Origin of the sequence: Veillonella rodentium, assembly GCF_900187285.1 — a bacterium.
Lineage (GTDB): Bacteria > Bacillota > Negativicutes > Veillonellales > Veillonellaceae > Veillonella > Veillonella rodentium.
Genome location: NZ_LT906470.1, coordinates 1,848,357 through 1,963,699, shown reverse-complemented (window position 1 = coordinate 1,963,699; position 115,343 = coordinate 1,848,357). Strand labels below are relative to the sequence as shown.

The 115,343-nt window shown below is 44.7% G+C and carries 102 protein-coding genes, 2 tRNA genes, 1 pseudogene and 1 riboswitch (2 of these 106 cut by a window edge); of the genes and pseudogenes, 85 read left to right on the top strand and 20 right to left on the bottom strand.

Going from position 1 to position 115,343, the window contains the following annotated elements; genetic code table 11:
* The 4 genes from CKV62_RS09040 to CKV62_RS09025 form a co-directional block, all read left to right on the top strand.
* Positions 1-1,009: the 3' portion of an adenylosuccinate synthase gene (locus tag CKV62_RS09040; RefSeq protein ID WP_095066612.1), read on the top strand. 275 nt of this gene lie to the left of the window's left edge; only the last 1,009 of its 1,284 coding nucleotides appear in the window; the start codon falls outside the window, past its left edge; the stop codon is at positions 1,007-1,009.
* A gap of 428 nt (positions 1,010-1,437) precedes the next feature.
* Positions 1,438-1,782 (top strand): ArsR/SmtB family transcription factor, encoded by a 345-nt coding sequence (locus CKV62_RS09035; RefSeq protein ID WP_038117462.1) that lies wholly within the window; start codon positions 1,438-1,440, stop codon positions 1,780-1,782.
* Between the two features lie 3 nt (positions 1,783-1,785).
* On the top strand, positions 1,786-3,192 hold the full coding sequence (gene dinB / locus CKV62_RS09030; protein WP_197696275.1) for a DNA polymerase IV: 1,407 nt from the start codon (positions 1,786-1,788) through the stop codon (positions 3,190-3,192).
* Between the two features lie 125 nt (positions 3,193-3,317).
* Positions 3,318-3,602, top strand: coding sequence for a hypothetical protein (locus CKV62_RS09025; protein ID WP_038117461.1), 285 nt, complete (start codon positions 3,318-3,320; stop codon positions 3,600-3,602).
* 87 nt (positions 3,603-3,689) lie between these two features.
* Here CKV62_RS09025 and CKV62_RS09020 read toward each other — a convergent pair whose 3' ends face one another.
* The gene (locus tag CKV62_RS09020; RefSeq protein WP_095066611.1) at positions 3,690-4,442 is read right to left on the bottom strand and encodes a hypothetical protein; all 753 of its coding nucleotides are present in this window, start codon (positions 4,440-4,442) and stop codon (positions 3,690-3,692) included.
* Positions 4,443-4,552: 110 nt separating this feature from the next.
* Here CKV62_RS09020 and CKV62_RS09015 point away from each other — a divergent pair.
* The 3 genes from CKV62_RS09015 (at position 4,553) to CKV62_RS09005 (ending at position 6,922) form a co-directional block, all read left to right on the top strand.
* Positions 4,553-4,629: transfer RNA gene (locus CKV62_RS09015), tRNA-Arg, on the top strand.
* Between the two features lie 248 nt (positions 4,630-4,877).
* Positions 4,878-6,095, top strand: a complete 1,218-nt coding sequence (locus tag CKV62_RS09010) for an ATP-binding protein (protein WP_095066610.1) — start codon at positions 4,878-4,880, stop codon at positions 6,093-6,095.
* On the top strand, positions 6,092-6,922 hold the full coding sequence (locus CKV62_RS09005) for a DUF6630 family protein (protein ID WP_095066609.1): 831 nt from the start codon (positions 6,092-6,094) through the stop codon (positions 6,920-6,922). Before CKV62_RS09010 ends, CKV62_RS09005 begins: the two co-directional genes overlap by 4 nt.
* A gap of 167 nt (positions 6,923-7,089) precedes the next feature.
* Here the strand turns inward: CKV62_RS09005 and CKV62_RS09000 are convergent, their stop codons facing one another.
* The gene (locus CKV62_RS09000; RefSeq protein ID WP_095066608.1) at positions 7,090-7,656 is read right to left on the bottom strand and encodes an NAD(P)H-dependent oxidoreductase; all 567 of its coding nucleotides are present in this window, start codon (positions 7,654-7,656) and stop codon (positions 7,090-7,092) included.
* 250 nt (positions 7,657-7,906) lie between these two features.
* On the opposite strand from CKV62_RS09000, the gene CKV62_RS08995 reads away from it, so the two are divergent.
* The gene (locus CKV62_RS08995; RefSeq protein WP_095066607.1) at positions 7,907-8,404 is read left to right on the top strand and encodes an ECF transporter S component; all 498 of its coding nucleotides are present in this window, start codon (positions 7,907-7,909) and stop codon (positions 8,402-8,404) included.
* A gap of 488 nt (positions 8,405-8,892) precedes the next feature.
* Here the strand turns inward: CKV62_RS08995 and CKV62_RS08990 are convergent, their stop codons facing one another.
* Positions 8,893-9,270 carry a carboxymuconolactone decarboxylase family protein gene (locus CKV62_RS08990; RefSeq protein WP_095066606.1) on the bottom strand — a complete coding sequence of 126 codons (378 nt, stop codon included), beginning with the start codon at positions 9,268-9,270 and terminating at the stop codon, positions 8,893-8,895.
* Between the two features lie 66 nt (positions 9,271-9,336).
* Here CKV62_RS08990 and CKV62_RS08985 point away from each other — a divergent pair, with 66 nt between their 5' ends.
* The 8 genes and pseudogenes from CKV62_RS08985 to CKV62_RS08950 all read left to right on the top strand — a co-directional run bounded on the left by CKV62_RS08985 (position 9,337) and on the right by CKV62_RS08950 (position 16,431).
* Positions 9,337-9,699: a MerR family transcriptional regulator gene (locus CKV62_RS08985; RefSeq protein ID WP_095066605.1), complete on the top strand. Its 363-nt coding sequence runs from the start codon at positions 9,337-9,339 to the stop codon at positions 9,697-9,699.
* A gap of 81 nt (positions 9,700-9,780) precedes the next feature.
* The gene (locus CKV62_RS08980) at positions 9,781-10,152 is read left to right on the top strand and encodes a pyridoxamine 5'-phosphate oxidase family protein (RefSeq protein WP_095066604.1); all 372 of its coding nucleotides are present in this window, start codon (positions 9,781-9,783) and stop codon (positions 10,150-10,152) included.
* 190 nt (positions 10,153-10,342) lie between these two features.
* The gene (locus CKV62_RS08975; RefSeq protein ID WP_095066603.1) at positions 10,343-10,855 is read left to right on the top strand and encodes a phosphatidylglycerophosphatase A family protein; all 513 of its coding nucleotides are present in this window, start codon (positions 10,343-10,345) and stop codon (positions 10,853-10,855) included.
* Positions 10,856-10,964: 109 nt separating this feature from the next.
* A pseudogene (locus tag CKV62_RS08970) lies at positions 10,965-11,352 on the top strand (cysteine hydrolase family protein).
* A 98-nt stretch (positions 11,353-11,450) separates the two neighbouring features.
* On the top strand, positions 11,451-11,921 hold the full coding sequence (locus CKV62_RS08965; protein WP_095066602.1) for a hypothetical protein: 471 nt from the start codon (positions 11,451-11,453) through the stop codon (positions 11,919-11,921).
* A 51-nt stretch (positions 11,922-11,972) separates the two neighbouring features.
* A riboswitch (TPP riboswitch) is annotated at positions 11,973-12,079 on the top strand.
* Between the two features lie 76 nt (positions 12,080-12,155).
* Positions 12,156-13,460, top strand: a complete 1,305-nt coding sequence (gene thiC / locus CKV62_RS08960; protein WP_095066601.1) for a phosphomethylpyrimidine synthase ThiC — start codon at positions 12,156-12,158, stop codon at positions 13,458-13,460.
* Positions 13,461-13,793: 333 nt separating this feature from the next.
* A complete protein-coding gene (locus tag CKV62_RS08955) occupies positions 13,794-14,423 on the top strand; it encodes a superoxide dismutase (RefSeq protein WP_095066600.1) in 630 nt (209 codons plus the stop codon).
* Between the two features lie 364 nt (positions 14,424-14,787).
* Positions 14,788-16,431 carry a DUF438 domain-containing protein gene (locus CKV62_RS08950; RefSeq protein ID WP_095066599.1) on the top strand — a complete coding sequence of 548 codons (1,644 nt, stop codon included), beginning with the start codon at positions 14,788-14,790 and terminating at the stop codon, positions 16,429-16,431.
* A gap of 82 nt (positions 16,432-16,513) precedes the next feature.
* Here CKV62_RS08950 and CKV62_RS08945 read toward each other — a convergent pair whose 3' ends face one another.
* The gene (locus tag CKV62_RS08945; RefSeq protein ID WP_095066598.1) at positions 16,514-17,065 is read right to left on the bottom strand and encodes a PadR family transcriptional regulator; all 552 of its coding nucleotides are present in this window, start codon (positions 17,063-17,065) and stop codon (positions 16,514-16,516) included.
* A 414-nt stretch (positions 17,066-17,479) separates the two neighbouring features.
* On the opposite strand from CKV62_RS08945, the gene CKV62_RS08940 reads away from it, so the two are divergent.
* The 11 genes from CKV62_RS08940 (at position 17,480) to CKV62_RS08890 (ending at position 27,855) form a co-directional block, all read left to right on the top strand.
* Positions 17,480-18,010 (top strand): phenolic acid decarboxylase, encoded by a 531-nt coding sequence (locus CKV62_RS08940; protein ID WP_157728928.1) that lies wholly within the window; start codon positions 17,480-17,482, stop codon positions 18,008-18,010.
* Positions 18,011-18,194: 184 nt separating this feature from the next.
* The gene (locus tag CKV62_RS08935) at positions 18,195-19,187 is read left to right on the top strand and encodes an alpha/beta hydrolase (protein WP_231968327.1); all 993 of its coding nucleotides are present in this window, start codon (positions 18,195-18,197) and stop codon (positions 19,185-19,187) included.
* Positions 19,188-19,633: 446 nt separating this feature from the next.
* Positions 19,634-20,983 (top strand): NAD(P)-dependent oxidoreductase, encoded by a 1,350-nt coding sequence (locus tag CKV62_RS08930; RefSeq protein ID WP_095066596.1) that lies wholly within the window; start codon positions 19,634-19,636, stop codon positions 20,981-20,983.
* A 350-nt stretch (positions 20,984-21,333) separates the two neighbouring features.
* Positions 21,334-21,636 carry a helix-turn-helix domain-containing protein gene (locus CKV62_RS08925; protein WP_095066595.1) on the top strand — a complete coding sequence of 101 codons (303 nt, stop codon included), beginning with the start codon at positions 21,334-21,336 and terminating at the stop codon, positions 21,634-21,636.
* Between the two features lie 212 nt (positions 21,637-21,848).
* The gene (pta, locus tag CKV62_RS08920; protein ID WP_095066594.1) at positions 21,849-22,847 is read left to right on the top strand and encodes a phosphate acetyltransferase; all 999 of its coding nucleotides are present in this window, start codon (positions 21,849-21,851) and stop codon (positions 22,845-22,847) included.
* A gap of 265 nt (positions 22,848-23,112) precedes the next feature.
* Entirely contained in the window at positions 23,113-23,772 is a 660-nt protein-coding gene (locus CKV62_RS08915; RefSeq protein WP_095066593.1) for a DUF542 domain-containing protein, read from the top strand.
* 276 nt (positions 23,773-24,048) lie between these two features.
* Complete coding sequence (locus tag CKV62_RS08910) at positions 24,049-24,843, top strand: hypothetical protein (protein WP_095066592.1); 795 nt, start codon at positions 24,049-24,051, stop codon at positions 24,841-24,843.
* A gap of 259 nt (positions 24,844-25,102) precedes the next feature.
* A complete protein-coding gene (locus CKV62_RS08905) occupies positions 25,103-25,558 on the top strand; it encodes a ferritin-like domain-containing protein (RefSeq protein ID WP_095066591.1) in 456 nt (151 codons plus the stop codon).
* A gap of 161 nt (positions 25,559-25,719) precedes the next feature.
* Positions 25,720-26,262 (top strand): glutathione peroxidase, encoded by a 543-nt coding sequence (locus tag CKV62_RS08900; RefSeq protein ID WP_095066590.1) that lies wholly within the window; start codon positions 25,720-25,722, stop codon positions 26,260-26,262.
* Between the two features lie 224 nt (positions 26,263-26,486).
* On the top strand, positions 26,487-27,044 hold the full coding sequence (locus CKV62_RS08895) for a nitroreductase family protein (protein ID WP_095066589.1): 558 nt from the start codon (positions 26,487-26,489) through the stop codon (positions 27,042-27,044).
* Between the two features lie 19 nt (positions 27,045-27,063).
* Positions 27,064-27,855 carry an HpcH/HpaI aldolase family protein gene (locus tag CKV62_RS08890; RefSeq protein WP_095066588.1) on the top strand — a complete coding sequence of 264 codons (792 nt, stop codon included), beginning with the start codon at positions 27,064-27,066 and terminating at the stop codon, positions 27,853-27,855.
* 42 nt (positions 27,856-27,897) lie between these two features.
* Here CKV62_RS08890 and CKV62_RS08885 read toward each other — a convergent pair whose 3' ends face one another.
* The 3 genes from CKV62_RS08885 to CKV62_RS08875 all read right to left on the bottom strand — a co-directional run bounded on the left by CKV62_RS08885 (position 27,898) and on the right by CKV62_RS08875 (position 30,224).
* Positions 27,898-28,575, bottom strand: coding sequence for a lactate utilization protein (locus CKV62_RS08885; protein ID WP_095066587.1), 678 nt, complete (start codon positions 28,573-28,575; stop codon positions 27,898-27,900).
* 76 nt (positions 28,576-28,651) lie between these two features.
* Entirely contained in the window at positions 28,652-29,434 is a 783-nt protein-coding gene (gene ygiD, locus CKV62_RS08880; protein ID WP_095066586.1) for a 4,5-DOPA-extradiol-dioxygenase, read from the bottom strand.
* 160 nt (positions 29,435-29,594) lie between these two features.
* Positions 29,595-30,224, bottom strand: coding sequence for an NAD(P)-dependent oxidoreductase (locus CKV62_RS08875; RefSeq protein ID WP_095066585.1), 630 nt, complete (start codon positions 30,222-30,224; stop codon positions 29,595-29,597).
* A gap of 395 nt (positions 30,225-30,619) precedes the next feature.
* Between CKV62_RS08875 and CKV62_RS08870 the strand changes: the two genes are divergently transcribed.
* From CKV62_RS08870 to CKV62_RS08855, 4 genes are all read left to right on the top strand, one after another.
* Positions 30,620-30,976 carry a winged helix-turn-helix transcriptional regulator gene (locus CKV62_RS08870; RefSeq protein WP_095066584.1) on the top strand — a complete coding sequence of 119 codons (357 nt, stop codon included), beginning with the start codon at positions 30,620-30,622 and terminating at the stop codon, positions 30,974-30,976.
* Positions 30,977-31,125: 149 nt separating this feature from the next.
* A complete protein-coding gene (locus tag CKV62_RS08865; RefSeq protein WP_095066583.1) occupies positions 31,126-31,830 on the top strand; it encodes an MBL fold metallo-hydrolase in 705 nt (234 codons plus the stop codon).
* Positions 31,831-31,941: 111 nt separating this feature from the next.
* Positions 31,942-33,177 carry a DUF445 family protein gene (locus CKV62_RS08860; RefSeq protein WP_095066582.1) on the top strand — a complete coding sequence of 412 codons (1,236 nt, stop codon included), beginning with the start codon at positions 31,942-31,944 and terminating at the stop codon, positions 33,175-33,177.
* Positions 33,174-34,490, top strand: a complete 1,317-nt coding sequence (locus tag CKV62_RS08855) for a DUF445 domain-containing protein (RefSeq protein ID WP_095066581.1) — start codon at positions 33,174-33,176, stop codon at positions 34,488-34,490. Before CKV62_RS08860 ends, CKV62_RS08855 begins: the two co-directional genes overlap by 4 nt.
* 202 nt (positions 34,491-34,692) lie before the next feature.
* Here the strand turns inward: CKV62_RS08855 and CKV62_RS08850 are convergent, their stop codons facing one another.
* Together CKV62_RS08850 and CKV62_RS08845 are read right to left on the bottom strand one after the other, a co-directional pair.
* Positions 34,693-36,102 carry a sensor histidine kinase gene (locus CKV62_RS08850; protein ID WP_095066580.1) on the bottom strand — a complete coding sequence of 470 codons (1,410 nt, stop codon included), beginning with the start codon at positions 36,100-36,102 and terminating at the stop codon, positions 34,693-34,695.
* A complete protein-coding gene (locus CKV62_RS08845; RefSeq protein WP_095066579.1) occupies positions 36,080-36,754 on the bottom strand; it encodes a response regulator transcription factor in 675 nt (224 codons plus the stop codon). Before CKV62_RS08845 ends, CKV62_RS08850 begins: the two co-directional genes overlap by 23 nt.
* Before the next feature lie 886 nt (positions 36,755-37,640).
* Between CKV62_RS08845 and CKV62_RS08840 the strand changes: the two genes are divergently transcribed.
* From CKV62_RS08840 to CKV62_RS08700, 31 genes are all read left to right on the top strand, one after another.
* Positions 37,641-39,359, top strand: a complete 1,719-nt coding sequence (locus CKV62_RS08840) for an FAD-binding protein (RefSeq protein WP_038117389.1) — start codon at positions 37,641-37,643, stop codon at positions 39,357-39,359.
* A gap of 1 nt (position 39,360) precedes the next feature.
* The gene (locus CKV62_RS08835; protein WP_095066578.1) at positions 39,361-40,323 is read left to right on the top strand and encodes a succinate dehydrogenase/fumarate reductase iron-sulfur subunit; all 963 of its coding nucleotides are present in this window, start codon (positions 39,361-39,363) and stop codon (positions 40,321-40,323) included.
* Positions 40,323-41,198 carry a CoB--CoM heterodisulfide reductase iron-sulfur subunit B family protein gene (locus CKV62_RS08830; protein ID WP_038117385.1) on the top strand — a complete coding sequence of 292 codons (876 nt, stop codon included), beginning with the start codon at positions 40,323-40,325 and terminating at the stop codon, positions 41,196-41,198. The genes CKV62_RS08835 and CKV62_RS08830 overlap by 1 nt, the downstream gene beginning before the upstream one ends.
* Positions 41,199-41,599: 401 nt before the next feature.
* Complete coding sequence (locus CKV62_RS08825; protein ID WP_095066577.1) at positions 41,600-42,346, top strand: BUD32 family EKC/KEOPS complex subunit; 747 nt, start codon at positions 41,600-41,602, stop codon at positions 42,344-42,346.
* Between the two features lie 397 nt (positions 42,347-42,743).
* Positions 42,744-42,950 (top strand): DUF1659 domain-containing protein, encoded by a 207-nt coding sequence (locus CKV62_RS08820; RefSeq protein ID WP_038117382.1) that lies wholly within the window; start codon positions 42,744-42,746, stop codon positions 42,948-42,950.
* A gap of 119 nt (positions 42,951-43,069) precedes the next feature.
* Entirely contained in the window at positions 43,070-43,291 is a 222-nt protein-coding gene (locus CKV62_RS08815) for a DUF2922 domain-containing protein (RefSeq protein ID WP_038117381.1), read from the top strand.
* 212 nt (positions 43,292-43,503) lie between these two features.
* Entirely contained in the window at positions 43,504-44,091 is a 588-nt protein-coding gene (locus CKV62_RS08810; protein ID WP_095066576.1) for a DedA family protein, read from the top strand.
* A gap of 12 nt (positions 44,092-44,103) precedes the next feature.
* On the top strand, positions 44,104-45,735 hold the full coding sequence (locus CKV62_RS08805) for an ArnT family glycosyltransferase (RefSeq protein ID WP_095066575.1): 1,632 nt from the start codon (positions 44,104-44,106) through the stop codon (positions 45,733-45,735).
* 370 nt (positions 45,736-46,105) lie between these two features.
* The gene (locus CKV62_RS08800) at positions 46,106-47,059 is read left to right on the top strand and encodes an ABC transporter substrate-binding protein (RefSeq protein ID WP_095066574.1); all 954 of its coding nucleotides are present in this window, start codon (positions 46,106-46,108) and stop codon (positions 47,057-47,059) included.
* Positions 47,060-47,070: 11 nt separating this feature from the next.
* Positions 47,071-47,823, top strand: a complete 753-nt coding sequence (locus CKV62_RS08795) for an ABC transporter permease (protein WP_095066573.1) — start codon at positions 47,071-47,073, stop codon at positions 47,821-47,823.
* 11 nt (positions 47,824-47,834) lie between these two features.
* Complete coding sequence (locus tag CKV62_RS08790; RefSeq protein ID WP_095066572.1) at positions 47,835-48,608, top strand: ABC transporter ATP-binding protein; 774 nt, start codon at positions 47,835-47,837, stop codon at positions 48,606-48,608.
* A gap of 416 nt (positions 48,609-49,024) precedes the next feature.
* Positions 49,025-49,822 (top strand): uracil-DNA glycosylase, encoded by a 798-nt coding sequence (locus tag CKV62_RS08785; RefSeq protein ID WP_095066571.1) that lies wholly within the window; start codon positions 49,025-49,027, stop codon positions 49,820-49,822.
* A gap of 12 nt (positions 49,823-49,834) precedes the next feature.
* Positions 49,835-50,914, top strand: coding sequence for a DUF805 domain-containing protein (locus tag CKV62_RS08780; protein WP_095066570.1), 1,080 nt, complete (start codon positions 49,835-49,837; stop codon positions 50,912-50,914).
* Positions 50,915-51,306: 392 nt separating this feature from the next.
* Positions 51,307-53,454, top strand: a complete 2,148-nt coding sequence (locus CKV62_RS08775) for a ribonuclease J (protein WP_095066569.1) — start codon at positions 51,307-51,309, stop codon at positions 53,452-53,454.
* Positions 53,455-53,614: 160 nt separating this feature from the next.
* The gene (locus tag CKV62_RS09605; protein ID WP_231968324.1) at positions 53,615-54,193 is read left to right on the top strand and encodes a hypothetical protein; all 579 of its coding nucleotides are present in this window, start codon (positions 53,615-53,617) and stop codon (positions 54,191-54,193) included.
* Complete coding sequence (locus CKV62_RS09670; RefSeq protein WP_422821975.1) at positions 54,133-54,420, top strand: ImmA/IrrE family metallo-endopeptidase; 288 nt, start codon at positions 54,133-54,135, stop codon at positions 54,418-54,420. Before CKV62_RS09605 ends, CKV62_RS09670 begins: the two co-directional genes overlap by 61 nt.
* Positions 54,421-54,508: 88 nt before the next feature.
* Positions 54,509-54,970, top strand: coding sequence for a DUF4411 family protein (locus CKV62_RS08765; protein ID WP_095066567.1), 462 nt, complete (start codon positions 54,509-54,511; stop codon positions 54,968-54,970).
* A gap of 195 nt (positions 54,971-55,165) precedes the next feature.
* On the top strand, positions 55,166-56,125 hold the full coding sequence (locus CKV62_RS08760; protein WP_095066566.1) for a DUF2232 domain-containing protein: 960 nt from the start codon (positions 55,166-55,168) through the stop codon (positions 56,123-56,125).
* 16 nt (positions 56,126-56,141) lie between these two features.
* A complete protein-coding gene (locus tag CKV62_RS08755; protein WP_095066565.1) occupies positions 56,142-58,169 on the top strand; it encodes a DHH family phosphoesterase in 2,028 nt (675 codons plus the stop codon).
* A complete protein-coding gene (rplI, locus tag CKV62_RS08750; RefSeq protein ID WP_038117366.1) occupies positions 58,166-58,612 on the top strand; it encodes a 50S ribosomal protein L9 in 447 nt (148 codons plus the stop codon). Before CKV62_RS08755 ends, rplI begins: the two co-directional genes overlap by 4 nt.
* A 69-nt stretch (positions 58,613-58,681) precedes the next feature.
* The gene (gene dnaB, locus CKV62_RS08745; protein WP_095066564.1) at positions 58,682-60,040 is read left to right on the top strand and encodes a replicative DNA helicase; all 1,359 of its coding nucleotides are present in this window, start codon (positions 58,682-58,684) and stop codon (positions 60,038-60,040) included.
* A 138-nt stretch (positions 60,041-60,178) separates the two neighbouring features.
* Positions 60,179-60,286 (top strand): hypothetical protein, encoded by a 108-nt coding sequence (locus tag CKV62_RS09600; RefSeq protein ID WP_231968323.1) that lies wholly within the window; start codon positions 60,179-60,181, stop codon positions 60,284-60,286.
* Positions 60,287-60,405: 119 nt separating this feature from the next.
* Entirely contained in the window at positions 60,406-60,789 is a 384-nt protein-coding gene (locus CKV62_RS08740) for a hypothetical protein (RefSeq protein WP_095066563.1), read from the top strand.
* 263 nt (positions 60,790-61,052) lie between these two features.
* On the top strand, positions 61,053-62,336 hold the full coding sequence (locus tag CKV62_RS08735; RefSeq protein WP_095066562.1) for a Y-family DNA polymerase: 1,284 nt from the start codon (positions 61,053-61,055) through the stop codon (positions 62,334-62,336).
* A gap of 23 nt (positions 62,337-62,359) precedes the next feature.
* Positions 62,360-62,683, top strand: a complete 324-nt coding sequence (locus tag CKV62_RS08730) for a YolD-like family protein (RefSeq protein WP_197696274.1) — start codon at positions 62,360-62,362, stop codon at positions 62,681-62,683.
* A 175-nt stretch (positions 62,684-62,858) separates the two neighbouring features.
* Positions 62,859-64,994 (top strand): heavy metal translocating P-type ATPase, encoded by a 2,136-nt coding sequence (locus CKV62_RS08725; RefSeq protein WP_095066561.1) that lies wholly within the window; start codon positions 62,859-62,861, stop codon positions 64,992-64,994.
* A 262-nt stretch (positions 64,995-65,256) separates the two neighbouring features.
* A complete protein-coding gene (locus CKV62_RS08720) occupies positions 65,257-66,210 on the top strand; it encodes a magnesium transporter CorA family protein (protein WP_095066560.1) in 954 nt (317 codons plus the stop codon).
* Between the two features lie 109 nt (positions 66,211-66,319).
* Positions 66,320-66,408 (top strand) — tRNA-Ser (locus tag CKV62_RS08715).
* Positions 66,409-66,872: 464 nt separating this feature from the next.
* Entirely contained in the window at positions 66,873-68,102 is a 1,230-nt protein-coding gene (locus CKV62_RS08710; RefSeq protein ID WP_095066559.1) for an MFS transporter, read from the top strand.
* 158 nt (positions 68,103-68,260) lie between these two features.
* Entirely contained in the window at positions 68,261-68,824 is a 564-nt protein-coding gene (locus CKV62_RS08705) for an SGNH/GDSL hydrolase family protein (RefSeq protein ID WP_095066558.1), read from the top strand.
* Between the two features lie 31 nt (positions 68,825-68,855).
* Complete coding sequence (locus tag CKV62_RS08700) at positions 68,856-69,737, top strand: DMT family transporter (protein WP_095066557.1); 882 nt, start codon at positions 68,856-68,858, stop codon at positions 69,735-69,737.
* 195 nt (positions 69,738-69,932) lie between these two features.
* Here the strand turns inward: CKV62_RS08700 and CKV62_RS08695 are convergent, their stop codons facing one another.
* Positions 69,933-70,931 carry a hypothetical protein gene (locus CKV62_RS08695; protein WP_095066556.1) on the bottom strand — a complete coding sequence of 333 codons (999 nt, stop codon included), beginning with the start codon at positions 70,929-70,931 and terminating at the stop codon, positions 69,933-69,935.
* A gap of 299 nt (positions 70,932-71,230) precedes the next feature.
* On the opposite strand from CKV62_RS08695, the gene CKV62_RS08690 reads away from it, so the two are divergent.
* Together CKV62_RS08690 and addA are read left to right on the top strand one after the other, a co-directional pair.
* Complete coding sequence (locus CKV62_RS08690; RefSeq protein WP_095066555.1) at positions 71,231-74,710, top strand: PD-(D/E)XK nuclease family protein; 3,480 nt, start codon at positions 71,231-71,233, stop codon at positions 74,708-74,710.
* Complete coding sequence (gene addA / locus CKV62_RS08685) at positions 74,700-78,590, top strand: helicase-exonuclease AddAB subunit AddA (RefSeq protein WP_095066554.1); 3,891 nt, start codon at positions 74,700-74,702, stop codon at positions 78,588-78,590. The genes CKV62_RS08690 and addA overlap by 11 nt, the downstream gene beginning before the upstream one ends.
* Before the next feature lie 20 nt (positions 78,591-78,610).
* On the opposite strand, the gene CKV62_RS08680 is transcribed toward addA, so the two are convergent.
* The gene (locus CKV62_RS08680) at positions 78,611-79,549 is read right to left on the bottom strand and encodes a diacylglycerol/lipid kinase family protein (RefSeq protein ID WP_095066553.1); all 939 of its coding nucleotides are present in this window, start codon (positions 79,547-79,549) and stop codon (positions 78,611-78,613) included.
* A gap of 205 nt (positions 79,550-79,754) precedes the next feature.
* Here CKV62_RS08680 and CKV62_RS08675 point away from each other — a divergent pair, with 205 nt between their 5' ends.
* The gene (locus CKV62_RS08675; RefSeq protein WP_038117338.1) at positions 79,755-80,462 is read left to right on the top strand and encodes a GntR family transcriptional regulator; all 708 of its coding nucleotides are present in this window, start codon (positions 79,755-79,757) and stop codon (positions 80,460-80,462) included.
* 84 nt (positions 80,463-80,546) lie between these two features.
* Here CKV62_RS08675 and CKV62_RS08670 read toward each other — a convergent pair whose 3' ends face one another.
* The gene (locus tag CKV62_RS08670; protein WP_095066552.1) at positions 80,547-80,903 is read right to left on the bottom strand and encodes a helix-turn-helix domain-containing protein; all 357 of its coding nucleotides are present in this window, start codon (positions 80,901-80,903) and stop codon (positions 80,547-80,549) included.
* A 138-nt stretch (positions 80,904-81,041) separates the two neighbouring features.
* Here CKV62_RS08670 and crcB point away from each other — a divergent pair, with 138 nt between their 5' ends.
* From crcB to CKV62_RS08655, 3 genes are all read left to right on the top strand, one after another.
* Entirely contained in the window at positions 81,042-81,413 is a 372-nt protein-coding gene (gene crcB / locus CKV62_RS08665; protein WP_095066551.1) for a fluoride efflux transporter CrcB, read from the top strand.
* A gap of 69 nt (positions 81,414-81,482) precedes the next feature.
* Complete coding sequence (locus CKV62_RS08660) at positions 81,483-82,463, top strand: molybdopterin-binding protein (protein WP_095066550.1); 981 nt, start codon at positions 81,483-81,485, stop codon at positions 82,461-82,463.
* 291 nt (positions 82,464-82,754) lie between these two features.
* Positions 82,755-85,373, top strand: coding sequence for an S-layer homology domain-containing protein (locus CKV62_RS08655; protein WP_231968322.1), 2,619 nt, complete (start codon positions 82,755-82,757; stop codon positions 85,371-85,373).
* Between the two features lie 237 nt (positions 85,374-85,610).
* Here the strand turns inward: CKV62_RS08655 and CKV62_RS08650 are convergent, their stop codons facing one another.
* The 3 genes from CKV62_RS08650 to CKV62_RS08640 form a co-directional block, all read right to left on the bottom strand.
* Entirely contained in the window at positions 85,611-85,841 is a 231-nt protein-coding gene (locus CKV62_RS08650) for a hypothetical protein (protein ID WP_095066549.1), read from the bottom strand.
* A 103-nt stretch (positions 85,842-85,944) separates the two neighbouring features.
* Positions 85,945-86,682, bottom strand: a complete 738-nt coding sequence (locus tag CKV62_RS08645; protein ID WP_095066548.1) for a metallophosphoesterase — start codon at positions 86,680-86,682, stop codon at positions 85,945-85,947.
* 165 nt (positions 86,683-86,847) lie between these two features.
* Positions 86,848-87,624 (bottom strand): DUF4931 domain-containing protein, encoded by a 777-nt coding sequence (locus CKV62_RS08640; RefSeq protein WP_095066547.1) that lies wholly within the window; start codon positions 87,622-87,624, stop codon positions 86,848-86,850.
* A gap of 207 nt (positions 87,625-87,831) precedes the next feature.
* On the opposite strand from CKV62_RS08640, the gene CKV62_RS08635 reads away from it, so the two are divergent.
* The 3 genes from CKV62_RS08635 (at position 87,832) to CKV62_RS08625 (ending at position 90,782) form a co-directional block, all read left to right on the top strand.
* A complete protein-coding gene (locus tag CKV62_RS08635) occupies positions 87,832-88,353 on the top strand; it encodes an 8-oxo-dGTP diphosphatase (protein ID WP_095066546.1) in 522 nt (173 codons plus the stop codon).
* A 7-nt stretch (positions 88,354-88,360) separates the two neighbouring features.
* Positions 88,361-89,428, top strand: a complete 1,068-nt coding sequence (gene mutY, locus CKV62_RS08630) for an A/G-specific adenine glycosylase (RefSeq protein ID WP_095066545.1) — start codon at positions 88,361-88,363, stop codon at positions 89,426-89,428.
* A gap of 172 nt (positions 89,429-89,600) precedes the next feature.
* The gene (locus CKV62_RS08625) at positions 89,601-90,782 is read left to right on the top strand and encodes a metallophosphoesterase (protein ID WP_095066544.1); all 1,182 of its coding nucleotides are present in this window, start codon (positions 89,601-89,603) and stop codon (positions 90,780-90,782) included.
* A 99-nt stretch (positions 90,783-90,881) separates the two neighbouring features.
* On the opposite strand, the gene CKV62_RS08620 is transcribed toward CKV62_RS08625, so the two are convergent.
* Entirely contained in the window at positions 90,882-92,237 is a 1,356-nt protein-coding gene (locus CKV62_RS08620; RefSeq protein ID WP_095066543.1) for a class II fumarate hydratase, read from the bottom strand.
* 508 nt (positions 92,238-92,745) lie between these two features.
* Here CKV62_RS08620 and CKV62_RS08615 point away from each other — a divergent pair.
* Positions 92,746-94,830: an OPT family oligopeptide transporter gene (locus tag CKV62_RS08615; RefSeq protein WP_095066542.1), complete on the top strand. Its 2,085-nt coding sequence runs from the start codon at positions 92,746-92,748 to the stop codon at positions 94,828-94,830.
* 12 nt (positions 94,831-94,842) lie between these two features.
* Positions 94,843-95,697, top strand: a complete 855-nt coding sequence (locus CKV62_RS08610; protein ID WP_095066541.1) for a polysaccharide deacetylase family protein — start codon at positions 94,843-94,845, stop codon at positions 95,695-95,697.
* Positions 95,698-95,915: 218 nt separating this feature from the next.
* Here CKV62_RS08610 and CKV62_RS08605 read toward each other — a convergent pair whose 3' ends face one another.
* Both CKV62_RS08605 and CKV62_RS08600 read right to left on the bottom strand, forming a co-directional pair.
* Positions 95,916-97,355, bottom strand: a complete 1,440-nt coding sequence (locus tag CKV62_RS08605) for an S-layer homology domain-containing protein (protein WP_095066540.1) — start codon at positions 97,353-97,355, stop codon at positions 95,916-95,918.
* A 95-nt stretch (positions 97,356-97,450) separates the two neighbouring features.
* Positions 97,451-99,112 (bottom strand): S-layer homology domain-containing protein, encoded by a 1,662-nt coding sequence (locus CKV62_RS08600; RefSeq protein WP_095066539.1) that lies wholly within the window; start codon positions 99,110-99,112, stop codon positions 97,451-97,453.
* A 727-nt stretch (positions 99,113-99,839) separates the two neighbouring features.
* Between CKV62_RS08600 and CKV62_RS08595 the strand changes: the two genes are divergently transcribed.
* The 6 genes from CKV62_RS08595 (at position 99,840) to CKV62_RS08570 (ending at position 107,206) form a co-directional block, all read left to right on the top strand.
* Positions 99,840-100,577, top strand: a complete 738-nt coding sequence (locus CKV62_RS08595; protein ID WP_038117313.1) for a (Fe-S)-binding protein — start codon at positions 99,840-99,842, stop codon at positions 100,575-100,577.
* Between the two features lie 12 nt (positions 100,578-100,589).
* Positions 100,590-102,035, top strand: coding sequence for a LutB/LldF family L-lactate oxidation iron-sulfur protein (locus tag CKV62_RS08590; RefSeq protein ID WP_095066538.1), 1,446 nt, complete (start codon positions 100,590-100,592; stop codon positions 102,033-102,035).
* Positions 102,035-102,760: a LutC/YkgG family protein gene (locus CKV62_RS08585; RefSeq protein WP_038117310.1), complete on the top strand. Its 726-nt coding sequence runs from the start codon at positions 102,035-102,037 to the stop codon at positions 102,758-102,760. The genes CKV62_RS08590 and CKV62_RS08585 overlap by 1 nt, the downstream gene beginning before the upstream one ends.
* 156 nt (positions 102,761-102,916) lie before the next feature.
* A complete protein-coding gene (locus CKV62_RS08580; RefSeq protein WP_095066537.1) occupies positions 102,917-104,308 on the top strand; it encodes a cation:dicarboxylate symporter family transporter in 1,392 nt (463 codons plus the stop codon).
* Between the two features lie 202 nt (positions 104,309-104,510).
* A complete protein-coding gene (locus CKV62_RS08575) occupies positions 104,511-106,067 on the top strand; it encodes a nitrite/sulfite reductase (protein ID WP_095066536.1) in 1,557 nt (518 codons plus the stop codon).
* A gap of 323 nt (positions 106,068-106,390) precedes the next feature.
* Positions 106,391-107,206 carry a nitroreductase family protein gene (locus CKV62_RS08570; RefSeq protein ID WP_095066535.1) on the top strand — a complete coding sequence of 272 codons (816 nt, stop codon included), beginning with the start codon at positions 106,391-106,393 and terminating at the stop codon, positions 107,204-107,206.
* Positions 107,207-107,354: 148 nt separating this feature from the next.
* Here CKV62_RS08570 and CKV62_RS08565 read toward each other — a convergent pair whose 3' ends face one another.
* Positions 107,355-108,167: a MetQ/NlpA family ABC transporter substrate-binding protein gene (locus CKV62_RS08565; protein WP_095066534.1), complete on the bottom strand. Its 813-nt coding sequence runs from the start codon at positions 108,165-108,167 to the stop codon at positions 107,355-107,357.
* Positions 108,168-108,432: 265 nt separating this feature from the next.
* Here CKV62_RS08565 and CKV62_RS08560 point away from each other — a divergent pair, with 265 nt between their 5' ends.
* The 3 genes from CKV62_RS08560 to CKV62_RS08550 all read left to right on the top strand — a co-directional run bounded on the left by CKV62_RS08560 (position 108,433) and on the right by CKV62_RS08550 (position 110,707).
* Positions 108,433-109,599, top strand: coding sequence for an iron-containing alcohol dehydrogenase (locus tag CKV62_RS08560; RefSeq protein WP_095066533.1), 1,167 nt, complete (start codon positions 108,433-108,435; stop codon positions 109,597-109,599).
* Positions 109,600-109,710: 111 nt separating this feature from the next.
* Complete coding sequence (locus tag CKV62_RS08555) at positions 109,711-110,376, top strand: AzlC family ABC transporter permease (protein WP_095066728.1); 666 nt, start codon at positions 109,711-109,713, stop codon at positions 110,374-110,376.
* A complete protein-coding gene (locus CKV62_RS08550) occupies positions 110,369-110,707 on the top strand; it encodes a branched-chain amino acid transporter permease (protein WP_095066532.1) in 339 nt (112 codons plus the stop codon). The genes CKV62_RS08555 and CKV62_RS08550 overlap by 8 nt, the downstream gene beginning before the upstream one ends.
* Before the next feature lie 351 nt (positions 110,708-111,058).
* On the opposite strand, the gene CKV62_RS08545 is transcribed toward CKV62_RS08550, so the two are convergent.
* Positions 111,059-111,910 carry an aldo/keto reductase gene (locus CKV62_RS08545; protein WP_095066531.1) on the bottom strand — a complete coding sequence of 284 codons (852 nt, stop codon included), beginning with the start codon at positions 111,908-111,910 and terminating at the stop codon, positions 111,059-111,061.
* Between the two features lie 187 nt (positions 111,911-112,097).
* Between CKV62_RS08545 and CKV62_RS08540 the strand changes: the two genes are divergently transcribed.
* The 3 genes from CKV62_RS08540 to CKV62_RS08530 all read left to right on the top strand — a co-directional run.
* Positions 112,098-113,210, top strand: coding sequence for an efflux RND transporter periplasmic adaptor subunit (locus CKV62_RS08540; RefSeq protein ID WP_095066530.1), 1,113 nt, complete (start codon positions 112,098-112,100; stop codon positions 113,208-113,210).
* Positions 113,211-113,299: 89 nt separating this feature from the next.
* Positions 113,300-114,235 carry a DUF2156 domain-containing protein gene (locus tag CKV62_RS08535; protein WP_331711898.1) on the top strand — a complete coding sequence of 312 codons (936 nt, stop codon included), beginning with the start codon at positions 113,300-113,302 and terminating at the stop codon, positions 114,233-114,235.
* Positions 114,236-114,237: 2 nt separating this feature from the next.
* A protein-coding gene (locus CKV62_RS08530; protein ID WP_095066529.1) for a GNAT family N-acetyltransferase crosses the window boundary here: on the top strand, positions 114,238-115,343 show its 5' portion. The gene runs 88 nt beyond the window's last position; the window shows 1,106 of its 1,194 coding nt (coding positions 1-1,106); the start codon lies at positions 114,238-114,240; its stop codon lies beyond the right edge, outside the window.

Genomic DNA, 115,343 nt, shown 5'->3' with positions numbered 1-115,343 from the left:
CGCGAAAACGCTTACAATTTCCGACCGTGCTCATCTGATCATGCCATATCATATCGCTCTCGATACGGCTGAGGAAGCGTCCAAAGGGGATGCGAAAATCGGCACGACCAAAAACGGTATCGGTCCCTGCTATGCGGATAAAATCAACCGTATCGGCATTCGCGTCTGCGATCTGTACGATATGGACGTGTTCAAGGAAAAATTGGCGTATAATGTGGAATTTAAAAATAAAATCCTTCGCAACGTATATGGTGCGGACGGCGTAAATTATGACGAAATTCTGGCGGATTACATCAACTATGCCGAGGCGTTGAAACCGTATGTGACGGATACGAATATTGCCTTGCTGAAAGCGGTGAAAGCCGACAAAAAGGTATTGTTTGAAGGTGCGCAGGCGACGATGCTCGACCTTGATCACGGTACATATCCGTTCGTAACATCATCTCATCCGATCGCCGGCGGTGCGTCCACCGGCGCCGGTATCGGACCTAACTATCTGAAAAATATTTTCGGTGTCGTGAAAGCATACGCTACGCGCGTTGGGGCCGGTCCGTTCCCTACGGAACAGCTTAATGAAATCGGTGAAAACCTTCGCAATCTCGGCCATGAATTCGGCACCGTAACAGGTCGCCCGCGCCGTACGGGGTGGCTCGATCTCATGGTTGTTAAATATGCGGCCGGTCTTAACAGTCTGGATTATCTCGCCATTACGCGCCTCGATATTCTCGATTCGTTCAAGGAATTGAAAATCTGTGTGGGCTATAAACTGAACGGTAAAGACGTGGAAGGCCTCCCGGCTAATTTGAAGGATTTGGAAGCTTGCGAACCAGTGTATGAAACATTACCGGGCTGGGAAACGGATATTTCCGGCATTCGTGAATACGATAAATTGCCTGAAAATGCCCGCAAATACGTTGAACGTATTGCAGAGGTAACAGGTGTGCCTTTGGGAATCGTATCCGTCGGTCCTAACCGCAACCAGACAATCGATTTGGTGAAGATATTCTAAACGATATGCAGTTAATTGGAGCGTGTCCTTCGGGGTACGCTCTTTAGTTCTGTTAAAACTGGCAGGGTGAACGGTGCAAGATTCGTGTAGGCTTTAATCCATAAATAGAATACACTTTTATATTCCTGACCGGATATTCTATAGAAATATATTGCATAAAATCAGTATATATGCATACATGAGCATAACAAAATGTGTCTATATGTTGTAAATTTATTCGGTATATTCCACGAGGATGCCAACATATGTGGACATTTTCTATAATTTTGTGGTTAAATTTTACTACATAAATAAAAGTTGTATATTCAAAAGAAATTATTAACATACGGATAAACAGAAAAAAATAGATTTACTTTTAAAAATAGTATATAATAAAGTAAATAAGTAGATAGATATTATTTGATATGGATTTTGAGGAGTTTATAGATATGGTTGAAGTTTCCTACGAACGCTTAGCGACAATTTTTAAAGCCCTTAGTGATGAAACGAGATTGCATATCATCGATATGTTGTCCTGTAACGAATTATGTGCCGCAGATATCTTGGCCAGCTTTAACTTGTCTCAATCGACATTGAGTTATCATATGAAGATCTTAATCGATGCGGGTGTGGTAAATTCTCAGCGCAACGGTTTGTGGACCCGTTATTCCATCAATGAAGCGACATTCGAAGATATTCTGGAGATCATTCCTCAACTGTACAAAACGAAGGATGAATGTATTTGTGCACAAATTAAATACTGCCGTATTTCGGATCACGAAAAAGAAGTGTAATTTATGAGACGTTGGATTATGCATGTTGACATGGATGCATTCTTCGCGTCCATAGAACAACTGGATCATCCGGACTATCAAGGTCATCCCGTCATCGTGGGTGGCCTTTCTTCACGTGGTGTCGTGGCGACCTGCTCCTATGAGGCGCGTAAATTCGGGGTTCATTCGGCAATGCCCATATCGCGGGCCAGGAAACTGTGCCCCGACGGCATTTATGTGTATCCTCGGATGGATCGCTATAAAGAGGTGTCGCATCAGATTTTTTCCATTATGAAAGAATTCACGCCCTACATAGAGCCCCTATCTATCGACGAAGCCTTTCTTGAGGTGAGCGGCATGTCCACCATGTACAAAGGGCCAAAGGAATTAGGCCGGGCCATTAAAAATCGCGTGTATAAGGAAACGGGGCTCATCATTTCCGCCGGACTGGCACCGAATAAATTTCTCGCCAAGCTCGCATCCGATCTGGATAAGCCGGACGGTCTCGTTGTCATTCCTTACGGCCGTGAGAAACAGGTGTTGGCACCGTTGCCGATCAAGCGCATCTGGGGCGTAGGCCCTCATACGGAAAAATGCCTTAAAAAGGGCGGCTTTCACATTATGCAGGATATTCAGTCCCTGTCTGATGAAAGCGCTCTCATACCCCTCGTGGGAAACCAGGCGCGGCGTATTTGGGAACTGGCGAACGGCATCGATAATCGGCCTGTTGAAACGGACCGTAAAATACAGTCCGTCGGGGCCGAAGAAACATACGAAGAGGATTTATCGGACGGCAACAACATCGCTCTTGAGTTTCGGTACTTTGCGAACCGCCTGTCAAAGCGCTTGCGCAAGCGGAATCTGCAGGGGCATACCGTGTCGATCAAGGTTCGTTACGGCGATTTCAGCACCGTGTCCAGGCAGAAACGGCTCGAAACACCGACGGATCATGAGCATATATTCTACGAAACGGCACAGCTGCTGTGGAATAAATTGATGGCGGACCATACTTCGGGATGCGGGGCCCTCGCCGGTAAGGCAGGTAATATCAGGGATGCGTCTAGGACTACCGCCGGCGGACCGGTTGCAACGGTTGCTCGAGGTGGAGGCTCACATACGGCAGGTGCCGCAGAATTTATTAAACCTCAGAAACCGGTTCGTCTGTTGGGTTTATCCGTCAGCGGTCTCGATGAGGAGGTTCCTGTACAGGACAGTCTCTTTGTGTCGGAGCAGGATACAACGGAGGATAAACTGGCGGACGTTCTGGATGCGCTGGAATCGAAGTTCGGCGAGACCGCCGTCATGAGCGGAGCCCTGTGGCGACGCTTTCATGGAGAGGCGGGGGCCCGTCGAAAACGGTCCGAATTGAAATCCGCAACAGATGCAGGCACAGCGGATGACAAATTACCGCTCGACGAAGATTCTGATTAAATAGTCTTGATATCGCCGGTCTCTATCCTTTATAGATTGTTTATATTGAATACTTTCACGAATATAATCATTCATGATACAATATGAACATAGAATTAATAAATTACCGCAAGAGAGGTAAAGATATGAGTATATTTCGCGTAGCCATCCATTATGGCAATAACAGCAATGGGGTTCTATCTTACGATACGGATACGAAGACGGTGGCCGTTGATCTGCCTGAACAGGAATGGGTTAATAAGGTGTTAGCCTATCTGAACGAAGAACATGCCATTGAAAATGCAACGGGGCTTGATACGTATGAACGATTGAACGTAAGACCCCTCGATTCTTTGGAGAATTTGAAATTGGCGCTGACCCGTATGTGGGAAGCCATCGATGTGCAGGTCGACTGGAGTCGCCCGGCATAATTAAAATGAAAACACCTTGTCTCTACAGGTTTTGTAGTGGACAAGGTGTTTTGTTGTATCTGAATAGTTCGCCTGTTGCTTTATTGCCTATTCATTAAATTCTTTACCGGTCAGATCATGATACATCAATAATTTAGCCAGTTCATAATGTGGATTACCCGGCCGGAGTTGATGTTTCGGGAATTTGAATACATAATCCGTTTCGTTTTTGTTTGCGTGTATGCCCTTCATATCCTCGGAATGACTCATGGAAATGGTGTGGGTTCCCGGATTAATATAATATACGTTCACATCCAGGCTGAAAGCTTTCGTTTCGCCCTTGCGCATGATGGTTTGCAGAATCATGGCTGAAATAGCTGTGGTATCATCTTTCTCACCTAATAACTGTTTAGATGTGTAGTCTGCGTAATCCGCATACACATAGATATCACCCGACTTTGCCTTGTCGTAATCCCGTGTATAGGCCTCTACCATACGCAAATCGAGTTGTCTACCCAATGGTCCGGAGAACATTTCACTTTGTAATTTGCGCGTCTCACTGACAGGAGGATAGTATGGTATCGGTGTTAAGCCTTTTAACATTTCTGCACGAGTTTGATTCTTCCGTTTGGCACGGTGTTTTTCAGTGATTCTATTTAAGCGTTCACGTTCTTTCAGCGCCGCCTTTTCCTGTTCCTCTCTCGTCTTGAAGGTTTGGACAGATACAACGCGGTTGTCTTCGATCGTCAGGGTTGAATAAATCGGGTCATCTGCCTGTACAGGGGCATCTGCATATACTGAAAGTATGCTTAATGCGGCTAATAGTGAACCTGTGATAACAGAATATTTAAATGCTTTCATTATGTAACCTCTTTCAAAATGGGGGACATTTAATATCACTATACTAATAGTCGTATTATATCACAATCCTTGCATATATAGATTTAAAAACGATATAATAAAGTGTACATGCGTCTATAGCTCAGTAGGATAGAGCAGCAGTTTCCTAAACTGCGTGTCACTGGTTCGATTCCGGTTAGGCGCACCAGTAGAGATTTAATAGGCATAAGGTTTTGTATAACCTTATGCCTATTTTGCCGTCATTACTTTTGTATTATTCTTTAATTCAATTTTAGATAAAATTGAAGAGATCTAAAATTTTTGCGGAGTGTCTTATTTTAGGTTTTAAAACTTAAAGTTAATAATATAATACATAAATTAGGTTTTGAAACCTAATTTATGATATACTATATATGATATCAGGTTTTAAAACCTATTTTTGTAAGGAGGTGTAAGATGTCTTTAATATCACGTCCACACTATTTAGATTTTTTACGGCGTCACCGGGATAGACCGATTATTAAGGTTGTTTCAGGTATACGACGTTGTGGTAAATCTACATTATTTAAACTATTTCAAGATGAGTTACTATCTGACGGGGTAACGGCAGAACAGATTATTGATATTAATTTTGAGTTGATTGAATATGATAATTTACGAGATTATCGGGCTTTATACGAGTACATTAATGAACGTATTATTCCGAATACAAGAATGTATATTTTTCTTGATGAGATTCAGCATGTGTCGCAGTTTGAACGTGTAGTGGATAATTTCTTCATACAAGATAATATAGATATATATATTACTGGTTCCAATGCGTATTTTATGTCTTCTGATATGGCTACATTACTTACGGGGCGTTATGTACAAATTGAAATGATGCCTCTATCTTATGAGGAATATGTTGATGCTTATAGTGAAAGTGGACTTTCACGAATGGCGTTATATAAAAAATATGTAAGCGAAGGTTCATTTCCGGGGCTTTTGCATATGTCCGATGATTGGCAGGGACGGCAGGATTATTTACAAGGTTTATTTAATACTGTTATTTTGAAAGATATCGTTGATCGATTAAAAATTGCGGATATTAAATTGCTTGAAAGTATCGTGAGATATATTCTGGCCAATATAGGGAGCCTGATTAATCCTACAAAGATTGCGAACTCTTTAACGAGTGCCGGACGTAAGGTGGATAATAAAACTGTGGAACGTTATCTTAGAGGGTTAGAGGACAGTTTGTTATTATATGAAGTGGAGCGTTTTGACGTACGTGGTAAGGAATTATTGCGGCTGCGTCCTAAGTATTATGTAGTGGATACAGCTTTTAAGCAATTTCTTTTACCTGAAGTCGATCGTGATACGGGGCATATTTTAGAAAATATCGTTTATCTTGAATTGCGTCGCCGAGGTTATAATGTTTATGTCGGACAATTAGCAAAGGGTGAAGTTGATTTTGTTGCACAAAAACCTGGCGGCATATTAGAGTACTATCAGGTGTCGGAAACCGTATTAGATCCGAATACGCGAGAGCGAGAATTAGCACCACTGGAAGCCATTAGAGATCAATATCTTAAATACTTACTTACGATGGATGAAATTTATAAGACTAATAATTATAACGGCATTCAGCAATATAATGTGCTGGACTGGTTGTTGGGTGAATCCTTATGAGCATTTACAATTGGATCCAAGAAAAACTCTTCCATAACTACGAAGAGTGGCATATGAAGAGCCCTGATTATAATCGGAACGGTTTTAATATAGTTGGCATAGATAATACATTAAAGGCCATGCAAGATGGATTTTTCATGTACATGGAATTGTATCCGCCGCATGCCATCGATGGTTGTACAGCGATGAAAGCGCGCGTAGGGAAAACGCAGGATGCAGTAGATATACTTTTAGACATCGATAATAAAACCTATTGTATGGCTGATGTGAGTTATCCAGATGCGGTACGGATGATGCGGACTTTTGTGAAAAAACGCAGAGTACCTGACCGTAGTTTGTGTGTAGAAGTAGCAAATCTAGATTTGGAGCAGATGCGAGCGACATTTACAGAGCTGGCAACGTTATTGCTGGGCGATGCTAAACTAGCTAAATCATTCATGGCCAAGGCAAAGTTAGATTCTATGGAAGATTTAGAAGATAGTTGGTGGAACTTCTATGAGAAATTGCTATCTAGAAGACGTGCCGTAGAGCTCAATTGGAAATGTGAACTAGAGGATTTTCTTCATAATGTACAGAAATTAATACGTAACAAGGTTTTAGATACTGGTGAAGATTTAACTGTTGATACAGCAGCTTTAGATGAGGAGCAATGTATTACGAACTGGAGTGCATATCTTAACTCTACATGGGAAGCCCATAAGTTAGTAGGTATGGACATCGGAAGCGATAGCTTTGTACTTATGGTGCTTTCAAATGAGGAATACAATAAAGCACAAGAGCTTGCAAGAGATCTGTTACATAGAATTGATGTAGCTGAGAGATTATGATGTTAGCCGCGAATCGGGTGTTAAGGCACTGGAATTCCTACTGATTAAAAGTTGGACGCTGTACTACAAAGAGGGCCCCAGTAATTTACTAGGGCGCTTTGTGTAAAGAAAACAGTATATTTGATATAATGAAAGCAAATAATAAAAGCGTGTGTTAAGCGGTATTGTTAAATACTGCCGGCGATATCAGCGATTTTGTCTAAGAAGCGCCGGCGTTTTTCGTCTGAGCTGTTTTCCGTGTCCGCCAACTGGGTATGTGTAACCGGTTTGATGCCGCAGGATTTCAGAACCTGATTTTTCAATACCTTGCCATAGTCCTGGATAAACGGCGTCAGAAAGGCGGGGGTGTTATGGGTGGTGATAATCCAGGCGGATTTTCCCTGTAAATGTCCTATAAGACCTCTTTTACCGTATGAATAGGCAAAGCCTGCTGTAAACACGCGATCGATAAAGCCTTTGAGCATAGCCGGCATACCGCTCCACCAAATCGGGTAGATAAAGATAATATGGTCCGCCCGGGTAATCAGATTGCGATAGGTTTCTATGTCCGGCACGGTGCTTAAATCGCGCCGCTTATGCGTGTCATCAAATTGCAATACGGGGTCGAACTGTTCCTCATATAAATCCAATGTGTTCACATTGTGGTTCTTTGAAAGATTCTCCTGAACTGCTTTCAGAATGGCATAGTTAAAACTCTGATGGTTGGGATAGGTGTAAATGATTAAGATATTCATGACGAGTTTCTTTCTGTCGGGGTAACATCAGCTGCCTGGAATCGGGTGATTGAACGTATTAAATCGATCGGCCGGGATTAACCGAATAGCAAAAATGATAGTATACCCTATGTATAATATGATGATATCTGTACTCAGTTAAGGCTTGGTGAAGAGCATTTCATTTGCGGCTGTTGACATAAAGTTATATGATATAGGCATGTGATATGTTTTATTCACATGTCTATTTTAATTGTATAAGGAGGACGCTATGCAACACGTTCCAACCCGCAGTGCTACGTTCACGTTAGTACTCACAGCCGTATTGATTGCCCTCGCCACATTGCTCACAATGTACACCAAAATTCCGGTGCCCGGCATTCGCGGCTATTTCAATGTAGGTGATGTCGTTATCATGATATCCGCTCTGTTACTGGGGCCTAAACAGGGTGCCTATATCGGTGCCATCGGGCCGGCTTTAGCCGATTTATTTCTCGGCTATACCGTATTCGTGCCGATTACCTTTGTTGTGAAAGGCATCGAAGGTTATCTTGTAGGCACACTATATAATAAAACGTCCGTAACATCCGCATTGGTGGCGACCGTCGTAGGTGGTATCGTTATCGTCGCAGGCTACTTTATCGCCGAATACTTTGTGTTTGATCCGGGCGTAGCCGTTGCAAGTATTTTGACTAATACTATTCAAGCGGTTATGAGCGTTATTATTAGCATGATACTCTATGCGATTTTGCGCAAAAGACTTGGATAGTAAATAGGGAGACTCTATCAAGAGTCTCCCTTTGTTAGTTATAAATAGACTAATATTTATTAATAGATTTTTATTGCATAGAACATAAGTTCGGTTTATAATGAACTTAAGATAGTCGAATGAGGTTGGGCAGCCCTTTTTCTTTGAAGGGGGTGAAAGCCTATGAATGCTTATGAAGTCATTATGATTGTCCTCGGGATCTTAACTGTCGTTATTTCCTTTGGAGCATTGATAGTGCTGATTTGTCGCAATAACGACAAATAGCCCTTCGTTACCAACTGGTAGCTGAAAACGAAAGGCCATTTCTGCATGTTTTATAATGTTTTGGGATGAGCCTGACGGAACCACTCGTCGACTATCTCTTTATTACATTATAATGAGATTGGCGTATATCGTCAATCTGGATGCGTCGTGTAATGTACATAATATAATAATGCTGCTGAGAGGGTCCGTAGGGATCCTCTATTTTTGTTGCCGTCGTTCCCTAATTACAGTACGTTTCGTTCTTCAAAGACTGTTTTCACCGTAAACAGTGCATTCAGCACGCGTGGAAATCCCGCATAGGGGATGCAGTGGGTGCAGATTTCTACGATTTGCTCGGGCGCGATACCGACATTGAGTGCCGCATTGGTATGTACTTTCAGCTGAGCCTCGCAACCGCCCAGCGTTAACAGGGATGCGAGCGTAATCAGTTCCCGTTCCTTGAAATCCAGGTTGGGGCGCGTGTAGATGTCGCCGAACAGTTCGACCAATAAATCGGCTATGGCCGGTGAAATCTCTTGAATTGTGTTATACACCTCCTCGCCGTGCAGCCCGTCAATCTGTTTTAATGTGTTCATGCCGATGTTAAAACGTGTTTCTTTCATAATTATTACCTCCGTCTAGACGTATGATATATGCTCGAGTATACTTGAGGTCAAGGTGGTGAAAGTATGAAAATCGGTGAATTTTCAAAATTGGTAGGGCTGTCTATTTCTACATTGCGATATTACGAGGATCAAGGGTTCCTCCACATCGAGCGACAGAACGGCATTCGCAATTACCATGCGGAGGATATAGGTTTTGTGCAGTTTATTAAACGCTTGAAAGACATGGGAATGCCGCTTGCGAATATCAAGCGATATGCGGATCTGCGGTATGCCGGAGGCCATACGGTCCGTGAAAGAATGAGACTGTTACAAGACCATTATCAGTTTATTGAGAACGGAATCAAACAATTGGAAGGTTATAAGAATAATCTTGAAGATAAGCTGGAGCTGTATGAAAAGGTTATAGGAAAAGAGTCACGGGAGTGATGAAAATCACTACTGATTCTAGTGTGAATATGTTATGATAATTATATCGAAAAAAATGTATTTAATAAGGAGGATATCCCGATGTTACCTGAAAAATTACTGGAAGTTCTCAAGCATGAAGGCGTCGTATCAATTACAACGTGGGCTAATAATGATGCTCATGTAACCAATACATGGAATTCGTATTTGAAAGTGGACGGTGATGATCTTTGGGTGCCGGCAGCAGGCTTAACAAGCAGTGAAAATGATTTGAAAATCAACAATCGAGCTATCGTCACATTGGGGGCCCGCGAGGTGGAAGGCTTCAACGGTTACCGGGGAACGGGATTCCGTTTGGAATGTACTACATCTTTCATCACCGAAGGTGAAGTTTTTGACAAAATGTATGCGGAATATCCGTTTATCAATCGTGTTCTTATATTGCATGTACAATCGGCTAAACAATTACTGTAACCGGTAATGTATCCGGTTGTGAATTGAAAGCTGAATAGAATATCAATCCCTGTCGACAGAATCGGCAGGGATTTTTTCGTGGTATAATTATTTTATATATCGCTATTGATAAATTGTGGATAATATCAGTATTTACCGTTTTAAAGGTGGATCTTTATAATCTCTTTAATACCTGATGAAAGGAGACATTATGGAATCGACGAAAGACTTGGAAAGATACACATATGAGCTGTTAGCGGAGCGAGGCGTTACACTGGAAGACATCGCCGAGCTGGTGTTGTACGTGCAGAAACCGTATATGCCGAATCTCGGCATCGACGAGTGTCGTGACAGTGTGGCGTCCGTACTGGCTAAGCGCGAAGTTCATAATGCGATTATTACGGGCGTGGAACTCGATAAACTGGCGGAGCAGAACAAGCTGTCTCAGCCGTTGCAACGTATCGTGACCCATGATGAAAGCCTTTATGGCATCGATGAAATCCTGGCGTTTTCCATCGTCAACCTGTACGGGTCCATCGGTTTTACGAATTACGGTTATCTGGACAAGGTCAAGCCCGGCATTATTAAGAAATTGGACAGTAAGGCGGGCGGTCATTGCAATACATTCCTCGATGATCTGGTGGGCGCTGTAGCTGCTGCGGCGGCCGGACGCATTGCGCATAATGAACCGCATAGCGTGCAACATGCTTTGGCGGAAGAGTAAAGCGGTATTACAGTCAGTTTGAAGGAGTACGGATACAAAAATATTGAAATTCATATACCGAAATAATTAATGGCGGATATATTAGTACAATTAATGTGCAGGTGGTCATATGCAGAGCGTTCTTGTAGTTATCGATATGCAACATGATTTTGTGGACGGTGTCCTCGGTTCGCCCCAGGCGGAGGCCATCGTCACCAATGTGCGCCCAAAAAATAGAGTCCTTTCACGGACCTATCATATTCACGCGAGATACTCATGACAGTCATTACCTTGAAAGCCAGGAGGGGCAGCTTTTACCGGTGCCGCACTGTATAAAAGGAACGGACGGCTGGCATATCATGGAAGGGCTGATCGAGACCGCCGAAAGCCGAAAAATCATGAGCCCCGTGTCCTTCATAGATAAGCCGAATTTTGCGTCCTGTTGTGCGGGGGTTACCCCGGAATCGCATGATGCGGCGCTCAAAACGATGCAGGCCTGTCAGTGCATTATCGACTGAATCTCATTGTGGCGGGGGTATTGCTGTATACATAATTGACATTTGTCATGATGGACGCAGTTGTTGTCCGCGTAGGTCAATATAAAGGAGGTTTGCACATGAAAAAGATAGCATTATTAGGGGCTGTTGCGTTAGCACTTTTGTTTTTCTTCGGAGGGCTAAGAAATACCTTTGCGTATGTATATCCTAAACATCTGAATGGCGATCCGAATTATATTTTAACCTATGGGCACATGAACTATGGTACGTATCTGGACAAGTCCTCTGTGAAAGTAGTCTCTGAAAGTCCGGATAGAATTGTGTATTCCGTTGAAACCGTGTCCGGTCTGGTGCTGGACGATGGCGACGAGTGGATTGTTCCGGCGAAGGATATGAAACCAGGCAGTATGGTTATCATGCGTATATATGATGATCCGTGGAATGTGGTGTATACATACAATCAGGAAGACCAGACATGGAAAGAACAGGACTTGAATAATACATTCGGTTATAATCAGGGCTTTTTAGGTATCGTTGCGGAATCCTGGAAGGTATTAACCGGCGGTCCGTATCCTAATTTGATTCGTTAATTATATTGAACTATTTTTTAAAGAGTGATATGCTGTAGAGGAATTACATAGCAGAGTATGCAAGGGAGCCTATGGAATAGGCTGAGAAAGGGCTATCAGCACCTGACCTTTGACCTGATCGGGATCATGCCCGCGTAGGAAGCACGCAGACACTATAAAAGGGTATCGATCGAGTATCGATGCCCTTTTTCTTGTATACAAAGCTGAATGGTTATATTCAGGAGGAGATGTAAAATGTTTCATACTCAATTGGAAGCCGCTAAAAAAGGCTTTGTTACAGATGAAATGAAAGTCGTCGCCCGAAAGGAAGGTATTCCTGAAGAGCGGTTGCGGGATTTGGTCGCCGCCGGACAGGTCGTGATTCCGTGTAATCGGAACCACGCCTCTATCGACCCTGAGGGAATCGGCAAAGCTTTGCGGACGAAGATCAATGTCAATCTGGGTACATCAAGGGATGTAACGGATTATGACAGTGAAATGGAAAAGGTAAACTGGGCCATTCAATTGGGAGCCGAATCGATTATGGATCTGTCAACGCATGGAGACACCCGAATTTTCAGACGCAAGCTGACCGGTGAGTGTAAAGCCATTGTCGGTACGGTTCCCGTATACGACAGCGTCATTCATCATAAAAAGGATTTGGCGGAGCTCACGGCGGAGGATTTTCTGGATACCATACGCTTACATGCGGAGGACGGTGTCGACTTTGTGACACTGCACTGCGGCATAACGCGGCAGACCATCGATCAAATCAGAAAGCATAAGCGCAGATTAAACATTGTGAGTCGCGGCGGCAGTCTGTTGTTTGCGTGGATGAGTATGACCGGCAAGGAAAATCCGTTTTATGAATACTTTGATGATATATTGGAGATTTGTCGACTTCATGACGTGACGATATCCCTGGGGGACGCCTGTCGCCCCGGATGCCTTGCGGATGCTACGGATGTGTGCCAGATAGAGGAGCTGGTACGATTAGGTGAATTGACTAAAAGGGCTCGCGAAAAAGGCGTGCAGGTTATCGTGGAAGGCCCCGGACATGTGCCGCTCAACCAGATTCAGGCGAATATGGAACTGGAGGACTCTTTGTGCGGCGGCGCCCCATTTTATGTGTTGGGACCTTTGGTTACGGATATTGCACCCGGTTATGATCACATTACGGCTGCTATCGGCGGGGCCGTGGCGGGAATGCATGGTGCATCGTTCCTGTGCTATGTGACACCTGCGGAACATTTGGCGCTGCCTAATGCTGATGATGTGAAAGAGGGTATCATGGCCTTTAAAATTGCAGCCCATGCGGCCGATATCGCGCGAGATATTCCCGGAGCACTCAATCGGGATGATGCGATGGCGGACGCGAGAAAGGTCCTCGACTGGGAGCGGCAATACGCATGTGCCATTGATCCTGAAAGAGCGCGAAGCATCCGTGAGAGCCGTGCACCGGAGGAAGATCACGGCGAAACCTGCAGCATGTGCGGCAAGTTCTGTGCCGTGCGGAGTATGAACAAGGCGCTGAATAGCGAATATATAGATATCCTATAATGATATTTTACAAGACGAATCGTTATATGGGGATATTTTTATCTATACATCATATTATATTGACGATTTTCTATATACATAGTACAATAAGTATCAAATGATAATTCATATCAATTTATTGATGCATAGTAAAGAATATTATCGTTATACGATATGCGGATCATGCAGATATACGACATGCAGATTATGCAGACGATATATTTTTAATTATATGTCTTGATGATTGATTATATAGTAGTGATGCAGGTGCATCAAATCGCTTTCACAGGAATGATAGAAAAGATTAACGTTATAGTGATGTCGTTCCATGCCCTGATTATAAGGAGGACTATTATGAAACCTTTTGAACTTGCACCGTTACCGTATGCTTATGATTTTTTAGAACCTGTTATCGATAAAGAAACGATGCAGATTCACCATGATAAGCATCATCAAGCGTATGTGAACAATTTGAACGCGGCCATTGCGAAATATCCGGATCTTCCGTATGGTTGTGTAGACTGTATTCTCGGAGATATCGCCAATGTGCCGGCAGATATCCGTCAAGCCGTGATCAACAACGGCGGCGGTCATAAAAATCATACGCTGTTCTGGGAAATCATGACGAAACCTGATTCCAGCACATTATCCGGCGATTTGAAAGAGGCCATCGACCGTGATCTGGGCGGTTATGATGCATTCGTAGAGGCTTTTTCCAATGCGGCCGCAACGCGCTTCGGCTCCGGTTGGGCATGGCTCGTAGTTAATAAAGACAGGAAACTCGAGGTTATGTCCACGGCAAATCAGGATAACCCGTTGTTGGAAGGCAAAACGGGCATTCTCGGCCTTGATGTGTGGGAGCATGCGTATTACTTGCACTATCAGAATCGTCGTCCGGATTATATCAAGGAATTCTTCCGTGTTATCAACTGGGATAAGGTTTCTGAAAACTATACAAAGGCGCTGAATCCTCATCATAAATAAATGGTTCTCAGATGTATTCCGGAAATGTCCTGAAACGTAGCAATTATTAGTAGTTACGAAGTGGTTATGTAATAGTATATTGCAGAAATATGACAGAAACACAATAGAGATATAGCAGAAATGTAACAGAAATAAATATAGCGGGTAGTTGCTCCGTGAACTGAATGCCGAACTGGATATGGTTTTGGTGTGCAGTTCGATGCGAGGGTCGACTATCCGCTATTTTTTGATATTATTTTTTATAACTTTTAAAAGTATATCCATGGATACAGAAATTATAATCGATATCGTTTATCATAGGACTATAAGTTGTGAAATATTGCGAAATACGTATTATATAGAAATTGATAACGAGGTAATTAACATGGAAAAGAAATTAGATTTATCCAAATCCGTTTATGATTTGGTGAAAGTATATCCGGAAGTAGCGGATATCATGAAAGATCTCGGGTTCAGCGAGATTACGAATAAAATCATGCTGAATTCCGTCGGTAAGATCATGACCATCCCGAAAGGGGCCAAGATGAAGGGCATCTCCATGATCGATATCGTGGGTGCTTTTATGAAAGCGGGCTTCGTGCTGGAAGGGCAGATGCCGGACTTGCACGGCGATGCATCGGCGGAATCTACAGCTGAAAGCAGTTCGTCTATAGATGCGGCACAGACTGCAACGGAGACGGTTACAGCAAAATCGGATCAAACCGCAACTTACAGCAGTAACGATGAAACTTATGGCGCTAATGACAGTAACGCAGAAGGTGACACCGATGATACCGGTAACGACAGCGAACGCGTGGAGCAGCTGAAAGGCTTTTTGAAACGGTTGGGGACCGGCGAAGACCTCGGTTCCGTTCGTGAAGACTTTGCCAGTCAGTTTGCTCATGTTGAGGCCAGTGAAATCATGAAAGCCGAACAGGGGCTCATGCGCGAAGGCACACCGTTGACGGAGGTACAGCAGTTATGTGACCTTCACTCCGCATTGTTCCACGGTTCCACCATCCATGAACAGATGGAGGCTGAACACGCCAAGGTGGAGGCCGTTTTAGAGGCTCAGGAACAGAGTAAAAGCGTAGTGTCCTTAATCGAGACAGCCGGCCATCCCCTCAATCAGTTGACGGAAGAAAACAAGGCTCTTGATGCTTTGATTGAAGCGACAAAGGTTAAAATCGCCGATAAGACCGCTACCGTAGAGGATGTGAACGCGGTGCGCCGGGTATCGGTTCACTATGCGAAAAAGGGAGACCTTTTATATCCGCATTTAAAGGTAGCTTATGATATTTCCGGTCCGTCCATGGTCATGTGGACCGTCGATGGGGATATTCGCGACGGCTTTGGCCGTTTAGCTGAGGCGAACACCTTTGACCAGGCGTGGTATGACGACTTTGATGCACTTCTCACGCGCGCTCAGGAGATGATTTACAAGGAACAGAACATTCTGTTCCCGATTTGTGCGGAGAACTTCACCGCTGAAGAATGGTATCGAATTTACAAGGATGCTAAAGACTACGATGTTATCTTCGGCGCGGAACCGACCGTTTGGACGGAGGCGGAATCCGCTTTGGCTGAAAGCGCTACAAAGGCAGGTGCAGCCGAACATGGGGTAAGAGCAAACGGAGACAGCCATACCATTGCCCTCATTGGCGGCAGCCTGACCCTTGATCAGTTAGAGGCTATGCTCAACACCATGCCGATGGAGATTACCTTCGTTGATCACGAAGATATCAACCGGTACTTCAACGACGGGGAAAAGGTGTTTAAACGTCCTACTACGGCTATCGGCAGAGATGTGTTCTCCTGCCATCCTCCGAAGGTGGAACCGATCGTGCGCGGTATTATCGATTCCTTCCGCAAGGGTGAACGGGACAATGTAGCCGTATGGCTCGAAAAGCAGGGCCGTCCGTTCTATGTCAATTACATGGCTGTACGCGACGGGCACAAGAATTACCTTGGTACATTGGAACTCGTACAGGACATGCAATTTGCAAAAGACCATTTCAAGAGATCTTAACAGGGCAATATGAAATAATACGTGCAATAAACTCTGCTGTGGTCATGGGAACCTTCCTATTTGGAGTATTACGTATAAGGCTTCATTGTTCGGATATCTCCTGTAACATAGTCTTTTCTTCCTTAAGCCATGCCAAATAGGATTGCTCCCGATGGATGGCACGTCGTAGGATAAGTGCATGACCGTAATGGTTGATTTTATTGTTCGGGCACACCGAGGAAAGCCGGCTGCGTAGATAGATGATCTTGGTTTGATGACGTCCGATCTCTTCGTCGATGAGCTCCATGAGTATCGGATCTGTCGCGGAGCTGATGAGATACGCTTTGATAGGAAATTCATCCTTGCTGGGCGGTACGTCATTTAAAGGTTCTTTCATCCATTGATGTAATATTTTTAAACCTTTTTTCGTGATGTGGTAGAGGTGCTTTTCCAGCTTTTCACCTACGATTTCCGTTGTGGCTTCGATGAATCCCTCAGCTTCGAGACGCCGCAGTTCGGGATAGATTTGACTGTGATTGGCATGCCAAAAATCGGACAGCTCCGTATTGAATAATTTTTTGATATCATAGCCCGCCATATCTTCGTGGGATATGAGGCCTAGCAGGATATACTGTAATGTGTTCTTTTGTGCCATATGGTCCTCTGCTATAATCGTTGTAATGATTGATATTAAAATAATAGACTGAGATTAAATTAATATATTTGAAAAAGGCCGACTTAATAGTTATTACATTAAATAACTATTAAGTCGGTTTTTCTGCTTTCACTTTAGCCGTAACCTCCGGACATAGTTATATAATGTACTATTTATTATAACAATATCATATTTATTATACATGTACATTTTAATGTGTAAATATTGACATGATTTGAAAGGAAGAATATAATTAAGACATAAATCATGTCATTAATTACATATATTGTGTTAGTATATAATAAAGATATGCAGATATACGGCTTAGATTGACAGGGAATTGAATCAATGACTGATGATTTTAAGACATTACATTGTAAATTAACTACATCGTAAATTCAGGAGGCGTGAATTATGAAATTTAAAGAACTGGAAGATTTCATAGGAACACATTTCATTTATACCTATGATAACGGCTGGGAGTATGAATGGTACTGTAAGAATGATCATACCGTGGATTATCGTATACATGGCGGTATGGTGGCGGGCCGTTGGGTAAAAGACCAAAAAGCGGATATCTGTAAATTGACCGACGGCGTGTTCAAGGTAACTTGGACTGAGCCGACCGGAACAGATGTGGCGCTCGATTTCATGCCGAACGAAAACTTGATGCACGGTACAATTTTCTTTCCAAAATGGGTTGAAGAACATCCGGAAATTACGGTGTGCTTTCAAAATGAACATATTGCACTCATGGAAGAATCCCGTGAAAAATATGAAAATTATCCTAAATTGTTAATCCCGGAATTTGCGAAGATTACCTATACCGGCAAGGCCGGCGTTGACAATGAGGAGGTCATTGCGGAGGCGCCATATAAAGGCATGACCGATGACATTCGCAATGGTAATTATTTTGATGAGAGCTATAAACGTATTCGCAAATAATATAAGAAACCGATGCTGTATATAATGCAGGTGTATAGATATTTGTATAAAAAGTAGGTGCATATATATTTATATAAAGAGCGTTATGCATCGCTGAATTTCTGCAAAAGATATTTATAAGAGGTGAATAATGAAAAAAGTGCTAATCACTACTATGGTGGTTTCGTTAATTACAGGAGGCGCTATGGCAGCAACACAGGGGTCCTCCTTAAAGGATGCAGAAGCGGAAAATTTGAATGCGACTGCTGTTAGTAAGGATATATCTGCCATCAAAGTTCCAGAAGGTTCTAAACTTGTCCAGGTTGAGCCGAATCGTCCATATATCAATTACATTTCTGATGTAGTATATGAACAGGTTCCTATGCGTGGATATGATAATGTAGCTATGACGATGGATATTATGGTTCCGAAGACTAAGGAAAAATTACCCGCTATCGTATATGTTACAGGCGGGGGCTTTATTAATGCCAACAAGGACAGTTATATTCAACAACGAATGGACTTAGCGGAATCCGGTTATGTTGTGGCGAGCATTCAATATCGCGTGGCGCCAACGGTACAGTTTCCGAAACCGTTAGAGGATGTGAAAGCAGCCGTTCGTTACTTGCGGGCCAATGCCGATAAATATAATATTGACCCTGATAAAATCGGTTTGTTAGGTGGTTCCGCAGGCGGCTACTTAGTCGCTATGAGCGGTGCTACAAACGGGCAAAAGCAATTTGATGTAGGGGAAAACCTCAATGTATCCAGTGATGTGCAGGCCGTTGTGGATACGTACGGCTTATCTGATTTAACAAAGGTCGCTGATGATTACTCGCCGGAAGTACAGAAGAATCATATGTCTCCGGGGGCAACCGAAGCATTATGGGTTAATGGGAGTCCAGTATTTGGCGGACTTGATGGAGGTATCATGGCAGATCCCGCGAAAACAGAGCTGGCCAACCCGATTCATTATATCTCCGGTAAAACACCTCCGTTCCTATTGATGCATGGCAATAAAGATACTGCGGTTTCTCCGAGTCAGACATATATCCTGCAACAAGCGTTACAAAAGAAAGGGATTCCGGCAGAGCGTTATGTAGTGGCTAATGCCCCTCATGGCGGTGTACTGTGGGTTCAACCGGAAATCGTTAAGATTATCGGTGATTTCTTTGATCATACATTAAAAGGCAAATAAGCATTTTTAGAAGTTCGGTGTCACATTAATATGAGTACTCACTTTCGAATTTTTAAATTCTTAACGCAAACATACAAATTCAAACATGTAGCCTCACACTTATAAATCCAAACATAAACAAACACCTATAAACTTATAACACACTTGAAAAGAGGCGCCTTCAGGCGTCTCTTTTTTATGCGAACCGCGCAAGCATAAGGGCCCGGATTCGTATACATATCGTAGTCTATCCGCTTGACGGTAATGACTTTCACAATTTAAAATATACTATAGAATAGTGTGTGCATGACCAGTGGCACACACGGATCGAATGGTTACAACTGATAAATTCTTAACGTTATATGGGGGCAATACGTTCATATGTGAAAGTGGTTCATCGAGCTGCGCGTCTATATAGAATTGTTAATATAAGTACAGTACTGGATCCTTGTTAGGAGGCATGTGCCATGAGTAACGAATTAAAACCATTACATTTTGATGCGGATTACACGATGGAGGAGGCGCTTGCGGAGGCGAAGCGCTGCTTGAACTGTCCTAAGCCGTTGTGTCGCATGGGTTGTCCTATTGAAAATGAAATTCCCCGTTTCATTCAGGCTATCGCACGCGGCAATTTCGGCGAAGCGAACGATATTCTGGCGGAACGGACGAATCTGCCGGCTATTTGCGGCCGCGTCTGCCCTCGTGAAAATCAATGTGAAGGCAACTGCATCATGAATAAAGCGAAGAAACCGCCGATTAACATCGGTAAATTGGAACGCTTTGCGGCCGATTTTGAAAGCATCAATGAATTGAGGAAACCTAAAAAGATCAAACAGGACCACGGTCGCGTGGCCGTGGTCGGCTCCGGCCCCGCAGGTTTGTCCGTAGCGGGTGACATTGCGAAACTAGGCTATGAAGTGACCGTTTTTGAAGGTCAGTCCGAACCGGGCGGTGTACTGTTGTTCGGTATTCCCGAGTTCCGTCTGTCCAAATCCGTCGTGCGCCGTGAAATCGCACGTCTGGAAGGCTTGGGCGTTAAATTCGTATGCAACACATTCATCGGTCAGGATAAAACACTGGATCAGCTGTTTGCGGAAGGCTTTGATTCCATCTTTATCGGCACCGGCACGCATATTCCTCAGGAAGTCCGTATGGAGAATGACGAGATTACCGGCGTATTCCAGGCCATGTATTTGCTGACTAACGTACAGCTGGTCGATAATGGCGAGCTTGATGAGGCACAAATCCCCGTTAAGAAGGGGGACCGTGTCGTTATCATCGGCGGCGGCAACGTAGCGATGGATGCGGCCCGTACGTGTGTGCGCCTCGGCTGCAAGGCGGTTACCGTAGCATACCGTCGCAGTCAGGAACAGATGCCGGCATTGCTTTCGGAGTATGAAGAAGCGCGCGCCGAAGGCGTTCAGTTCCAATGGTTCGCATCCCCTGCGGGTGTAGAAGGCAAAGACAAGGTGGAAGGCTTCAAGTACGAAGTGATGGCGCTCAATGAAGACGGCGCCGGCATTCACGGCACGGGCACATATCAGGTGATGCCTGTAGATAAAATCATTATCGCTGCGGGGCATAAACCGAATGCACGCCTCGTCGGTGAAGGTAACAACCTTAAAGTCGATGAAAAAGGCTATATCATCACCTCTCAAGATCCATACGGTATGACAAGTCGGGAGGGCGTATTTGCGGGCGGTGACGTTGTACATAAGCCGGCAACCGTAGTACTCGCCATGCGCGAAGCAAAACGCGCCGTTGACGGTATGGTAAAATACATGGAAATTAAAAAGGCTCAGGAAAGCGCGGAGTAATTTTATACTGAGCGTTCAGGTAGATGCAGAGTAATTGATATTGCGATTCAATGATTTATCGTGATGTACATATGTTTATATGCGCATATAATATCTGCATTTACAGAGTCTTTCTGATGCATAATCATAATAATGGAGTGAAATATATGCAAACTTTCACAAAATGATGAAAATATGAGTATATATTGTTTAAAATGATGAAAGCCCCTATATCTATCGGAATTATCCGCGATGATATAGGGGCTTTTTCTGTCATTGCCATTCAATACATGCTGGGCAGGCGTTATTCGGCAGATGTATCGTGGAGGCATACAGGCATGTGCTGTGAATGAGAGTGGAGAGAGGCTGGTATGGATCCTATCATATGTTCTCGGGACGTTCGGGCCCGGCAGGAAGCGCATAGACTCGGTATGTTAATATTGTTGTGGCGCAGGCGGCTGGGTATGACTCAATACCAGCTGGCGTATCGGTCCGGAGTCGCCCAGTCCTATATCAGCGACCTTGAAAGCGGAGCCATTGACCCCAGATGGTCAACCATCTATAAAATCGTATACGGTTTAGGAAATCTGACAATACAGGAATTTCTGCACGGACCTTGTGAGCTGTATTCGTGCGGTGCTGCCGATGCGGATAGGAAACAGGGACTGCATTAAAGGAGGGAGAAATTAAATTATAGTTTTACTTAATAGCGTTACTTAATTTGTGCTGAAACGTAAACGTTGGAATCTATTCCAACTTTTACTTAAAATAAGGTAAAGTTTGGAATAGATTCCCAAAAATAATTTTTACTTTTACCAATATGTGTAATTTGCTATAATAATAGTATTGATATGGCATAAATAGCCAATGTTAAGGAGGCAAAATCGTGGATTTGATTCAAAATTTGAAAAACAAAGTAAAACCGTTAGGTAAAAAAATCGTATTGCCGGAATACAAGGATGAACGCGTATTGAAAGCGACTGAAATCATCTTGAAGGAAGGTTTCTGCACACCGGTGCTCGTAGGCAATTCTGCTGAAATCGCTGCAGCTGCTAAAGCCGTAGGCGCATCCATCGAAGGTGCCGAAATCATCGATCCTGCCGGCTACGACCGTTACCAGGAAATGGTTGATACATTCGTAGAATTGCGCGCTAAAAAAGGTATGACACCTGAAAAAGCTGACGCAACTTTAAAAGGCGACTGCCTGTTCTTCGGTGCTATGCTCGTTCGTCTCGGTGTTGTTGACGGCATGGTGGCCGGCTCCGCATCTCCGACTGCAAACGTATTGCGCGCTGCATTGCAGGTTGTCGGTACTAAACCGGGTCTTAAAACTGTATCTTCTTCCATGTTCATGTTTACAAGCAAAAAAGAATATGGCGATGAGGGTATGCTTGTATTCTCTGACTGCGGCGTATTGCCTAATCCAACTAGCGAACAATTGGCTGATATTGCAGAATCCACTGTAGAAAAAGCTCGCAAAGTTGTTGGCATGGCTGATCCTCGCGTATCCATGTTGTCCTTCTCCACAAAAGGTTCTGCTTCCACTCCAGAAGTAGATAAAGTGGTTGAAGCTGTTAACATCTTGAAAGAACGCAACGTTGATTTCAAATTTGACGGCGAATTACAATTGGACGCTTCCATCGTCCCTTCCGTAGCAGAAAAGAAAGCTCCTGGCTCCAATGTAGCTGGTAAAGCTAATATTTTGATCTTCCCTGATCTTCAAGCTGCTAACATTGGTTACAAATTGGTACAACGCTTCTCCGGCGCTGATGCTCTTGGCCCATTGATTCAAGGCTTGGCTAAACCAGTTCATGACCTTTCCCGTGGCTGCTCCGCTCAAGACGTTGTAGACGTTGCGGCTATCGCTGCTGTTGAAAGCATTTAATAGTTACTCACACAATTTTATATATAAACATATGTCATGTATGTTTTGATATGCTGAAAGCTGGTTCTATAGGGCCAGCTTTTTGTATGTTCAATATATATCCATATATTTTTATATTCATTACTTTATGTTATTTCCTACAGCGTTACCATTGTTGTCATGTTACTTTCAAATTCGTAGCCACTGCGACAGACAGAATCCATGGTTGGTCGTATAGTATAATTATAAGAAAATAGATCGGCGTAAACCATTGGAGGTGTATCTTATGAGTTTTGGAACTATTAATAAATCCATGACTGTAGCTGATGCGGTTAAAGTAAATCCAGAGTTAATGGATGTATTAGCAAAAGATGGAATTGATTTTTGCTGTGGTGGTGGACATCCTTTAGCGGAGGCTATTGCAGAAAAAGGTAAAGATGTGGATGCATACATTACTATGCTAAATGATATACAAGTTGCTCAGAAATCTTCTCGTGCAGAGGTGCTTAGTTATTCTAAAGACCAATTGATTGATTACATCGTTCATAATTACCATCGAGAACAATTAAATATGATTGATGAAATTGACCAAGGGTTGGCAAAACTACTAAATGTACATTATGACCATCATGGTGAGGAATTGGCAAAGATTTATCAAACCTTTTTGCAACTCAAATCCGCTCTTATACCTCATTTCCGGCATGAAGAACATGTAGACTTTCCTGAGTTTAAAGCGGGTAAACCCGTAGACTTTGATGAACTTCGGGCTGAACACGAAGCTGCAGGTGTACTTTTGGAATCCTTAAGTGCATTGACCAACCAGTACACAGCACCAGCAGATGGTTGTGCTACTTATGTGTATGTATTTAAGACCATGAAAGCCTTAGAAGAAGGTCTTCATGAACATATTTTCTTAGAAAATTCTGTTTTGTTTGACATGAAATAGATTATAATATCATCTGTATAACGACAAGGTGCTATTGCAAAATGGCTCCTTGTATGTAGTAAAGACACCAATCGAATGCTTGGTGTCTTTTGTTATCTTGAGAGTCATGAGTTTGTAGCTATAGTATGGGGAAAATATGTGGTTTGCGTAAATACATATAGAAGGTGTATGATTAAATTGATTATAGTTGATTAATATAATTAATCAATATATTGAGTAAATGCACTTGATATATACAGGTGTAGTTATGTTTGAAGTCGTGAAAAGGAGAGGGCTATGATTTCTGTATTCGACACAAATCCTGTTGTTTTTGAAAGTACGGATCGTATATTGACGGTTAGTTACAATGGTGTACTCTGCAAAGATGCAAATGGTCAGGTGATAACTGACATTGATTTTGATGATGTAAATGAGCTTCATCTTACAAGATATTTAAATTCAAACAGTAACTATACAATTACATTTAGAGACCACAATTGGAAAAATATTGAAGGTCAAGATTTAGATACAGACCGTAAGGAATTTAATGCTGGTCACAACATTCGTGAAACAAAAGCAATCATTGCTGCTTTTGCTCGCCATAAATTGACAGCGGACTTTCCTGCAAATTTAGACACTCTTCAATTGCCACTAGATTACTCCTACATGGGTAAACGAGAAATCACCATTAAAAATGGTGTTATCTCGAATGGTAAGGTAGATATTCCTATTAATGAAATTCGTCGGGTAGTATGTGCATCTAATGGTACAATTAGCAAATTGTTAGTGTATAAGGAAGAAAAACCGAGCTCATTCCTTAAAAAGATCTTTGATTCTCCTGATATGAAAATCACCTTGAACGCCATTACGTTGCCATTATTGGAATCTATCGTAACGCGCAATACAGGTCATGGTATCGATTTCACTCGTGGTAATGGTTTTGATCAAAAAGATTCCAATTATATTATCATTCGCTACCTTGATTCTGGATTCTTCCTTGAAAAAGATGGTACAGCAACAACAGAATGGCAAAAAACTGCGGCGGAAACAACGGCAAAATTTAATTATGATGTGAAAACATTATTAGTGTAATAAAGAATCTCTTTTATATTTAGGGTTATAAAAAGGAATGTATTTGTGCTTGTAAAAGCATAAATACACTCCTTTTTTATAAACTTAGCGATTTTGATTCACAGATAGTAAAGTTCGTGAAGTTCTTTCTTAAATCGAATTTCTTAGTAATTGTTAGAGGTTATAATTTTAGATATAGTATAGCCATAAGGTAACAACACCTTAGAAATTACGAAAAATATTTGAATAATAAACAATAACAAGTATAAGGAGATTTATCATGAACAAACAAGAAATTATTAAAAACTTACAACAATTAGTAGACGCTTTACATGCAGGTGCTTTCAACCATGAGATCCACAGTCACATCTTTGTAGCACAAGGTTTTAGTAAACTTGGTGAAAAGTATCAAGAACATGCAAAGGAAGAACGCGATTTCGCAGCTAAATTTATTAATCGTATCATCGACCTTGGCGGTAAGGTAGAGCAAAATGCACAGGAAGCTGTGCCAGTATGTGAAGAATTTAAAGATTACTTGGCAGTAGAAATCAAAGCTCAATCTGAAGGTGTAGCAATGCTTGGTCAATGTGTAAAGCCTGAAAACTTTGATATTGCTAGCTATGAATTATTGAAAGAATACTACTTAGATGAAGAGGAAGATCTTTACTGGATGGAACAACAATGTGAATTGATTGAACGTATTGGCTACCAAAATTACTTAGTAAAACAAATGTAATTGGATTTTAATCTTCAATCTTACTAAATCTAAATCTTACTAAACCTCAATTTTTGAGGCTCAACTTTCATAAATATCTAAAATTTTATTTCTACATATCTGACAATATATGTAACAATCAATATGTAACAGTATCAACTACTGTTTATTAGGAGGCTATCATGAGTGTATATAATTATTCCCTTATCAACAAAAATGGACAAGAACAAAGTTTAAAAGATTTTGAAGGTAAAGTACTTGTCATCGTAAATACAGCTAGTAAATGCGGTTTTACACCGCAATATGATGGATTGGAAGCCCTTTATAAACAATATAAAGATAAAGGTCTTGAAATTATTGCGGTACCATCTAATCAATTTGGCGAACAGGAACCAGGTTCCAATGAAGAAGTACAGTCCTTCTGTAAATTGAACTTTGGTGTTACATTCCCTGTAATGGCAAAAGCGGATGTACGCGGTGAAAATGTAATTGACTTGTTTAAATACTTGACTAAAGAACAGGGCTTTAAAGGGTTCCCAGCTAGTGAATTAACAGATATGCTAACTGGTCACTTGAATTCCATCGACCCTAATTACTTAAAAGATGATCAAGTGAAATGGAACTTTACTAAATTCGTCGTAGACCGCAAAGGCAATGTAGTAGCACGTTTTGAACCGATGGCTGAACCGGCTGAGATGGAAGAGTGCATTAAATCCTTACTATAATATAGAAATTTAACTTATAACCCCTTAATAACTTAAATTACTAGTCCCCATAATATAGTAACTTTGCCTATAAACCGCTTAATAACTTAAATTACTAATCCTCATAATATAGTAATTTTACCTATAAAACTCTTAATAACTTAATTTACTATATTCCTTTATATATTCTATATAAAACATTGACTTATAAATGTAGAAAAACCTATATTTTCAGAGGAGGTCTTATGGAATTATTTGAAACTATGAAAAAACGTGCTAGTTTCCGTCGTTTTAAAGATGAAATACCAAGTGATGATGAAATCAATACTATTCTGGATGCTGCCTATTTGGCGCCTCATCTAGGTATACATGATATGCGTTTACATGTGATTACAAACCCGGAACTTTTGGCGGAGGCACAGGTGAACGGAGAACGCTTTAATCAACAGAATAATCCTATGTATATGTACAAGGCGCCTGTGTGGATTCTCGTATCCGCTATTGAACGGACAGAAGGTATTCCGAATACGCCTTATACGGCAGAGATGTGCAAAGGGAATTTATATTGGACCTTGGGTAGCTTAATTCAAAATATGCAGCTTGCTGCGACGAGTATCGGACTTGGGTCTTGTGCCATGAATACAACGGTTGTAGCATTACGGGATAACCAGGAACTGGCTCGTAAACTTGGCGTACCGGAAGGCCATATGCCTATCGGATCTATGATATTAGGCTATACAGATATTCCTATGAAAGAACGAGTTGTTAAAAAAGAACTATTCCCTACAGATTTTATTAAATAATATAGATAGGAGGCTTATCATGGCAATGACAAAAGATTTTTTACATAATCAATTTAAACGTAATATCGAAGCGGGTAAATTGCAATATGGTGTTGCTCAAGAGATCCCCTCTGCGGAAGTAGCAGAAATCTTAGCAACTACTGATTATGATTGGTTGTTTGTGGATGGTGAACATGGTGCGCACGATATTCGCTCTATCGTGGAAATTGCACGAACAATTGAAGCGTATAATATGACACCTGTAGTTCGTATTCCTGAGGCCGGTACAGGTGTTTTGAAACAATATCTTGATTCTGGTATTCATAATATTATTATTCCTAAGGTGGAAAGTGGTGAAGAAGTAGAACAAATTATGTACTGGGCTTCTTATGCTCCACGCGGTAATCGCGGTATGGGTGCTGGTGCTGTTCGTGCAGGTCGTTATGGACGTATTACAGACTACCTAGAGCGTATCAATGATGAAATGTGTATTTTGCCACAAATTGAAAGTCGCAAAGGTATTGAAAACCTTGATGCTATTGCCAGTGTAGAAGGGATTGGCGGTGTATTCCTTGGCCCAATCGACCTTGCTGTAGACATGGGTCATGGCCTTAATATCTTCCATCCAGAGGTAGAAGAGGCAATGGAATATGCTATTAAACGTATTCGTGAACTTGGTGTACCAGTAGGTACTGTCGCTTTAACACCTGAACAAGCTAAACGTTTTGCTGATCTTGGAGCGAGCTTCCTTGGCCTTGGTGCAGATACTCAATTCCTTGTGCAAGCAGCTGATACAACACTTGCCACATTTAAATCCGGTATTGGTAAGTAATCGAGATTTTTTAAAAAGTTTTGTGGAAAAACGCTGTAATTATTAGAAACCCAGGTCCTCATTGATTATGATGACTTCCATTGTCTGCATGTTGCGCATCTTTTTATAGTAGATGGTCAATGCATTGCAGATGCGATCGGGAGAACTGCAGTCGTAGCATTTTTCTTCCAGTTTTGCGCATGGATTAATCGAACTTTTCTTGTTTTTCCTGCTGTTGAGCGGTGCCGCCGTATTACGGGCGCGGTAAATGGCGGATGCTAAATCCGATGTAATCTTGTTGCGGCCAAGTACGAAAAACACTTCCTCAGAGCCGAACAGCGAGGCGGCAATACGATTACCGGTGCCGTCAATATTGACCATTTCACCTGTTTGTGCCAGGGCATTGACGGAGGTGAGGAATACGGCGCGTCCCATCGTGCGGAGTGCCGTTTCGCGGAAGCTTTCACCGGGGAGAGGACGATGAATATCGGTTACATCCTCGTTGACCTCGCAGAGCGCATCGTAGACGCCGAGCTCCAACAAGGTGTGCGAATCGCCGAGAGCCACGCGCTTGTGCTGAATGCGGGATTTCAGATATGCGGTCGCCTCATGACCGGTCTCGAAATAATGGACCACGAAGTTATTGCGCTCCAAGGCCCGTATCGTTTTTTCGATATCGATAGGCGCATCGTTCGTGTGAGGATTGACAACTGCGTTGATTGTCGTTTCTGTATTTGCCATAAGCCCTCCTTGATATGTATGATTCTTACCTTTATTGTACAGGTTTTCATGCATAATTCAATGGAGGGCTTGCGTTTTATATACTATCTTCAAATATAAATCCCGTCATCGACAGGGATCCTGAATTATAGGTTTGATTAAATACAGTGGGTTTCGCATTTTCACCGGCGCCCATAATATAAATTAACGGGAGGTAGTGATCCGGTGTAGGTGCAGCGTAGTTTGCTTGAGGATGCTGCGCATAATTGATGACCTTATCCGTATCGTTCGCGAGGACCGCATCGGCAATGTATCGATCGAATTCAATCGCAGCAGGGGTGCCGGATGGATTATCCCATTCCAGGCGCCTGAGATTGTGAACGATATTACCGCTGCCTATGATGAGATAGCCTTCGGTGCGCAATGATTGGAGTCTTCTACCTAGTTGATAGGCTTCTTCAGGACTCAGGTTTTTATGTATGGATAGTTGCACAACGGGAATGGATGCATCAGGGAACATGTGAACTAATACGGTCCACATGCCGTGATCGATGCCCCATGTATCGTTGATAGAAACGTCGTCACCCAGTAACTGCTGAACTTTTTGTGTTAGGTTGTTATCGCCCTTGGCGGGATAGACAACCTCATATAGCTCTTTGGGAAATCCGTACATATCGTAGATCTGTTTCGGATTCTCGGCGCTTTGCACATAGGTGCCGTCCGCGTACCAATGGGCGGAAACGGCGAGTATGGCTTTTGGTTTACCATAGTTGTTGATAATATTTTGTCCTATATTTTTGAAAGTATTTGTCGTTTCTGTATGTTCCAAGGCCATCATGGGACTTCCGTGGCCTACGAATAGAGTTGGCATGCGTTTCATTGGATCACCTGCTGTCTATAAATATAATAATTAATATTTGTTTAAAGTTTTTGTTTTAATTATAAGAGAGGGCTATTGGTTGCAGTCAATAGCCCTCGGTGTCTTTATATAGGTTGTTTTGTGTTGGGAGGATGTTGTTACATATCAATAGATTGAGATATTAGTTTTGCACTGCGGTAAAACGTTGGCGACTGAATTTGTGGTTGTTGATTTCATCGACCAGGATTTGTGTGAAAGTTTCATACGAAATATATGGTTTACCATCTTTATTTACGATGACTTCCTCATTACCGATGATATAGTCGTTAGATTCCGGACCTTCTGCATCAAAGATCGGTGCAGGGCTGAAGAATGTCCACTCTACATTGCTGAATTTACGTAAGATATCGATCGCGTTGCCTTGTGCTTTTGCAAGACCTAAATAATCTGCAGGAAAATCCGGTGTATCGTATAGTTGTAGCGTGTGATCTTCGTCTACATATAGGCTGCCGGCTCCGCCTACTACGATAAGGCGAGTATCTGTATTAGCTAATGCTTTTACCAATAATAAGGTCAAATCTGTTTGTAAATAGTAGGTTTCTGGAGTGAAAGCACTTGTGGCATTTATCACGACGTCAAATTGGGTTAATTCCTGTTTTGTTAATTGCAATGCATCTTTTACGATAGTCGGAATGCCTTCAATTGCACCTTCACGACGAACAACGCCCGTTACTTGATGACCTGCTTTGAGTGCTTTTTCTACAATAAGACGACCTGCGTTACCATTGGCACCGATTACTAAAATATTCATGATGATTCTCCTTTTCCTGAAAGCATATCTCTCGTGAAGAGATATTGATTATGGTTTTACTATACTGTTTGTAGTTCGTAAATTTGTAGCAGCACTATATGATAGTGTTTTTTTAATTTATTACGCTACAATCTGTTGTGTTCAGCTGATGATTATATTATAGATGAGTGCATATGTTTTACATAGTAGAATTATTTTAGATAGGTACTATCAGAAGTGATAGAATTGTGATGATTACTGATTAAAAAATTTACAAAAATTTTTGTACCCATAAAAAAGATACTATAAAATCCTTGAAATTTCTTTTACCTATGATACGATAATAATATAAAGTGTTATTTAATTTGTAAGAAGATAACATTGTACGTGTGTTAATAGTAATAAGGAGTTTCATTATGGCAGAAGCTTTGGTAAATGTTCACGATTTAGTGGGTCGTTGTCCATACGCAACGAGTCAAAAGTTATTGGGCGGTAAATGGGCACTGCTGATCATGCACGAATTATCTGAAGGTCCCGTACGTTTTCGCGAATTAGAACGGCGTTTGTATCCTATCACGCAGGCAACCTTGACCCGTGCATTGCGCCAGATGGAGGACGACGGACTCGTGCACCGCGAAGTGTACAGCTCTATTCCGCCGAAGGTCGAATACAGCCTCACCGAGGTGGGGGCGGGCTTTAAAATTGTTCTCGCATCTCTTGAAACATGGGGTAATCAATATATTGATTATATGAAGGCGTCAGGACGTATATAATATATAATTGTTATGTAAAATGACGAGGAATATAGAGGCGGCTATATAAATTTTGTATTTTGCGGCTTTTTATATTTCTGAAACAGAAATATGGTATAATAAAAAATACTTGATATATATTCTCATATACTGGAAGGTAATGATAATAGATGATGAACATTACATTTTTATCGCATAGCGGCTTTCTCGTGGACGACGGAAAGCGATGCTATGTATTTGATTATTATAAGGATCCGAATAATACTGTATGGCAGCTGGCGAAGCGCGGTCGTGAGCTTTGGTTTTTTGTGAGCCATATTCATCAGGATCACTTCAATCCGTCCATCACGGAGTTTGATGGACCGAATACGCGTTATATCTGTCATAAGGATGTACCTCTCGAGGGAAAGGTTAAGAAATGTATCACCATGCGTCCCGGTCAGGATGCGGCGATGGATGATGTAGGCATTCATATGTACGGCAGCACCGATGAGGGCGGATCCTTTTACGTGAAGACGAACACGGCGAATATCGACTCCGACTCTATTTTCCATGCGGGCGATTTGAACTGGTGGCATTGGCTCGGCGATACGCCGGAAAACAATGCGGATGCAAAGCGCATGGCTTGGCGTGAGTTCAAGGAGCTGGAAGGTCTTTCCGTCGACGTGGCGATGTTCCCCGTGGATAATCGCCTGGAAGCGGCTCAAGAATGGGGCGTTATCGAGTTCTTGCGCCGCGTGACGGTCAACAAAATGCTCATTCCTATGCATTTGAACGGACCTCAATGGCATCCGTCCATTTATTTTGAAGCCCTCTATCCGGAGGTGACGATTTGGCATCCGCAGAAGGATGGCGATGAATGTACAATCGCTTAAATACTGCTTTCACCGTATTATGTGTGGCGGCGAAGGTTGAGCCATCAAGAGGGACCGTTGCGTTATATAGGGAGAGTCCGTATACGTACTTTATAAAGTTAGGATCAAGTGATGATAAAAACTAAACCGATGGCGACCTTACTATTGAGCGTCATGGCGATTATATTTATAATTTCATATCCTCAACGCCATGATGCATTCTGGGCCTTTGTGATGCATGTTTCGGGGGCCGCCATGATCGGTGGGCTCGCGGACTGGTATGCGGTGACGGCTCTTTTTACGAAGCCCTTGGGGATTCCTTTTAAAACGGCTATTTTACCGCGCAGCAAGGAGCGTTTGATTCAGATCGGTCGCACCATGCTCAGTGAGGAACTGTTGCGGATTCCTCAGATGTACTATGCCATCAAGAAGGAGCGCGTCATGGTGCGCATCGTCGAATACGGTGTGAGCGAAGTGGGGCAGAACCAGATCCGCAATCTCCTGTACGGCATAGGCAATCAGGTGTTGGCGCATATGGATATCGAACCGATGCGCCAGGAAATCAACAAGGCCGTTTATAAGGGCGTGTCCAACTGGAAGGCGACGCCGCTCGTTATCTTATTCGGCCGATGCATGTTGGAACGCCATACGGCGAGCGTGTTTTGGCTCTATTTCAATCGCACCTGTCAGCGCGTTATCTCTTCGAATCAGATATACCCATACTTGTATCGTGTCATGCTGGATATCATGAAGCGATACACGAAGAATTCCTTTTTCCGCGAGCTGGCCATCGCCTTTGGCGGTCATGAGCTTTCACCGGAGCGGCTGGTAGACACGTTGCAGAAAAAGGCGGTTACATTTCTCAAGGAAAACGAGTCCATCGACTCCACCTTGGGACGCTATGTATGGGGCCAGGCCATCAGATTTTTCAATAATCTGGAGACGAACATGGAATGGCAGGCTTTCATCGAAGAACATAAGGACCAGTGGGTGCGCATGATTCTCGAGGAATGGGAGGAAAAGCTCATCGACGGTGACACGTTGGACTGGCATCGCCTCATGGACATGGTGCTGGAACGATTTAACATCCTCTGTACGGAAATCCTCCTGAATCCCGATAAACAGGCGCCTTTTGAACGATTTTTCCTCCTTCGCAGCATTCCGTGGCTGCAGAAACTGCATCCTCTCATCGATCGCGTCGTAGGTCAGGAACTGTCCCGCTATTCGTCGGACGAGATTACGCATATCGTGCGCGGCAAAATGTATTACGACCTTCAGATGGTGCGTATTAACGGGGCCCTCGTCGGGGCCGTGCTGGGCGGCGTATTCTACGGCCTCACGGTATTTTTCAAGGGGGTGATAGGATGATTCATTACATCAGGTCACTCACGTTGAAACAGCGTGCTAACGGTATTTTTGCTTTAACGGCGCTCCTGTATTGCTTCGTTTTCATAGGACAATTTTTTTATGACGGTGAAAGCTGGTATCAGCCGTTGTATTGGGCGGTTCAGTCGGCGCTCATCGGCAGTGTGGCGGACTGGTTTGCGGTGACGGCGCTGTTTCGCAAGCCTCTGGGCTTTCCGTACCATACGGCGTTGATTCCGCGCAACAAGGAACGCCTCATCAATGGCGTCATTCAGCTGGTGAAAACGAAGATGCTCACGAAGGATCGATGCCTCGTTCTGGTCGGTAATATACAGTTTGTACCGCTTTTTGAGAAATTCCTTCTGTCCCCTGAGGGGCAGCGGGCGGCACGGCTCGTCATACATCAAGGGCTTCACCTGGTGTGGAAATCTCAATCTTCCGCGGAATGGGCCACATGGGGGGCGAATCGCATTCGCACGTTGTTGAGGAAACAATCCCTCGTGCCCGCCTTAAAACACGTTCTGCTCGATCTGTGTGAGCATAATCGCTATGAAAGCATGGTCGTGCAGGTTCTCGGTGTCGTTCAGGAACGTATGAATCATCCGGCGATGGTGACATGGCTCACCTCTGTTGTGGCGGAAGAGGCGCATCGTAAAAAGCGCAAGGGATTCTTTCAGGATTTCTTTATATCCGTATCGGAAGCGACGGATGTGATCAACTATAAGGAAATGGCGGAGGCCATCATTCAGGAAGTCTACGCCATGCTTGAAACATGGAAGCATCCGAACAGTCCGGAGCGGACGGCGTGGCTAAGACAATGGGTAACGCCGATTCGCAATATCGAGGACAATCGTGAGGTCTGTGCCGCCCTCGATGAAGCGTGGGAACGCTGGATTCGAGAGCAGGACTGGGAATCGATTATCGAAAATCATCTGTGCCCTTATATTGAGGAGTTGCTCCTCGTAGGGGATGAGAACGGCGAAACGCCGGCTCAGGTGCTCGTCAACATCGCGCTTGAACTGTGGAATGTATACGGCAAGTCCGAGGACTTGCGCAACCGTATTGAGCGAACCATGCATGATATCGCCCGATATGTGCTGGAGCAGGGCTATGATTTGATCGAGACCATCATCCGTCAGGTATTGGGCGGCCTCAGTACCGATAAGTTTATTTACTTTATCGAATCCAAGGTGGAAGACGATCTAAGCTGGATTCGCATTAACGGTGCCGTCGTAGGAGCCGTGGCGGGCTTGTTGACATGGATATTCCTGGAATATGTGTACACACCTCTATGGGCACAGTTAACGGGATTGTAACAGTCAGGATTATAACAATGGGTTATAACAAATGAATTATAACGATGAGACTATAACGATAAGCTTATACCGGTAGGCTCATAACACAGCAAGGGCATAATAAAATAAAAGGACAGCCGCATCGGGTGATGTCTTTCGATATTAGAGATTACATCTAATAGGAAGGGACCATTCACACGGTGGCTGTCCTTTTTGTATGAAATTATTCTTCTTCCGCCTCCGAATATGGCAGGCGGATGGTAAAGGTCGTAAACACATTCGGTGTACTCGTCGCGCTGACCGTACCGTGATGCAAGGTGATAACCTTGTTCACAAAGTACAGGCCGAGACCGATACCGTGATTTGATTTTTTATTTCTGGATTGTTCCGTCTGGTACATGCGGTTCCAGATATGCTCGATATTTTCCTTTTCGATGCCGATACCGTTGTCCGTGACTTCGATAACCAGCTCGTCGCCGACACGTCTGGCGGAAATATCGATTTTTGATTTGGTGAACTTCATCGCATTATCCACCAGATTGGCGATAGCACGTCGCAAAGACACTTCGTGAGCCGTTATGTGTAAGCCCGGTTCGATGCGTGACGTAATGGTAATATGTCTTTCACTGGATAATCGCGTATAATCGTGAACCATATTCGTCAGCATCTGCGATACGTCGAGCGGTGCCACATTGAGATCGTGAGCCTTCTCCAGGCGTGCTACATCCAATAGCTGGGATACGAGGCTTGACATGAATTTCGCCTGCTCCTGAATATGAGTGAGTCCTTCGCGCAGGTCGTCTTCGGACCGAGCGTATTTTAAGGCGTACTCACTTTCCGCCTGAATGACGGAAATCGGTGTGCGCAATTCATGAGAAACGTCCGAACTGAACTGCTTTTCGCGGTTGGATGAGTCCTCCAAGCCTGAAATCATGCGGTTAAATGTGACCGTCAGTTCATAAATTTCATCCCGTGCCGTTCGCGCCGGAATATCGATGCGTCGGCTCAAGTCGTTGTTCTTGCCGATGAACTTCGCCGTTCTCGTCAAGGTTCGGATCGGTTTGAGACCTTTTTTGATAAAAAGGTAGCCCCCCAGTGATGAAATGAGTAAGAATATTACATTACCCAACAAGAGGCTGTACAATAGATTTTCTGTTTTTTTCGACGCCGTCTTTACCTTTGTAGCGGCTCTGAGAATCCCCCGGTAATTCGGTTCATTCACAGGTGTATCGTAATAATAGAATGTATCTTCACCGGCCTGAATTTCACCTACCTGCCCCAAGGAAAGCACTGTCTGATTAGGAAATCCATCAGGCAACGCCCCTTTGATGATATACTCGTCCTGCGTGGATACGAAGAAGAATGTATTATCCTGATACGGTTTGAACTTGCGAATATCCGTAGCCATGATCATGGCTTGCTGCTGCAGGCGTTCCCGTACCTCTTTGTTATCCGATTCGTGAGTATATGTATAAATCCATGCGGATGCGACCATCAAAATGATGAGCAGGAAGATGGTGTACCAAGACATGATTTTGAATGTAAGGGGGAGGCGGTTGAATAAATCAGTGGCCGCCCCCGATATGGTATCCAAGTCTCGGTGAGGATCATTAGTTTTCTGTTTTGAGGACATACCCTACTCCGCGAACTGTCTGAATAAGTTTTACATTTTCATCAGTATCGACTTTTTTGCGCAAATCTTTAATATATACGTCGATTAGATTAGAATGGCTTTCATAATCGTATTCCCATACATGGTCGAGAATTTGTTGACGGGATAATACGATGTTTTCATTACTTGCTAAATAGAACAAGAGGTCGAATTCCTTCGCCGTCAATGAAATCGTTTCGCCGTCGCGTTTTACCGTACGTTGAGGTACATTGATCGTCAACGGACCTACGTGGATGTCATTTTGTGCGTGGCGCGCATTGCGTCGAGCCAAAGCGTAAATACGGGCAGTCAATTCCTCGAGATCGAACGGTTTTACAAGGTAGTCGTCCGCACCCGTGTTGAGGCCGGTTACCTTATCCTGCAAGGAGTCTTTTGCCGTAAGCAATAATACAGGTGTCGTATTGCCGTCGTTGCGGATCTGCGCCAATGCGCTGACACCGTCAAGAACCGGCATCATAATATCCATAACGATTACGTCATAACTGGATGTATTTACATAATCAATAGCTTGTTGACCGTTGAAGCACGTATCAACCGTCATATTTTCTGCGCGTAAATATTTGGCTGTAATACCATTTAGCATTTCTTCGTCTTCTACAAGTAAAATTTTCATTCTCAGTTCTCCTTATGTATGATAAAAAAATATAGCTCTCTTAGCTCTCAGACTACATTGATATAGTTGTTATATATGTGCTTTCTTATAAAAGAAGCGACTTATATAAGGCCCTATATATAATATTATATAATTTATTTATCTATAATCATACCTTATACAATAGGAATGAGCAAAACATGAACGAAATAGCGAGGTTATGAGGCTTTTCTTCATATGAAAGTCGCCGAAATGAGCGGAACCCATGAATCTTAATGAATTCTACTAATGAATGACGAGGAAACTATATCGAAGATTGCCGTATGTGCATAGTTAGACCTGTTTTTTCAGATTTTCGGGGTTGTGAAGAAAATCACAAGAAAAACTTATGATAATAATTATCATAGAAATAATCGTTATTTATAATTGGCTTTTTTGGTGTACTTTTACGGGCTAAATTCGAGGCATTTTTAGTAGGAATTTAAGAGGTCTGTTTCGATTTATAATTATGGAACATGTTATGAATGTTGATTTTATGGGGATAGCTTTCATTGGTTAGAAAATTACAATACAGAGAAATTTCGGAACCGAACTACTTTCGTATTATCCTAAAGTTTGAATAAAAAATATTCATTTAAATAAATTGATTATCTTTAAACTGCTTGAAGAAACAGTAATTGATATAAGTTATCAATTAAATTCATCAAAATTAATTATGCATAATAGGGTTTAGACATGGCCTAAAATGCTCTCTATAATTAAAGACAAAGCTATAAGAAAAATCGCGTAAGTATGGGGTTTTTCTTGCAAAGAAAAATGATTAGGTTATCAAAAATTTTTATGAGCTTTATGAAATTGGGTAGTCTAACTAATTTTCTTATTAAATGGTAGTTATGAGGAGGTCATTATGGAACAGTTTGATGTTCTAGTAGTAGGTAGCGGTGGCGCTGGTATGCGTGCGGCTCTTGAAGTTGGTCGTCGCAAAGGCTTAAAAGTAGCTCTTATTACTAAAATTTTCCCAACCCGTTCGGCAACAGCAATGGCGCAAGGCGGTGTTAATGCATGTTTGAATAACGTAGCAGCTGAAGATACAGTTGAAACACATACTTTTGATACAGTAAAAGGTTCCGACTATCTTGGCGACCAGGATGCTATCGAATTCTTCTGCTCCCGCTGTCCGGAAGGCGTGCTTGAAATGGACCACATGGGCGCTCCATTCTCTCGTACAGAAGAAAATAAAATCGCGCAACGTAACTTCGGTGGTCAATCCTATCCACGTACTTGCTACTCCGCGGATAAAACAGGTCATGTTATCTTGCACACTACTTATGAACAATGCTTGAAAGAAGGCGTACACTTCTTACAGGAATGGTACCTTTTAGATCTTGTTAAAGACGCAAACGGTCACGTTGGTGGCGCTGTTGTGTGGAACATGAAAGAAGGTAAAGTAGAACAGATTAAAGCTAAAGCTATTATCTTGTCTACAGGCGGTGCCGGTCGTATTTTCTGGACTCGTACTACAAACCCGTTCCTTTCCACAGGCGACGGTATGGCGGTAGCATTCCGCGCCGGTAACGGTTTGAAAGATATGGAAATGATCCAATTCCATCCAACAGGTCTCGGTCGTACAGGTATCTTGATGTCCGAAGCGGTTCGTGGCGAAGGCGGTTACCTTCTTAACGCTGAAGGCGAACGTTTCATGAAAAAATATGCGCCTAACAAAATGGAATTGGCATCTCGTGACGTTGTAGCGAAAGCAATCGAAGATGAAATCGCTGCAGGTCGCGGTTTCGGTTCCGGCCTTAATGCATACGTAGTAGCCGATCTTCGTCACTTGGGACCTGAAGTTATCATCGAAAAACTTCATGGTATCCGCGACTTGGCTATGTGCTTCGAACATTGCGATCCATTGACTCAACCGGTACCTATTCGTCCTACATGTCACTATACAATGGGCGGTATCGACGTAGTGGATTACAAAACTTGTGCATGTGAATTGCCTGGTCTGTTCGCTTCCGGCGAAGCATCCTGTATCTCCATCCACGGTGCTAACCGCTTGGGCGGTAACTCCCTGGCTGACGGCGTAGTATTCGGTAAAGTATCCGGTGCTGGCGCAGCTGATTATGCTGAATCCCATGAACAACCAAATGTAGATGCGGAACTTGCCGCAGCTGCAAAAGCTTGGGAAGATCGTTTCACAGAAGTAACATCCCGTGAAGGCGGCCGTCCGGTTGTAGAAATCCGCGATGCATTGGCTGATGCAATGTGGAATAAAGTAGGTATCTTCCGTAATGAAGAAGGTATTACTGAAGCCTTAAAAGAAATCGAACAATTGATTGAAGATTATAAAACTTGTTATGTAGGTGACCCTGAACGTACTTACAACATGGCATTCGTAAACTATTGTGAAATCGGCTCCATGTTAACAGTAGCAAAAGCTATTGCTATGGGCGCTTTACACCGCCGTGAATCCCGTGGTGCTCATATCCGTGAAGACCATCCTAAACGTAATGATGAAAGATATTTAAAACATTCCTTGATCAAATTAGGTGCTGACGGTCAATACGAATTAACAGAACGCGACGTAGTGTTCACTAAATACGAACCACAAGAAAGGAAGTACTAAGATGAGACAAATCACCTACCATATTCACCGTTACCAACAAGGTCGCGCGTTTGTACAGACTTTCAAATTCGATTACGAACCTGACCGTACAATCCTCTGGGGCCTTCAAAAAATTAAAGATACACAGGATCCAACATTGACATTCTTGGCAGCCTGCCGTTCCGCAGTTTGCGGCGCTTGCTCCATCCGTGTAAACGGCGAAGCGATGCTCGGCTGTGAATCTAAAATCGATGAATTGACAGAACGTTATGGTACAGACGAATTGACAATCGCTCCGATCGGCAACTTCCGTGTTATCCGTGACTTGGTTGTTGACTGGGAATCCAAAGTTGATCGTTTGAAAACAGTTGCTCCTTGGATTTTCCTTAAAGCTGAATTCAACGAAGGCGACAAAATCGTTCGTCAAACTCCGGCAGACTTCAAAAAATTCGTTGCCGGTACAGAATGTATCCTTTGCGGTTGCTGCGCATCCGAATGTAACAAATTGACTGCTCGTGAAGATGATTTCTTGGAACCATATGTATTCACTAAAGCTAACCGTTTCGTATTGGACAGCCGTGATGATGCTCCTATGGCTCACATTCAACCTGCATTCGACAACGGTCTTTGGAAATGCGTTCACTGCATGAACTGTATCTCCCGTTGCCCTAAACACTTAAAACCTGCTATGGATATTTCCAACTTGCGTAAGGAAGCTACGAAAGCTGGCCTTACTAACAGCAAGGGCGTTCGCCATGCGGTTGCTTTCAAAGACGATCTCTACAAAACCGGTCGCTTGAAAGAAGTTTCTATGAGCTTGAAATCCGATGGTGTTGTTGATTCCGCTAAACAGGCATTCTATGCATTGCGCTTGTGGAAACACAGCAAAATCAATCCATTTGAACTTGTAGTACCTCAAAAACCTGTAAACGGTATTGATGGTGTTCGCAGACTTATGAAAGCAGCTGAGGAGGTAAGTAAATAATGAAATACGCATTTTTCCCTGGTTGCGTTCTTGAAAGCGCTGCCAAAGAAGACTACTTAGCAACAGTTGCTGTGGCTAAAAAATTAGGTATCGAGTTGGAAGAACTTGACGGCTGGACTTGCTGCGGCGCGTCCCACGTTCAAGATATCGCTCCGGAAGTTACACTTGCTACAAATGCTCGTAATATCGCATTGGCGGAAGAAAAAGGATTGAACCTTTTGACTGTATGTAACACTTGTACGTTGATGCTTCGTGAAGCTAAAAACGAACTTGATAACAACGAAAAAGAAAAGAACGAAGTTAACAAGAAATTGGCTCAAATCGGTAAACAATACCGCGGTACAACTGATGTAACTCACTTCTTGTGGGTATTGATCCGCGATTACGGTTTGGACAAATTGAAAGAAAAAGTTGTTAAACCGTTAACAGGTTTACGTGTAGCTGAATACTACGGCTGTCATATTCTTCGCCCTCAAACTGAATTGGGCTTCGAAGATTATCAAATGCCTACATCCTTAGCAGATTTGATTTCCGCTATCGGTGCTACACCAATCGATTTCTCCCGTAAGCTCGATTGCTGCGGTTTCCATGCTGTATATCCTGCACATGATTCCGTAATGCAGATGACCGGCTCCATCAACAAAGATGCAGCTAATGAAGGCGCAGATTGCGTTGTAACTCCTTGTCCGCTTTGCCAAATGCAACTTGATATGTTCCAAAAAGAAGCAAAAGAAGTTGTTGGCGGCGGCAAAGATATGCCAATCTTGCATATGTCCCAGCTGATCGGCCTTGCACTTGGCATTTCCCCTGCTGAAATGGGCATGCCTAAACGTCACTTGACTGATACTGCGGCAGTGACTAAATTCGTAGGTTAATTCGTTTGATTTAGACGAGGCCTCAGTTGGCTATGCTATAGTTCTAAATACAAACCTATTATCATAATTACCAGTAGAACCCCCCCGGCCCAGGCTGGGGGGTTCTACTTTTGATACATGGCGCGCTGTAAGACCGGCCCATATTCTGCGAAATGCAGGATAGAGGCGTCTGTTTTTGATAAACGAAGAGCGCTGTAGTATAATATCTATGTCGATTGTATATGTTTATTGAGCATGGACATCGTTCGGTATATGTAGTTACGATTGTTCGTGTATAATTGATAGCACTCCGTTTATGTTATAAATATGTAATATGGTTAGATGTTTATATGTGTAGTTTTTAAAATCATAAGAGCGTAATGAGAGGGTACCGAAAGGGACCGGTGCAGCGGGGGACCGGCATGAATGATATGTTATTAGATTATATAGATCGCATGATTGTCAATGAAACGGATCATCGCGTATTTCCCGTTGATTTTGACGGTAAAAAGTATTACGTAAAACAAGATATCAGCAATCATCGGTCGAGTTGGATTAAACCTGCGCCGCGTGCATCCTTTGACTATGAATTTTATAAAATATCCTTTGTGAATACGAAACTGCCGGTGGCTCCTGTGATTGCCGGATTTCGGGAACACTATTTCGTTACGGAATACAGCGGCCGCACATTGTCGTACTATAGCGAATTGACTGTTCAGCATCCTGATGATACCGATTTAAAAGAGATGGTAACACATATCTTTTATATATTCGGTAAAATCTTAGGACAGCTGCATGATTACGGTTTGTCCCACGGGCGTCCCGCCATGCGCGATATAACGTATGATCCTGCTGAGGATAAGATTACGATGCTCGACTGGGAAAACAGCCGTCGCTGGCCTGAATTGACCCCGCAAGGGTGGGATGTACTGATCTTTGTGCACAGTTATTTGCGTGAAGATAATCTGCCGATGGATTATCTCTATGCGATGATGAACGGATATAGTTCGGCATGTACGGCGCGCGATACGATTTTACATATTAAAGACATCTTTCATAAGCATGAATACCTCATTAAATTCTGCCGACTCCTCAATCCGTTCCATTTTGTGGATACCGAGGCGGCCGTAAAAGCTTATGATTTTATAATGGCGTTAAAAACTGAATAAATGGCTCTGTAGTTTATCTTTATATAAATATAGATTGTTGTCCGTATGAGCTATAGCCCGATGCATGGGTTGTAGCTTATCGTTAGATAATTATAGAGCTTTCAAGTAGACCCTTATGTCGACGTACTGTAAGGCTCCTTCGAAGGAGAACCAGTACCGAGGATAAGGGTTTTTTTATGTGTGAACGGTGCGGTTCCTTTATATTCGCCGTCCTGTTCCTGTATGTAGTCGGCATTATTTCTATATGCAGGCGGTATTATTTTTACACGTAGTCGATATTTTCCTATATGTAAGCCGATGTTATTTCCGTACTTTCACAAAAATGACGCCATACATCGCGTAGGGAATTGTCATGACAGCGATTCGAGAATGTAGGGCGGTGAAAGGAGGTGATACGATGGCTACGATTAAACGTACGAAACTGGTGTTGCGTTTTAATGTCGGTACCGAAGATATGCCGAAGTATAAGAACGTCACCTATACGCGTGTTGCCGAAGAAGCGTCCGATGACAATATGAAAATTGTCGGCGATGCATTGGCAGCCTTGTATGACCACAGCCTGTCCGATGTGGTTCGCATCAACGAAATATCCCTAGGACATTAACGTTTGGCACAGTGCATCATCGGCAATGTCGAACCTTTGATGCAGCGTGCTCAGTCCACGCATTCCCATCCTTATTAATTTGAATGACTTGCTTACGAACTATGAAAGGAGGCGCCCACATGGCGGAAAAACGCGTTGTATATCTTACGTTTTCTACGGTCGATGGTAAAAGCGCATCGATTACAATTAGCGCACCTCGCGCTGGAATTACTTTACAAGATGCTAAAACAGCGGCTAATGCGTTAGTGGCGAATAAGGTTATCCTTGGATCCCATGATGCAGTACTCGCTGCGTTTACAGCGGCTCGTGAAGTGACAACACAGATTACCGAACTCAAATAGATTGGCAGCATGCTGATCCCTGAGCAAGGGGATTGTTGTTAACATTGCATATTTCATATGTAGTATGGAGGCCCTCGCCTATGGTGAGGGCCTCTTTATTATGGTAAAATATAAGGTATACCAAATGGTTGTATGAAACTTTCAGCGAAACGATGCGCCGGAGTTAACGCATTATAGAACCCGAGACGGGTATTGATAAAGAGGTAAATTACGTGGAATATATCATTTCGTTTATGGAAACTTATGGCTATGCGGCCATGTTTATTGCAATGACCTTGGAAAACGCCAATGTACCTATTCCCAGTGAAATCGTTCTAGGTTTTGCGGGATATTTAATCGCGCAGGGGGTATTTGATCTGCATACGACGATGGTAGTCGGCATTCTGGCCGGTATCATAGGGTCTATCCTGTCGTACTGGATGGGGGAATACGGCGGACGGCCGCTGCTGTTGAAGTACGGTAAATATATATTCTTTAATGAACATAAATTTGAGCTTGCCGAAAAGATGTTCAATAAATACGGCGGTGCGGCGGTATTTTTCGGCCGTTTATTGCCCGGGGTACGCACGTTTATTTCGTTCCCGGCGGGCATGGCCCGTTATCCTTTGTGGCATTTTATCATTTGGACGGTCCTCGGTACGATTCCGTGGACGATTTTGCTCGTTTATTTGGGGAAAGTCCTCGGTGAAAACTGGAAAGATCTTATCGAATACAATCATGAGTTTTTAATTGTCATGATTGCCGTATTTGCTATTGTTGCAGCTGTCCTAGGCTACAGATACTATCGCAACCGTCGGTAAGGAGGGCCTTGTATGAAACTCTCTAGATTGACACCGGTCGTGTTCATCGTGTGGCTTGTGTTTTACATGGTGGGAAATAATATTCTGCCCGTTACCGATCCGGTGGAGTCGAATTACGCGTTGACCGCTAAGGAAATGGTTCTTTCAGGAAACTGGTTGTCACCTCAGATTTACGGGACCTATTGGTATGATAAGCCGATTATGATTTACTGGCTTATCGCGTTAGGCTTCAAGCTGTTCGATATTGCCGACTGGGTGGTGCGCTTGCCGAGCACCCTCTTCGGGGCTTTATCGGTGGCTACCATGTATCAGGCGATACGCTCGATGAGCGGCCGTTGGGTGTTGGGCCTTATTGCGGCATCCGTACTCGGTTCGTCCTTGATGTTCTGGACCGTTGCGCACGGTGTCGTCACGGATATGGTATTGCTGTATACGACGTTGATGATCATGATTTATGCATATAGAGGTCTTGTGTTGAATCGTCGAAATGCCATGATCGTGGCTTATGCATTTGCAGCGTTAGGTGTTCTCACAAAGGGGCCGGTAGCTATCGTATTGCCGGGTATCATTCTGCTTATTTACGCCGCTATATATCGCTCCGGTACGATGTTGAAACGCATCTTTGATTGGCGCGGGATTCTCGTGTTCTGTGCGATTGCCTTACCTTGGTATGCCTATATGTATTCCGTTCACGGACAGGCCTTTATCGACGGATTTTTGGGATTGCATAATGTGACGCGGGCTACCCAGTCCGAGCATCCGGAGGACAATGTATGGTGGTATTATATTGCCATCTTTTTGGGGGCTTCCTTGCCGTGGACAGGGGCCATTATTTATGGCATAATCAGCGGATATAAACAACGCCGTAAGGCGTATGTATACTGTTTGGCATGGGGCCTGGGAACGATTTTGTTCTATACGTTGATGGCCACCAAATATCCTCTGTATACATTCGTGAGCCTTGTTCCGTTCAGCGCTTTCGGTGCGATGGGCGTGATGAAAGCGGTTCGGGCCGGACGATCAAGGGTTCTTCCGTGGATCATTATAGGACCTGCCTTATTGTTGTGGCTTTCTTATGTAGCGGCATCATTCTTTGCGCCGTGGGGATTCTATTATTTATTGTATGTAGTCGTAGCTGTTTCGGTTCTGCTTGTACTGCATGCATGGTATACACATTATCGATACCGTTTGGTGAGCATTATTGTTCTCGGTACGATGGTTATTTCCTCGATCGTTCTGATGGAGGGCGTTGAGCCTTTATTCAAACAGCGCAGTTCTGTCGATGTGGTGCCTGTTGTGGATTCGTATGACGGCGATGTGTATTACTATAACGGATACAGTACGGCTGTCGTATATTATACGGGACACAAGGTTGTTAAAATCAATGGTGATGAAAGCCGTTGGGATGATCAAGGTAAATTAAAAAAACGCAGCGCTGAATGGCAGAAAAAATATCTTATGCAGCAAGTATCGGAGAAGGAGTTTATTAAAATTCTTTCCTCCGGCCAACCGCTTATGCTGATTGTGCCGAAGGGGGAAATTAAGCACTTCCGTCAGTCTTCCATCTATCCGTATGTATCGGAATACAGCGAAGCGGGAACCTCCGAAGTATATATTTTAAATAAACAGACTCTGTTTCACTGATGTTTAATTAGACTCTGTTTTGCTAAAGTTAAATTGCAGGCATCGCCTTTATGGCGGTGCCTGTTTTTGTGTGCGCCATTATGTATGCGTGAACATTCGCTTAATCGGGAATGTTTGGTAAATAACATACGATATATGGAGTATGGAGTATGAGATAAAATGTAAAATGTGAAATATGAAATCTAAAATACGAAATATAAAATATAGCATATAGTATTGAAATATGAAGTACAGTATATGATACATCAAACCCTATAATATTAACATGCATTATTGACATAAATAAAACATATTGATATAGTAGGGTATAAATAAATTTAGAGACGAAGATCGTCAGAGAAACAAGAGATTTGCAGAAAGAGGGGCTGTCATGAAGAAAACCTGGTATCTTATCATTGCTGTTGTGCTTCTCGTTATCGGAGGGGCGGCGTATGCATATCATCAGCATACGGTACCGAAGTCGGCACAGGCGTTGAAGACCGTGCGCGTTGCGTATTTACCGATTACTCATGCGCTGCCGGTATTTGCTACGAAGGAATTGGAGACAGCAGATGGTCCTGTCCATGTAGAGCTTGTTAAATACGGTTCCTGGCCGGAACTCATGGATGCGCTCAACACCGGTAAAGTAGATGCTGCAGCCGTTCTCGTTGAGCTCGGTGTAAAGGCTCGTGAACAGGGAATTGATGTGCGCGCAGCGGCATTAGGCCATACGGAAGGCAATAATATCGTTGTAAATAACGATATTAACTCTGTACAGGATTTAAAAGGCAAATTCTTTGCCATCCCTCATAAGCAATCAACTCAAAAGATTCTCGTAGACCTCATGCTTGAACGGGCAGGTCTTAGCGAGAAGGACGTACAGATAGTGGAGATGAGCCCTCCTGAAATGCCGTCCGCACTGTCGGTCGGTCAAATCGCAGGATATAGCGTGGCGGAGCCTTTCGGTTCTCTCGCCATAGAAATGGGTAAGGGAAAGGTCTTTGAAGACCCTGATCACTTGTGGCATGACAATATCTGCTGCGCCCTCGTATTCAACGGTCAATTCGTCGATGAACACCATGACTTGGCGAAGGCTTTCACAAAAGCCTATCTCGATGCAGGTAAATATTTAGATGAGCATCCGGAGGCGCAAAAGGAGATTGCCTTGAAATATATGAAATTTAAGGATCCTGTTATCGAGCGTTCCTTGCAGGTGATTGGGTTTGGAGATTTGGCCCTCACCGAGGAGCGTTATAAGGCGCTCGTGCATCACATGACCCATGTCGATTTGATTAAAAAGGTGCCGAGTTATTCGGAGTTTGTAGATACATCGCTGTTGCCATAGGGGGGTATACCATGAAGAAATACACATATGTGCCGGGCGCGTTCATCGCGGTCTGGCTGATTTGGGAGTTGGTTGTCCGCCTCGGCGGATTTAACGAAGCTTTGTTGCCGACGCCGTACAAGGTGCTGCTCGGGTTCGGAGAACTCATCGGGGACGGCGTATTATTTAAGGATATTGCGGACAGTTTGGTGCGTTTTTTTATAGGCTATATCATTTCCGTCGTAGCCGGCGTGTTCTTAGGCCTCATTTTAGGCTGGTATAAGGGTATTTGGAACTATATTAATCCCATCGTTCAGGTGATTCGCCCCATTTCACCGGTGGCATGGTTGCCGTTTATCGTACTGTTCTTCGGTATCGGTCAAGCGCCTGCCATCGTTATCATCTTTATCGCGGCGTTTTTTCCGGTTCTATTGTCCACGGTATCCGCGATTCAAAATATCGATCCCGTATACATCAAGGTGGCTCGAAATTTTGGTATCAAGCAGCCGGAGTTGTTATTTAAAATTGTATTGCCCGCCGTGTTTCCTGGTATTGCATCAGGACTTCACATCGCGCTCGGTACGGCGTGGATATTCCTGGTGACGGGGGAAATGGTAGGTTCCCAGACGGGTCTTGGCTTCCTCATCATCGATATGCGGAACAATTTGCGCAACGACCTTTTGATGGTGGCGATTCTGACGATTGGCTTTGTGGGACTTTTACTTGATTGGGGCGTGTCCCTCATCGAAAAATGGATTTATAGACGTTGGGGCATTGAGAAATAGGAGGTGGACGTATGGGTTACATTTCGGTGCGCAATGCACACAAGGAATTTATGAAAGATGGAGAACCGCTCACCATCCTTGAGAATATTAATCTGGACATTGAACAAGGTGAATTTATTTGTCTCTTAGGTCCTTCCGGGTCCGGTAAAAGTACGCTTTTAAATGTTATGGCAGGCTTTGAGCTCGTTACCTCGGGTTCTATTACCATTGATGGCGCAGAGGTGAAAGCACCCCAATTGCGGTATGTAACGGTTTTTCAGAATTACGGACTGTTACCGTGGCGAACGGTGGAAAGTAATATTGAACTGGGCCTTGAAAGCAAGAACGTATCTAAGGCAGAGCGACCTGCTATCATCGATAAATACGTGAAAATGGTGGGGCTCGATCATGCTCGGAACCGCTATCCGGCGGAGTTGTCCGGCGGTATGCAACAGCGTGTATCCATTGCGCGGGCTCTGGCGGTCGATCCGGATATTATCTTCATGGACGAGCCTCTGGGGGCCCTCGATGCGTTGACACGTATCAATTTACAGGATGAAATCTCCCGCATCTGCCGTGAAGAGGGTAAAACGGTCGTATTCGTTACGCATGACATAGAAGAGGCGGTGGTCCTTGCGGATCGCGTCGTAGTGCTCGCCGCTAATCCGGGACGGGTGCAAACCATTATCCCCGTCAATCTTATCGATAGGACGGACCGGACCTCGGCGTCCTTCGTCAATATTCGAAATCACATATTTGAACAATTCCAACTCGCCAAAGAAGACAAAATCGAGTTTTATATATAAATGTGATATTGCATATATTAGTAGCAACAGAAGTCCAACAAAAACTGTAGTTTCAAAGATAGTAGGATCGTTCATTACCATCAAGGTTGTTAAATGAGGCCTGTCGTTTTGATGGTAGAGAATCTAAAGTCGCTTTGAAATTACAGTTTTTTATATTTTGTTGCATGTGGATATTTTGAATATTAATTTCGCATCAAACTTTCAGAAATGGATGCTATTATAATATAGTAACGGCATACATTTTATGTAGTGCGTGATTATCAGATATATTATCACATATTATGATTGGATATCGTAATATATGGATTGTATTATTATGGGCTTTAGTGTATAAATACAGTATATAAAGGATTGATAATCATGATATACAGCATTATTAATTATATGGGGCGGTAGTATAAATTGGGGGAGAGCCTATGTCCTTATTTACATCAGAGGAAGAGAAAACGCTGTCTTTTGATGAATATATGACCTCGTTTGATACGAATCAGATTGCAAAAGTACAGCAGTTTATAGACTGGCTCGGTCAATATAGGGGCGAGCTTGTTCACAATCCATGGGGTGAGGTGAATCCTGACCTCGAAATTGTTCGGCCTGATTTTGATGCGGCTCAGGTGCGTCGTAGCAATTTGATGGCGTATTTGCTGCCGCGGTTGGGACGCTCCAAAATCTTTGTGGTGGCGGAGGCTGTCGGATATCAAGGAGGGCGCTTTTCGGGCATTGCCATTACCTGTGAACGCATGTTGTTGGATAAGCATAAAACGATTCGGGCGCATCAGATAACGCCTGTTACATTACAAAGGACCAGCTCTCCTGTGAGTCCTATGCTGAAACGGACCCAACAGGAACAGGGGTTCAACGAGCCTACGGATACGGTAGTATGGAGTGCTATCATCGAACAGGAAATTGATCCGTACGATGCGTTGCTGTGGAATATATTCCCCTTTCACCCTCATAAGGCGGGCGAACCGCTCACTAATCGGACGCCGACCGAGTCGGAGCAGCAGCTGGGTTGGGAATATACGAAAAGACTGTTGGCATTGCACACCGAATTAGGTGGATCGAAGCCGCTCATGCTCGCTGTCGGTCAAAAATCGGCGGACACGATGGGGCGATTCGGCCTTTCAGCCGTCGGACTTAGACATCCGGCTAACGGTGGGGCTAATTTATACCGTGAAGGTTTTGCCAAAGCTGTAGAGAGAGTTTTGAGATAGAAGGTATTACATATGAAACGATATTGTGCATCCTGCCGTCAGTATTGTGACGAGGCTGCCATGTTCTGCCCTCATTGCGGGCAGTATACGACTGCGGTGGAGGTTGAGAGAATCGCACCGGAAGGGGATATTATCTATCCGCTGGCGCATTATCAGTTGAGTTACAAGGATACATTTCTCTATGTGGTGGGCCGCAAATTTATGAATTCAGATGGCCGTGCGTCCAGAGGGGAATTTTTGCGGTTCTTTTTGATGTGGATTTTAGTTATCGCTGGAATTCTGGCCCTTTCTTATGGGCTTACGGTGGTGCTTCATACGGGTATTTATTTAATCCTGTTGGCATGGATGTTACTGACAATCATCGGTCTTGTCTCGCTGATTCCGTTGGGCTCTCTATGCATCCGTCGCCTTCATGATACCGGTAAAAGCAGTGATCATCTGTTTTTAATCTTAATTCCTTTCATCGGACCGATTATTCTATTTGTTCTACTGTGTAAGAAAGGCGGACCGAAGGCTAATCAATATGGTGAGGCGTTGAGGAACATCACTATCGACAAACGGTTGAGCTCTATTATGAAAGTATCGCCTACGAGCAGCGCTTTCACTACTCGAATTCTCGTTACATTGCTGGTGAGTGCTATCTGCGTATGCAGTGTTTCGGCTCGTTATATGGGACCGGAAAATGAACTAGATCCGGGCGGATGGTTTACGAATATCATCGTCGGTCAAGGTGGTGATGAAGCTGCACGGGATGTGGTACACGATTATTTTGACGCAGTCAATGAAAAGAACTATGATAAGGCCTTCACCTATGTTATCAATCAGGCTAAGACGAATCCCGTAGAAAAGCAAAAATGGATGGAGTCTATGAAGTCGGCGCCGAAGGTGGTTGTCGGGTCCTTAGGCACGAGTCGTATCAGTCGTATAAACGGCATGAAACGCATCATTTACGAAGCGGATCTGCAAGTCACTAAACCCGGAAACGGCGCGGTTGAGGCTGCGCACATGACACGCTATATATCTCTCATCGAAGAAAATGGCGAATGGCATATTGAAGGGTTTTATAAAAGCATGCCGGATCATGCCGGATGAAGAATAATAAAATAGTTAGGGCGGTTCGGTCTGAACCGCTCTTTTTAATATTTGTTTAATTTTGGGCGAAATGAGAGGAGAACTCTTTTGTTTATGTTGTTTTTATGTTATAATGAGCACAACGTGTGAAAGCGAGGCTTTCATCAAAACGATCGGACTATATTGCACTGCATATTGGATAGGAACGAAACCATGAGCCCTTTGCGGCATGACGTATCCGACAGTGCACTATACTCATTTGCTGCGGCAGATGGCACACAAACTAGGAACGGCAAAATTGGATAGCGCAATTTTTGTGCACATTTGACGAGACGCTAGTATAATAGCGCCTTTTTATTTGTGTGGCATTTCCTCGTGGCATAGATCAATTCAAGTGATAGGTGAGAAGAACTATGTTAAACAAACTAATGAACAAAATTTTAGGAGGAACTGTGAATACAACAGAAAATCAGGTTGCTGCACAAGTGACTGCAGAACCAGTTGCGCATACGGCACCGGCTACGGGTGAACAAAAACAACCGCGTCGCCGCACTACTACACGTCGTCCGGCCGGTGAAGGTCGCACGAATCATGACGGTGAGAATACAAGCCGTCCACGCCGTAATGCAAATAATCGTACGAACACCAATGGCGGCACCGCTGCGACTCGTCGTACAAATACGCGTCGTAATGCTGAATCCGATGAAGGTACGGAACGTAAACCGCGTCAAACTCGTGCTCCGCGCGGCGAACATGGTGAAAATACGCGCAATACGCGCACTAATCGCACGAGAAACGGTCAAAATCAGAACCGTTCCGAGCGGACGAATCGCTCTACAAATCGCAACAGTCACCATGATCAAGGTGAACAGGTTGAACTAATCGGCCGTACACCAAATGGCGCGAACAAGGGAAAATTCCAGATTATCCCGCTTGGCGGCCTTGGTGAAATCGGTAAAAATATGACCGTGTTCCAATATGAGGACGAAATTATCGTTCTTGACTCCGGTCTTGCGTTCCCTAGCGAAGACATGCTTGGCGTAGATATTGTTATTCCTGACATGAGCTATATCATCGAGAATAAGGATCGCGTGAAGGCCGTCGTTATTACGCATGGGCACGAGGACCATATCGGCTCCCTGGCATACCTTATGAAGGAAATCAGCTGCCCTGTATATGCGACAAATCTCGTTTGCGGTTTAATCGAAGGCAAGTTTAAAGAGCATAAGGTATCTCCGAAATGTCTCCGCACGATTGCGGCCGGCGATGAGGTTCAGATTGGTCAGGTGAAAGTCGGTTTTATCCAAACCAATCACTCCATCCCTGATTCCTGCGCTGTATATTTTGATACGCCGATCGGGACGGTCCTTCATACAGGGGACTTTAAAATCGACCAGACTCCGGTTGACGGACGGTTGATGGATATGCACAAGTTCGCTGAACTCGGCAATAAAGGCGTACTAGCTTTGTTATCGGACTCTACAAACGTAGAAAAACCGGGTACTACCGGTTCTGAAAGTTCCGTAGGACCTGCGATTAAACAGGCCGTCGGTGAAGCGAAGGGTCGTGTCGTATTGGCGACTTTCGCATCCAACGTATCCCGTATTCAACAAGCCATCGATGCAGCCGTTTTCTACAAACGTAAGGTTGTAATTATGGGCCGCAGCATGGTGAACGTAACGGAAATTGCACAAGAACGCGGTTACTTGAATGTACCGCCAAATACGATTATCGATGTAGATGTAATGCACAATTACACGGATGATCAAATCATGATTTTGACTACCGGTTCTCAAGGTGAACCGATGGCCGGCTTGTCCCGTATGGCGACAAGCAATCACCGTACCGTAGAACTGGCGCCGAATGATACCGTTATCATCTCCGCTACGCCGATTCCCGGTAATGAAGGTGCTGTAGGCAGAACGATTGATAACTTGCTCCGTTTGGGCTGTAATGTGGTATACGGTAAAGACCGCGGTATTCATGTATCCGGTCATGCGAGTCAGGAAGAACTCAAAACGATGCTCAACCTGGTCCGTCCGGAATACTTTATTCCGGTTCATGGCGAATACCGCATGTTGCGCCGCCATGGTGAACTCGGTGTGGCTATGGGCGTAGACCCTAAAAAGGTTCTCATCGGCGACAACGGTCAGATTTTTGAATTTGATAAAAATGGTGGCCGTAAGGGTGGCCGCGTACAAGCCGGTGCTATCTTCGTTGATGGCCTTGGCGTTGGCGATGTGGGGAATATCGTTATCCGCGACCGTCAACAATTGGCTCAGGAAGGCATGGTTATCGTAGTTATGGCTATGGATAAAGCATCGGGTACCATCGTAGCCGGTCCGGACCTCGTGTCTCGCGGCTTCGTATACGTACGTGATGCGGAAGAACTCATGCTTGCGGCGGAACGTCGCGTCGACCAGGTTCTTGAAGACTGCGAATTACAGCGCATCAAAGACTGGACAACCATTAAACAAAACGTGCGCGATGCATTGGGTAAATTTTTCTATGATAAGACCCGTCGTCGTCCTATGATCTTGCCGATTATTCAAGATGTATAGATATAATTAAGACAAGCAGTTGTTAAAATATTTATTTAACAACTGCTTGTTTTTCATTGGTATATGATTGTAAAATTAATGTAATCAAAGTAGGAGTTTTGCAATAGGTAGCGAATATTATTTAGTAGAAGAGTAATAAGGGATAAAGGGAGGTGATGGTATGTCCGGACGGTTCCCGGTGAGTGAAGCTATTTTAAACTGGTTACCTAAATACAGTGGTAAAGGTTATGAAGCTTTTTATAAGCGATTTCCAAAGTATGGAGAGTGGATTGCAGGCCGTGTGCATCCGACGATTTGTCAAATACAGGCATTAGCTACTTTTTCCAATGTACCGTTAGGATATATTTATTTAAAGAATCCTCCACAGTTATCGGATAAAGAGATTACTGATTTTAGAAGGCTGAATGGTGAAATCGCTGACAGGGCATATAGTCCTGAGTTAAGAGATACTATTTATGATATGCAGATTCGCCAAGATTGGTTGAGTCAATATCGAAAGCTTAGTTTAGGAATAGATGCGTTACCTTATGTAGAGGGCTTTTCTAAACGCATGGATAGCAGAGATCTTGTGCATCAAGCTTATTCGTTATTGGATGTAGAGGCTGGTTGGCAAATAGGTGTAGCGGATCTGATAGCACTTCTGAGCCATATTGTAACAGCTTTGCAGGTGAATTTCTTGTGCCGGAATCCCGATTTATTCCTTTGTGGAATGAATATTCGGAGGATTATGAAACCATAGCTAAGCGCTTTAAGGTGAGTGAGTATGTTATCTGTCGGATAGCATTAGAGCATGGATATATTACTCGAATTCAATATAATAATCTAGTGGAATGTTTTAATCAGCGATTACAAAGCTTACCTGAACGAGAGACAAGAGATGGTGGAAATTTTTATGTCACTGCTCATGCTCGGTTGGGTGAAAGTTTTATCGTACTGTTGTCAAAGATGCTCGGGCAGGCGAATTAGCGTATCGAGATGCGTATGAGTTGTTAGGCTTACGTGGTAGTACTTTTACAAAATATGTGAATGAATATAGTTTTTAGGAGAGAAAACTATATATGTTCTTGATAGTAATACCTTTATAGATGCAAAGAACCGCTATTATGGGTTTGATATTGTTCCATCGTTCTGGAATGAGCTGATATCTCACAGTAGAGGTAATATTTTAACTATTGATCATATTAAAAATGAAATTATGAGCGGTAATGATGAGTTATCTACTTGGTTTGACACTCATTATTTGACATTTACTGAAGCGACAAATGATGTTGAGATACAAAATACATATGCAGATATAGCTGAATATGTGATGTTAAATCAACAATATAAGGATGCTGAAAAACATCGCTTTTTGGCTAAAGCGGATCCTTGGCTTATAGCTTATGCGAGTGTCCGCAGAGGCGTGGTCGTAACCCACGAAATTCTAGCGGGACCAAGGACTACAAAGGTCAAAATACCGGATATATGCGAGCATTTTGATGTTTCATATGTGAATGTATTTGAAATGATGCGTTAACTACATATGGTAATATGAGATGAGGAGCTACTTTAGGTAGCTCCCTATTTTATGTTATCTGTGTGTGCTGCCAGTACTATAAATAGCACTACTATCGCAATTATCTACCATATGGGGTATTTGAAGTTGCCCTTTCAAACTGTTATAATTAAAAGATACCAGTTAATATATCTTCTTATGTAAGAATGGTGATTTATGAATCAAAGAAATACAAGAGCGATGGTGGAAACCGCATTCGTATCGACCATCGTCGTTATGTTGACGGTAATCGGCGCAGTTGTTCCTTTTATGTTATTCTTGGCCACTATTGTGGCACCTGCTGGCATTTCGGTTACGGGGATTCGCTGGGGCAGCCGTTACAGCTGTATTGCTTCTGTACTGGCATTTATGATGGTAGCCCTTTTTCTAGGAGTGCCGATAGCAGCTAATACGGTTTTAATATATTCGTTGCCGAGTATATTTTTAGGGGAAGCATTTAGGTCGAACTGGTCTTTTAGAAAGTTGATTATCGTACCTGCGCTAGCCCTTTTTCTTATGTTGTTTGTACAGATGTTGATGGTTCAGGGATTTGGGTCCTTTGATCTTGTTAATTTAGGTCAGAATATGAACGCTGAGCTAAAGAATTCTATGCTTGAGGCTGTACGTCAACAGGCGGCCCCACAGGAACAAATCGATACGATGGTTGCGCAAGTCAATAGAACTTTTGCAATGGCTGACCAGGTTATGATAGTTATTGTGTTTTGGGGCTGTGTACTGATGACATATATTTTGGCAAAGCTTGTCTCTTATATCGCCCGGCGTACCGATACGCTTCACCGTGTGTTGCCGCCCATGGATACATGGCGTATGCCGATATGGGGGGCCGGTGTTTTAGCGATCGGTATTATCCTCGTTTATGGGTTGTCATATATAGGCTATGAACAGACTGTACTTAAAGATGTTGGAATGAATTTGGGGCTATTCGGTGCGGCTATTTGTTTTGTCAATGGGGTTACCTGTTTAATAGCGATTATGAAAGCTTATGAGTTAGGGAATTTTTTCCAGTTCGCTATTATATTTTTTTTATATGTAATGAGTCCTTATTCACTCGTAATATATGGTATTTTTGATATGTTTTTAGATATGCGTTCGCGCTTTAACAAGCGCCTACCATAATAGAAAGGAGGCCGTTATGAAATCCTTTCAACGGAGATGGGAAGTTATGGAACTTACCGTTATCGCTGTCCTCGCGTTGTTATTAGCGTTATTGGCTTATTTTAACTGGGCCGTAGCGATTTTGGCAGGTATTATCGTGGTGGCGGCATACTTGGTGAACTATAACACCGTTCATGATAGACGGCGTCTGGCTAGGGAACAGTTCAGTGCGATGATGAAAAATGTTACACAAGCATCGAACTTTGCCTTGCAAAATCTGCCGATGGGGATTGCTCTCGTGAATAAACAGGGCACATTGGTATGGAACAATAGTGTCTTTGCGGACTGGGTTGAGGTGGATTGGAATAAACTTCAGAAAATGTCTACGCTTATACCGGGTTTTCGCATCGATAAAATATGGGGTAAATCCGGATTTATTACGGAACAATACGAGGATAAGTATTTCCAAATTATTTATAAGTTTATTGATCCTCGTGACGCTAAAGCCGATACGGATAGTAATGATGAATTGGCTGATCATTCGGTGATGGCCTTGTATTTCAAGGATATTACGACTCTTGAGCAGGCTCGTATCAAGGCGGAAGAGGCTCAGCCCGTATGGGGCATGATCCAAATCGATAACATCGAGGAACTTACAAAAGGCCTCAGTGACCGCGATTATACAAACCTTTGGGCGGATATCAATAATATCGTGGTGGCTGAAATCGACGGATTTGACGGATTTATCCGTAATTTCCAGGATGATATGTATACCTTTGCCATTTCTCGCGGCGCTCTCGTGAAAATGGAGTCAGACGGCTTCAAGATTCTAGAGAAGATTCGTAAATTACCGTCTCCTCGTCAGATTCCGGCGACGATTTCCATCGGTATCAGTGAAAATGTAGGGACCGCAAAAGAGGTGTCCGAGCGTGCTCGGGCGGCTCTCGATATCGCGTTGGGGCGCGGTGGTGACCAGGTTTGTATTATGGATGGTGAAAGCACCCGTTTCTTCGGCGGTAATACGGCGGGCGTAGAGAAGAATACGCGCGTTCGTGCCCGCGTCGTGGGGCAAGCTATCCATGAACTGATGAATGATTCCGAAAAGATTCTTGTCATGGGTCATCAACGCGAGGACTATGATGCGTTGGGCGGTGCTATCGGCATCGTTGCTATCGCAAGAGCCCTCGGTAAAGAGGTGCGCCTGGCGCTTTCAGATGAAGTCAGTGCCATTGAAAAAATGGTGCATGTCCTCGATGAAGATGAATTCTGGGAAGAACATATCATCACTGCTGAAGCCGCAAGAAATTGGGTGGAACCGAATACCCTTGTCATTGTCTGCGATACACATCGTACGGAAATGGTGGCGGCTCAGGAGGCGTTGGAAATCTCTGAACGTCGTATCGTTATCGATCATCATCGTCGGGCGGCGGATTTTATAGAAAATCCGTTGCTGACCTATCTGGAACCGGCTGCGTCATCCACGAGTGAGCTCGTAACGGAACTCGTGCAATATGTGGGGACTTTCGTGAAACTTTCAAAATCGGAAGCCACAGGTATCTACGCAGGTATCGTACTAGATACGAAGAATTTTAATCAACAGACGGGGGCGCGTACATTTGAAGCGGCGGCGTTCTTACGTAGGGCCGGTGCGGACATCGAAATGGTAAAACAATTATTTATTGAAACCTTCGATTCCATTCAATTGCGTGCTAAAATGGTATTTGAAGCCAGTCGTACCGAAGGAATTGCAATCTCCGTAGCTCCAGAAGGTATGATGGACATGATGGCATTGGCGGCACAAAGTGCAGATATGCTCATCAGCAATGAAGATATTGAGGCAGCCTTTGTACTCTATTCGCTGAATGACGGCGGTATCGGCGTCAGCGCTCGTTCCAAGGGCAAGGTGAACGTACAGGTTGTCATGGAAGCCTTAGGCGGCGGCGGTCACAGAACGGTGGCCGGTGCGCAGTTACAGGGCATGACCATAGAGGAAGCGAAGAAGACTATCTTGGATAAAGCCCTTGAAGCTCTTCATTCCGTGGAAGCAGAGGAGGAAGAAGAATGAAAGTAGTATTGCTTGAAGATGTAAAAAAAGTCGGTAAAAAAGGTGAAATCGTTGAGGTCAGCGATGCATACGGCCGCAATGTGCTCATCAAAAAAGGCCTTGGCCTTGAAGGCACGACGACTAATGTCAACAATGCGAAACAAAAACAGGCGTCTATCGAACATAATAAAGCGGTAGCCAATGATGAAGCCAAGATTTTGGCGGCTCAACTGGCTAAGGTGGAAGTGACCGTTAAGGTTCGCATGGGTGAAGAAGGTCGCGTATTCGGTTCCGTTACGGCAAAGGATATTTCCGATGCGGCGAAAGCGCAATATAAGGTGGATATCGACAAAAAGAAGATCGAAATCAAAGAACCGTTGAAAACATTAGGTGTGCATGACGTATTGGTGCGCGTACATCCGGAAATTACAACGACCATTAAGGTTAATGTAGTGGCTGAATAATAGGGCTTCACCATGCTCATAGAGTATGGTGAATTCTTTTATCTATAGAGGTTAGTAAGGGAGATTATCATGGATGTACGTATTCCACCGCATAATTTAGATGCTGAAAAGGCCGTCCTCGGGGCGTTGCTGACGAACGGTTCCAATGCGAGCGCCGTCGTGGATACGGTGACGAGTATTCTGAAAGCAGAGGACTTTTACCGCGATGCTCATCGCATTATTTATGATGCGATTCTAGAGATTATCCACGGAAATAAGACGGCGGACTTTATCACCGTCGGGGAAGAACTGGATCGCCGCAAACGACTTGATGCCGTAGGGGGGCTCGCGTATATTACCTCCTTGGCGAATGAGTCCGTGTCGTATAATGTGGAGCAGCATGCGCGTATTATCAGTGAAAAGGCGCAGTTGCGCCGCCTCATCGATGCAGGTAATAAAATCGTCGGCATGACCTATGCCGGTGAAGATGAGCCGACAGCCATTCTGAATAAGGCGGAGCAGATGGTCCTCGATGTGAGCGGCCAAACGCAGGCGGAATCATCGTTTTCCGCTATCGGTGATATCGTACTGTCCAATCTGGACAGGCTTAATGCGCTGCAACAGCATGAAGGCGCTCTTACGGGGATACCGACGGGCTTTAAGGATTTGGACCATATATTTAACGGCTTGCAGAAGTCGGACCTCATTCTCGTAGCGGCGCGTCCTGCCATGGGGAAGACGGCGTTTACCTTGAATATCGCGCAGAATGTATCCATGATTTCCGGCAAGACCGTAGCGTTCTTCTCCCTCGAAATGGGCAAGGAACAGCTGGTAGGGCGTATTCTTTCCTCCGTGGCGGAGGTGAGCTCTGAAAAATTGCGCCGTGCCGATATGACGCAGGACGATTGGGGCAAGGTTATCTCGGCAGCCGATGTGATGAGTAAATCGAAACTGTACATCGATGATACGCCGGGGCTTACCGTGCAGGATATGCGCTCCAAATTGCGCAGGCTCAAGGTTGAGCATGGCCTTGATCTCGTCATTGTAGACTATATTCAGCTCATGCAGGGGCGCAATGCGGGCAAAGGCAGTGAAAACCGCCAGCAGGAGGTATCGGAAATTTCCCGTAACCTCAAGCTCATCGCTCGTGAGTTCAACGTTCCTGTTATCGCATTGTCTCAGCTGTCTCGTAGCGTTGAAAGCCGCCCCGATAAACGGCCTGTGCTTTCAGATCTTCGTGAATCCGGTTCCCTTGAACAGGATGCGGATATCGTTATCTTCCTGTATCGCGATAAATATTACGATGAAAATTCCGAAAAGGGCGATAATGCGGAGATTCTCATCCGTAAACATCGTAACGGTTCCGTCGGCACCGTGGAACTTCAATTCGTCGGTGAATTGACGCGCTTCCGTGATGTGGCCTATAAAGATATGGGCCCTGAACAATAATATATCGATAATCCGGTAAAACAGTCATGATAGAAAGGCGGGTGGATGCCATGCCTATATTTACGACGGATGGGCAATTGAGCAGAGCACCTGTTACCGTCCGTCCTGCAGGATGATAAACATCTCTACCCTTCGTACATGTGCGGCAATGTGGTGCGCAGTGAAGTATTAGCGGTACACCCTGAATTAAGAGCGATTTTGGAATCGTTGACCGGAACCATCACAGATCAGGACATGGCTAAATGAACTATGCCGTTGAAACAGGACATCGGTAGCCGACCGATGTGGCCCATGAATTTTTAGCTGAGTATAAGTTGTTATAAAGGTATTGATGATATATTGAATTAGACTGAAAGAGGTTGGATATGATTGATAATCCGTGGCAATTTTGTGTAGCGCTTGCGGTTCTTCTTTGCGGTCTATATTTTGTTCTTTATAGATATTTATTGCGCCGTAACAGTATTCTGGTGTCAATTTTATCTATAACTCCGCGGGTTATAAAGGAGTTGCCGAACTTTACGACCATTTACGGATATGATGTGGAATATATATTGAATGGTGAGACATGCATCACTAAAAGCGTAGAATTTTATATTACTGTTTTAGCTCCGGGCGCGATGGTTCCATATAGCTCGTCAGGGTCGTTGTTAAAAAATGGTAAAGTCAGCATTGATAATGCAAAAACAAATACCTGTTATGGTGTCATATTAATTTTATTTGCTTTAGGATTGCTATCGGAATTATCCTGATAGGCACCAGGTGAAAGCCTCAAAATTTCATAGACCCTAAAATATAAGAGTCCCTAACACCGGATGATAGATCCGGTGTTAGAGGCTCTTTTTATATTGTTGCTCTGTTGATATTAAAAAACACTTCTATACTAAAAAAACGCTCCTGCAATAGCAAACATATGTTTGAAATAACTGGCTGTTTTTGTTATACTAATCATAGTAATCACTGCGACGATAAAGGTTTGTAAAAGGTATAGCGTTAGCGGTAGGGAGGTGTTTGTATGGGTTCGGCCGATACGGATCGGATATATATGTGTATTGATCTGAAGTGTTTTTATGCATCTGTTGAATGCGCCGATTTAGGGCTCGATCCCTTTACAACGTTTCTTGTGGTGGCCGATGGTTCTCGTGGAAAGGGGGCCATTACGCTAGCGATTTCGCCGGCTTTAAAACAGATGGGTGTCAAGAATCGCAGTCGGCTCTTTCAGATTCCTCCTTATATTGAGTATTTGACGGTCAAACCGCATATGAAACGCTATATGGAGGTGTCCGCCGAGATTTACGGTACATTATTACGGTATGTGGCGCCTGAGGATGTGCATGTGTATTCAATCGACGAGTACTTTATCGATATAACGTCGTATTTACCGCTATATAAGAAGACGCCGCGTCAGCTGGCGCAGATGTTCCTCGATGCGGTGTTGGAGGTGACTCGTATTTACGCTACCGTCGGTATCGGTACGAATCTGTTCCTCGCCAAGATTGCCCTCGATATCCTCGCGAAACATGCACCTGATTTTATCGGGTATCTTGATGAAAGTCTTTTTAAAGAACAGATTTGGTATCATCAGCCTCTTACCGATATATGGCAGATCGGAAGGGGTATAGCGAACCGATTACACAGGTATGGTGCCTTTGATTTGCATGGGGTCACCTTGATTCCGGAGGCAAAGTTGTATAAAGAGTTCGGCGTTAATGCGGAGTTGATTATCGACCATGCGTGGGGGTGTGAACCGTGTACGCTTGCCGATATTCATGCATATCGCCCCGCAAAGCACTCCGTGTCGCGTAGCCAAATCCTACTGCGGAATTATACCTATGAAGAAGCTCATGTGCCTATGCGTGAGATGGTGGAGTCTTTGGTGTTAGAGCTGTTACAAATCAAAGGTGTGACCGACCATATTCACGTTCATATCGGTTATGCCGATGATGCGGTTCGTTCCACTGGGGGTTCTAAGAAATTAAAGCAGTATACGGATTCACTTCAGGTTTTGACGGCGGCGGTCGTTAAATTATATGCGCAGCACTGTCATAAAGATGAGCTTATCCGTCGTATAGGGGTGAGTTTCGAGAATTTGGTCAATCGCTCCGCCATACCGGAGGAGGAGGACCTGTTCAGTGCTTTCACAATCGATACGGAGAATAAGGAACGACAGGTGCAGGAGGCGATGTTATCTATTAAGGAGCAGTTCGGTAAAAATGCTATTCTGCGTGCATCGAGCCTGCAGAGCGAAGGTACCATGCGCTTCAGGAATACATTGATAGGTGGCCATAACGGAGAGTAGAACAGGGGGAGAGGTATAGATTCATGAAGCAACGTATGTCCCGTTTACAACGGGCTAAGCAGTTTATGCCTTTTGCGGCGCTTAAGGGCTTTGAAGCATTGCTGGACGCCGCATCGCGGCCTAAAGAGGCTCGTGTAGAGTTGTCGGAAGATCAATTGGAGGAGTTGAATCGCACGATTCAGTCGCTTGCAGAAGGGGATTTTGTGCGGGTTCTGTACTATACCGGTCACCGTTATACGGAGTCAGTAGGTATTGTCGAGGCTGTAGAACGGTCGTCTCATAGAGTATCTGTTGAAGGCGCGATCATTTCTTTTAAGGATATTAAAGAACTTAATTTATATGAGTAATAGGGCCTGTTGATTTCAGAAATTCTGGTGTATATTATTATTGATAATTCTTCTTGACAGATACAATATATTTTATTAGAATAAACATATGAACAAACATTCATATGTTTATTTTTTCGTTATATTGTGGCGAAGTAAAGATAGATATGCTTTTACATATCGATAAGGAGACATCATGGAAGAAACATTATTGTTGCAGGATCTGAATTGTGCTAATTGCGCAGCGAAGATTGAGGATCGTATCCGCAAGATGGACGGTATCGAAACGGCAAATTTCGCCATTGCTACGCATCAATTGAAATTGACCGGCTCTTGGTCCGATCGGGAGGCTTTAAAACAGGATATTCAGAACATTTGCGATGCCATTGAAGAGGGCGTAACCGTGGCTGATTACGAACGTAAATCCAAGGCGGTTATGGATGATCACGGGCATAGTCATGATCACGGCAGCGATGCCGTTACGATTGCCGTTATCGTGGCGGGCTTATTATTCATGGCCTATGAGGCGTTGACTGCGTTTTACCCTGCTATCGGCATGCCTGAAAGTATCGAAAAACCGATTTATTACATCGCGTATGTGATTCTTGCGTTCCCTGTGTTGCGCATCGCCGGCCGTAACATTTTGAAAGGTGAAGTATTTGACGAAAACTTCCTCATGTCCATCGCGACATTGGGCGCCATCGCTATCGATGCATTGCCTGAAGCGGTAGGCGTTATCCTGTTCTACCGTATCGGCGAGTTCTTTGAACATAAAGCGACGGACCGCAGTCGTACGGAGATTATGAATGCCGTCGATATGCGCCCTCAGGAGGTACGCGTTGTCGATACATGCTGCGGCGGTGAAATTGTCGTGATGGCCCCTGAAAAGGTTGAGGTGGGATGGACCGTTGAAGTACGTCCCGGCGATTTAATTCCGTTGGACGGCACCGTGCTTGAAGGCGAAACCCGTATCAATACGGCGCCTGTAACAGGTGAGCCCGTTCCTGTACGCGCGGTAGCGGGGACACAGCTCATGTCCGGTTGCATCAACGAATCCGGTCGCATTACGATGCGTGTCGATAAGGTTCTTGAAGAATCGATGGTGACTAAGATTTTGGATGCCGTTGAAAATGCGGCGTCCTCGAAGCCGAAAATCGACCGTTTCATCACGCGCTTTGCCCGCGTGTACACACCGATTGTTGTAGTGTTGGCCATCACCGTCGCCATCATTCCGTCTCTTATTACGGGGGACTGGAACAAATGGATTTATACGGCCCTTACATTCCTCGTAATTTCCTGTCCATGCGCACTGGTGCTCAGCGTTCCGTTGGCATTCTTCTCCGGTATCGGCAATGCGTCGAAACACGGTATTCTGCTCAAGGGCGGTCGTGTTATCGAGGCCCTTGCGAATGTGAAAGCTGTGGCACTCGATAAAACCGGCACGATCACATCCGGTGAATTCAAGGTCAATACGGTGGAAACCGTCGGCTCACATGTGAGCGAGGCTCATTTGTTATCTATGGCTGCCGCTATTGAAGCCGTATCCACACATCCGATTGCAACGAGTATCGTCGCTGAAGCGAAGAATCGGGGCGTTACGGTTGAGGCTTTCGACTTTGTTCAGGAGTTGGCCGGAGAAGGCATGGTAGGCATGACCAACGGTCAACAGGTTCTCGTCGGCAACCGTCGACTCATGGAACGCTATGAAGTGCAGGGCTATCCTACCGATGCTGCGGAATACGGCACAGAGGTGCTGGTTGCGGAAGGTAATATGTATATCGGTCGTATTATCATTGCCGATGAACCTCGACCTGACTCTGCGGAGGCGATTACAGATCTTAACCGTCAGAATATTAAGACCATCATGTTGACCGGTGATGCGCAAGCCAGTGCCGATTATATTGCGAAACAGACCGGCGTGAGCGCCGTGCGTGCTCAATTGTTGCCGCAAGATAAACTATCCGCCGTGCAGGGGGTTCGTTCCGAATATGGTCCGACCATGTTCGTCGGGGACGGCATCAATGATGCCCCTGTATTGGCCGGTGCCGATGTGGGCGGTGCGATGGGCAGTGGTGCCGACGCGGCTATTGAAGCGGCCGATGTCGTATTCATGCGTCCTTCTTTGAAAGCTATCGCTCATGTTATCGATCTTTCCAAGGCGACATTGAGTGTGGCATGGCAAAACGTAGTATTCGCCATTGCCGTCAAGATTATCATTATGGCGATGGGCCTTATGGGCTATGCGTCCATGTGGTGGGCCGTATTCGGCGACACGGGGGTGTCCATCCTCTGTATTTTAAACTCCATTCGAATCTTAAACCGTAAGGGTTAAGATAGATTTTCCTTTGTGAAAGCGGTTAATCTGCTCCCGGTAATGTTGTAATTGTGATTAGCGCATCATCGGGGCCGGATGACGGCCGATACATGGTATCGGTATTCTCCAGACATATAAACATGGTAAAAGCGGCTGTCCGTTGGGCGGTCTCTTTTACTTTCACGGAGAAAATTAAGCATCTTGAATTGAATAGCATCCTTAAATAGTATATAATTTTAGAGATGATTATTATTGTACGTTCGTTGGAAGGAGGGATAGCATGATTACGGTGTACAAACATATTGAAGAAGAATTAGTTGCCGATTACACTGTGTCAGATGCCACAAAAGGTTCTTGGGTAAATTTGGTGAACCCTGACCCCGATGAGTTATCCCTCATCAATATTTTGACGGAAATTCCGACGGATGTATTAAAGACCGCTCTCGATATGGAAGAACGTTCTCACGTGGAGTTGGAGGATAATTATATTTTCGTCGTTATCAATATTCCGGCGATTCGTGGCAATGATATGTACGATACGGTGCCGCTCGGTATCTTTTTGACGCCTGACTTCTTCATTACCGTATGTCTTGAAGAGTCCGAGGTGTTGTATCCGTTCATTTCGAATCAACTGTCTACGTTCTATACGTATAAAAAGACACGGTTCCTGTTCCAGATCCTGTACCGCACGGCGACGCTGTTCCTGCGTTACTTGCAACAGATCAACCGCCGTACCGATGATATCGAAGTTCAGTTGCGTCATACGACGAAGAATAAGGACTTTTTCCAGTTGTTGGAATTACAGAAATCCATGACATACTTTACGTCCGCCTTGCGTACGAACGGTACCGTTATGGAGAGGCTGTTGCGTTTGCGCGGTCATACGACTTATAAACATCTGCTCAAGATGTACGAAGAGGACGAAGACCTCCTGGAAGACGTTATTATCGAGAATAAACAGGCCATCGAGATGGTTGAAATGTACTCTAACATTCTGATGAACATGATGAACGCTTTCACATCCATCATCTCAAATAACCTCAATATGGTGATGAAAATGTTGGCGGCCCTTACGATTACCTTGGCGGTGCCGACGATTATATTCAGCCTGTGGGGGACGAATGTGGCGTTGCCGTTCCAGGATGATCCGAACGGATTCTATGAAGTGATAGGCATTTCCGTGGTGTGCTCCATCATTGCCATCATCGGTATGTGGAAAAAAGATTTATTCTAATTTCATTATGAATGTATCGTTGTCAATGACAGCGAAAAAGGACCTCCCGTAATTCGAGAGGTCCTTATGTTGCGATAACAATGGTTTATCTGATATAATACTAAATTATGGAGAGGTGTCCGAGTGGTTTAAGGAGCTGGTCTTGAAAACCAGTGACTCCGCAAGGGGCCGTGGGTTCGAATCCCACCCTCTCCGCCATAATCTTTTGAATTTTTTGATTCTAAAGGATACCAGATAAAATATTTTCCCCTTTGCACGGTTGTGTAGAGGGGATTTTTATTTATGAAATATTTTCGTAAAGTATATTTAGTTTATCTTCGAAGTCCAAAGGAAGACTGGTGGCTTCTTTATACTTTTGTCATAGGCCATGATATTAACCTCCGTGTAAATAAAAAAGGCACTATCAAAAGATAGCGCCTTAGTGACCAACACCCGTAGCGTTGAAGTCTGTTCACTATCTATAGTATATCAGATTTCATAGACATTACAATATGTGAAATATAGAAACTTTGCATAAACAGAATTCATTAAGTTGCTTTCAGTATAGCATAGGTGAAAGTAAATGAGAATTGGCGCTAGGGGGAATAGTTTTTATAGAAAATCTTTATTCTCTATGGTATGCTATCGATGTATTAATTTGATTATTGTATAGAGGAGGTCCCATGGGGGGAATCAGGTTTTCACGGTCACAGATTTTAATTTTAGTCAGCGTATGGCTCACGTTTTTATTGAGTTTTGTCATGCGTTTATCCTGGGCATCGGTTATGCCCATCGTCAATGATGCGCTCAATTTTACGGCAAAGATGGGATCTCAGCATATTGCGGCATTTTACTTCGGTTATGCGCTCACGGTATTGCCCGGCGGTATCCTGGCGGATAAGATCGGCTATCGCCGAACTATTTTATGCAGCTTAATCGGTATGGCCGCGGTAACAGCCTTGATGAGCACCATTACGGATTATACTTATGCATGGGGATTGCGGTTCCTATTAGGTGTTATGTCCGGGCCTGTACAGGCATCCTGTCTGAGTGCTATCGGTGATCACTTCGGCCCGAATCAACGCGGTGTGGCGGTAGGATTCTTTATGAGCTGTACCTCTTTCGGTATTACTACCGTTAATCTATATGCGCCGTATGTGGCGACTCATTACGGTTGGCAGACCGCGTTTCTCGTGACAGCCGCATTGCCGTTAGCGGTATGGCTTCTGTGTTATTTTACAGTCCGTAAACCGAGTGAGGAGATCATGGCTCAGCGCGAATCAGAAGCGTCTGCAGCAGCGGCTAAACTCGGTATGGGTCAAACATCTTTAAAAGAAAATTTGAAGCATATCATCTCGAATCGAAATATTCGCTGCCTTGCGATCGCCGGCTTTTTTGCGACGGGAACGACCTGGGGTGTAACTCAGTGGGCGAACTTGTACATGGTTAAGCAGCTGGGTGTAACGGCTATCTATGCAGGGCAGGTTATGAGTGCCTTCGGCACGGCGGCGCTTATTGCAAAGCCGACTATCGGTATTTTATCGGATATTTTGCCGATTAAGAAGAATCACCTGGCGGCTTTTGTGATGTTCCTGTTTGCACCTGCGCTGATTTTATTTGCCAGCACGAATAATCCGGATATGCTCTTTGTAACGGGGCCGATCTTGGGGATTGGGGCTTTTATGCATAGCGCATTGACGAATGCCCTCGTGGTACAGTCGGCGGCGCCGCACTTGCGCGGAACTACGGCGGGCTTCGTAAATCTCTTTAACCAAATCGGGGCTCTTCTGGCGCCGTTACTGTTGGGAAATGTTCTTGTTATGACGGGCAGCTACCAACTGTCTTTGATGTCTATCGCCATCGCTCCTGCTATCGGCGCATGCGCGTTATTCTTTGTGCGTCTTAATCGGTGAAAGCTCAGGTGTTTATACCAATGAGCAATTGACAGAACCGATTTGATGGAAAGTATTTGTATCAAAGTAACAGAAATTGTTTGTGTCGAAATAGTATAAACTATTGGTATCGAAGTGATAGAAATAATAGAAACTATCTGTAGCGAAGGAGGTTCGTTATGCATATAGTCTGTTTCGGTGACAGTATTACGCGCGGTTATGATGTACCGTACGGGCTCGGCTGGGTCGAATTGTGCGCAGAGGCGATGACGCATACGCAGTTTACCAATTACGGCGTGGACGGACTGTCCGTACAGGGCCTGCTCAATCGTGTGGAGGCCTGGGCGAGTGCAGTTTCTTACGACCAAAATCGCTATATCTTCCTCATGTGCGGTACCAACGATATTCTGCAGGGACGTGATGCGGGCTATGTATTTCGCATTCTTGTGAAAGCTATCGAACAGGCTGCTGAAAAAGGACGGATTATTATTGGCCTGGAAACACAGATTGACAGCGATATGGACGGTATCAACCGGGAAGTCGTCGCCGTTAACGATAAGCTGAAAACCTATGCATCAAAGCACCATCATAAGATTATCGATTTTTACAGCACTTTACATGAAGCGGACCGTAGCGGACATATTGTATTCGCGGGCGAAGTACATCCCAATGAGTTGGGGTATCGCTTGATGTCACAAACAGCTTTGAAGGTGTTTCTGCAGTTCGGTAAGATGGAGTGTTAAAATATTAGAAATTCCGGAAAGAGGATATAGAATGAGTTCGTCAGTAAAAAATATAGGCTTATTGGCAATATTTCTAGCAACCATTTTTTTATCAACGAAATCCATTTTTGCGAAACTTCTTTACCTACATGAAATTACTCCTATTATGATATTAATGTATAGGGCTATTATTTCATTGCCCTTTTTCTTAGTTCCTCTGTTGAAAGTGGATTGGAAAAATACAGGCATTAAACAGGTAATGATATACGGTGTAATCGGTTCTTTTATTTATTTGTCATCATCGATAGCAGATTTTATCGGGCTGTTATTCATATCTGCATCTTTGGAACGGGCTATTTTATTCACTTTTCCAATATATGTTTTTCTACTATCTAAAGAGAGCTCTAAAATTACAATCGTTCAGATCGGTTTAATTTTTTCGACAGTAATTGGACTAATGTTTATGTTTAATCCAATTGTAATCGGAAATATTAGAGATACCCTGGTTGGTGGAGGATTAGTTCTGTTATCTGCAATCTTTTGGGCTATATTCATTATTTATAGTAAGCATGCCGTTCAAATGATTGGAGCAACTGCTTTTACCAGTGCCTATATGTGTATAAGCACTATAGCATTAGTTTTAATTTTTATGATTTTTTCGAAAGATGTTACACCTAGCTTTTTGCTTGAAGATAGTGTAATGGTTTATTTAGTACTACTGGCTTTAATGTGTTCTATAATTCCTTCCTATCTTTTATCTTATGGAGTAAAAGTTATTAGTGCAACACAAACTGCAATAATTAGTGCATTAGGCCCGATTTCAACATTGGTATTAGATGTAATCGTATTGAATCATAATATTACCATAAATGAAATTATAGGCACTATAATTGTAACTTTGAGCGTCACCTATTTAACCAGATTGTATAAATAATGGAGAAGTATATAATAAAGTTTCTTGTTATCAATAATTCTAAACAAACATTTAGGGTTATAGGACAAAACGTGTTGCAAATTTAATTCCATGAATCGAAAAAAGAAGGACTGCACTCAAAATGTAATTAATTTTACATTTGGGTACAGCCCTTCTTTGTTATGTATTCGTTTTTATTTTTGTGCGAACACCTGATTAGCGTTTTGCCTTGGGTGCGGCGTTATTGTTTGCAATCTTTGCGGATTGTGCGATCGCGTATGCAGTGCCTTTTACTAGTTCATAAGCATCGGATGTATTGCCGGATACGGTAACAGCCGCTACTGTATCGTCAGTCAATGCGAACATAGCCGTTGCATACGGATGTTGAGCGCCGTTTGGAACTGTAACAGCACCGGACTTCACAACGATGAAGCGGCCCGCATTGTTGAATACATCGTAATAAGCCGCTTGTTTTACGCCATCATAGCTTTCATTATAAGCGAATAATGTTGCTATTTCAGCAGCGGAAAGATTACCGGATTTTTGCATGGACATCAATTTACCTGCCGCAACTGCTGTAGGTTGAGTCATGTTAACAGTGATGCGCAAGGATTGATTGTTGACAACAGCCTCCGTAATCACGTTTGTGGAGAACACGTTAGCGACGCCGTTGCCTGTGTGATTATAAGAGCTTGCTGTTTTTACCTGATAGCCGTTTGTGTAAGCCGGCAAGTTATATGTATAGGACTTACCGTTCAATAGAACGTCGAATGCGTTCAACTGGTTTGCTTTGTAACGGTTCACATAAGAGTTGCCGTTATTGTTATAGTTCAAGGATGCTACTGTTTCCTGGTATACAGGTTGTTGTGTAGTAGGGATCGGATCCATGATTTGTAGACCGATAGCTGTTGTCTGAGGTGCAACGAAGATAGGGTCGCCTAAATCTTTTGACACAGGTCTTTGTTGTGTCATGTCGCCTGCTGCATATGGATCGGCAGCCACATTTTTCTTAGCAACTTGTGGAGGAGTTGCAGTGTAACCTGTTTGTACCATAGGTCTACGGGCTTCCGTATCGGAATAGCCGGATTGAGCTTGCTGTTGAGCAGCGCGTTCATAAGCGCGTGCGTTTGCATCTACCGATGCGGCAAATGCGGAAAAAGATATAGATGTTGCTGCAAATACTGCGAATGCTGCAGCTAAATGTTTCTTGTTCATGTAAAGTCACTCCTAGTTTTAATTTACAAATATCACAAAATAAATACTTTAAAGTATATTATATCGAAAAAAATACAAATTGTAAATAAAATATAAAATAAATTACCAACTATAAACTGAGAAAGACTTGACGGATATGAAGATTGTATGATAACGGATATAAATACCGCGCAATATACGATAAACCGGCCCGATAGTATATAATAGTATAATATAAAGATAGTGGAGATATTTGTATCTCCTCTTACGATTTGACGATTTACTATTGAGATGGTGAAAGCTTTCACCAGGGAGGTCTCATGAGTATCAGTATATATTACGGACGCGCCGGATCCGGCAAGACGCAGGCCGTCTGCGCGCGAATTGCACAAGTGATGAAAGAATGCCCGGGGGACCCGATTATTCTGCTCGTGCCCGAACCGGCAACTTATCGGGTGGAACGGGAACTGGCGGAGTTTATGCCTCAAAAAGGTTTTACGACGGTGCGGGTTGTAGGCTTTGGACGCCTCGGATACCAAGTGTACCAGTCTATCGGTTCCAAAGGGGATCATCAATCGGGACTGACAGCGTTCGGTCGCGCCATGTTGCTGCGCCTTGTGATGAAGCGCAAACAGCAGGAATTAGGGCTCCTGGAACAGGCGACGAAACGTCCTGAGTTCTCGTCGGTGCTGCAACAATTATTTTCCGAGTTTCGTGCGTTTCGCATCGGGCCGGATGATCTGGAACGCGGCGCTGAATCCGTAAAGAACGGTGTGTTGCAGAAGAAGTTGCGTGAACTCGCTCTATGCATGGCGGCATACGAAGAAGAGATCAGCCGTCACGGCGAGCGCGATATAGACCCGATCATGGAAATCGTGGAGGCGTTGCCGCACTCCCCGCTGATGGAGAATTGCCATGTCTTTATCGACGGTTTCCATTGGTTTACGCCGACTCATTATGAACTGATTTATACTCTGTTTGATCTGGCGAAGGAAGCGGTTATCACCGTCGATTTGCCGATGGCTCCCGAAGCGCTCAATGTTGCACGCCGCGGAGAGCATCTGTTCAGCCGTCCTCTTGAAATCTATGACACGTTGGTCGCCCGATATGGTAGCCGAATCGAATGGGTAGGCTTTGACGGCAAGCGGGGCCCCCGGGTGGTACAGGCGTTAGAGTCCGATTTCTTTACGAGTCCCGCAAGGGCGAACTCTACGGATGAGCGGATTTCCCTCATCAGAGGATATAATCGGGAGCGCGAAGCCGATGCGGTGGCGCGGCGTATATTGGATTATGTGGAATCCTCTGAAGGTGCGCGGTATCGCGATGTGTGCGTCATGCTGCGCGAATCGGAAACTTATGGGGACACATTGGAAAAGGTTTTTACCCGTTACGGTGTTCCACATTTTATCGACCGTCAGCGACCGATGAAAAATCATCCGTTAGGAGAACTGTTGACGGATTTATTTGGTATCGTCCGTCATAGCTACAGTCGTGACAGCATGTTCCGTTTATTGAAAACGGATTTAATGCCTCTTACGCGCGAGGCCGTCGATGAATTGGAAAATTACGTTCTCGAATTCGGTATCGATCATTATAAATGGGAATCTGAAAGCTGGTCGTATTTACAGGGCTTTCAAAGGGGGCGGGACGATGAGGAAACCCATTTTGATGCGCCTCGCAGAGCGCGTGTCAATGTGTCCCGTCAGATTATCATGGACATTTTGTCGCCGTGGTTTGATTTCGCATCGAATGCGGAGGGCCATACGGGTGGCGAATGGGGCGCCGAGCTGTATCGCATTTTAGAGGTGCTGCAGGTGCCGCACCGCCTCTATGAATGGACTCAGGATGCCGAGGCGAGCGGAGATCAGGAGTCTAAGGCGAGTCATGAGCAGATGTATAATGCGGTCATTTCGTTCATTGACGAAGTATCGTCGGTGATGAAGGATGAAATTCTCACGTTAGATGAGATGATGCTGCTCCTTGAAGAAGGCTTGAGTGACGTCAATTACTCCATGATTCCGCCGTCTCTAGATCATGTGGTAATCACCACCATCGAGCGCGGATATAGTCAGTGGTGGCCGAAGGTTTTCGTGATGGGCCTCAATCAGGGAGTATTCCCGCAAAGCATGGGCGATGAAGGACTCATCAAGGACCGGGAGCGTCAGGAACTGGCCGAGGCCGGCATTACTCTTGCGGAAGGGGCACTGCCGAAGGCGTTCAACGAAAATTTCCTGCTCTACCTGGCGATGACAAGAGGCGGAGATTCGTTGACATTGTCCTATGCCGGATCCGGCGAGGACGGTACGGGGCTTGAACCGGCCCTTGTGATTAAGCGTCTGGAATCGCTCGGCTATGTGGATGAGGCTGTCGATGTGCCGCTTACCATCATGCCCGACACGGAAGAACGCTACTTATGGCATCCGAATCAGAGTCTGTCCCTCCTGTCGGAACGATGGGGGGCGCTTCTTAGCGGCGAACCTGTGAGTCCCGTGTGGTGGGGCCTTTATAACTGGGCCCGTCGAAGTGCGGCCTATCGAACTCGTCTGGCCGAGGTGTCGCGCGGTATTCGCGATAATAACGACGTGCCGGTCATCACGCAGGACCTGGTAAACGGTCTGTTCTTATCAAAGGGCTACATGTCCGGCTCCGTGACGCGTCTTGAAAAATACCAGCAATGTCCGTTCCGCTTCTATGCACAGTACGGATTGCGACTGGAACCGCGCAAGGTGCGTTCCTTCGGAGCGCCTGAAATCGGTACCTTCCTGCACGCCAATCTGGAGCGCCTCGGCAATTATCTGCTGGAACATAATCAGCAGTGGCGCGATTTGGATGAGTCGACGCAGCGCGAGATGTGCAGTGCTGTTGTCGATGAAATCGTGAGAGACAATCAGTTCAGTGATGATGAAAGCTCCGCGTATCAGGAGGCTATCGAAAGCCGTGTGCAGCGCACATTGGAATCGACTGTAGGACGTCTCGTGGAATGGTCGAAGCGCAGCGATTTCAATACGAAGTATCTGGAGCAGAATTTCGGCCGCGGAGGCGGCTGGGATTCGATTAATGTGTCTCTCGGCGCTGATCGCTATCTCCGTCTTGCGGGACAGATCGACAGAATCGATGAATATACCACGGACGGTCAAACGTACGGTATGGTCATCGACTACAAGTCGGGCGGTGCCAAGGTGAGCGCTCAGGATGTGTATTACGGACTCAAGCTGCAGCTGATGACATATTTACTGGCATTGGAATCCGCATACGGCGGAATGCATGGCGATGCGATGTCTCCGGCTGCGGTCGTATATACGTATGTTAAGAATCCGCAGACATCGTCGGATGCGCCTATATCCTATGATGACGCGTCGGAGCTGGCTAAGAAGAACAGCACCTTGCAGAACAGCGGTTATTTTGCGGATGATGTGGAACTGTTGACGCACATTGACAATCAGGTGCTTAATTATGGCTCCGGTAAAGGGCCTTACGTGCCGCTTCGCATCGGTAAGGATCAGCAGATTCATAAAGGCGACAAGCCTAAGGTGAAGAGCTCCGGCGACTTTGACGTTATGTGCCGGTATACTCGTCACGTGATGGCCCGGGCGGGACAGCAGATAGGGGACGGATTGTTTCCTATCAAGCCGTATCAGCTGAACGGCGTGCGGCCGTGTACCTATTGCGAATATCAGAACGTGTGCCGCTTTGATTCGAGTCGCAATCAATACAATTATTTATCCAGACTGGCGGAAGAGGATGCGCTGAACTCTATGAAAGAAGCATTGAATGAAGGAGGTGAAGACCATGGCTGTTAAGTGGACGCCTGAACAGGAATCGGCGATTATCGCACCGAAGGATTCGGCTCTGTCGGCTCAGACCTTGCTGGTGGCGGCCGCAGCGGGATCCGGTAAGACGGCGGTCCTCGTGGAACGCATCATTACGCGTCTCAAGGATATGGATAATCCGTTATCCGTACAGGAACTGATGGTCGTAACCTTCACGAAGGCGGCGGCGCAGGAGATGAGCTCCCGTATCGGGCTGGCATTGGCAAAGGCCATGGAATCCACAGATGATCCGAAGCTGCAGGCGCGATTGGAACGGCAGCTCAATCTGTTGCCGTCCGCTCATATTTCAACGCTTCACTCCTTCTGTCAGTGGGTGATCCGTTCGTACTTTTACAAACTCGATATCAATCCGACGGCGCGTATCGGGAACGAGGCGGAAATGGCGCTCCTGCAGCAGGAGGTGCTGGAGGATCTGCTGAAAGCGGCCTACGAGGACGCTACTTATAATATTTATGAACTGGCGGATTTCTTCAGCGATGATAAATCCGATGCGGGTTTGTCGGAGAAGGTGATGGCGCTATATAATTACGCCATGTCCCTCAGTAATCCCGACGGATGGCTGCGCCGCGCTTTGGTGCCGTACAGGGAAGCGATGGATGTATCGCCTGTGGACACCTTGTGGGGCCAATTCATGTGGGACAAGCAGATGGAGACCGTTGAACGCATCAAGGAGCGGTTGCAGCGGATGGAGCAGATTCTCTTAGAACCTGCAGGCCCTCAAAAGTGGCAGAAAAATTATGATAATCAGCTGGCCGGCCTTATGACTCTCGTTTCGGCTCATACGTGGGATGCGATGGGCTCCGCCTGTGCGCATCTGGATGCGTTTTTAAAGGATCAGTTGCGATTAGGCTCGAAAGAGGGCGCATCCATGGACCCTGCGTTGGTCGAAGAATTTAAAGTGCTGGCCAATCAGAATAAAGATGATTTGAAAAGCATGCAATCCGGTATATTCACCGTGTCGGAAACGACATTGCAGGAGCAGTTCAGATCTCAGTATCCCGTCATTGAGGGCCTTGTAGAACTCACAATCGCCTTTCACGAAGTTTATGTGGAGGCGAAGAAGGAACAGGGCGTCATGGACTTTAACGACCTTGAGCATCTGTGTCTGGCGCTCCTCGTGGAGCCAGGAACGGAAGATGACCCTCAACCGTCCGATGTGGCGAAGGAACTGCAGGATACTTTCAAAGAAATCATGGTCGACGAATACCAGGATACGAACGGGGTGCAGGAGACGATTATCAACTTGATTTCCAAAGAGGATAATCGATTTTATGTGGGCGACGTTAAGCAGGCCATTTACAGTTTCCGCATGGCGGACAGCTCTCTGTTTATGGATAAGTATAATACGTACGGCGGATCTGATGCGGTGGAGCGCCGTATCGATTTGGCGAAGAATTTCCGGTCTCATGAAAATATTCTGGCGGTGACGAATTTTCTGTTCTATCAGATTATGACCGCCGAAGCGGCCGAACTGAATTACACGGAGCGGGAATCCCTCATTCCGGGGCGTATCGTGGAGGATGCACCGGATAACTGGGTCGGCGGCGACGTGGAACTGCAACTGCTCGATGTGGGCTCCGATACGCTCGGCGCTTATGTGAAAGACATGGAAGAGGACAGGGATGAGCCGGAGAATAACGAACGGGAACTTGATTTTATAATTCAAAAAATCAAGGAGATTCACGCTTCCAAAAAGTGCGTTCAGAATCCGGACGGCACATTTCGGCAGATCGAGTGGCGGGACTTTGTCGTGTTGCGCCGTTCTCTTGCCGGTTGGGGCACTCGTGCCGTGGAGGCTATGCGACAGGCTGGGATCCCTGCGGTCGTGAACGAGCGGGACGGATACTTTGAGGCCCAGGAGATTCAGCTGCTTTTAGCACTGCTATCCATTATCGACAATCCGGAGCAGGACTTGCCGATGGCGGCCGTTCTTCATTCGGGGCTAGTCGGCCTCGATGCCAATGAACTGGGTGCGCTTCGCCTTTCCGGAGAGGGGACTTTGTGGACCCTCATGCCGGCTTATGCGGAGCGGACGCAGGATGAACGGCTGCTGTCGTTTATCGCTCATATGGAGCGGTGGCGTACATTGTCCCGCCGTCACGGGGTGGCCGATCTGTTGTGGGATATTTACGAATCTCAGGATTATGTAAATTATGTGGGCGCCATGCCGAACGGCCTGGTGCGTCGCGCCAATGTGCTGGCGTTGTACGAGAGGGCGAAGGGCTTTGAATCGTCCGGATTCCGAGGACTGTTCAGATTTTTGCGCTTTGTTGAAAGCTTGCGTGACAGTAATCAGGATATGGCGGTGGCGAACGTGGTTACCGAAGCGGACGATGTGGTGCGACTCATGACGATTCATAAGAGTAAGGGCCTCGAATTTCCTGTGGTGTTCTTGTCGGGCATGCAAAAGCGGTTCAATAAACGCGATTTGACGTCGCCGCTGCTCATCGATAAGAACGCCGGCATCGGGCTTAAGGGCTATTATCCGGATATACGCGTCACATATCCGACCATGCCGTGGTTTTATGTGAAAGACGTCAAAGAAGCGGCCCTCAAGGCCGAGGAACAGCGTATTCTCTATGTTGCGTTGACGCGGGCTCGGGATAAACTCTTCATGACGGGTTTTATTAAAGGTTTGTCGAGTGAAAAGGGCCTGACCGCTGCGGGAAAACTGGTGAAAGCAGGTGCCTCGGTAGATACGCAGACATTGCCGAAGGACCTCATTACACAGGCGAACTCCTACTTGGATTGGGTTCTCATGGGGACAGCGCGACATCTGGACGGAGGGAATCCGTTGCGGGCAGGTATTGAATACGAAGGCTCCACATGCTTTGATTTAAAGGATAAACAATGTCGCATCAAGGTTGAAATACATGACGGTGCGGCGTATGGCGATTTGGATTACAAAGCCGATGTAGACGAAACGACAATCGGCAAGGTGCGCGAATTGGCGGCGGTCAATGAGGTCGCATTGCCGCAAGTTATCGTCGATCGGTTCAACTATACCTATCCCTACGAAGATGCCTGTCGCAGAACCGCTAAAATATCCGTCAGCGAGTTGAAGCGACGCTTTCAGGAACGGGAGGAAGAAGCGGGCGATATCGATTCTCTGCCGCGGTCAGAACCTGTCGAAAGAACGCCTGAGAGGATTGGAGCGCCATGTAACGTTCAGTCAGAGCCTAATAGTGAGGTCGCTGACAGTGGTGATATAGATTCTAGTGTTGAGGCGGTATCTAAGACCGATACCATTATGGCCTTACAGCCTTCTGTTGTAGTAGATGACGATGCATTAGCAAATTCCGTGTTCGGCAGAAAACCGCGGGTGTTACAGTCCGAAGAGGACGTGCTCACGGGCGCTCAATGGGGGACCCTCATGCACGAGGCCATGCAGTGGCTGCCGATTGATACCTATACGCAGGTATCCTTGTCGAAGCGATTGGATGAATTGGTATTGAAGGGGACTTTCACGGCGGAAGAACGGAATTTACTGAATGATTCCGGACTGTATCGATTCTTCACATCGGATCTCGGTAAGCGTTTAATTGCATCAAAGCGCGTGGAACGGGAGTTGCCGTTCAGCATGCTCTTTGACGGGCAGCGTGTTTACGAGACCCTTGAAGCGGGAGAGAATCTGTTCCTTCAAGGGATTATCGACACCGCCTTTGAAGAGGACGGGGCGTGGGTTCTCGTGGATTACAAGACCGACCGCGTTCAATCCGGCGATGAACTCATCAGGCGCTATAAAATACAAATGGACCTCTATAAAGAGGCCCTCTGTCGGCTCACCGATATGCCGGTGAAAGCATGTTATATTTACAGCTTCAGATTGCATGATGCAATTATAGTATAAGCGAAAATCCTCACGTCATGTTAAATGCGGGGAATATTCGCCAATAACGGTTTTTTCTTTTTGTGCTTGATCGGTGCGAATACCTTGAGCACCTGCGGTAATACCTCGATATCTACCGGCATATATGGACCTTGATCACCGTCCATATTTGTCGGTAAGTTATCGACTTGCGATAAGAGCTCGATGTGTGCCTTTTTTACGGTTAACGTCGTCGTATACCGTGAATTATAGATGGCACCGCTCAGGATGAGCGGTAATACGCTTAGAATATCCAGGATGAAGTATTCCTTGAATATGATAATGCGCATATAGCCGTCGTCGACGGATGCTTCCGGCATGAACCGTTCAAAGCTGGATACTACATTTGTGAGCAACGCCAGGACGAGCGGCGACTTACAGATAAAGTCGTCATCTTCCGTCTGGATGCGGTATGTGTAGTCTTTCGTAGTGAAGAGCGCCTGACCGGCTCGCAAGAAGTAGGCGAGAGGGCCTAAAATGCGCTTTTCCTTCGGCGTTACCTCCTCGATAACCTTCGGAATGACACCGGCGGCGATGTTATTGCAAAAATATTTATCATTACAACGACCGATATCGATGCTGCGCGTCTGGTTGATGTCGAGACGGCGTATAGCCAGCATCGGATTTTGCGGCATGCCCAATGCGCGGGACATGTCGTTGACCGTTCCTACGGGGATGAATCCGAATGTACAGGTGAAGCCCCCTTGGGCTATGCCGTTTACGGTTTCGTTTACCGTTCCGTCCCCACCCATGCAGAATACGGCGTCGAAGCCGCGATCGCAGGCGTTCTTTGCGAATCTGGTGGCATCGCCTTCACCGGTGGTGAATTTGACTTCGATCGTATCGAATAAGGTACTCAATTTCCATTGTAAATCGAGGGCGTAACGGCGTGCCGCACCGCCCCCGGATACGGGGTTGATGATAACCAGACAACGGCTCATGGTGTAACTTCCTTACTTTCAAAAAATGATAAATCTCTTGGCTATTGCTAAATTGACAGGCTTATAAGCGAGTTTTATAATTATAGTGTATACAACGATTATATATACAAATTATTTTATAGAGTAATTTGTCTTATACTTTATTATACTCATTTTATGCGTTCTTTGAAAGTGTGAAAGCTGAGGGACGCGTGAGGGGATGACTATGGGCAAGAGTGAATCAAAAGGGAAATATAAATTATCGTCCGTGGACGCCATCGAGCGATTGCCGCTGAGCGAGCAGGTATATTTAACACTGAAAACGGCTATTTTAACAGGAGAACTGATGCCTGAGGAAAAGCTGAATGAAGTGAAAATTGCGGCGCAGCTGCGGGTCAGCGCGACGCCGGTACGCGAGGCGTTCCGTAAATTGGCAAAGGATAATCTCGTCGTTATCGTTCCGTGGAAAGGTGTTACGGTAAAATCCGATACGCCGGAGGAAATCATAGCGCTCTACCAATGCCGGGAGGTTATGGAAGGCCTTGGGGCACGCCTTTGTGCACGCAACGCGACAATGGCTCAGGTTAGAGAATTGAAGGCTTTATGCAAAGAAATGCATGCCATTGAAGATGCGACCGAACGCGTTGACGTGAACAGCCGCTTCCACTCCATGATCGCTCAATGCTCCGGCAACGAGCGCGTTGTGGAATATTTGGAAAGCTTTCGGGAGCGGGTCAACCGCGATATGTATCTGAGTTCTTTTAATGCCGTGAGAACCCATGACTGTGATGACGAACACGATCAGATCGTAGATGCCATCGAACGCCATGATGAACTGGCCGCGGAAGAAGCCATGCGTAAACATATAACAAATGCATTCATCTTCAAAAAAGCGAATGCGGAAGTACAAGACAAAAAAATCAATGAAGTATAAAAAGAGCCCCGCGGTTGATGAACTGCGGGGCTTTTTATAAGATTTTTCTCTTCCGTTGTAGAATGGCAATGCATATTTGAGGCCCTACTCTTTATGCCGATTAAGAAACTCCATCCTCTTATAATGCGCCGTCAGGTGCGCATTGCACGTTTTGTAGTCCTTTATGCGCAGATGCATCAGCTTTCCGATATTGATCTGCAGGGACTGGGCGATTTTGAAGAGGATTTCCACGGAGACACCGGATATGCCGATGCCGCGTTCGAGCTTGCTCAGGTAACTGCGACTGATTCCTACAAGATGAGCCAGTTCTTTCTGAGACATGTTCATGGATAGGCGGATGATGGCGATTTTATGACCCAAACACACATATTGATGCTGTAAAAACGGGTCTTCGTAATTGTTGATTTTCAGGTCGGTCAGTTTAACGGGGCTGGCTTTCATGACGACTCCTTTTCTTTTCCATGCTCTCTAAATATAGTATACTGAGACTATCAGGCTTTTACTAATACGGAAAACTTGATAATTATCGGGTATTACCGATAATTACACGAATTGTGAAAGCAAATGGATGGAGGCATTATGGAAAAATATATAGCGGTGGCTCTCGGCGGAGCCTTAGGGGCGCTATTTCGCCTGGCTGTAGGTGAATGGGTGATGACGAAGGTCGAGTCGTTTCCGTACGGTACCATTGTGGTGAATCTCGTCGGCTGTTTGATTATAGGGCTTATTTTGGGGCTATATATGCAGAAGCCCGACATTCCGCAATGGCTGCGATTTTTCCTCGTTGTGGGCGGCCTCGGAGCTTTCACCACATTTTCTACATTTGCCTTTGAAATGTTGCAGCTCATGATGGCGGAATCCTATGTACGGGCGCTTTGGTATGGTGGATTGCAGGTCATAGGCGGCCTTATCCTGTGCTGGGCAGGTCTCGTAGCGGCTCGCATATTTTAAGTTGTATGTATATGCTATAATTTGTATTGCTTATTTTAAATTGAGAATAACTTGAATTGAGGAGAACATATGAAGTCCATTAGAACGCAGGATGCCGTAGGGCATGCATTATTACACGATCTTGTGAGAATTGTCATCGGTGAGGTGAAAGACACGCCGTTCCGCCGTGGGCACGTGATTACGGAGGAGGATATTCCTAAACTTCTGGATCTCGGCAAGGAACATGTATTTGTGATGGAGCCGGAGGATGAGGGTTTCTTGCATGAAGAGGATGTGGCTCGTGCTCTTTATGATATGGCCGGCGGCAATTATATGCATGCAGGGCCTATGTCACAGGGGAAAATCGAGGCGATTGCGGATACGGACGGACTCTTCAAGGTGGACGTGGAACGTTTGCATGCCATTAACAGCGTCGGAGAGCTGACGATTGTTACAAAATTTAATAATACCCCGGTGAAAGCAGGAGAGAAACTGGCGGGAATGCGTTGTATTCCGTTGCTTCTGGACGAAAAACAGGTTGAGGCGGCGCGAGATATCGCAAAGGACGAACCGATTTTACATGTAAAACCGTTTGAGCGTAAGACAATGGGCATCGTTACGACCGGATCCGAAGTGTTTGAGGGGCGTATTAAGGATGCTTTCACCCCGATCATTGAGAAACGATGTGCCGAATACGGGGCCCGCAAAATTGCACATGAGATTGTGCCGGATAATACCGATGATATCGTGGCGGCCATCGATAAGGTGAAAGCGGCGGGTGCAGATATTATTTTCTGTACCGGCGGTATGAGTGTCGACCCTGATGATCTTACACCGGGGGCGATTAAACGCTATGCGGACCGCGTTGTTACCTATGGTCTGCCCGTGTTGCCGGGGTCCATGGTATGCATCGCGTACTGTGCGGACGGCATTCCGATTCTCGGCGTACCGGGCGGCGTACTGTTCAGTAAGCCTACGGCATTTGATGAAATTGTGCCGCGTCTCGTTGCGGACGATGAAATTACCAAGGAGGACTGTATCCGTATGGGACACGGCGGGTTCCTGGGATAGTTCGGTCTATAAAGATATAGTTAATATGTATAGGAGATATTAATTTATATATTCAAAATAGTATTCAGATGACTTTTTGCTTATTGATAAAAATCGATATTTTCATCTAATATTTAAAAAACTCTTTACTTCATCTAAATTTTAAAGTACAATGATCGCAGGTAATGATATTACATTGCTTGCGATTAATTATATTTTATGAGGATTTTTTATCCTATGTATACTATAAATGATAATAGTTGTATGAAATATTTATAATTTTAGATGTAATGTAAGGAGGAATTAGAATATATGAAAAGAAAACAGATGGCGTTATCATTGGCAATTGTACTGGCATTAGGAACGGGAACTGTATTTGGTGCGGAAAAGGAGATGTCCGGTGCATTTCTTAATGCATCTACGGATGCAACATATGACAATAAGGTGTCGGTGACAAAGGTGGACGGTCCCGGCAATGTGGCCGCAGGGCAGCAGAATATTGTCACGAGTCAATACGGCAGTTCCGGTGCTTTCGGCAATCAGAACTATGTGAACGGCAAGGATTCCGATGCATTCGGGGAAGGTAATGATGTATACGGGACGTTGACATCTGTTGATGAAACGGGTGATAATCCTGCCGTTACGAAGAACGGCGATGGACAGGCCATGGCGTTCGGCGACAATAACGCCGTGTACGGCGCGCAGGTAAGCGGATACGGCAGCAACAATATAGTAGGTGAATTTAAGCAGCATCCTAAACACGGAAAGTATGATGTGGAGGATAAACTGCCCGTAAAACCGGCGGACTATTCCAGTGCTTTCGGTACGGGTAATACCGTTACTGCCGATCACGGTTTGGCGGTAGGATTCAATAATCAGGTGTCCAGTTCCTATTCAACCGCCCTGGGGCAGTTATCCGTCGCATCGGGAGAGTCTTCGATGGCTTTAGGCCGAGGTGCGCAGGCGACAGGGGCTAATACAAACGCGATAGGTAAAAGTGCGAGGGCGACGGGTGAGAATGCCAGCGCCATAGGGCATGGCTCGGTTTCTTCGGGCCGTAATTCAAATGCTTTCGGTTCATCCGCCAATGCATCCGCTGAAGGGAGTACTGCAGTCGGCAACAGTGCAAGAGCGGGCGGTATTTCCAGTACCGCTGCGGGCTTTAATGCGAATGCGGCCGGTAATTATTCCGTAGCATACGGTAACAGCGCACAGGCAACCGGGGCCCGTTCCGTAGCGGTCGGTTACAGTACAAAAGCGCAGGAGAGTGCCGTCGCTATCGGCAATAACGCCGATGCAGGTGCGGTAAATGCCGTGGCTGTAGGTACAGTCAGCAAAATTTCCGCACAGGGGGCGATCGGAATCGGTACTGGTAATACTGTTTCCGGTAAGGATTCGGGCGCTTTCGGTGTAAGAAATACCATAGCGCAGGCTAATACATATGTATTGGGCAGCAATGTGACGACTACCCAGGGAAACAGTGTAGTGCTGGGCAATGCTTCCACTGACCGGGCGGCGACGACGGAAACATCGGCTACAGTAAACGGCATCACCTATTCCGGATTTGCCGGACAAGGATCGACTACGAATGGTGTTGTCAGCGCAGGTGCGGCAGGTAAAGAACGCCAGTTGATTAATGTGGCGGCCGGAAAGGTGTCTTCGGACAGTACAGATGCTGTAAACGGCAGTCAATTATATGCAGTGGCTGATACAGTGGGAAACATAGCGGGCTCCGTAAAGAATATTTTAGGCGGTAACGCCACAGTCGGCAGCGATGGGACGATTACTATGTCCAATATCGGCGAAACAGGGGCCTCCACCGTGCATGATGCTATAAAATCTGCTTATGATAAAGAAGCTTCTGTAAAGGCGGGCAGTTCCAACATTACGGTAACGAATTCGAATCGCAATGCTACAGGCGGCACGGAATATGTCGTGGATGTTTCCAAAAATCTGTCGGTGGACAGTGTGACGACCGGAGGTACCGTTATCAATAACGGGGGTGTTACCGTAGGCGGCAATACATATGTTTCTGAAAATGGCTTGAATGCTAATTCTAAAAAAATTACTAATGTAGCTGATGGTGAAGTTTCTGCAACATCTAAGGATGCCGTTAACGGTAGCCAATTGTATCAAGCAACTAACGGTATTAGTAATGGTGTGAATCGATTAAATAGCAAAATTGGTAAAGTTGGTGCCGGTGCAGCTGCATTAGCGGCAATTCATCCGTTGGATTTTGATCCTGATGACAAATGGAACTTTGCAGCCGGTTACGGTAATTATGCCGGTGAAAATGCTATGGCATTAGGTGCTTTCTACAGACCAAATGAAGATACTATGTTCAGTGTAGCCGGATCCATGGGCAACGGTGAAAACATGGTTAATGCCGGTGTTACAGTGAAATTAGGTCAGAAAAACGGCGTATCCACATCTCGAGTAGCATTGGCTAAAGAGGTTCAGGACTTAAAAGCTATTGTAAAAGCTCAAAATGCTGAAATTCAGCAAATGAAGGGTTCCATGGGTATGGCACCTCAGTATGACATGAAAGATGTGAATTTCCCTGATGTACCGGCTAATCATTGGGCTTATGAATATGTAAAAGCTTTGGCAGACAGAGGTCTTGTTGAAGGTTATCCTGATGGCGAATTTAAAGGTGATCGTGCGTTGACTCGTTACGAATATGCTGCTATTATTTATCGTGCTTTACAATTGGGTGCACCTATTGATGGCAGAATGGGACGTGCTATTAATGAATTTAATCCTGAATTGGCTCGTCTTCGTGATTTGGATCGTACTCGTGTGGATCGAATTTCCGGTAAAGACAATGATCGTCATAAGGTAGAACGACTTCGTGTCAATAATAAGGATAATAAGCAAAATAATGATTACAGAGACGTTTATGGCAGTCATATTGAGCGAAATACGAAGTAATCACTTGTCATGAAATAATCTTTTAATTTAAAAGGACGATAACAAAGATAACAAAATGGTTCTTTTATAAGCTAACGAAAGAACAAAAGAGGCCGTAATAAACAGCCTCTACATCAAAATAGCGGATTGTTGATTTAATATACTAATCTGCACTTTCAGAAATCATGTTGATTTTCTGGAGTGCAGGTTGTAGTCAACAATCCGCTATTTTATTATTTTGCTTATTTAGCTATGTAATTAAAATGATTTCTTGCCCAATTTAGGGTGCGTGCAGCGCTTTAGTGAAAGCGTATCAATCATGTGCACCGCTTCATCCAGTGTGAGATCCTCGCGCTTTGTAGGCGTTTCCAGAACCGCCAGAGGATGGTCCGTGCCGACTTCGCCGGACGGCAAGTAGATGTACTCTTTATTGACGGCATCGCCGAAGATATAGCCGGCTTGTAAATGTTCCTTGTGAATACGACTCATCGTGTCTCCTTGATGGATAATAGGTATGTTAGTACTTGTGTTGCATTTATATCGTTTAATATTATTTGATATTTATGGATTGTCTTTTATAGTATCTTTTACATTACAGGATTCGTTGTAATGTAAATTCCATGTAGTCTGCCGATACGAGTTCCAGCTTTGTAGTGCCGAACTCTTTTGGAATCCGTTTAAATGAAATCTGGTCGTGTAAATGACCGAATATGCATATATCGACGTCATATCGAGCCATCAGCTCCGTAAAGCCGGACGGTTCATTGCTGTCGTTAAACGGCGGGTAATGGATCAGTAATATTTTGGTTACCGGCAAATCGGATAGCTGTTGTATGGCGGCATCCATTTCCTGTAAAGCCGATTCGGTTCGCATCAGTTCACGACTATAAATGGATTGGTCCGTATCGGGTACGAAGTGGGAATCCCCCGGGCAGAGATAGCCGCGCGTGCCGCCGAAGGCTATGATTTGAGGGCCTTCGGCGGTATCGATGATTTGCGCTGTGCCGTGCCCCTGAATAAAGGTAATGGCATCCCCCATAAGCTGTTTCATTTTGTTGGCAGAGGCCCACCAGTAATCGTGATTGCCGCGAATCATATATTTTCTCCCTCGCATGGAGGCGATTTCCCGTAAATCATGAGCCGCTTCGTCAAGTCTTAAGGCCCAGCTCATGTCGCCTACGAGAAAGACGATGTCCTCATCGCTGACCTTGGCATTCCAATCCTCCTTTATGCGATCCCAATGGTTTGCCCAGTGAGGCCCAAAAATATCCATCGGCTTTGTAGGAGGTGTGCCCGATAGATGGAGGTCGCCGATGGCAAATACTTTCATATAGTTCCTTTCAAATTATATATTTCTGATTCATTATATTTACTGAATTCGGTATAACTGTAAGCCTTGTTCCGATTGTTGGGCGGCTGTCATTATAGCATTACTTCGATTCGACTGTTACCGAAATAATATTTTTATGATTAACTGATATTCAAAAAAGTGTAATTATTTTTTGTTTCCTTGCAGATAAGGCGCGATGTCCTGTATAATCTTGGCAGCTCTGTCATCGTCGCAGGTTTGCGGAATTTTATAGCCGATGTAGAGCGGTGTCGTTACATATCTTGCCACAATCTTTATGTAATTGTAGCCGTCCTTTAAGTCGTAAAAGAAATAATTATAGGACTGCGTAAAGTTGGCAATGGTATGTAACAGATAGCGTAAAACCTGCTGTAATCGAAGCGCCACGGAGCGTGTTGGAGCATCCGGTTTAAAGCGTATATTATATTCAAAGAACCCGATAATCGGCTGTGTCGACAGGGTGATGCGCACATCCTGATCTTCATGCAGTAACCAGCCGTTCATGCTCTCTACGGTGATATCTTCGCAGTAATCGTAGTTTTTGAGTCCGATTATCTGACTGTGCGGATGTCGGATGGATCCGCCCGACATGGGACCGTGATTTTTGAAAAATAAAACGGAGGCGAACTCGTTTGTCTGCATCGTTTCGCGCCATTTATCGAGGCCGAACTGCATGATGCGGGTCGCTTCGTCGAGGGGTAATGTGGAGAATTCGCCGTCGTCCGTTTCCGTTTCGATGATGACCGTAGGCCATGTATCGTGCAATACGGGATATTTATTCATGAGCCAGATGATATGTCCGGATGTATCGAGAATATCCGTTAATTGCGATCTGTCGCAGAAGGGACACCGAACTTGTTCGTTACGCATATTGACGGGCTTTGTGCGGCCCAGTGCGATGTCAAAAATGAGCGGCCTGTTCATGGTGCGCCTCCTTTTCTATCACAAAATCTATACTTTTAATCATACCACAACTAGTCCATTCGTACATAAAATAATGATATAATAATATAATGTCATCAAATGGCCGTGCAACGATCGTTCGGAAATAGTTGTACATCAAGGCATTTAGTTGATGCAATATTTAATTTATTAGAAATCAGCGCGTCAGTTTATCGCCGGGGAGGATATATGAGACCTACAACGTTGGTATTTCCCATCGATGAGGACAATCGCATATTGTTGGGACGTAAAAAACGCGGCTTCGGTGCCGATAAATATAACGGCTTCGGTGGCAAGCTCAATCCTGGTGAAAGCTTCCGCGCCTGTGCCGTTCGTGAATTGTTTGAGGAATCCGGCCTTTCAGCCCGTGAGGAGGACCTTGAATGCGTGGCTCTTTTCGATTTTCAGTTTCCCTTTGATGAAAGTTTAACCCATGTGAGTTATGTTTATTTTCTACGTACTTTCACAGGCATTGTAGCGGAAACGGATGAGATGGAGCCGCACTGGTTCAAGCCGGAGGATGTGCCGTACGCGCATATGTGGGACGGCGATCGGCGCTGGTTGCCGATGCTGCTGGAGAATAAAAAGTTGAAAGGGCCTATCGTGTTCGCCCGTGATAACAGTACGGTGGACAAGATGGATTTGACCGCGATGGAATCCGTTATGGAAAGCGAACATCTGGCCAGAATTGATTTGTATATTAATGAGTAGAGGTAGTATGGCAGAGGTGAAGAGCCCGAAGTGGGTACCACAGTTATTGGCGTGGTATGATGTGCACAAGCGTGAATTGCCGTGGCGCGATTGCGGAGATCCGTACAAAATCTGGGTGTCCGAGGTGATGAGCCAGCAGACGCGCATCGAAGCGATGAAGCCGTATTATGACAACTGGATGCGGCTCTTTCCGACCTTGCAGGACCTGGCGAACGCATCCGAGGATGAAGTCGTTCATGCCTGGCAGGGGCTCGGGTATTACAGTCGGGCTCGCAACCTGCGGCTCGGAGTGAAGGACGTCGTTGAAAATTACGGCGGTGTCGTGCCTCATGACAGAAAGACGATGGAATCCTTAAAGGGCGTGGGTTCTTACACGGCGGGGGCTATCCTGTCCATGGCTTATAATGAGCCGGAGGCGGCCGTCGACGGCAATGTATTGCGCATTTACGCGCGGTTGTACCGAATATTTGAGGATATCTTGAGCACGAAGGGCCGGAAGCTGATCACCGCCATCGTGGAGGAAACCTTGCCTCACGACAGGCCGGGCGACTTTAATCAGGCCTTGATGGATTTCGGCTCCGCCGTATGCATTCCCAAGGCGCCACGCTGCGGTGAATGTCCCATTGCAAATCTTTGCGATGCCTATCAACAGGGGGATACGGACAAGCTGCCGGTGCGCATCAAGAAAACTAAGGTCGTCGATGTTCCAGTATTCGTAGGCATTTTGCAATATGAAGATTACTATTTACTGCATAAACGCCCGAACCGTGGACTGTTGCGATCCATGTGGGAATTTCCGTCCGTTGAAGGTGTATCCGCCTTTGATGACGGTGAACAGGCGCTAGCGGAACTGGTAGCGGATTTAGGCTTTGAACTGTCCCTGCAGCCCGTTCTCGTAAAGGAACTGACCCATGTATTTTCCCATAGAAAATGGTTTATGAAAGCTTTTCGCGGGACTTTGACCAAATCTATAGACCGCGATTTGCCGAAGGACTGGATGCTCATCAAACGTGAAGAGTTTTCCGATTACGCATGGGCGGGACCGCACGGTAAATTGACGGAGCTTGCAAGATAGAATGCCTTGTAGTTGGGCTGTGAATATATTCTTGCATCATAGATATTAGATTGCATTGATAAATTGCGATATAATTAAACAATATCGACGGTATTTTATCGGTATGTATGGCTGTATATGGAATATATGGCGCTGGATTGGCCGGCTTTGAATCGGCATAGTTGGAGAACGCATGAGACTACTATTTAATATAATCTTTTTCACCATCCTTACTGTAGGACTGGTGAGCTTTTGGCTTCTATTTCTCAATTTGTGGAAACCTAAAAAGCGGTGGCCTGCATGGATAGGCTATATTCTCATAATCGGCGGATGGCTTGCGGCGGTCATATACTATATGATGTATCAGGCGAACTTGTTCGGCACGCAGTACTATCCGTTGATGAATATATTTAGAACTGAAAGCTACGGCTTTTTGATGGGCTTATTCCTGGCTATTCCCGTATTTATCCTCTTAGGTATATTGTATTGGATTGTTAATAAGATATTTAACAAGACCCCTGAAGAAAATAGAACGGGACGACGCGCTTTCTTCAGAACGGCGGCGACCTTGGTGCCGTTGGCGACGGTGGGCGGCTCCGGTTATGCGGCCTTTGCGGGGCAGCATGAGATAGTCGTTACCCATGAGTCTTTCGGTTATACGAATTTACCTGAGGGACTTAAGAACTATAAAATCGTACAGATCAGCGATATTCATATCGGTCCGTGCATCGACCTCGATGATTTCGATGAAATCCTGAATATGGCGCTCATGGAGAAACCGAATCGCGTCGTAATCACCGGTGATCTGATCGACAGATTGGATTGGTTGCCTCAGGTTTGTGAAAGACTGACGACTTTCACAAAACAAATCCCTGACGGCGTCGATTACATTCTGGGCAATCATGAATATCATCACGACGTGAATAAGGTGCTGGACGAGTTGAAGATGAACACGCCTATGAATGTTCTCGTGAACAGCAATATTCAAATCATGGGCGGCAGACAGCCGGTCTATATTGCGGGTGTTGCGTACGATAATAAACGCGAAAAGGAGGAACGGGAGCGGTTCATGGAAAAGGCCTTGTCCGGTATTCCCGACTACGCTTTTGTCATCCTGTTGGCGCACCATCCTGAGTTCTTTGAAGAAGCCGTTGAACGCAATATACCTCTTACGTTGTCGGGCCATACACACGGAGGCCAGATCGTTCTCTTCGGTATACCGGTGGTGCCGATCGGCACACCATACGTCAAGGGCCGCTATGTGGAAAAAAATAGCGTGTGCTATGTAAATAACGGATCGGGCCATTGGTTTCCGATTCGCATAAACTGCCCGCGAGAAATTACGGTCATTACATTCTTTGACGGGATAGCGTAGAAATAATAGAACCCCGATACGGATTTGCCGTAGCGGGGTTCTTATACGTTCATTTGAGGTATGAGAGGATCTTATAGTTATGTCAAAGTAGAGAGGAGGTTATTTCATGCGAACTGCTTCAGCAAATTCGTCTTCGGTCATGAGTTTTTCTTCCAGGATGATTTCTTTGATGGAGCAACCGCGTTTGTACGCTTCTTTTACGACCTTGGCGCTCTTATCGTAGCCGATGTACGGCGTTAAGGACGTAGCAATCATGAGGGACTGTTCAACGAAGAATTTAAGTTTTTCCGGTACGAACTCTACGCCGTCGATACAGTGCGTTGTGAAAGAATTCATCGCATCCGCCAGTAGACGACAGCTTTCAACAAAGTCATAGATCATGATAGGCATGTACACGTTCAACTGGAAGGCACCGCTGCCTGCACAGAGCGTCATCGTCGTGTTATGACCGAATACTTGAGCGCATACCATGGCGAGGGCTTCGCACTGTGTCGGATTAACCTTGCCCGGCATGATGGAGGAGCCCGGTTCGTTTTCAGGCAGATGCCATTCGCCGTAGCCGCAGCGAGGACCGGAGCCCAGGAATCGCACATCGTTGGCGATTTTAAATAAGGTTGTCGCCAACGTATTGAGCGCGCCGTGAGCCATCATGAAAGCATCCTTCAGGGAAAGACCCTGGAACTTGTTGTTCTTCACGCGGAACGGAGCGCCTGTTACCTTAGGCAACACGGTTTCCATAACGTCCAGATAGCCTTTCGGCGTATTTACACCCGTGCCGACCGCGGTGCCGCCAAGAGCCACATCGAGCAGGTAATCGGCATTTTGAACGAGCATAGTTTTGGCAGTTTTTAGACCGTCCACAAAGGCGCTGATTTCCTGATCCACCATGATGAAAGTCGCATCTTGCAGATGTGTACGACCTACCTTTTGGAGACCTTTACCTTTTTTCTGTAGTTTTTCGAATGATTTGATCAGGCCGTCCAATGCAGGGATAACGCGTTTAGTGATTTCAAAATACGCACAGATATGCATTGCCGTAGGAAATGTATCGTTTGTACTTTGACCGCGGTTTACATCATCATTCGGATGGAGAGGGTTGCTTTCATCCAATTGTTTGGCCCGGTGAGCGATAACTTCGTTCACGTTCATATTAGTCTGCGTGCCGGAACCGGTCTGGAATACGGTTAGCGGGAATTCTTCATCCCATTTGCCGTCCACGATTTCATCAACTACCTGAGCGATGAGTTTCGCTTTTTCTTCCGTTACGGCGCCACATTTCGCATTAGTTAAAGCACATGCTTTTTTGACAAGCGCAAGCGCTTTGATCTGTTCAATAGGGATGCGGTGGTCACCGATCTTAAAGTTATTGAACGAGCGCTGCGTTTGAGGTCCGTAAATTCGTCTAGCGTCGACTTCGACTGGTCCCATTGAATCGTATTCAATTCTTGTTTCCATAATGTTTACAACCTCCTTAAAAACATGCCGACCTCATTGTCGGTATATATTCATTATATGTGGAATAAATTACATTTGTATATAGTAAATGCAAATGATTTCTATTTTCATATAAATACGGGCTTTATATGCGCTATGTGCATATAGATTTTTTCTCGCTCAATATATATGTGATAATTTATTTTAATTTGTATACATGTTTTATGTGATTTGCGGATTTGAGAAACAGAACGGCGATAGCCCGAAACCGACTTAGCGGCCCCGCATAGCGGGGTAGGTGGCTTTGGAGGCTTTGGAAGCTTTTGTAGGACTACCACGCATAATAAAGTATTTATGATACAGGATAGACCTTTCAAAATATCTGTTGGAGAATCTTAAATTTATACCCTTTCACATGTATACATTATAATTACGCATATATATTGAAATCATCGCTTTAACACGATAAAATGGAAGTAGCTTAGTATATTGTTTTAAGTTTATGATTTCACAGAGGAGGTAAGTACTTATGAAACATGACTTTATGAGCCATGACCTTCATCTGCCGGAACTGACATTGCGTGGGATGCTACTTGGTGCATTGATTACTGTTATTTTTACAGCATCTAACGTATATCTCGGTTTGAAGGTAGGTTTGACATTCTCGTCATCCATTCCGGCTGCCATTATTTCTATGGCGATTTTGCGTTTTTTCAAGGACTCAAACGTACTTGAAAATAATATGGTACAAACTCAGGCTTCTGCAGCTGGGACCTTGTCCGCTATTATCTTTATTTTACCCGGTCTGCTTATGCTTGGGTATTGGAACGGTTTCCCGTTCTGGCAGACATTTCTGCTCTGCGCCTGCGGCGGTTCTCTAGGTGTTTTATTCACCATTCCGTTGCGTCGTGCCATGGTGGTGAACAGTGATTTGCCGTATCCGGAAGGCCGTGCGGCGGCGGAAATCTTGAAGGTCGGCTCTCATAACGGAGATGAAGGTCCACAATCTAATTCCGGTATGAAGGATATCGTATCCGGCGGTTTTGTAGCCGGACTTATCAGCCTTTGTGCGAACGGTTTCAAAGTACTTGGCGACAGCATGAGCTTCTGGATTCCTGCTGGTAGTAAAGGTATTACTCAAATCCCATTGGGGTTCTCTACAGCATTATTGGGGGCCGGTTATCTTATCGGTATCGCATCCGGTATCGCTATCCTGGTCGGTGTTCTCGTCGCATGGGCAGGTTTCGTACCGTATTTAACGAATCTGTATGCTCCGGATGGCGGTGCAACTGCTAAATTCGCTATGGGCATCTGGAAAGAAAAGGTTCGCTTTATCGGTGCCGGTGCCATCGGTATCGCGGCGATTTGGACTTTGATCACATTGATTAAGCCTATTATCGAAGGTATGAAAATCTCCGTAAAATCCATGAACAGCAGTGCTGAAGAACGCGAAACACATCGCATGGATACGGATATGAATACTAAATCTGTTCTGATCGTGTTCGCAATCATCCTTGTCGGTTTAGTGTTCACATTCTGGGACTTCGTATCCGCTGTACCTATCAGCACAAGCTTGATGTGGACACTCGTTGTTGTAGGGATTATTGTAGCATTGCTTATCGGTTTCTTCGTAGCTGCTGCATGTGGTTACATGGCCGGTCTTATCGGTACATCTGCATCTCCAATCTCGGGTATCGGTATTTTGGCGACGATTATTTCCTCCCTTGTTGTATACTTCATCGCATCGGAGAATAATTTGTTCGCTACCGAAGCAGGTGTTCAATTTGCTACCGCTATGGCCATCTTCATGACATCCGTGGTTATCGCGATTGCATCTATCTCCAATGATAACTTGCAGGATTTGAAAACAGGTCAGCTCGTCGGTGCTACACCTTGGCGTCAACAGATTGCCCTGTTGCTCGGTTCCGTAGCCGGTGCCGTTGCGATTGCTCCGGTACTTAATTTGCTTTACCAGGCATACGGCTTCACAGGTGCGTTGCCACGTGCCGAAATGGATCCGGGCGCTGCATTATCGGCTCCACAGGCGACGCTGATGACTACCATTGCGCAAGGTATCTTCAACTCCAGCATGGACTGGGATTACATCCTGATCGGCGTTGGCGTCGGTGTTGTGGCGATTATCGTTAACTTGATCCTAAAGAGCACAACCGCTACTTTAACATTGCCTCCATTGGCTGTCGGTATGGGTATTTATTTACCGCCTACTTTAGAAGTACCGCTTATTATTGGTTCTTTCATCAGCTATTTCGTAGGCCGTTATCTTGTGGCTCGTGCTAAAATGCGTGCCGGCGAGCTTGCCGAGTACGATGTGGAGCAATCGAACCGCCGTGGTGTTCTCTTCGCATCCGGCTTGATTGTCGGTGAAAGCTTGATTGGTGTCCTCATAGCTGCTATTATTGTATTGTCAGTTACAACCGGTGGTGGAGAATCTCCACTTCAATTAGTCGGTCCTGAATTTGAAAGTAATGCAGGTTGGTTAGGGTTGCTTGCTTTCATCTTTGCAGGTCTATATCTGGTTCGTCGTGTTGTAACACACAAATTCAATAAAGAAGAAGCTCTCGCTATGAAAGCTGAACAGGAACTAGAAAAATAAGAGGTTATTGCAATGAAACTAAAACAGACTGTACTCATCATGATGACGGCGGCGTTGCCGCTCACATCCTTGGCGGCAGGCGATGTTATTCCTGTTACGAAGGATAACGGAACGGTGCAAGCCGAACAACAAGTCGACACATCCGCTCGCAAGGTGAATCGTAATGATTTGACGTATCGCATTTCCAGTACCGCTACACCGGAACAAAATCGTGCATTACGTACCGTAGCCGGTAAAGTTGACCGCGAAACTGTAGAAGTGGTAGCTCCTAATGCGGACCGCTATATGGACCGCAAGGAAGTCGGTGTATCTCCGATTGAATCCACAACGGATCACTTGGATCTCGTATTCCCTGAGGTAAAATCCGTCAGCCCTGTCGTGGAAAAAGCGATTAATACGACCATCAAGAAGTACGTTTCCAAGGTACAAAATGATGTGGAAAAATTAAATGCTAAGGAATCCGATAAGACAAATGTAGTTATGTACTACGATGTAAAAACGGATAAGAACGGCATCCTCAGCGTGTTGATTCACACCTATACGATGCGCGACAATGATGCAAACGGTGTGAACTTTGTAAAAGGCTTTACTTTCAATACCACGACAGGTCGCCAGATTTCCTTATATGACCTTGGCGGTATCAACAAGAAAGAGTTGGTAAATGCCATTAACAATAATCAGGATGTGAAGAACAAGCTCGGCAATGACTTTAAAATTGACAAATTGCCTAGCGAATTCTATACAACCGACGATTATTCCGTTGTGATGATTCTGCAACAAGATGTGGATTCCGCTCATAGTGCCGGTACCGTATATGTTCCGGTCGGCAATTTGCGGGATCATGAAAATGATGTAACAAAAAAATGATCTAACCTTGTGTGTCGGTTAGATTCATTGCGTGTATAGACAGTACTGTTTTATTGTGAAAGTTTATTATGAAAGCGGTCGTACCCGATGGGATGCGACCGCTTTCATGTGTCCGTTATATAAATGTTAGGTTATAGGGTATCTGTGTTGTATGAAAATCATATGGGGGGGTATAGAAAATGGAGCTAGTAATACTAGCTCCATCGTTGTTTTAAGACTTATTTTTTTGTGTTGCGCTGCGGCAATGGGAAGTGAATGTTCCCGTCCGAGCCGCCTGTAAGTGGTTCAGGCGGCAACTGCAAGAAGACATTATCATGGAATTTCTTTTTAAATGCTTTCATCGTCGATTTTTGGATGGAATCAACGGTAATGATGAGTGCACTCGTGTCCGTGTTCGGATAGATGGAGATGATCTTTCCTTTCGGTTCTTTCTCCTGATAGAGGGCGATGGCATCGGACTGATAATCTTCCAGTTGCACCTGTGTCAATTTACCTTTCGATACGACTACGGTTTTATCTAATTGTAAATCGTGAGCATCGGCAATCGCCTTGGCAACGAGGTCTACTTTCTTTTGATCCGTCAAGGAGGCATATAGTTGACCTGCTTCCCAGAAGAGGGCCCCGTCATTGCGGAATTTTGTAAAGTCATTGCCGTAATTTAATGCATTGTCGATGATACGGACCGTTTTGTTTTCCACCTGTTGTCTGAATAATGTATTGTGGAACGCTAAGGCTTGCTCCGTCTGTGTCATGCGATAGGTGATTTCCGCCGCTTCTGCACGGGTGATGTATTTTTCCGGATTAAATAAGGTGCCCGGTGCATAGTTTGTAAAGCCTAAGTATGCTAACTCGCGCACGGCGTCTTGCGCCCAAGGAGCGACGAATTTCTGGTCACCGTATGCGACCGTATCGAGAACGGTAGGGTCCTCAGTGGTATAACCTAGATAATGTATATAATTATCCGCTACTACGGCAAATTCCTGGCGGGACATGTATTTTTCCGGCTTGTAAGTGTCATCGCCGTAGCCGCTGATGATATTTTTCCGTGCCACCGATTCGATTGCGAGGGCGGACCAGCGGTCAGACGTTATATCCTTGAATTTGCTCGATAAAAAGGCGGCTTGTCCGTCATTTGTAATGTTATTGAAAAGACTCGCCACTTCTTCGCGTGTCATCGGTTGATTCGGTCTGAAAGTACCGTCCGAATAGCCTTTCATGAGATTCGCTCTTGTAACGGTACTGATGGAGTTAGCGGCCCAGAAATCGCTCGGCACGTCGGAGAAAATATAAGGGCGTACATTCTGGATATCAGCAGGACCACCGACAGGTAACTGCTGATTTACAACTGAGGTTTGTGTTTCCGTGGATAAATCGTTATTGGTCGGTCTCTGTGGATTACTTTCCGTTCTTGATTCCCTTGTTTCTAAAGCTGTTTGTGAATTGGTTGCAGCTGATGGCAAAGGGGATTTAGCATTTGTTATAGCTGATTTATCAGTTGCCGCAGCCGCGTGTGCCGACTGTGTAGCCGCACGAGCTGTCGATGGAACCGTATTGGCAGTTGCCGCAGTGGATGTTGTATTAGCTGCCGTCAGGCCGGTAGTCGCTACCAAGGCTCCTAAAACGAGAGCGTGCAATGTATACTTAGTATTCTTGTTCATAAAAATCCTTCCTAATCTTTGGATGCTAGGATATACCAAAGCAGCGTAATACTTACATGGTATACGCTGCTTTAGGTGATTGAGTATAGACGTGATTAGCGTTTAACTGTCATTTTTACTTTGGAACCGAACAATTTGGCGATGCCTTGTTGCGTTTCTTTCGATGCGGTAGATACTACTGCATAGAGTTGATTGTTTTCTACATCAGGGAATGTAGCCAGAATATTGCCGGCTTTTTCGTTTTTGCTGTAGTAGTTGCGGAAGTTCGCATCGATTGCATCGTATTCGGCCTGGCTGTATTGAGAAGGTTCCACCACAACGTAGTTGTTTATAGTGGAATCACCACGGGCTGCAAGGTTCGCTTTTACAGTAGGAATGTCGCTGTCCGTTTTTAATGCCACATGTAATTGGTTGTCGCGCCAATACATAACACCATAATCTTGGAAAGCATCATCGGTTTTGTATGTTTTATTCAATTCCGTGAACACTTTGTTCTCCAAAGCGGCTTGTTGCTTCTGATCCAATGCTTTTAATGTGCTGCGACGAACGGGGCGTACGTTGTAAACCGGTTCGGTTTTAGTTTCCTTAACCTCTTTTGCAGCTTTAACGTCCTTCATTTCCTTCTTTGCTTTTTTAGCGTCTTCTTTAGCGGCCTTTTCGGATTTCTCCACATCCGATTTCATGTCTTTATGTTTTTTTGATGCATCTACCGTTTTATCGGACTTGGACATGTCTCCCGCTACAGTACCGGCATCCATTCCGGCTGCTTCTGTTGTACCTTGTTTAGCTGTTGCCAAGCCGGCGCCGTTAAGTAGACGATGTAAAATCGTTGCCGCCTGTGCGCGTGTTACAGGTTGTTTCGGGTTAAAACTTTCTGTCGCACCGGAGGATACGATACCGCGTTGCGCCATGTATTGTACATCGGCTAAATATTCTTTGGAGATGCTTGCTTCATCTTTGAAAGCCACTTTCTCGGTTTTTACAGCAGGGGAGATGTTGAGTTTTTTCGCTAAGCTGGCAGCAGATGCGACAAATTCTTCTCGATTCATTGCCTTTGTAGGATTGAATGCCGTTTTAGACGTACCTTCCATAACACCTGCGGCACTTACCAATTTGATAGCGGAGTTAGACCAACGGTCAGCGGCTACATCGGAGTACGTAGTCGCTTCTTCCTTTGCTGTAAGAGCGGTCAAATCTTGAGCATTTAAATTGCTCTGTAACACTTTGCCGTAAATTGCGGCAGCTTGTTCACGTGTGATTTGTTGACTCGGTTTAAATGTGTTATCCGAGTAACCCGATAAATATCCGGCCTGTGTCATCGCTTGAATTGCATCACGTGCCCAGCTGTCTTTCGTATCGGAATATACGCCGACCGGTAAATTTTCTTTTATCGCTTTATGTGCCGTTGCGGTTTCCGTCGTTTTTGCACCGGTTACAGGTTTAGCCTCGGCCTTGGTCGTAGCCGCGGTGTGAGCTGTCGCCTTAGTATCTGCTGCTGATTTTGTCGCGGCAGCTGCTTTGGTTTCAGTATCCGCATTTTTTTCAGCGGTCATTTTGTCTGTAGAGGCAGCCTTCTGCGCGGTCGCTTTTGGAGCGGTTTTTGCAGTTGTTGCTTTTACAGGGAGCGGTTTAACCGTTGTGTTTGTCACTGTTGTCGTTTTGTTTTGCGTTGCGGTTGTTTCAGCGTGAGCCATGCCGAATGTGGATCCCAAGGCCAATGTAATTGCCAAGGATAAGGATAATTTATTTAGTTTCATGAAAAGGCTCCTTTCAAACTATACTTATATAAGTAAAATTATAGCACTTTTTAAATTGATGGACTACTATAAGAAAATGTAATATATGAGCATAAAAATTACATGAATTTAAGCATGTCGTCGGAGTTATATAAATGTATGATGAAAGTTCGTAAATAATGCAGCATGAATTTTAAATGGAATTATATGACGAACTTTGAATTCTATTTAATAAAAATGAATGGTGAATATTAAAACATAAATGTTTAGAACCGGGACTAAATATTTAGATCTATCTGCATCTATCTGCAAATATTAACGTCCGAAAATAAAATGCAAAAAACAAAAGAATGGATGTTTAAAAGTAAAAGAATGGATGTTAAAAAGGTGTAGACCGTTGCTGGTATGACAAATGATAAATATTTGCAAAATACAGGTTTTACAAGGCTTTTACAGAAAAAATTAATGGCATTTACAATATATGTGATAAAATTCAATGTTTCCTATGAGAAAAACGCATAACGATAGTTTAAATAAATGGGTTCATACTAATATAGCAATCCTTTGGACATTTCATGCATTATTAATTTATAATTATAACGATAAAGCTTTCGAATAGATATTTGAAAGCATAAGTAATGTTCAGGGCAGGTTTTTTGTGGGTTGATTTTACAAGAGATCTTGTCATCATACATACATATCAAAATTTTTTATTAGGTTAAGTACTAGAAAAGACGAGGACGATAATATGAAAATTCATCTTTTCCAACAGTGTTTGATTGACATGTTCTACCCTCATGTGGGGATGGCCGGGGTAGAAGTACTTGAAAGATTGGGCTGCGAACTCGTGGTTCCTAAGAAACAAGTATGTTGTGGACAAATGTTTACAAACTCCGGTTATAATGATGCGGCTATGGATGCCATCAAGAACACGATCGAATGCTTTGAAAACGCTGAATATGTAGTCAGCATGTCCGGCTCTTGCGCATTTGCAATTCGCGATGAATACCAGCATTTCTTGGAAGGTCAGCCTGAATGGCAAGCGCGAGCTGAAAAATTAAGCTCTAAAATCTATGAATTCACGGAATTCATTACGGATGTATTAGGTGTAGAGGATGTAGGGGCTCGTTTTAACGAAACCGTTACATATCATACATCTTGCCATGTTACCCGGTTGATGGGCGTTAAAGAGCCTCCTTTCAAACTCCTTCGCAATGTAAAAGATATGACATTGATCGAATTACCTCGTGCGGACCGTTGCTGTGGTTTCGGCGGTACTTTCTCGGTTAAAAACCCTGAAATCAGCGAAGTGATGACACGTGAAAAAGCATTGGAAATCGCCGGTACCGGTGCCAACGTTATTTCCGGTTCCGACCAGGCGTGTCTGATGAATATCGCCGGTATGCTCGATCGCCTTCATAAAGAAGGGGAAATCGACCGCCGTATTAAGGTAATGCATATTGCTGAAATCTTGAACTGCCGTTAAGGAGGAGACGACATGGCACTTATATATGACAATCGCCCCTATAAAACACGCATAAAAGAATGCTTGGCTGACGATTTCAAAGTTGCAGCCATCAAAAAAGCACAAGACGTGTTTTATGATAAACGTAATACCGTAGTTGCGGATGTTCCTGAATGGTTGGATTTCCGCGCTGAAGCAGCGCGTATACGCGACCACGTATTGAATAATCTTGACTATTATACAAACCAGTTTGCTGAAAATGCCGAAAAAGCGGGCTCCAAAGTTCACTTTGCTTTTGATGACAAAGAAGCGACTCAAATTGCATTGGATATTCTTCGTCAACGCGAAGCGAAGATGATCGTAAAATCCAAAACAATTTTGACGGAAGAAATTGGTTTGAACGAAGTGTTGGAAGAAGCTGGTATCGAAGTTAACGAAACTGACTTGGCTGAGTTTATCTTGCAAACTGCTGTAAGTCCTCCATCTCATATCGTTGTTCCCGGCCTTCACTTTGAACGTAATAAAATTCGTGAAATTTTCGCTGAAAAATTAGGCTATACAGGCACGGAAAATCCTACAGAAATGACGCATTTCGTACGTGGTTATGTGCGTGAACGCTTCCTCAAAGCCGATGTAGGGGTTAACGGCTGTAACTTTGCCGTTGCTTCCTCCGGTACATGTACTATCGTTTCCAACGAAGGTAACGGTCGTATGGCCAGTTCCATTCCTAAGACTCAATTGATCTTCTTGGGGACTGAACGTATCGTTCCTGATTTCAAAGCACTTGACATTATGATGGAAATGTTGAACCGCTCCGCAGTAGGTTCCAAGATTTCCAACTACTTCTCCATGATGACCGGTCCTGCTCGTGAAGGTGAAGCGGATGGTCCTGAAGAAACACATATCATCATCATCGATAACGGTCGTTCCGGCATCTTGGGCGGTACATTCCAGGATATGCTTCGTTGTATCCGCTGCGGTGCATGTATGAACATCTGTCCTGTATATCGCCATGTGTCCGGTCACGGTTACGGTTCCGTATATCCGGGTCCGATGGGTGCCGTATTGACTCCATTGTTCAAAGGATATGATGTAGCGGGTGATCTCCCATATGCATCCACATTGTGCGGCGCATGTACGGAAAACTGTCCGGTAGCGATTCCGTTGCATGAATTATTGATGGAACATCGTCATATTATGGCTGATATTGAAAAGACTCGTCCGAAAGCGGAAGAAGCTATCTTTACTGCTGCCGCGAAAATGTTCGGTAATGCTACATTATTCGACCTCGGTACAAAAGCAGGCGCTATCGGTATGAATTTAATCAGCAACAGCGAAGGCAATATGCCTAAATGGACACAAGCTGTTCCTGTAATGAACGGCTGGACCAAGTCTAAAGAATTGGGCTCCTTGAAGTTCAAGAAATTCCGTGATTTATATGCTGAACATGAAAAGAATAAAAAGAAGGAGAATAAATAATGGATGAAGCTAAACGTAAACAATTTATTGCACGTTTATCTCGTGCATTAGGCCGTGATCAGGAAATGTGCCCAGCTTTTGTGGAAGATTTTGATTACAGCCATGGTCCTCAAGAAACTATGTTCAAGGATTTATCTCGTGAACAAGTTATCACTATGTTCAAGGAACAATGTGACCGTGTAGGTACAAAATATGTAAATACTACGCCTGATAAATTGGGTGAAACTATATTGGCTGCTATTGAGGATTGGGGGAACGGTAAGGTTGTATTCCCAAGCTCTCCTGAGGTTGAACAATATAAACTAAAAGAATTGTTTGAACAGGATGAGGCTTCTAACGGCGGTAAACGTACGTATTTCCAATGGGATGCATCTAAAGGCCGTGAAGAAAATATTTCTAATACCGCTAATGCAGATATCGGTATTACATTCCCGTATTGCGGTATCGCTGAAACCGCTACTGTAGTACAGGCTTCCGGCGTTGAATCCGGACGTGCCATCAGCTTGTTGCCGACAACGCATATTGCCGTTTTATACACTAACAGTATCAATCCTCGTATGACACAGACTATGGAACATTTGACGGAACGTTATAACAATGATCCTGCTAATTTCCCTACAAATATCTGCTTGATCTCCGGCCCGTCCCGTACAGCTGATATTGAGCTGGTTACTGTAGATGGTGCGCATGGTCCTATTCAAGTAACATATATCTTAGTGGATTAATTTTCTATAAAACCTATTTGAACCGGTCTGTTCGGATAGTAAATCCTCCTGTGAAAGAATTTCTTTTCAGGAGGATTTTTTTGTTGCAATTTTTTCGATATATGCTATACTTTTCTTATAACCTATTATTAAGATATGAATTAAAGGAGAGCAATTATGAATATTCCATTTTTTCAAGATTACCTGATGCTCAGTAATCCGTTGAGTCTGGGAATCATTGCCGTGTTTATATTGGTATTATTCGACATATACAGATTGCAGCGCAAGGGCACGTCTTTTGGTAATCTAGTTATTATCGGTACCATCGCCGGTGCTATTATCGGTGTGGCCATTCAAATTATTGCGGGATTCCCGGATGATCCTTCACAGGTCGTGTATATTAAAGAAAGTACGAAATGGTTCTCTCTTGTAGGGGGCGGATTTATTGATTTGATCCGTATGCTTGTTATTCCTATCGTATTTATCTCTATTGTTCATGTAATTCTGCACATGGAGGCCGGTGCTAATCTTAAAAAACTGGTAGTGGCTATGGTGAGTACAAATCTCGGCATGGTGGCGGTGGCTGCTATAGTAGGTCTCGTTCTCGGCAATGCGTTCGGATTGGGTCAAGGTTTCGATATCGTGGAACAAGGTAAAAAGATTCGTGATATCAAACCGATGGTGGATACATTTCGCGCCTTGATTCCAAGCAATCCGATTCAGGCGGCGGCAGAGACGAATGTCATCGGCATCGTTGTGTTTGCCATCATCCTCGGCAGCGTTGCCCGTCTTTTGAAGCAGACGGGTACAAATTCCATGGAAGTATTCACGAAATTGTTTGATGAACTGCATCAATTGATTTCGTGGGTAGCTGATTTTATCATCGGCTTGATGCCGTACGGTGTGGTGGCGCTCTTGGCATCCACATTGGCTACACGCGGTTTACAGGCGATTCTGGACATGGGACTTTTTGTAGTTCTTCTCTATGCAGGTCTTTTGATCATGTTCGTTATTCAGGCCATTTTGATTACAAGCTTCGGGTATAATCCGATTACATATTTCAAGAAGGCTAAAGCACCGTTATTGTTGGCGTTTACATCCCGTTCTTCCATGGGCGTATTGCCGCTTACGGTGGAAACCTTGACGAAACGTCTCGGCGTTAATCCTACGACGGCGAATACAGTGGCATCTTTCGGTACAACGGCGGGCATGCAGGGTTGTGCGGGCGTATTCCCTGCATTAGTGGTTGTATATATCTCCAACGTGGCAAATATTCCTTTTGATTTGACTATGTACATCATGAGTGTTATCGTTATCGCTATCGGTTCCGTCGGCATCGCCGGCGTACCGGGGACGGCAACGATGGCGGCTTCCGTATCTCTTAGCGGTACAGGACTTGGTGCATACTTCACATCCATCAGTCCGATTCTCGCCATCGATCCGTTGATCGATATGGGGCGTACATGCCTCAATGTATCCGGTTCCTTGACGAATGCATTGGTAGTGGATAAAATCATGGGCACCATCGATAAGGATGCGTATAATAATCTAAATCAAGAAAATGTATAAAAGGAAAGAACAGCTTTCAGGCTGTTCTTTTTTCTTTCACAAAAATAAGTAATAATTATTACAAATTGTAAATCGATATATTTCTAATCGATATGAGAAAAGTGTCATCGGTAATACTATAATAGGTATGAGTATACGATATAAAAATCGATACAAAGTTGTTTATCATGCTTAATAGATATAAGCCAAGAGGGTAAGTATTATGATTACACAAGAAGTGAAAGAGCGCTTGATTGCGGATTATCCTAAGTTTGAGGATATGACGCGCAAGTTTTATAAAAAGGAAATGTCCATTGTTGATTATAAAGGACAGTCCGGTGCATTCGGCAGTTATGCGGAGCGCGGTGCCGAGACGGGTATGAGCCGCTGGCGGTTTAACGGAGGCCGTATAACTCGTGACCAGATGCAGTTTTTGGCGGGTGCTATTCGTAAATATAATTTAAAACATGTGCATTTTACGACGGGCCAGTGTCTGCAAATGCATGGCCTTGACGGGGAGACGATTCTCAGCCTTTTTAAAGAATGTTATGAACACTGTATTTACAATCGCGGTGCAGGCGGAGATAATCCGTCTAATTTGGTGGCCAGTATTTTGCGGGGCATTGATCCCCGCGAAACCTTTGATATTACGCCGTATGCAACGGCTATCGGAGAATATATTTTGGAGCAGATGTTCTTCATCAAGATTCCCCGTAAATTCAAGATGGGCATTGATAACGGTTTTGACAGCACGCCTCATGCGACATTTAAGGATCTGGGTTTCAATTTAAATAAGCACAATACCTTTGATGTATATGCCTGCGGAGGCATCGGGCCTAATCCTCGCATCGGTATTCCTGTGGCTCGCGATGTGGCGCCTGAGGATGTTTTGTATCATGTGAAAGCTATGCTCATGGTCTTTGCCAATCACGGAAATTTTAAGAATCGCGGTAAGGCTCGTACGCGATATATGCCGGCTGAAATGGGCGGTGCGGAGGCTTTCATCAAGGTCTATGAAGAAACATTGAACATGGTGAAAGAAGTGGAAAATCTGACCATTGATCCGGCTCGATATGCTTATGAAATTACGAAGTCCGGCAAGCGTGACGATTCTGTTCTGAATCATCGTATTCATCGACAGAAGCAGGAAGGGCTGTATTATGTGGAATATCATCCGGTCGGTGGCGATGCCGATGTAGAGCATCTGCTAGCGGCACTGGATTATGCGGTTACATTGGATCAGGTGGAGGCTCGTATTGCACCGGATGAAGCGATATTTTTCATCAATCTTACCGCGGACGAAGCTCGAAAAATTGCTTCTCTCACGGATGATAGTGCTGTGAATGACTTCCGTCGTTCCGTGTCCTGCGTAGGGTCGACGGTGTGTCAAATCGGAATGCAGGATTCCAACGGCCTTTTGAAAGCTATCTTTACCCATTTAGATGAAAAGGGTATCGATACGAAGAAGCTGCCACGGCTACATATCTCAGGATGTCCGCATTCCTGCGGCACACATCAAATCGGAGAAATCGGCTTTCACGGGTCCGTAAAACTGGTGGACAAGAAACCGCAACCGGCGTTTATCCTTGTGGACGGAGGATCGGAACATATGGGCTCTGAAAACTTCGGCAAGATGGCCGGGAACATCGTATCTACGAAGATCCCCGAATTTATGGAAGCGTTGGCAAATATTCTGAATGAAGCGCCTGAACCTGATTTCGGCGCCTGGCGATTGACGCATAAATCGGAGTATATGAATCTTATTAAATCATTTGAATAGAATATACCCTTATACTCGTACCTGAATTTGATGAACCATGGCGCAGGCGAGTATAGGGGATATTTTTATTTGTGATACAGTTTAAGATGCTGGTGTTAAATAAAGATAATGCCGGTTGTATGGCTTCTATATAGTTATGGGAAAATCAAAATCTAGAGATAACATCGGTTGTACGGATGTTATATAGCTATGAGGAAATTTAAATCTAGAGATAACACCGGTTGTATGGCTGCTGTATAGCTATGGAAAAATCAAAATCTAGATATAATTTGATTGTATGTGATATAATAGGCGGTATAGTATGTGTTTGGAGGATTAATCAGATGTTATTTACAGTAAATACAGAAGTCTGTACTCGATGTGGCCTCTGCGTAGCTGACTGTCCTACAGGACTGCTAGTGATGACCGAGGATGGGCCGGTAACGGGTAAGGGTGGCTGTATTTCTTGCGGTCATTGTGTTTCCGTATGTCCTACACTTGCTTTAGACAGTGATATGACACCGAGAAATGAACAAGTTGACATTATGAAAGAGCAAAAGCTGACGCCACAACAGGCGGAGTTGTTTTTGCGCAGTCGTCGATCTATCCGAAATTATCAGAATAAACCGGTGCCTGTGGAGCTGATTCGTCAGGTTTTAAACGTGGCGCGTATGGCACCAACGGCAACAAATACACAGGGTATTTCATATATTGTAATCCGCGACAAACAGACGTTGCATCGTATTTCGGACCTTGTTCTTGAGTGGATGCATTTTGCGGCAAAAACGGTGCCTATTATGCGTCTGTACGCTCGAGCGGCCCAAGCCGAAGTGGATAAGGGCAAGGATTATATCCTGCGAGATGCTCCGGCATTGGTGGTGGCTATAGGCTCGAAAAAAGATGTACATCGAACTCATGATAGCGGGCATTCTTGTTTATCTTATGCGGAATTATATGCTCCGACTGTCGGGCTCGGTACGTGCTGGGCGGGGTTCTTTGAACACGCCGGTGAAGCGGAATACGAGCCGTTGCTAGAATTGATAGGTGTACCGGATGATAAGGTCATTGCCGGCGCCGTTTTGATGGGATATCCTAAAGTGCGATATCGCAATATTGTTGAACGACAACCTTTAGAAGTCACATTCGATACAGAAGAATAAAGATTATAGGTAATAGATAATAGATGTTTAGTGCTGATTTTGTCTATAATCCGGAATTCATAATAAAGAGGGCTGCACGCTCGATATGATGAAAACATATTGAACGTACAGCCCTCTTCGTATATAGTGTTAGTGTTTTGGAGTATGCTTAGTTGGCGGATGTAATAGATCCTTTGAATGTATCTTTGATGAACTGTTTAATTGCATCGGATTTATAGATATCCGCAATTTTCTTGTAAGTTTCATTATCCTTATCCTGTTCGCGAACGGCGAGCACTATAATTGTTAACAGCTCGTCCTTCCCTTCCCAGAAGAAGCCCTGTTTATCTACATCGAGACCTGCGCTTTGAACGTAGTTCATCGGAATAGCGGCGATTGTGACGTCATCGAGACTGCGTGGCAATTGAGCTGCTTCAAGTTCCTGGATTTGAAGTTTCTTAGGATTTGAGGTGATGTCCGCTACGGTCGCTTTAAAGCCGACGCCGTCTTTCAATGTAATGAGCCCCGCTTTAGCGAGTAATGCAAGACCGCGGCCGCTGTTGGTCGGATCATTTGGAATCGCTACGATGGCACCTTCCGGTACATCCGCTACGCCGTGTACGGAATTACTATATAGACCCATTGGCAGTGACACCGTTTTGCCGATAGGAACCAGGTTGGTATTGTTTTGCTTATTGAAGTTTTCCAGATACGGTTGATGCTGGTATGCATTGAGTTGAATATCTCCGTCCGCAAGTGCCTTATCCGGTGTTACGTAATCGGAGAATTCGACTACCTTGAGATCAATACCCTGTTTCTTTGCTTCCTTTGCTACCGCCTCAGCTACCTGCGCATGCGGACCGGCTGTAGCTCCGATCTTGATCTCTTTAGGAGTATTTGATTGTTCGTTGCTGCCGCATCCCGCAATGGCGAATGCTAAAATGCCGATGAGGACAGGAGCGAGTAATTTTTTGATTTTCATATACACATATTCCTTTCTGTAATAGATTATTTTTTATATCCTATCATTGAAATGGGTTCTTGTACATAGACTAAAATATACCGGTTTGCTATAGATTTTAGTTATGACATGATGTATAGTAGTCTTATTGAACTATGATATACTGAAAGTTATAGAGCATTATATACTATATAATATAATGCGTATTAAATATTTTTATTGGCTTGGAGCAATAATATTTAATCTTATTTATGTAACGATTTTTATACGATGTTTAGGAGGGCCTATGTTTAATTTTGATTTCTACAATCCTACACATATTGTTTTTGGTAAAGATAGATTGGCTGAATTGGATACATTAGTGCCGAAGGATGCCAAGATTCTAATTACTTACGGCGGCGGTTCTGCAGTGCGTAGCGGTCTTATCGATCGAATCACAAAGTCACTTGGTAATCGCAAGGTGGAACAGTTCGGTGGTATTGAGCCGAATCCGTCCCTTGAGACTTGTGAACGGGCGGTAGCTTTCATTAAGGACCATGATATGGATTTTATTCTTGCCGTAGGGGGCGGATCCGTTGTGGATGCGACGAAGCTCATCGTGTTGGGCGCCAAGTATGACGGACCTGTTCTGGATGTATTGAAAGCAGGGGTTCCTGCAGTACCGACGTCCATGGTGCCTGAAGCGGTTCCGTTCGGAACGGTTATGACACTGCCTGCAACGGGGTCTGAAATGAATAATGGCGCCGTTATTACTTATGGGGACGGTAAGTTCCCGGTATTCAGTGATTTGGTGTTTCCGAAATTCTCCATGCTTGATCCGACACTTACTTTCACATTGCCGGAGAAACAGGTGAAAAACGGTGTTATTGATACGTTTGTACATACGACGGAACAATATTTGACATATCCCGTGGACGGGCGCATTCAGGACCGATTTGCGGAAGGTATTTTGCAAACCATGATTGAAATCGGACGTCAAACCGTCGAAGAGCCGGAAAATTACGATGTTCGAGCGAATCATGTGTGGGCATCGACCTTGGCGCTGAACAGCCTCATCGGTGCCGGTGTGCCGCAAGATTGGGCGACACATCTCATCGGACATGAATTGACCGCCGCATATCATTTGGACCACGGTATAACACTGGCAATCGTGTTGCCTGCACTGTTAACGGTGAAAAAGGCGGACAAGCTCGATAAATTGGTTCAATATGCGGAGCGTGTATGGCATATCGACGAGGGGTCGAAGGATGAAAAGGCTGATGCGGCTATTGCGAAGACCCGCGAGTTCTTTGAATCGCTCGGTGTGTCTACACATTTGAAAGATTATGATTTGGACGAAACGTCCATTGAACGCATCGTTAAGCAACTGGAAGAGCATGGAATGGTAGCCCTTGGCGAACATGGTGACATTACGCCGGATGTGACGCGGGAAATTTTGAAACGTGCTTTGTAATAATATTTTATGTTAAAAAATGGAGTCGAGACGATGAATATATCTCAGCCCGATGAACATCATGGGGCGACTGTAAAAAAACGCAGTTCCTTTTCCTTTGCACTGCCCATTATGATTCCCATGGGTATCAGCTTTTTCTTTATCGGGCTCGGCTTCGGTCTATATGCGACGAGTCAAGGTTTTCCGTGGTGGGTTCCACCCGTTATGGCGGCAACTATTTTTGCAGGATCGATGGAATTTGTTACCATCGGAATGCTCATGGCCGGCTTTGATCCGTTTAATGCATTTCTGTTGACCATGTTTGTGAATGGTCGTCACTTTTTCTACGGCCTGTCGATGTTACAGCGCTATACCGATATGGGGTGGAAATGGTTTCCTACGGTGGCCTGGATGTGTGATGAAAGCTTCGCTATCAATGCGACCACAACATTACCTGATGATGTGGATAAAAAGTGGTTTTACTTTCACGTGTCCTGGTTGAATTATGTGTTTTGGGTGTTCAGCACCTTTGTCGGTGGACTTTTTGGGAACTTATTGTCCACCGTTGACTTGCGCGGTATCGACTTCGTGCTGCCCGGACTGTTTATCGTGGTCTTTTTAGAAATGCTGTTAAACGCTAAAAACAGGACCATTAAAATCTTTGGATTGTGTGGTGCCGTGGTAGCTACCGTAATGCTGATCCTCTTTGGCAAATCGGCATTTATGCTGTTATCGATGACCGCGATGCTCATCGCCTGCTATGTGGCGTATAAGTGGGGAGGTGTACGCCTTGACTGATATGGAAATGGTTATGACCGTCGCCATCGTCGTGGCGGGTACCTTATTGACCCGCTTCGGCGCTTTTCTTATATTTCCGCCCGGCAAGACGGCGCCACCGTTTGTTCTGTTTTTGGGACGGGCCTTGCCGTCTGCCGTAATGGGTATGCTTGTGGTTTATACCGTGAAAGAAACAAAAGTACTTTCCTATCCATACGGCATACCGGAACTTATCGCTGTTATGATTACGGTGGGGCTGCACCTGTGGAAACGTAATATGCTCCTCTCCATCGCGGCGGGAACCGTTGTTTATATGATGTTCGTACAACTCGTATTTAATGTGCCGAAATAAAGTAAAAAGAACCGATTGATTTTCAAAGTTATGCGCTTCTCGGAGTCGAAGTATTTTGAATATCAGTCGGTTCTTTTTTCTATTAATAGGATTAGCGGATATTTTTAGATAATGATGCATGAAAGCATATTGGACACCGAGCGGACTTTGAGGCATATAGTTTGAACAATAATGATGACCTGCTTTCATGCGGGAAAAGTATTCTATAAAAATGAAATCCCCCTTTTCGTCAAACGACTTGGCGCGGCTTCGCAAAGCGAAGCCGGTGGCCTTTGAGACTTGACGGAGGGGGGAGTTCATCAGTTTTGTAATAGTGCTCGGATAGGAAAGCAGGTCATCATGAGTAACAATCTATTTAAGCTTCAAAATGCGCTCAAGCCCTTCTGCGGTATGATGATTTTCTAAAAATGCCCGCTGATCCAACAGCTCCATTACATCCATGTCGATATTGGTGAGCTTGAAATCGAACACGTCGAAGTTTGATTCCATATGGTTTAATGTGCTTGCCTTAGGTAATGGAATGATGCCGCGCTGGATGTGCCAGCGGAGAATGACCTGGTGTTTTGTGACATTATATTTTTCGGCGAGGCTTTTGATAATCGGATGGTCAAAAATCGGTTGTCTGTCTCTTGTGAACGGAGACCATGCCATACCGACAACTTGATGTTTTCTCATGACCTGTAAGAGGGATTGGCGTTGGTTGAACGGATGACATTCAATCTGATTTACCACCGGCTTTATATTGCAGTGATAGAGCAGATCGATGAGGCGGTCTTCGTAGAAATTGGAAAGACCGAGTCCGCGCAATACGTTTTGATCGTACAATTCCTCCATGGCGCGCCATGATCCGTAGTAATCGCCGATCGGTTGATGGATGAGCATGATGTCGATATAGTTGGTGTCCAGTTTTTTCAGAGAGCTTTCAACGGCACGCATCGTATTGTCATAGCCCGCATCGGAATGCCATATCTTGGTGGAGATAATAATATCGGTTCGTTTAATATCGGATGATTTGATGGCTTTGCCGACGGCTTCTTCGTTGTCGTAGTAGGCCGCCGTATCGAGCAGGCGATATCCTGCGGAGAGTGCATTCGTCACGACCTGTTCCGTTTCATCGGACGTTCCCGTCCTGTATGTGCCGAAGCCGATAGACGGAATGAAGCTGCCGTTATTTAAAATTCTGAAATCCATGCGTTCTTCCATGGGAGCCTCCTCTATATTGAGTATATGAATGGTATAGTCTTTGATATTTAGATTCTATTACTATTATAACAAATTAATTTCAGATGATGCTGTGAAGGGAAAGTGACCGGACCTTCATATAATTCTAATCGAATTTGTGATATACTAAGATATTGATAAAAATCAATATTAGACAGGATGTGACAGAATGAAACGAAATCGTATATATTCTGTACTGGCTATTTTATGTGTTGTATGTATGGCTCTTGCCATTGCCGGTTGCGGTGCAAAAAATGTATCCGTTGCGGATGTGACATATAAGGATATGCCTTTACAGATACATAATGACGCGAATGTAACGGCCCTGAACAAGGCGACGGTAACGCCGACCTTAACGGGGCAGGTCGTATATGCCGTGAAAGTAGGCGACCACGTCGAGCAGGGGCAGACCTTGGCGACCGTGGATACATCGTCACTGCAGCAATCGTTAGCGGCCCTTCAGGAACAACTGGCACAAGCTCAGTCATATGCGCCGGCTGTAACGACAACGACGACGGCTCCATCCGTTGGGAGTGAACAATTGGCGCAGGCACAGCGCATGCGTGAAGCGGGTGTGATTACACAGAAGGAATATGACCGTATTGTAGAGCGGTCTCAACCGCAGACGACTGTTACGTCGTCCGGCGGTGGCGGAGGTGCCAATACGGCCGCTATAGAGGCGCAAATCGCACAGGTATCCGCTCAAATCGGGGCTTCCACGATTGTGGCACCGATGGCGGGCACCGTAACGGCTATTTACAATGAAGATCGTCAGATGGCAATTGCGGACCGTCCTTTTATGATGATTCAGCAAACGACTCCGATGGTTGCGTCCCTCAGCATTCCGCGCGATGCGGCGATGAAATTGTCCGGTGCGGACGCGAAAAACGGTATGAAGGTATTCTTAAAGGTGGGCGACCAGGAAATACCCGGCGAGCTCACGTATATAGATACGAATCAGCCGGAATCGGTACCGAGTGTGCTGGTAAAAGCTACTTTCAACAATGATAAGGGTTTCATTAAAACCGGTGAATTCTATACATTGGTGATAGAATCCGATGTGAAAGCGAAAATGCTCACAGTGCCGGCTGCGGCGATTCGAGAGAATCAGGACGGCAAATATGTCTATGTGGTGACGGAAAACAACACCGTTGACGTTCGTGTCGTTGAGGTCGGTATCACTGAAGATGATACAGTCGCTATCGTTTCGGGGCTCAATGAGGGGGATCGGGTTATTACAACCGTCGGAACCTTTGAATTGGGCGAGTCCGTAAAAATATAACATGAAGTCTGTGGTTACCGGGGCATCGGAATATTACACAAGGCCGCGGTCGCTATTTGACGGAATCTATATGAGAATGCGGTCATTATTTGACGGGAGGGATTATTATTTTAGAATTTAAACGTTTTGAACTGCGCGATAAATCGTTAATTGATTCATATTTTGAACAACATCACTATGAAGCTTCGGATAACTGTTTCACCACATTATATATGTGGCAGGATCCGTACGGGATTCGTTGGGCTGAAGAAAAAGGTGTGTTGTATATTCAAGGCGGCGGGAAGCGCGAACCGTTTTTATTGCCTCCGTTCGCCGGTAAGGATGCTAAATTTTTAGACGGATTATTGCGTGCTAAAGAGTGGTTCGTAGAAAACAATTTGCCGTTCCGATTTAAGGGTATCAGCAAGATTATGAAAGAACGGATGGAGGAACTCTGTCCGGGGCGATACGAATTTACACCGGACCGCGATAATTACGAATATATTTATAAAACGGAAGACCTTATCAATTTATCGGGTAAGAAATTCCGTCAAAAGAAAAATCATTTGAATCAGTTCCGCATGCAATATTCTAATTATGAATATGTGCCGATTACGGAAGATATCATTCCATTATGCCGTGAAACGGCGGAATCCTGGGTAGAAACTCATCATGAAGAAGGTATCGAAGACGAATTGGCAGCGATCAATCTGCTTTTCGACAATTGGGATGTATTAGGCCTAAAAGGCGGTGCCATCAAATTATTCGGACGTGTTGAAGCTTTCAGTATCGGCGAATTATTGAATGAAAAAATCGCGCTTATTCATATTGAAAAGGCAAATCCGGATATTCGAGGTCTATATCAGGCGATTAATAACGAGTTCATTCGTCATGAATTCAGCGATACCGAATTTATTAATCGTGAAGAGGATATGGGCTTGCCGGGTTTACGTCAGGCCAAAGAGTCTTATAATCCGGATCACTTTGCGGAAAAGTATGATGCGGTATATGCGAATGAAGCGGACAATGCGACAGGCGGTAAATAATTATGGAGTTTAGAATTGCTACGGCTCAGGATACGCTCCATGTAGAGAATTTGTGGGCGTACTGCTTTGAACCGAAGGAAGATCCTTTTTTTCAATATTATTTTTCTAATTGCTATGAACCGGAGAATACGGTTATCGGTGTTGAGCAGGGGCAACTGCTCAGCACGGTTCACTTGCGACAATACAATCTCAATGTTCGCGGCGCCGTATTGCCGACGAGTTATATGGTGGGGGTGGCGACACATCCCGCTGCTCGCAGGGGCGGTGTAGGCGGTGCTTTGTTGACCGCAGCCCTTGAAGAGTTGCGCAAACGCGGTCAGGCGATGACCATTCTGATGCCGTCGAAAGCGTCCTTCTATCAACAGTACGGCTGGGAATTGTACGCTCATCAGTGGGTACAGACCATGCCGCTTGAAGAGTTGCGTCCTTTGACGGACAAATTATTGCAATTCGGATTGCTCAACAGTGTTGATCAATGGACTTTGCTCGACCCCGTATACAAAGCGTATACTAAGGGGCTTTGCGGCTATGCGGAGCGCGGTGAAAAGGAATGGACGCGTCTGTTGGGCAGTTTCTTTGCGGAAGGTGTCAATGTGGCCGTCGTTCATAATGATGAAGGTGTCGTTGAAGGGTATGCGGTGTATCGTTTGGGCCAGCCTGAGATTCCCGTAACGGAATTTGTATACACTACGCGTCGTGCTCAACGGGCATTGCTGAATTATTTTTATAACCATCGCTCTCAGGGGACGACGATTCGCTGGAATGAAGGCCTGCATGATACGTATTACCGGTTCTATCCGGACGGTAAAACGGGTCATACGACGATGCCGTACATGATGAGCCGTATCGTCGATGTGAAAACGGCGCTTGAGGCGATCCCTGTCAACCTTGATGCGGTGATGATGCCTATTTCTCTCACCTTTGCCGTGAAAGATTCCCTCTGTTCTTGGAATAAAGGGCTATATGAGGTTCAGTTCGGGGCGTCGTTGACTCCGTCTGTGAAAAAACTCAGCAAAGTAGTCGATGAAAAAGGTGATATCACCATAGAGGTCGGAGCTTTGAGTCAATTGCTTATGGGCACATTGAGCGCCCGCGATCTCGCCTTTGA

What these genes read in the sequence shown, in the direction of transcription:
- CKV62_RS08905 (WP_095066591.1), top strand. Translation starts at nt 25,103, where the DNA reads ATGAACAAACAAGAAATTATTAAAAACTTACAACAATTAGTAGACGCT.
- CKV62_RS08565 (WP_095066534.1), bottom strand. Translation starts at nt 108,167, where the DNA reads ATGAAAATCAAAAAATTACTCGCTCCTGTCCTCATCGGCATTTTAGCA.
- CKV62_RS08910 (WP_095066592.1), top strand. Translation starts at nt 24,049, where the DNA reads ATGATTTCTGTATTCGACACAAATCCTGTTGTTTTTGAAAGTACGGAT.
- CKV62_RS08670 (WP_095066552.1), bottom strand. Translation starts at nt 80,903, where the DNA reads ATGAAAGCCAGCCCCGTTAAACTGACCGACCTGAAAATCAACAATTAC.
- CKV62_RS08840 (WP_038117389.1), top strand. Translation starts at nt 37,641, where the DNA reads ATGGAACAGTTTGATGTTCTAGTAGTAGGTAGCGGTGGCGCTGGTATG.
- CKV62_RS09600 (WP_231968323.1), top strand. Translation starts at nt 60,179, where the DNA reads ATGTGCGGCAATGTGGTGCGCAGTGAAGTATTAGCGGTACACCCTGAA.
- CKV62_RS08805 (WP_095066575.1), top strand. Translation starts at nt 44,104, where the DNA reads ATGAAACTCTCTAGATTGACACCGGTCGTGTTCATCGTGTGGCTTGTG.
- dinB (WP_197696275.1), top strand. Translation starts at nt 1,786, where the DNA reads ATGAGACGTTGGATTATGCATGTTGACATGGATGCATTCTTCGCGTCC.
- CKV62_RS08570 (WP_095066535.1), top strand. Translation starts at nt 106,391, where the DNA reads ATGTTATTTACAGTAAATACAGAAGTCTGTACTCGATGTGGCCTCTGC.
- CKV62_RS08785 (WP_095066571.1), top strand. Translation starts at nt 49,025, where the DNA reads ATGTCCTTATTTACATCAGAGGAAGAGAAAACGCTGTCTTTTGATGAA.
- CKV62_RS08695 (WP_095066556.1), bottom strand. Translation starts at nt 70,931, where the DNA reads ATGAACAAGAAACATTTAGCTGCAGCATTCGCAGTATTTGCAGCAACA.
- CKV62_RS08955 (WP_095066600.1), top strand. Translation starts at nt 13,794, where the DNA reads ATGAAACCTTTTGAACTTGCACCGTTACCGTATGCTTATGATTTTTTA.
- CKV62_RS08875 (WP_095066585.1), bottom strand. Translation starts at nt 30,224, where the DNA reads ATGAATATTTTAGTAATCGGTGCCAATGGTAACGCAGGTCGTCTTATT.
- CKV62_RS08930 (WP_095066596.1), top strand. Translation starts at nt 19,634, where the DNA reads ATGAGTAACGAATTAAAACCATTACATTTTGATGCGGATTACACGATG.
- CKV62_RS08820 (WP_038117382.1), top strand. Translation starts at nt 42,744, where the DNA reads ATGGCTACGATTAAACGTACGAAACTGGTGTTGCGTTTTAATGTCGGT.
- CKV62_RS08925 (WP_095066595.1), top strand. Translation starts at nt 21,334, where the DNA reads ATGGATCCTATCATATGTTCTCGGGACGTTCGGGCCCGGCAGGAAGCG.
- CKV62_RS09000 (WP_095066608.1), bottom strand. Translation starts at nt 7,656, where the DNA reads ATGAATATCTTAATCATTTACACCTATCCCAACCATCAGAGTTTTAAC.
- CKV62_RS08635 (WP_095066546.1), top strand. Translation starts at nt 87,832, where the DNA reads ATGAGACCTACAACGTTGGTATTTCCCATCGATGAGGACAATCGCATA.
- CKV62_RS08795 (WP_095066573.1), top strand. Translation starts at nt 47,071, where the DNA reads ATGAAGAAATACACATATGTGCCGGGCGCGTTCATCGCGGTCTGGCTG.
- CKV62_RS08985 (WP_095066605.1), top strand. Translation starts at nt 9,337, where the DNA reads ATGAAAATCGGTGAATTTTCAAAATTGGTAGGGCTGTCTATTTCTACA.
- CKV62_RS08600 (WP_095066539.1), bottom strand. Translation starts at nt 99,112, where the DNA reads ATGAAACTAAATAAATTATCCTTATCCTTGGCAATTACATTGGCCTTG.
- CKV62_RS08950 (WP_095066599.1), top strand. Translation starts at nt 14,788, where the DNA reads ATGGAAAAGAAATTAGATTTATCCAAATCCGTTTATGATTTGGTGAAA.
- CKV62_RS09025 (WP_038117461.1), top strand. Translation starts at nt 3,318, where the DNA reads ATGAGTATATTTCGCGTAGCCATCCATTATGGCAATAACAGCAATGGG.
- CKV62_RS08870 (WP_095066584.1), top strand. Translation starts at nt 30,620, where the DNA reads ATGGCAGAAGCTTTGGTAAATGTTCACGATTTAGTGGGTCGTTGTCCA.
- CKV62_RS08580 (WP_095066537.1), top strand. Translation starts at nt 102,917, where the DNA reads ATGAATATTCCATTTTTTCAAGATTACCTGATGCTCAGTAATCCGTTG.
- CKV62_RS08605 (WP_095066540.1), bottom strand. Translation starts at nt 97,355, where the DNA reads ATGAACAAGAATACTAAGTATACATTGCACGCTCTCGTTTTAGGAGCC.
- CKV62_RS08595 (WP_038117313.1), top strand. Translation starts at nt 99,840, where the DNA reads ATGAAAATTCATCTTTTCCAACAGTGTTTGATTGACATGTTCTACCCT.
- CKV62_RS08915 (WP_095066593.1), top strand. Translation starts at nt 23,113, where the DNA reads ATGAGTTTTGGAACTATTAATAAATCCATGACTGTAGCTGATGCGGTT.
- CKV62_RS08720 (WP_095066560.1), top strand. Translation starts at nt 65,257, where the DNA reads ATGATTACGGTGTACAAACATATTGAAGAAGAATTAGTTGCCGATTAC.
- CKV62_RS08825 (WP_095066577.1), top strand. Translation starts at nt 41,600, where the DNA reads ATGAATGATATGTTATTAGATTATATAGATCGCATGATTGTCAATGAA.
- CKV62_RS08690 (WP_095066555.1), top strand. Translation starts at nt 71,231, where the DNA reads ATGAGTATCAGTATATATTACGGACGCGCCGGATCCGGCAAGACGCAG.
- CKV62_RS08540 (WP_095066530.1), top strand. Translation starts at nt 112,098, where the DNA reads ATGAAACGAAATCGTATATATTCTGTACTGGCTATTTTATGTGTTGTA.
- CKV62_RS08895 (WP_095066589.1), top strand. Translation starts at nt 26,487, where the DNA reads ATGGAATTATTTGAAACTATGAAAAAACGTGCTAGTTTCCGTCGTTTT.
- CKV62_RS08780 (WP_095066570.1), top strand. Translation starts at nt 49,835, where the DNA reads ATGAAACGATATTGTGCATCCTGCCGTCAGTATTGTGACGAGGCTGCC.
- ygiD (WP_095066586.1), bottom strand. Translation starts at nt 29,434, where the DNA reads ATGAAACGCATGCCAACTCTATTCGTAGGCCACGGAAGTCCCATGATG.
- dnaB (WP_095066564.1), top strand. Translation starts at nt 58,682, where the DNA reads ATGGATGTACGTATTCCACCGCATAATTTAGATGCTGAAAAGGCCGTC.
- CKV62_RS08885 (WP_095066587.1), bottom strand. Translation starts at nt 28,575, where the DNA reads ATGGCAAATACAGAAACGACAATCAACGCAGTTGTCAATCCTCACACG.
- CKV62_RS08995 (WP_095066607.1), top strand. Translation starts at nt 7,907, where the DNA reads ATGCAACACGTTCCAACCCGCAGTGCTACGTTCACGTTAGTACTCACA.
- CKV62_RS08975 (WP_095066603.1), top strand. Translation starts at nt 10,343, where the DNA reads ATGGAATCGACGAAAGACTTGGAAAGATACACATATGAGCTGTTAGCG.
- CKV62_RS08860 (WP_095066582.1), top strand. Translation starts at nt 31,942, where the DNA reads ATGATAAAAACTAAACCGATGGCGACCTTACTATTGAGCGTCATGGCG.
- CKV62_RS08710 (WP_095066559.1), top strand. Translation starts at nt 66,873, where the DNA reads ATGGGGGGAATCAGGTTTTCACGGTCACAGATTTTAATTTTAGTCAGC.
- CKV62_RS08900 (WP_095066590.1), top strand. Translation starts at nt 25,720, where the DNA reads ATGAGTGTATATAATTATTCCCTTATCAACAAAAATGGACAAGAACAA.
- CKV62_RS08845 (WP_095066579.1), bottom strand. Translation starts at nt 36,754, where the DNA reads ATGAAAATTTTACTTGTAGAAGACGAAGAAATGCTAAATGGTATTACA.
- CKV62_RS08705 (WP_095066558.1), top strand. Translation starts at nt 68,261, where the DNA reads ATGCATATAGTCTGTTTCGGTGACAGTATTACGCGCGGTTATGATGTA.
- CKV62_RS08945 (WP_095066598.1), bottom strand. Translation starts at nt 17,065, where the DNA reads ATGGCACAAAAGAACACATTACAGTATATCCTGCTAGGCCTCATATCC.
- CKV62_RS08730 (WP_197696274.1), top strand. Translation starts at nt 62,360, where the DNA reads ATGAAGCAACGTATGTCCCGTTTACAACGGGCTAAGCAGTTTATGCCT.
- CKV62_RS08755 (WP_095066565.1), top strand. Translation starts at nt 56,142, where the DNA reads ATGAAATCCTTTCAACGGAGATGGGAAGTTATGGAACTTACCGTTATC.
- addA (WP_095066554.1), top strand. Translation starts at nt 74,700, where the DNA reads ATGGCTGTTAAGTGGACGCCTGAACAGGAATCGGCGATTATCGCACCG.
- CKV62_RS09020 (WP_095066611.1), bottom strand. Translation starts at nt 4,442, where the DNA reads ATGAAAGCATTTAAATATTCTGTTATCACAGGTTCACTATTAGCCGCA.
- CKV62_RS08610 (WP_095066541.1), top strand. Translation starts at nt 94,843, where the DNA reads ATGAAACTAAAACAGACTGTACTCATCATGATGACGGCGGCGTTGCCG.
- CKV62_RS08760 (WP_095066566.1), top strand. Translation starts at nt 55,166, where the DNA reads ATGAATCAAAGAAATACAAGAGCGATGGTGGAAACCGCATTCGTATCG.
- CKV62_RS08790 (WP_095066572.1), top strand. Translation starts at nt 47,835, where the DNA reads ATGGGTTACATTTCGGTGCGCAATGCACACAAGGAATTTATGAAAGAT.
- CKV62_RS08655 (WP_231968322.1), top strand. Translation starts at nt 82,755, where the DNA reads ATGAAAAGAAAACAGATGGCGTTATCATTGGCAATTGTACTGGCATTA.
- CKV62_RS08620 (WP_095066543.1), bottom strand. Translation starts at nt 92,237, where the DNA reads ATGGAAACAAGAATTGAATACGATTCAATGGGACCAGTCGAAGTCGAC.
- CKV62_RS08965 (WP_095066602.1), top strand. Translation starts at nt 11,451, where the DNA reads ATGAAAAAGATAGCATTATTAGGGGCTGTTGCGTTAGCACTTTTGTTT.
- CKV62_RS08725 (WP_095066561.1), top strand. Translation starts at nt 62,859, where the DNA reads ATGGAAGAAACATTATTGTTGCAGGATCTGAATTGTGCTAATTGCGCA.
- rplI (WP_038117366.1), top strand. Translation starts at nt 58,166, where the DNA reads ATGAAAGTAGTATTGCTTGAAGATGTAAAAAAAGTCGGTAAAAAAGGT.
- CKV62_RS08990 (WP_095066606.1), bottom strand. Translation starts at nt 9,270, where the DNA reads ATGAAAGAAACACGTTTTAACATCGGCATGAACACATTAAAACAGATT.
- thiC (WP_095066601.1), top strand. Translation starts at nt 12,156, where the DNA reads ATGTTTCATACTCAATTGGAAGCCGCTAAAAAAGGCTTTGTTACAGAT.
- CKV62_RS09035 (WP_038117462.1), top strand. Translation starts at nt 1,438, where the DNA reads ATGGTTGAAGTTTCCTACGAACGCTTAGCGACAATTTTTAAAGCCCTT.
- CKV62_RS09010 (WP_095066610.1), top strand. Translation starts at nt 4,878, where the DNA reads ATGTCTTTAATATCACGTCCACACTATTTAGATTTTTTACGGCGTCAC.
- crcB (WP_095066551.1), top strand. Translation starts at nt 81,042, where the DNA reads ATGGAAAAATATATAGCGGTGGCTCTCGGCGGAGCCTTAGGGGCGCTA.
- CKV62_RS08590 (WP_095066538.1), top strand. Translation starts at nt 100,590, where the DNA reads ATGGCACTTATATATGACAATCGCCCCTATAAAACACGCATAAAAGAA.
- CKV62_RS08830 (WP_038117385.1), top strand. Translation starts at nt 40,323, where the DNA reads ATGAAATACGCATTTTTCCCTGGTTGCGTTCTTGAAAGCGCTGCCAAA.
- CKV62_RS08615 (WP_095066542.1), top strand. Translation starts at nt 92,746, where the DNA reads ATGAAACATGACTTTATGAGCCATGACCTTCATCTGCCGGAACTGACA.
- CKV62_RS08735 (WP_095066562.1), top strand. Translation starts at nt 61,053, where the DNA reads ATGGGTTCGGCCGATACGGATCGGATATATATGTGTATTGATCTGAAG.
- CKV62_RS08555 (WP_095066728.1), top strand. Translation starts at nt 109,711, where the DNA reads ATGATTCCCATGGGTATCAGCTTTTTCTTTATCGGGCTCGGCTTCGGT.
- CKV62_RS08660 (WP_095066550.1), top strand. Translation starts at nt 81,483, where the DNA reads ATGAAGTCCATTAGAACGCAGGATGCCGTAGGGCATGCATTATTACAC.
- CKV62_RS08935 (WP_231968327.1), top strand. Translation starts at nt 18,195, where the DNA reads ATGGCAGCAACACAGGGGTCCTCCTTAAAGGATGCAGAAGCGGAAAAT.
- CKV62_RS08700 (WP_095066557.1), top strand. Translation starts at nt 68,856, where the DNA reads ATGAGTTCGTCAGTAAAAAATATAGGCTTATTGGCAATATTTCTAGCA.
- CKV62_RS08835 (WP_095066578.1), top strand. Translation starts at nt 39,361, where the DNA reads ATGAGACAAATCACCTACCATATTCACCGTTACCAACAAGGTCGCGCG.
- CKV62_RS08740 (WP_095066563.1), top strand. Translation starts at nt 60,406, where the DNA reads ATGATTGATAATCCGTGGCAATTTTGTGTAGCGCTTGCGGTTCTTCTT.
- CKV62_RS08585 (WP_038117310.1), top strand. Translation starts at nt 102,035, where the DNA reads ATGGATGAAGCTAAACGTAAACAATTTATTGCACGTTTATCTCGTGCA.
- CKV62_RS08865 (WP_095066583.1), top strand. Translation starts at nt 31,126, where the DNA reads ATGATGAACATTACATTTTTATCGCATAGCGGCTTTCTCGTGGACGAC.
- CKV62_RS08545 (WP_095066531.1), bottom strand. Translation starts at nt 111,910, where the DNA reads ATGGAAGAACGCATGGATTTCAGAATTTTAAATAACGGCAGCTTCATT.
- CKV62_RS08800 (WP_095066574.1), top strand. Translation starts at nt 46,106, where the DNA reads ATGAAGAAAACCTGGTATCTTATCATTGCTGTTGTGCTTCTCGTTATC.
- mutY (WP_095066545.1), top strand. Translation starts at nt 88,361, where the DNA reads ATGGCAGAGGTGAAGAGCCCGAAGTGGGTACCACAGTTATTGGCGTGG.
- CKV62_RS08980 (WP_095066604.1), top strand. Translation starts at nt 9,781, where the DNA reads ATGTTACCTGAAAAATTACTGGAAGTTCTCAAGCATGAAGGCGTCGTA.
- CKV62_RS08940 (WP_157728928.1), top strand. Translation starts at nt 17,480, where the DNA reads ATGAAATTTAAAGAACTGGAAGATTTCATAGGAACACATTTCATTTAT.
- CKV62_RS08890 (WP_095066588.1), top strand. Translation starts at nt 27,064, where the DNA reads ATGGCAATGACAAAAGATTTTTTACATAATCAATTTAAACGTAATATC.
- CKV62_RS09605 (WP_231968324.1), top strand. Translation starts at nt 53,615, where the DNA reads ATGTCCGGACGGTTCCCGGTGAGTGAAGCTATTTTAAACTGGTTACCT.
- CKV62_RS08560 (WP_095066533.1), top strand. Translation starts at nt 108,433, where the DNA reads ATGTTTAATTTTGATTTCTACAATCCTACACATATTGTTTTTGGTAAA.
- CKV62_RS09005 (WP_095066609.1), top strand. Translation starts at nt 6,092, where the DNA reads ATGAGCATTTACAATTGGATCCAAGAAAAACTCTTCCATAACTACGAA.
- CKV62_RS08650 (WP_095066549.1), bottom strand. Translation starts at nt 85,841, where the DNA reads ATGAGTCGTATTCACAAGGAACATTTACAAGCCGGCTATATCTTCGGC.
- CKV62_RS08680 (WP_095066553.1), bottom strand. Translation starts at nt 79,549, where the DNA reads ATGAGCCGTTGTCTGGTTATCATCAACCCCGTATCCGGGGGCGGTGCG.
- CKV62_RS08645 (WP_095066548.1), bottom strand. Translation starts at nt 86,682, where the DNA reads ATGAAAGTATTTGCCATCGGCGACCTCCATCTATCGGGCACACCTCCT.
- CKV62_RS08815 (WP_038117381.1), top strand. Translation starts at nt 43,070, where the DNA reads ATGGCGGAAAAACGCGTTGTATATCTTACGTTTTCTACGGTCGATGGT.
- CKV62_RS08775 (WP_095066569.1), top strand. Translation starts at nt 51,307, where the DNA reads ATGTTAAACAAACTAATGAACAAAATTTTAGGAGGAACTGTGAATACA.
- CKV62_RS08850 (WP_095066580.1), bottom strand. Translation starts at nt 36,102, where the DNA reads ATGTCCTCAAAACAGAAAACTAATGATCCTCACCGAGACTTGGATACC.
- CKV62_RS08625 (WP_095066544.1), top strand. Translation starts at nt 89,601, where the DNA reads ATGAGACTACTATTTAATATAATCTTTTTCACCATCCTTACTGTAGGA.
- CKV62_RS08855 (WP_095066581.1), top strand. Translation starts at nt 33,174, where the DNA reads ATGATTCATTACATCAGGTCACTCACGTTGAAACAGCGTGCTAACGGT.
- CKV62_RS08575 (WP_095066536.1), top strand. Translation starts at nt 104,511, where the DNA reads ATGATTACACAAGAAGTGAAAGAGCGCTTGATTGCGGATTATCCTAAG.
- CKV62_RS08640 (WP_095066547.1), bottom strand. Translation starts at nt 87,624, where the DNA reads ATGAACAGGCCGCTCATTTTTGACATCGCACTGGGCCGCACAAAGCCC.
- CKV62_RS08675 (WP_038117338.1), top strand. Translation starts at nt 79,755, where the DNA reads ATGGGCAAGAGTGAATCAAAAGGGAAATATAAATTATCGTCCGTGGAC.